Raw genomic sequence first — 85,849 nt, 5'->3', positions numbered from 1 at the left:
ACAGGCTTTCGAGGAGTATCAACTCAAGAAGGCTGCGTGACTCTTATCTTGTGTCCAGGGTACCGGGCGCGCTACAGGATCGCGAGGTGACGCTCCAGGATTCGTTCGGCGTCCCGGCCGGCATCGTTGAGGGCCAGCCGTTTCTGGGCGACGTTCACCACCAGGACAATGACAATGGATGTGACGCCGAGAAGGAGGAGATTTATCCGGAGAAGCCGTGCTTTTATTGAGGACGCCTGTTTCTGGAGAACCATCTCTTTCTGCTCCTTTGGGTACGGGACCACCCGCTCCCCAGGAAATATCCGAGAAAATACGAGCGGATGACACTTTTATTATCGGAGGAAAAAGAAAGTTCTTTATCTAAAATTTCCAGACGGCGGCATTATTGCTCAGAGAGAGGTGATCCCCTCGCGGATGGCGTACTTGGTGAGTTCTGCAACGGATCGGATATTGAGTTTCCTCATGATCTGGACGCGGTGGGTTTCGATGGTCTTGTTGCTCACTGACAGAAGGAAGGCCACCTCCTTGGTGCTCTTCCCTTCGGCGAAGAGCTGAAGCACCTCCCGTTCCCGGGGCGTGAGGCGGGCTGCGGAATCAGGCGACGGAGCTCCCTTGTTCAGGTAGTCGCCCACGATGAGGCCGGCAATTTTCGGGCTAAGGTAGGTTTCGCCGACGGCGACGGTATGGATTGCACCCACAAGCTCCTCTGAGGCGCAATCTTTGAGGAGATACCCCTTCGCCCCCGCGGCAAGGGCCTCCACCACAAACCGCTTGTCATAATGCATGGAGAGGGCAAGAACGCGCGTGTCGCCAGAGGCTTCCACAATCCGACGGGTGGCCTCAATGCCGTTCATTTCGGGCATGGACAGATCCATAACAACCACATCGGGCTTTAGTTCGGAGGCAAACTTAATTGCTTCCCTACCATTGTTAGCCTCAGCCACAACGTTGATGCCCGGTTCCCTCTCCAGCAGGGAGCGGAGCCCCTGGCGCACAATCTTGTGATCATCGGCAATAACTAGACGTATGGTCATACTATTTGTTCAACTCCTTGATGTCTTGAAATGGGCAGCTAGAGAGAACAAGTTTACCCGTGACCCGGGATAAGGTGTAATCGGGGATACCCTGAAACGCTCGGCATAATTCCCCTAACCGAATGCTCACCCATCGTCCGCACCCCTCCACGTATCGGTGGGAACCACGATCAGCACCCGGGTACCACCGCCAACGGTCGACTCGATGGCGAACTCACCCCCCATCCGCAGGATTCGCTGACGGATATTGAACAGGCCGAACCCTCCATCTTGGGGCCGTCGCACAGCAACGTCTGCCGCTTCGAAGCCCTTGCCGTCGTCATCAACGCGCAGAGCAAGGCGTTCTCCGGATGTCTCCAGGGTTATGGTGGCGTACGATGCAGCCGCATGCTTTGCCACATTGGCCAGCAGTTCGCGCACGACCTGGTACAGGGTAACCCTGATCTCCTCGTCGAGGGGAGCGGGGCTGCTGGCATCGGTTACGGTCACCCGAAACCGGTATTTATCCTGAACCGACTCGGCAAGCGATTCCAGGGCAGCCCGGAGCCCCACCTCGTAAAGGAGGGGCGGGCTGATCTCAAAGGTGAGGGTCCTGATCTCCTGGATGGTGCGGGCAGTGAGTTCGCGGATCTCCGCAAGGAGGGCAAGGGATTCGGGCGACTGCGGAAGCCGCTGCAGGGAGGTGAGCCGCATCGTGATATAGGCCAGGGTCTGGCCCACCTGATCATGGAGTTCGGTGGCAATGCGCCGGCGCTCCCGCTCTTCCGCCAGCGACAGCTCCGCCGCCAGGGAGGCGAGTTCCTCCTGGTAGGCGACGAGAGATCTCTCCGCCAGGATGCGGTCGGTAATGTCGGTGGCAATGCCGCACAGGAGGATCGGGGTTCCCCCTGCATCCAGGACGGGAAACTTGCTCACGTGGCAATAGAGTTCCCCAACGTCCGGGTAGGCAGTCTCAATGAACTGTAGAGAGGTTCTCGCCTCCAGCACCCGGCGGTCATTCTCCCGAAAGCTGCAGGCGGTCTCGGGATGCCAGAGTTCTTCGTCGGTCTTGCCGCGCCATGCGTTATCATCAATGACGCCGGCGATCGTCTTCCAGGCTTCGTTGACGTAAACATAGCGCCCCCTGGCATCCTTCATGAACACAAACCCGGGAAAATTCTCCATGAAGAGCGTGAACTGTTCTTTATTCCGGCGCAGAGCCTCCTCGATTCGCCGCCGCTCGCCCAACTCACGTCGCAGTTCCCGGTTCACGGCGCCAAGATCATCGGTCCGCTCCCGCACAAGCTGTTCCAGGTGCTCGCGGTGCCGGTGCAGTTCTGCATCGGCGGCCCTCTGCCCGGTCACGTCATTGAGCAGCAGCACCGTGCCGCAGAATCTTCCGCTCACGTCGAGCATCCGCTGCATCTTGACCTGAAACAGTAACCTGCCGTGCGCCGTTGGCAACTCCGCCTCGAAGTCCCCCGCCCCATCGGAGAGGGGGACAGAACGCCCAACGAGGCCGGCAAGCCACGACACCCCCTCCCCAAGCCTTAGTTCGCCGTAATAGCCGGCCCCCGGCACGGAGGGACCGTTGAACAACTCGGTTGCGGCATGGTTCAGGGCAACGATCAGACCGTCATCACCAAGAAGAATGACCGGCTCCCGAAGGCTCTCAAAGATGGTCAGAAATTTGTTTTTTTCGTTGGTCAGCGCCCGGTTTTCTTCCTGGAGTTCCCTGAGTCGGTCACTGTCGGCCAGCGAACTCCATTCCTCGCAGATCGCAACCTCTATCCTGTCAAAGAACCGTTCAACAAAGGAATGCCAGCGCAGCGCCTCGTCTGCCCCGAAGCCCCCGGCAGCCACAAGGTCCAGGTAACTCTCCCGATAGAGCTTCAGCAGTCCCATGAACATGCCGAAGGGGACCCCGCGGCGGCGGTGGTCCAGCGCCTTCCCGACCGCAAAGGCAACGGCCGGGTCACGGACACCGGTATCACCGGCCCGTACCGCTGACGACACCTCGCTCCTCTCAAGGGCTTCGAGGATGGCCGACGTGATGCCCGCAACGGCAAGGTGCCGTGCTCCGGCCAGGGAGGGGGCGCTACACATGAATCCCCTCTCACGAACACAAGTAAGGATGCGCTCCACCAGCCACTCCTGACTGGCAACAACAAGCTCGGGAAATGATGTCATCAGTTTTTCCTGCAATAACTCGGAAATCGAGTTGGCGGCAGTCGGTCACGGGTCGACAAGGGGATCAAAAGCGTGGGAAGTACTCAAAACAACAAAAAGGACATACACTGGAGATACAAATGAAACGCTCTTACCCGACAACATTTGTAAACAAATTACCACAGAATCTTTCGCAATGAAAAGCATTGAAATTATTGAGCTCAATTATAATTGCACCATAAATAACTATTTATCGAGACCAGTGACGAGCAGTTCCGCACAGGGGCGCGAATCCCGCGAACGGTTTCGCGCCCCTGTACGGAGCGCCGGTCAGTAGCGCTCAAACTGCTCGTCCAGCCTCTCACCATCAAGGTCCAGGTCGATGCCGGCATTCACCACCTTTTTTACCGGTACCGACTCGCGTTTCGGGTAACCGTTCGCCTGACCCGAGGCGATGTGAGCCACCACCTGTTTTGCCATTTTGGGCAGAGACGCACTGTGCCTCCGGACCATGCCGTCGTTTCCGGTCTTGAAGAAGGCGACACTGGTCTGGAGCTGCTCCGCCTGGCTCGCCAGTTCCTCGCTCGTGGAGGCCATCTGCTCGCTGGCGCTGGCGTTCTGCTGGATAACCTGGTCCAGTTGCTGGATCGCCTTATTGATCTGTTCCGCCCCCGTATCTTCCTCCTTGATCCGTGCGGAGAGACCTTCCGCAAGGGAAACGATCTCTGCCGAAAAATGCATCCTCTAGAGGTACGTATCGGATGCGGGGACAGCCGGCGCATGGGGCATTACCTGAGGCGACGGGAATAAAAACCCGTGTTCTTGTCCGGCATCGTGACAAGAGCGAAGGGATTTCCCCCGCCGATGCAAGGCACAGGCAGGGCCAGGCGCTCCCCCAAAGGAGAGCGACCAGAGAACGCGGGGAGGGTCGAAAGCGGCTTGTTCGGGGCTGAAATTCCTGAAACAGACGGTGGGGGGATCAATCAAGGGTGGTAAGACCCTCGCGGATGGCGTACTTGGTAAGCTCCGCAATACTGGTTGTTCCCAGCTTGCGCATGATCTGGACCCGCTGGGTCTCGATGGTTTTTACGCTGACGTTCAGGGCGAAGGCCACCTCTTTGGTGTTTTTCCCCTCGGCGATGAGCTGCAGAACCTCCCGCTCGCGGGGTGTGAGTCGCGCAGCCGGTGTTGCCACGGCGCGCCCCTGCCTGCCCAGATAACCCCTGACGACCACGCCGGCGATACGGGGACTCAGGTAGAAGCGGTCGGCCGCCACCTCGTGTATGGCGCCGGCCAGTTCCTCAAAGGCGCAATCCTTGAGGAGGAACCCGCTGGCGCCGGCGGCAAGCGCCTCCTCGATATAGCGGCGGTCGGAATGCATGGAAAAGGCCAGGACCCGCACATTGGGGCACTCCTCAACAATGTGGCGGGTGGCATCAATGCCGTTCATCTCGGGCATGGTCAGGTCCATGAGAACCACGTCCGGTAAAGATTCCCGGGCGAGTTGCACGGCAACACGGCCATTATCCGCCTCACCCACGACGTTCAAGCCCTCCTCGTTTTCAAGGAGCGCCTTGAGCCCTTCACGCATGATCTTATGGTCATCGACTATCAGGACGCCTATCTCCATCTCTCCCCTTTCTTCAAACATCAATGAAATAACAATCAAATACTATCGTGCCGACCATGGGCAAGGGGCGCCGACACCGTAACGGTAGTCCCCCGGCCAGGAAGGGAGTCGATAGCAACGTCACCCCCAAGGGTTTCCATGCGCTGCCTGATATTGAAAAGCCCGAAGCCCGGATGTGCTCTGGGATTGATGGACACAGAGGATATATCAAACCCGACTCCGTCATCCTTAACCATGAGCACGATGCGGTTCCCCCTACGGCGCACGTCGATGGCCACCTGCGCGGGACGGGCGTGTTTCGCCGCATTGATGAGCAATTCGCGAACCACCTGGAAGAGGGTTACTTTCATCTCGTCCGCAAGAGGTTTTGACTCGCCGCCATCGGAAAAAATGACAGGAAAGCCGCGCTCTTGCTGGGTACTCTCCGCAAGCCACTCAAGGGCTGCTTCAAGGCCCAACTCATAGAGAATCGGCGGGCTGATCTGGAAGATGAGGGTCCGGACATCCTGGATCACCTGCTCCATGAGCCCCATAAGGTCAGCAAGATGCCGCCTCCCCCCGTCGGCGACAAATTCACGCAGGGTATGGGTCTTGATATTAGCAAAGGCCAGGCTCTGGCCAATCCGGTCATGGAGGTCGGCGGCGAGGCGGCGACGCTCCCGTTCCTCCGCCAGGGAGAGTTCAGCGGCAAGCTTTTCCAACTGTTCCCGGTAGAAGGAAAGGGCATTTTCGGCATTGATGCGGTCGGTTATGTCCTCGCCTATTCCCATTATGCCGGATATCTGGCCGCTCCAATCCCGCAGTACCGTGTTGTTCCAGGAGATGAAGCGGCTCTTGCCATCACGGGTAACTATGTCGTTCTGCAGGTGGACCGGGAACGCCCCCTCGGCACGGAAGGAGTCGAACAACCGCTTAACTGTCCCCTGATTCGGAGGAATAAAGGAGTCGAACCAGTTGGCTCCCAGGATTTCCTCGCGCCGCCACCCGACGACGTTCAGAAAAAAATCATTGCAAAAGGTGATATTCCCATCCGTGTCAACTATCACAGCAATGAGTTTGATGTTTTCCAGCATCTCCCGCGAGCGTGTTTCCACCCCGCAAAGCGCCTTTTCCACTGCCTTGCGGCTGGCAGCCTCGCGCCTGAGCGTTACCCCCCAGCCTAGGCAAAGCATGGCGCATGCAGCCGCTAGAATTATGGTTCCGACCACGTCACCCTACCCCTTGATCCCTACAATTGCCGACATGGTCTATGTGCAAAATCATTGCCGACAACGGCCTGACAATGCCCTTGTTGCACAAAAAAGCCGCCACGACGGTTAATCGCGGCGGCTCGGACATTCCGAAGCCCAGTGTTACCGGGCCATCTGCTCCAGTTCCACCTCGCGCACCAGTTGGGGAATATCGAGAATGAGGGCCACGGAGCCGTCGCCCAGGATGGTGGCCCCCGAAAGTCCCCGGATATCCTTGTACATCTTCCCCAGCGACTTTATCACCGTCTGGTGCTCGCCAATGACGTGGTCCACCACAAAGCCAACCCTCGCCCCCCCCACCCGGGTGATGACGATCTGCTCGATCTCCGGCTGTTCGTCCCGGATGAAGAACCGCTCCCGCAGAGGGATATAGGGAACGATCTGGTCGCGGACCGTGGCCAGGTTGCGGCCGTGGGCGCTGCGCACATCCTCCCGGGTCAGCTCCACGCACTCCTCCACGATGGAGAGGGGGAGCACGAAGCAGTCGGAGCCGATCTTCACGAGGAGGCTCTCGATGATGGCCAGGGTCAGGGGGAGCTTGATAGTGATGACGGTCCCCTTCCCCCGCTCGCTCTGGATGTCGATGGTCCCCCGCAGGGCGTCGATGGCCCGTTTCACCACGTCCATGCCGACCCCGCGCCCCGAGACGCTCGTAACGGTCTTGGCGGTGGAGAAGCCGGGGGCGAAGATGAGACTGAAGATCTCCTTGTCGGAGAGTTCGGCCGTGGCAGGGATGAGCCCCCGCTCGATTCCCTTGGCCCGGATCGCCTCCCGGTCGAGCCCCTTGCCGTCGTCGGTGATGGTGATGAGGACGCTGTCCCCGGAGTGGACGGCGGCCAGGTGCACTGTTCCCTGGGCCGGCTTGCCGACGGCGGCCCGCTCCTCGGGGCGCTCGATCCCGTGGTCCAGTGAGTTGCGGATGAGATGGACCAGGGGATCGTTCAGCTTCTCGATGACCGTCTTGTCCAGCTCGGTCTCGGCGCCGTCGGTGGTCATCTCGATATCCTTGCCCAGCTCCACCGAAAGGTCGCGCACCAGACGCTTGAACTTGCTGAAGGTGGTGCCGATGGGGAGCATCCGGATGTTGAGGGCCGTGTCGCGTAACTCGTTGGTGAGCCTCTCCACCTCCTCGGCAATGGTAACCAGCAGCGCATCGGCCCGGCCGGCGGCGGTCTGGGAAAGACGGGCCTGGACGGTGACGAGTTCTCCCACCAGGTTCACCAGCAGGTCGAGCTTTTCCGCCGGGACCCGGATACTCGACGCGCTCTCCTGAACCTGGCGCTCCTTGCGGACCTCCTTCACGTGCTGTTGCTCGATGAGGGCCGACTCAACCTTCTCGGGGGAGACGATTCCCTGTTCGACGAGGAGTTCGCCAAAGCGCTTCTGTCTGGCGAGAATCGCCTCCATGTCCTGCCGGGTCAGATCACCCCGCTCCGCGAGAATAAAGCCGAGCTTCTTGTAATCGGCGTCAACGTCAAGGATACCGCCGTCGTCGATGACATCGATTTTCAGCTCGCAGTCGTCCTCGATGAAAATGAAGACGTCCCGAATGGCGTCAATCCCCCGGTTCGTGGTCAAAATCACGTCCCAGAAGACGTGGCATTGTTCAGGATCAATCTCCTCCAACCGGGGCACTTTTGCCATCTGGGCAACGGTTCGGCAGTGGCCCAACTGGCGGAGTTCCGCCAGAAGGAGCAGCGGGTTGGTGCCGTTGACCGTCACCTCGGGAGCGGGCACAAAGCGGATGCGGTAGGTGACCGCTGTTTCACCCCCCTTCGATTCCGGTGTGTTTCCTCCACCGGATGCTTCCTTGGCGGATGCGCCATCCGGAGCCGCCGGCACAAGCCGCCGGAGCCCGGCGATGACCTCCTCGGCCTGGCGCCCTTCCACCGGTTCCGCCCCCCCATCCGAGGCGTCCAGCATCCCCTTGATGAGGTCCCGGGCCTTGAGGGTGAGGTTGACCAGGTCCCTCGTGACCGTCAGCCGGCCGTTGCGGACCATGTCGAAGACGGTTTCCACCTCGTGGGTGAAGGTGGCGATGTCGTCGAAGCCGAACATGGCCCCGGACCCCTTGATGGTGTGCATAGCACGAAAGACCCGGCTGATGAGGTCCACGTCCTCGGGAGTTTCCTCCAGCTCCAGGAGCGACGTCTCCAGCTCCGCCAGAAGCTCGTAGGCCTCTTCCTTGTACGCCTGCCTGTGGGCGTCCATCAGCCGAGCACCTTTTTGACCACCGCCACGAGCTGCTCGGGCTTGAAGGGTTTGACGATCCAGCCGGTGGCCCCCGCGGCCTTTCCTTCGGCCTTTTTCGCATCCTGGCTTTCGGTGGTGAGCATGATGATCGGGGTGAAGCGGTAGGCGGGGAGCCCCCGAACGCCCTTGATGAGCCCGATCCCGTCCAGGTTCGGCATATTCAGGTCGGTGATCACCATATCGACCTTCGTCCCCCCCAGTTTCCCCAGGGCGTCCTTGCCGTCCACCGCCTCCACCACGTCATAGCCGTTCTGCTTGAGGGTGAACGCCACCATCTGGCGCACGCTGGCGGAATCGTCAACCGTCATGATTGTCTTGGCCATTACTCGTATCCTCCAATCCAGATACAGGATTTTCCCACATCAACGGCGCATCCCACGTGGCGCCGGAAACCGGCGAGGCATGCCGCCTCGTCTAGGATGGGATTTGACAGTCCTTCGACAGCAAACCCCTTCTCCCTCCCATAGGCCGACCGGTGGGCGGAGCAGAGAAGCTGCAAGCCAGTAATGTCCACGGCGCTCACCCCTTCCAGGTTGACAAGCACCCGTCCCGCCCCGTCGAAGGCGTCAAGGAGCGCCGCCGAGAACTCTCCGGCGAAGGGAATGGTCAGCTCGCCATTCACCTTGAGGACAAGGGTCGCGTTTTCCCCTCCAACCTCTTCCCGTGTAATTTTCAGTCCGTCCATTCCAGTCTCCTTGCACTGCTTCCGACTTTGCCGGCCACCGATCCCCGGTCCCTGCCTCAAAACAGCTCCACATTATCGCCAAGCCCGTCGTCGGCGGCCCCGCCCGCGGCCGCGGCAAATAGGTCCGGCGTCGGCTCGCCCCTGGCGCCATTCCCGGCGATCATGGCATCGTGAACCCTCCGTTCGCTGTGCATCGTATACCGGTCGGCCAGCTCCCGCAGCCGCAGCTCTTTGGCATGGGCAGTCGTAGCGGGCGCAAAGGGGCGGACAGCACCCACGACCCCAGTGATCTCAGTCAGCACCTCATCGATGAGCGCGGTCGAAGTTTCGTGGACGGTCATCACGCCAGTGGCCTGGTCGATGTCGCGGGAAAGGGCCTGGACGGCCGCGTCGATCCGGCCGAGGAGGTCGATGAGCCGCTGGTTGACGCCGCGGACCGAACCGACGAGGTTGCGGATTTCGCCGATGAATCCGTCAACCTCGTCGGCAATGAGACGGACGTCGGTGTCGACTTCATGGCTCAGGCCCCCGGTCACTTCAGTGACGTTTCTGAGGGTATCGGAGACAGCGCCGGTCCGGGTCCGGGCCTCCACCGACAGGTGCTGGATCGCCTCGGCGAGAACGCCCAGGGCTGCCCCGCCATCGCCGGTATTGGCGGCCTTCACCTGGGAATTGAGGGCGATGAGCTCGATCTCGGAGCCGATCTCCTCGATGGTGGTGACGAAGCCTGCGATGTCCTGCACCGAAGCCATTACGGTCTCCATGGCCGATGCCAGGTTCCGGTTGGCCGCGGCGTTGTCGGAGAGGACCTCGGTCACCCGCCCCATGCCGTTCTCCATGTCGGCAAAGAATGAACTGCCGGCCCGGTCGGCGGTTCCGGCCATGTGGCGGGTTTCGTCCGACAGGCGGGTCTGCCGGCAAGCGATGGCCCGCAGGTTCTCCACGATCCGCGCCACGGCCGATGAAAGTTCCTCGCGGGCGTGGCGCAACTGGGCCTCCTGAAGCTCGCAGACATCGGCCACCTCACAGGCGCTCTTCACCGGATCGCCGGCCTGGTCCGTAAGATTCGGGATCAGATCGTCAAGGGCCTCCTTGACATGCTCAATCTGCTGCCGGGTAATGTCGTGGAACTGGAGCGACGTGACCACCTCGGCGATGCTCCCGGCGGTTTCGGCCGAGGATGAGGTCACGACGCCGACCGCTTCGGAGCAGCGGCCATGGATCTCGGTCAGGGTGACGAGGCTCTCGCGGGTTTTGTCGAGGATATGGCGGACGTTTTTCCGCTGCTCGGCCTCCGACGCGGTAACCCGGGCAAGGGTTCCGCCGATCATGGCCGAAAGGGTCTCCTTCTCGCCGAGGATGGCAACGGACTTTTCCTTGATGGAGACCGAAAGCCGCTCCACGTCGTCGGCCAGGGTATTGAACCCCGCGGCCCCCTCCCCGAGCCGGGCGCTTTCAATCTTGACGGAGGTGCTTATCATGTGGAGGTTCTTGATTATTTTCCGGAACCCGTCCAGGGGCTCGTCGACATTGCTGATGTGGGAAAGTATCGTCTTGAGGGTGGTGGCGCTCTGGTCGCTTTCTGCCTCGGCGCGGGAGAGGTAGTCGGCAATCCGGTCGACAATGCCGTGGAGCGCCGCCATGTCGCGGCTGATTTCGTCGCCCAGGATCAGGTCCGCCACCTGGCGTGACATCTCCTCGATCTCCCCGGCCCGGCCGTAGAAGTCGTGGAGACGGGCGCCGATGGCGAGAAACTCCTCTTCGGTGGAGCCGTTGAGAAGGGAAAGCCGGCCTCCGATGCCCAGGAGCTGCTGGTGCCACGACTCGAACTGTGCAGAGAGAGCCTGGTTTGCCGACAGGGGAGATGAAGCGTCAATCGCTGCTTCGGACTGGTCCGGATCTGGCCTGAACCTGCGAAAGAATGCTAATGTCACGGAAGACCACCTTTGCTCTGGGAAAAACAGCCGGCGCGACCGGAATCGGCTTTGCTAACTGTACGGAATCGCTATCTGTTCATACTATCGTCAGAGAACTGGATATCTTTAACAAAAGCTTATGGTATCAGGAAATTCCTGACCTTGCCGCCGGCTATACGAGACCGTGGCTTCGAATCTCCTTCAACAGCTTCTGCCTGGTGATGGGCTTCACCAGATACGAGGTTGCCCCGCCCCGATACAAGGCATCAACGACGTTCTTCGGGTCATCGAGGGCTGTGGTCATGATGACCCTCACCTCATTGGCGTATGCGATTCCCATTTCCCGCTCAAGCTCCCTCATGCGTTCCAGGGCGCCGTGGCCATCCAGGTTGGGCATCATGATATCCATGCAGACCAGGTCATAGGGGCGCTTTTCCTCATGGGCAAGCCGAAAGGCCTTCACGGCTTCCTCACCGTCGATGGCGATATCGCACTCGCCCAAGGGGGTGATCAGCTCCTTCATGATTTTGCGGGATACGAAATCATCCTCGACAATCAGCGTCTTCATTCCTGCTCCTTTCGCGCACAAAGTACCCAGATTGCTTATCGGCCGATTGGACGGATAGTTGAGAAAAAATAATGGATCACCCCGGCACCTCTCGCTTTCAAACGCAAAAACGCCACGGTTTCCCGTGGCGTTTTGCATGTTCTCAAGCAGGATAACTGCGTGAAGATCTCTATTTTTTGAAGTCGGCGTACCGGGAGATGACGAAATCCCGATCCTTGGCCTCCTTCTGGTGGCATTCGAAGCAGTTTTTCACCGGGTCGATTCCCGAGGGTTTCCCCTCCGGCGTAAAGCCGGCGAAGAGCCAGCCTCCGGTGGCGGACTGCTTCTTGTCTTTCGTCATGAGGACGACCATGCTCTTCTTCCCCTTGACCGGCTTTCCCCCGTCGTTCCTGATGGTGTACTGCACCACCACGAAACGGCTCCCCTCCGGGTACGGCCCCCCCTTCTTGTAGGCGGGCATCGTCTTCTTGTCCACATAGATGTTGTGGATGCCGTAGAAAAGGGAGGTCTTGTCGTTAATCACCTTCTCCGAGCTCTTTCCCCACTTTTCGTATCCCTTGGGGAGCGCCACCTTCTCTGCTGCAAAAGCGGCCGAAGCAGCCAGAATGGCTGCAATCGCCGTTACGCCTGCCAATCTTCTCATCGATTTACTCCTCCCGTGCTCAATCTCATCTGCCATCCCTTCGTGGCGGCGGAATGTTCGATCATTTTCACCCATCTCCCCGCAGGCGTCAAGAACAACGGAGGCGTGTATTTGACTACAATTGAGTCTTGACGGTTTCTTGATGTCTTTCAGCGGCATATTGAGACCTCCTTTATGCGGGATGGGCTACTCTAACATCAGGTGAAAAGCTTTCGGGCTCACGTGGAGGAAGGTAATTTCCATGAAGATCTATCGCTTTGATACTGATACCGGCGTTTACCTTGGAGAAGATTTCACCGATGACCCCGGAAGGGGAGTAACGATCCTGCCGTCAGACTCTACAACCATCACACCGCCACAGGTTGAACAGGGGAATACACTCTATTTCAACGAACGCGAACAACGATGGGAAGTCCGCACCCGGCCTACCCCCTTTCGCCGACGCAATCAACAGGTACAATAAGTATGTTGGCATCCGAAACGGAGACCAAATTATGACCCAGTACGAATGGCTGCAAACAACCCTTTTTCTAGTCCTCCTCTTGGCCGTGGTGAAGCCGATGGGGGCCTTCATGGCTAAGGTCTTCCAGGGGGAGCGCACCATGCTGTCGCCGCTCCTCGTCCCGTGCGAGAACCTCCTCTACCGGATCTTCGGAGTGAACCGGGACGAAGAGATGGACTGGAAGCGGTACGCCATCGCCGTGCTCCTTTTCAACCTGGCGCTTTTTGTCTCGCTCTTCGCTATCCTGATGCTGCAGCACCTGCTGCCGCTCAACCCGCAGAAGTTCCCGGCCTTCACCTGGCAACTGGCCCTCAACACCGCTATCAGCTTCGTCACCAACACCAACTGGCAGGCCTACAGCGGTGAATCGGCGGCCAGCTACTTCACCCAGACGGTGGGGCTGGCGGTGCACAACTTCGTCTCCGCCGCCACCGGTATTGCCGTGGCGATCGCGGTGATACGGGGCTTTGCCCGACGCAGGACCGCGATGCTGGGTAACTTCTGGGTCGACATGACCCGCTGCACCCTCTATGTCCTGCTGCCCATTTCCCTTATTGGTGCACTCGTCCTGGTTTCCCAGGGGGTAATCCAGAACTTCAGCGATTACAAAACAGTCCCCCTGCTCCAGCCCATCACCTACGACAAGCCGAAGGCGGACGCCAAGGGGAATCCAGTCACCGGGCGCGTGACCACCAAAGAGGTCACCATCCCCATGGGTCCGGTCGCATCCCAGGAAGCGATCAAAGAACTGGGGACCAACGGGGGCGGCTTCTTCAACGCCAACTCGGCCCATCCCTATGAAAACCCCACACCCATTTCCAACATGGTTGAGATCTTCCTGATCCTCCTCATCCCGTTCGCCCTCACTTCCACCTTCGGCGTCATGGTGGGAAATACCCGCCAGGGGTGGGCGATCCTGGGGGTGATGCTCCTGATCATGGCGATCTCCTTTGCGGTGCTGCACGGTGCGGAAACGAGCGGCAACCCCCTCGTGACCAAGCTGGGCGTACACGGTGTCAACATGGAGGGAAAGGAGGTCCGCTTCGGGTTGGCCGGCACGAGCCTCTTCACGGTGGCCACTACCGGTACCTCCTGCGGTGCAGTCGCAACCATGCACGACTCCCTCACCCCCCTCGGCGGCATGATCCCCCTGGGCCTGATACTTCTGGGCGAAATCGCTCCCGGCGGGGTCGGCTCCGGGCTCTACACCATGCTCGCCTTCGTGGTGATCGCAGTCTTCGTGGCAGGGCTGATGATCGGCAGGACGCCGGAGTTTCTGGGGAAGAAGATCGAGGTGCGCGAGATGTGGATGTCGATCATCACGGTCCTGGCAGCCGGGGTTGTGGTGCTGATCCTTTCGGGCGTCGCCATGATCACGCCTCAAGCCGTGGCCTCCAAGGCCAACCCCGGCGCCCATGGCCTGTCCGAGGTGCTGTACGCCTTTGCCTCCATGGCCAACAACAACGGCAGCGCTTTTGCCGGGCTGAACGCCAACGTCGATTTCTATACCATTCTGGGTTCCCTGGCCATGCTGGTCGGGCGCTTTGCCCCGGCCGTCGCCGTGCTCGCCATGGCCGGTTCCCTGGCGGAGAAAAAGTACGTTCCCCCCAGCCTGGGGACGCTTCCCACCGACAAGGTTCCCTTTGCCCTCTGGCTCATGCTGGTGATCCTGATCGTGGGTGCCCTGACCTTTTTCCCGGCCCTGTCGCTTGGCCCGCTCGTCGAGCATCTGACTATGCTGCGAGGTAAATAACCCATGTCGATACACAAGCCTGACCCGATCTCCATCTTCGACAGCCGGATCATGAAACCCGCGCTGATCGAATCCTTCAAGAAGCTCGATCCCCGCCAACTGTGGCGCAACCCGGTCATGTTCTGCGTGGAGATTGCCAGCGTTATCACGCTGGTAACCTTCATGATGTCACTCACCGGCGCTAACAGGGAGCCGGCCTGGTTCACCGGTCTGGTATCAGTCTGGCTCTGGCTGACTGTTATTTTCGCCACCTATTCCGAAGCTCTGGCGGAAGGGCGCGGCAAGGCGCGGGCCGCGTCGCTGCGCAAGACCCGCACCGAAGTGACGGCCAAACGACTCAGCAAACCGGCATTCGGTGACAACTTCACCCTGATCGGCGCCAACCAGCTCCGCAAGGATGACTTCATCCTGGTTGAGGCGGGAGAACTGATCGCCGGCGACGGTGACGTGGTGGCCGGGGCGGCCCTGGTGAACGAGTCGGCCGTGACCGGCGAGTCGGCCCCGGTGGTGCGCGAATCGGGGGGCGATCGGAGCGCGGTCACCGGCGGCACCACGGTCATTGCCAACTCGATCATCGTCAGGATCACCGCCAATCCGGGGGAGACCTTCCTGGACCGGATGATCTCCCTGATCGAGGGGGCCAAGCGGCGCAAGACCCCCAACGAGATCGCCCTGGAGGTGCTCCTGATCGCCCTGACCCTGGTTTTTCTCCTCGTCTGCGCCAACATCAGCCCCCTCTCCATGTACAGCGTCAGGGCTGCCGGCCAGGGGTCCCCGGTGTCGCTGACCGTCCTGACCGCCCTATTCGTCTGCCTGGCGCCCACTACTATCGCCGCGCTCCTCCCTGCCATCGGCATTGCCGGCATGGACCGGCTATTCCAGAAAAACGTCATCGCATTGTCGGGGCGGGCCATCGAGGCGGCCGGCGACGTGAACGTGCTCCTCCTGGACAAAACCGGCACCATCACCCTCGGTAACCGTGAGGCGGTGGCTTTTGTCCCGGTCGGTGGGCACAGCGAACAGGAACTGGCCGAGGCGGCCCTGATGGCGTCGCTCACCGACGAGACTCCTGAAGGGCGGAGCATTGTGGCGCTGGCGAAGCAGAAGCACAGTCTGAAAAGTGACGCGCTCCACCCCGATGCGGAAACCATCACTTTCAGCGCCGAAACCCGCCTGTCCGGTGTCGACACGGGCGGCAACCAATACCGCAAGGGAGCTGCCGACTCGACGGTTGCCTTTGTCAGAACCCTGGGTGCAAGGGCCATCCCCGGCGAACTGGCGGATGTGGTCGACAGGATCGCCCGGGCCGGGGCAACCCCGCTCGTGGTCAGTTGCGACGCCGAGATCCTCGGAGTGGTGAGCCTGAAGGACATCATCAAGGGTGGCATCCAGGAGAGGTTCCAGCAGTTGCGGAACATGGGGATCAAGACCGTGATGATCACCGGCGACAACCCCCTCACCGCTGCCGCCATCGCGGCCGAGGCCCAGGTGGACGATTTTCTGGCCCAGGCCAAGCCGGAGGACAAGCTGCGCCTGATCAAGGAAAACCAGGAGGCCGGCTACATGGTGGCCATGACCGGCGACGGCACCAACGACGCCCCGGCCCTGGCCCAGGCGGATGTGGCGGTGGCCATGAACACCGGCACCCAGCCGGCCCGGGAGGCGGCCAACATCATCGACCTGGACAGCAACCCCACCAAGCTGCTGGACATCGTCGAGGTGGGGAAGCAGATCCTCATGACCCGTGGGAACCTGACCACCTTCAGCATCTCCAACGATGTGGCCAAGTACTTTGCCATCATCCCGGCCATGCTCCTCTCCATCTATCCCCAGTTGGAAGTGCTGAACATCATGCACCTGGCCACCCCCCTGAGCGCGATCCTCTCGGCGGTCATCTTCAATGCGATCATCATCCCGCTCCTGGTCCCCCTGGCCCTCAGGGGAACCAAGTTCCGCCCCATGCCGGCCGAAAAACTCCTGATCCACAACCTCCTCATCTACGGGGCCGGAGGGATCATCGCGCCGTTCGTGGGGATAAAGGGGATCGACCTGGTGATCGGGATGTTTGCATAAGGAAAGGGGAAACCATGAACGACATAAAACCGGCTATTATGATGGTAGTCGTCTTTACCATCATCTGCGGCGGCATCTATCCGGCGGTGGTTACCGGGATTGCCCAGGCCGTATTTCCAAAAGAGGCCACAGGGAGCTTCATCACCGACACACGGGGCCGCGAGATCGGATCGGCACTCATCGGCCAGCCTTTCTCCGATTCGAAGTATTTCTGGCCCCGCCCGTCGGCAACCACTGACTTCGGCTACAACCCGGCCGCTTCCGGCGGCTCCAACTCCGGTCCGACCAATCCTGACTACCTGAAGACAGTGGCCGACCGGGTCAAGGCACTCAAAGCTACGGGCATCTCCCCCGAGATCCCGGCCGACCTGGTTCAGGCCTCGGCCAGCGGCCTCGATCCCCATATCTCGCCGGAAGCGGCAAGCGTGCAGATTCCCCGGGTCGCCAGGGAACGGGGCATGAAGGCTGACGAGGTGAGGAGGCTCGTATCCGGCCACACCGAAGACCGTCAATTCGGAATTTTTGGAAATCCGCGGGTGAATGTGCTTGCATTGAATCTGGCATTGGATAGATTGGCCCCATGACCGATATCAACAACGAAAAACGCCCCTCGCCGGAGGCGCTTTTGAGACTCGCCCAGGAGGAAGAGGCTCAAGCGGAACGGGGAAGGCTGAAGATCTTTCTCGGCTACGCAGCCGGTGTCGGAAAGACCTACGCCATGCTGGAGGCGGCCCGCCAGCGGAAAGGGGAAGGCCGGGACGTGGTGGCCGCGTACGTGGAGTCCCACGGCCGGGCCGAAACCGATGCGCTTCTCGAAGGGGTGGAGATCATCCCACCGGCACTCATCGAATACCAGGGGGTCACGCTTCGCGAAGTGGACGTGGATGCGTTGCTGGCCCGCAAACCACACCTCGCCCTGGTGGACGAACTGGCCCACACCAATGCCCCCGGCTCACGGCACGAGAAGCGCTGGCAGGATGTGGAGGAACTCCTGGCGGCCGGCATCAACGTCTACACCACGGTCAACGTCCAGCACTTCGAGAGCCTGAACGACGTAGTTGTGCAGATCACTGGCATTGCGGTGCGGGAAACCGTCCCTGACAGCCTCCTGGACCAGGCGACGGAGATCCGGCTCGTGGACATCCCGCCGGAGGATCTTTTGCAGCGCCTGCGCGAAGGAAAGGTTTACGTACCGGAGCAGGCCGCGTTTGCCACGGAGAAGTTCTTCCGGCCCGGCAACCTGATTGCCCTGCGGGAGCTGTCCCTTCGCCGCGCCGCCTCCCGCGTGGACGAGGAGATGCGGGCCTACATGGAGTCACGGGCGATTCCGGGGCCCTGGCCGGCGGCCGAGCGGCTCCTGGTGAGCGTCAGCGGCAGCCCGTACAGCGAGCGGCTGATCCGTACCACCCGCCGCCTGGCGGATGAACTGAAGGCCCCCTGGTTCACGGTCTACGTGGAGACTCCCGGCGGCGGGCGGCAGGAGCAGGAAAACCGGAAACGGGTCTGGAAGGATCTCCGCCTGGCAGAAAGCCTCGGCGCCCACGTTGCCACTCTAACCGCCACGTCGGTGGCGGATGCAATCATCGACTACGCCCGCAGCCACAACGTCACCCAGATCGTGGTCGGCAAGCCGGCCAAGCCGCGCTGGCGCGAGCTCCTGCGCCTTCCCCTTGTCGACCAGATTATCCGCCTGAGCGGCGCCATCGATGTGCACGTCGTCAGCTTCGAACCGGCCGGAGCCAAAAAGGGACCGGTAATCTCCAGACAGAGAAGGCCGATTTCCCTCACCGGATACATGGCGAGCCTGGCCCTGGTCGCCGCTACTACCCTGGTTTGCCTCCTCAGCCGCCCATTCCTCGCGCCGACCAACATGGTCATGATCTACCTGCTGGCGGTGGTTCTGGCCGCACTGCGGCTCGGCCTCAAGCCGGCAATCCTTACGGCCTTTCTGGGTGTCCTGGCCTTCGACTTCTTCTTCGTGCCGCCACGCTTGACCTTTGCCGTGGCAGACACCCAGTATCTCATCACCTTTGTCGCGCTCTTCACTGTCGGGGTGGTCATCAGCACCCTCGTCTCCAAGGCGCGCGAACGGGCAGAAGCTGTGCGGGAACGGGAGGTGCAGACCGCGGCCCTCTACTACCTGAGCCGCGACCTGGCCGCCGCCGCCGACATCGAAACCCTCGTGCAGGCTGTAGTCAGAAACATCGGCGAGTCACTTGCCGCCGCATCTACCGTGCTCCTCCCCAAAGGGGACCGGCTCGAAGTTGCTGCCGCGAGCAAAGGGCTCAAACCCGACGTAAAGGAGATGGCAGTGGCCGACTGGGCGTTTCGCAACCGGCAACCGGCGGGACAGGGGACCGAAACACTCGTCTCGGCAGGTCTCCTTTATCTTCCGCTCCAGACATCGGGGAATATCCTCGGGGTACTGGGGATCAGGCTGAAGAACGTTGCCGATTATCGGTCTACCCAGCCCCGTCGGCTCCTCGACGCCTTTGTCACCCAGACCGCCATGGCGCTGGAGCGGGTCCAGCTCTCCCGGCAGGCCGAGCAGACCCAGATCCTCCAGGCCCGGGAAACCCTCGAACGTGCCCTTCTCAATTCCATTTCCCACGACCTGCGTACTCCTCTCGTTTCCATAACCGGCGCCCTGGACACCCTGCGGGAAAAGGTGCATACCCTGGCCGATGTAGCCCGGATGGAGCTTCTCGACACCGCATGGGAAGAGGCGGAGCGGCTGAACCGCTTCGTCGGCAATCTCCTCGACATGACCCGTTTGGAGGCCGGGGCGCTCAAGGTGAAGAAGGAGCTGTGCGATGTTCAGGATCTGGTCGGATGCGCTCTGGCTGCTCTCGAACGGCGGATCGGAGGGCGGCAGGTCGATGTACATCTTCCCCCCGATCTGCCGCTCGTCAGGATGGACATGGTCCTGATGACCCAGGTGCTGGCAAATCTGCTTGATAATGCGTTAAAGTACTCGCCACCGGAAAGCGGCATAGAGATATCTGTTCGTGTGAATGACGGGAGGCTCGAAATGGAGGTGGCCGACCACGGTCCCGGAATTCCCGAACAGGACCTGAAGAGGGTATTCGACAAGTTCTACCGGATCCCGATCCCGGAAGGGTCACGGGGGACCGGCCTTGGTCTCTCAATCTGCAAGGGGATTGTCGAGGCTCACGGCGGCGCCATCCGGGCCGAAAACCGAACACGTGGCGGATTGAGAGTAATCGTCACGCTAACGATCAAATAGGGGAGAAAAGATGCCGAAGGAAAACCGTCTACCGCGGATACTCATAGTCGATGACGAACTGGCGATACGGCGCTTCCTCTGCACCGCCCTCGATACCGGGGAGTTTTCCCTCCAGCAAGCGGAAAACGGACATGCGGCGCTGGCGGCTGCGGTTGCAACGAAGCCGGACGTGATCCTCCTCGACCTGGGGCTGCCGGATATGGACGGGGTTGAGGTCATCCGACGGATACGGGAGTGGTCGCAGGTGCCGATCATCGTCCTTTCCGTGCGGGAGCGGGAGGACGACAAGGTGGCGGCGCTGGATGCCGGGGCGGACGACTACCTGACCAAGCCATTCGGCGTCGCGGAGCTTGTGGCCCGGATTCGCGCGGCACTGCGGCGCGCCCTGCAACAGGTGCCGGAACCCATCTTCCGTTCCGCAAACCTGGAGGTGGACCTGGCGCGCCGGCGGGTAACGGTCGACGGCAGCGAGTCCCAGCTCACCCCCACCGAGTACGAACTGCTGCGCCTCCTGGTGGTCCATGCGGGAAAGGTCCTCACCCACAGCCAGATCCTCCGGCAGATCTGGGGGGTCTCCCACCTTGAGCAACCCCACGTGCTGCGGGTGAACATCAGCAACCTGCGCCGCAAAATAGAAATGGACCCCTCCCGTCCGCGCCACATCCTCACCGAACCCGGAGTAGGCTACCGGCTCCGGAGCGACGGCAGTTGATTTTTCCCCGCCCCCTCCGGGCGTCTGCTATTTTTTCGCCGGCGCCTTCGACTTCTGATGGGCCAGGTCGAACTGGAGCATCAGGTAGCCATAATGGATGTCGTCGCCGCTCCCCGCGGCGTCGCGAAAGAACTTCCCAGTAAAGAAGTGGTCGTAACCGGCAACGAGCGAGAGGTTGCCGTTCACCGCATAGGTCAGGGTAAAATCGGTCTCCAGGCCGATGCTGCGGCTGAATCCCTCCTCCACGTGGTTGGCAAGGAAGTAGCGCCCCGTGGCGGAGAGGTTCAGTTCCTTCGTGAGGTCGATTCCCCACCCGATGGTGTAAATCTGGAGGCCGCTGGCATGGTGGTCGCCGACATCGTAACCGAAGCCGCCGATGACTTTCATGTCTCCGAACAGCGGCGTATCGTTGGTCGGATTGCTGAACTCCTTCCGGGACGACACACCCGTGGCCGCTTCTCCGTCGCCGGAACCGACGGCGTAGCTCAGGAAAAAGTGGCTATGGAAGCCGGCCATGGAGACATCCATGCCCAGGTCCGCATGGCCGCCGTAGGCCTGGATGCTCTCGTTCCCGCCGGTGTTCGGATTGAAGAGGCGGCCGGTCTGGTAGACCGGCTCCACCTCAAGGGTTGCCGACCCCAGCGCTGCCGTTCCCCGCACTCCCCAGGTGTTCCGGTGTTCGCCCGCGTGATGGTCCCCGGAGCCGGTATCCCGGAAACCGTACGCCTCGATGGCATTCCCTTCCGAAAAGGTCCACGTGGCGTACCCGCCCGCCAGATTCCCCTTCACCCCATCGGAGAAGGGGGTCGCATACCAGCCCCCCAGGAGGTCCACCGTCAATTGCTCCATGGGCTTCACCCGCAGCCTCAGCGCGTCGAACGTGAGGCCGTCCATGAAGGCATCGCTCCCCAGGATAAAGGTGCTGCCGTACACGAATTCCTGACGGCCAACCTTGAGGGCCAACCGTTCGGAGTCCGGCACCCTCGCTTCCACAAACCCTTGATACAGGGAAAGCTTGCCATGCTCCTGGTTCCCCCCCTTGTAGCCGAACCCCTGGCCTTCCGCATGGAAGTCGAGGTAATCGGTCGGATGCCAGTAAGCGTAGGGCTTTACCCGATAGAGGAAGCGTCCCTCGCCGTGGCGGGGAGCGTAACTGAAGTCGGGAAGCCGGAAGTTGCCGACCCCCTCTCCCCGCAGAAAGCCGTTGACTCCGATCTTGTACTCGAACGCCGGCAGTTCGGGCTTGGCGAGGATCGCCTCGATGGCCTCCCGCCGCGTCAGGTACCCCTCATACTTTGGCAACTCGTCCTTCAACGCCTCGTGAAGGGCCGCAATCCGGTCCAGATCTCCCCGGTCCACCGCGTCTTTTCCCTTCAGGTCGCACTGCCTGACGACCTTCTCCATGACGTAGAGGAGATAGTGCGCCAGTTCGCCTCGTGAAATGGGCTTCCCTTCCACCAGTACCGAATCCGGGAGCTTTTTTTCCGCGTCATACTTTTTTGCCAGTTCCCCTATTTGCTTGCATGACCAGTGGCCGACCGGCACCTGTTCGGGAATTTCGTCGGCGGCAAAGGCAGGATTCCAGCAGAAGGCATGGACCGTCAGAGACAGAAAAAACAGGGTTCTTCTCATCGGCGATTTCCTTTCCAGCTTATTAACCACTTTCCATAGGGGAGCGGTGCTATCGCCCCCCAGTGCCGCAGACCGGACACCCCTGCATGGAAAAGGGGGGCTCCAGGCGGCATGCTGCCAGGAGTTCCGCGTTGCGGAAAATCTCCCGGGGCGGGCCGTCGGCCGCCACCACGCCCTCCCTGAGGACGATGGTCCGCTCGCAGAGCTCCAGCACCATGTCCAGATCGTGGCTCGTGAATATCTTCGTATGCCTGAACTCGCGGAGAAGCCCCATGAGCTGGCGCCGCGCAAAGGGGTCGAGCCCCGCCGTGGGCTCGTCCATGACCAGGATATCCGGCGACATGGAGAGGACCGTGGCGATGGCGGCCCGCTTCTTCTCCCCCCCCGAGAGCCGGTAGGGGGGCTTGTCCCGCAGGTGCCCGGCGCCGACCCGGGCAAGGGACTCCGCCACCCGCCGCTCCACTTCGTGGGGAGGAAGCCCCAGGTTGAGGGGGCCGAAGGCGACGTCCTCTCCCACCGTCGGCATGAAAAGCTGATCGTCCGGGTCCTGGAAAACCATGCCCACGGTCCGCCGCACCTCATTGAGGGTCGTGCGGACCACCGGGGTATCGCCGATCCGGACCTCCCCCGCCGTGGGTGGCAGGTAACCATTGAGGTGAAGGAGGAGCGTCGATTTTCCGGCGCCGTTGGCGCCGATCACCGCCACCGATTCTCCGTGGTGAATCGTGAAGGAAACCCCCCGCAGGGCCTCGGTGCCGTCGGGGTAGGAATGGCGAAGGTCCTTGACCTCAACGATATGGTGACTCATCGGAAGACTCCCGTAATCAGCACACCGATCAGGTGCGGCACGTTGACAAAGCGCAGAAGCATGAAGAGAAAACACCAGCCCGCCGTAAAGGCAAGCTCCTGCCGTCCGAAAGAGCTCTCGCGCCGGGTATGGAACTCCCCTTGGAACCCCCGGGAAAGCATTGCCATGTGGATCCGCTCGGCCCGGTCCCAGGTGCGCAGAAGGAGACTCCCCACCAGGGAGCCGTAGGCCTTGAGACCCATCCCCCGCCCGGCGAAGGAACGCAGCTCCCTGGCCCGGGACATCCGAATCCCCTCGTCCCCCAGGACGAAGATGTAGCGGTAGAGGAAGAGAAGCTGCACCACGAATGCCCGGGGAACCCCGAACCGCTGAAGCGCCCGGCAGACTCCGGCGAAGCCGGTCACGGCCACGAGCACCACGGCGGCCCCCACCGTAAGCGCTGCCCGGAGGATGATCGATGCAAACGACACCCATCCCCCGGAGACCGCCAGGGAGCCGAAAGAGAGGAGCGGTTCCCGGTCGAACAGCGGATTGAAGAGCCCCACCAGGGCGGCAAAGGGGAGGACCAGCAGGAGTTTGCGGACCACGATCCCCGGAGGAAGTCCGCTCACGGCAACCATCACCAGCGGAAAGATCGCAAAGGGAATGAGGCCCGAAACCTCGTAGCGGCCGAAGGAAACCACCGCAACGATATAGACGAGGGTCACGAGAACCTTCGCCCGGGGATCGAGCCGGTGGATGGCCGAATCGCCGTCGGCCAGGAGGTCGAGGCGGTTCAGGTCGCGGAGTGCCGTTTCAATGTGTGCCATGGGTTGGAACGAAGGGATGGAGCGAGCGCCGCGGAATCACGATGCGACGCGACGACGGAGCAAGAAGCCGACGAGGAAGGCCACCGCCAGGGTCAGGCCTCCGCCGACGATCCCGGCGACCGACGTGCCGAGCCTCTCCTCACCCTCTGACGGGGCACCGCACTGGGCCGCCGGTTCCCTGGCCCCATATGCAGCGGGCTTGGCAAAAGAGTACTCGGGGAGAAATGCAATTTTTTTCTGGAGTGCGGCCAGAGTGCCGTGGACCCCATCACTTGGAGCCGCCAGCTCCCCCTTGCCGGTGACACCCGCAATCGCCCACTCAAGGCCATCAGGGTTCTTTGATGCGTACAAGGAAACGACACCGCCGGTGAGCGCAGCCACAGCGAGAAGCGAAACTACTACCTGTCTGAACCCGAGGCCACCGGTCACGGTCCGGCGCGTCGCCCCGATGATTTCCGGATGGGCCTTGGCCACAAAACCGACCACTGCTGCTGTGACGAGCCCCTCCACAATGCCGATTGCCAGGTGTATCGGCTGCATCAGGAGCACGAAAGAAGAAAAGGGGAGCGCCGAGATTCCCGAAGCTACCGTTTCCAACACCACTGAAAAAGCGCCGAACTGAAGCCCCAGAACCGCCGCCGCAACCGATGCGGTGGTAATTCGCCCCTGCCCGGAGCCGGAAGGGGCAATGACCCGGTAGACAAGGGGATAGGCGATGAAGGCGGGGAAGATACCCAGGTTGACGATGTTGCATCCAAGGGCCAGGAGCCCCCCGTCGGCAAAGAACAGGGCCTGCACCACGAGAACCGAGGCGATGGTGAGAAACGCTGCATGGGGCCCGAGGAGCACCGCCAGCAGGAGCCCGCCCCCCAGGTGACCGCTGGAGCCGGTCCCCGGAATGGTAAAGGTTATCATCTGGGCGGCAAAAACAAAGGCCCCCAGAACCCCCATGAGCGGCACTTTCCGTTCGTCGAGATCCTGGCGCACCTTCCGTGCGCAGCCGGCGATGGTCCCGGCCGTGACCGTCCAGAGCGCGGCGCCCACCGCGGGGGAAATGAGTGCATCCGCCATATGCATGAGATAATCCTCCAACCCTGAAACATCGCCCACGAGTATTACGATTTAAACATCCGTAACACCCTGCGACAACAAAAAAGAACAATTTACGCCGGCGAGGCGGTTATTCGACACAAAGGATAAAAAAACCTGAACCTGACAACATCGGCACACTTCTCGAAAATCCGCAGCAATTCTTCGATCTCCACGGGAAGGCCAGCGAGACTGACTGTATCGAAGCAAAAAACGCGCCGATGTCGGCGCAGTATCGGGAAGGGGCGGAGCTCTCGCTCCGCCCCTTCCCGGGAACCAATGGTGGAAAATGTGGCAAGGGAGAATTACTTCCGCACGTGAATCTCCCGGGCCAGGGCGGTGTCAATGGCGAATTCGGAGTAACCGATCCGGAAGATGTACGACGGGAAGGTCTGCATGAGGTTGATCCGGTTTCCCGGCAGGACCCCCATGGCCATGAGCTTGCGCATCTTGGTGTCGTCCTCGGTGAGGATGTAGGCGATGTCCCCCTCCTCCCCTGCCTTGAGCTCTGTCAGGGGGACGACGCCGAGATCGCCGCTTTTCCTGGCCGTGTCGCAGCAGTCACCGGGTGGAATGGGCTTGCCGTGGGGGCATGTGAGCGGGTGGTTGAGCATGGTGCAGACCTTGGCGTCCACCTCCTCGTGGAGCAGGTGCTCGAACTCGCACGCCTTGGCCTCGGCGCTGTCGCCGCGGATGTTGAACACATCCATCATGAGGCGCTCGGCGAGCCGGTGGCGCCGCACCGTCCGCTTCCCCTCGTCTTTCCCCTCGGGACGCAGGTAGACGCGGCCGTCCCGCACCTCGATAAAGGCCAGGGAAGACAGTTCTTTGTAAGCGGGGTCGTCGGGCGCGACCGTAATTGTCTCCGTGTCGAGGTGGGGCTTCCCCTCCTCCTCGCAGGCTACCCAGAGGGCTTCGAGGATCTCTTCCGCTTTTTCGGACAGTTTCATGGTCTCTCCTTTATCGATGCACACATGGTGACAGTTTGATTCTATCGCGTTTTCCCATCTTTTTTCAGAATGCCCTTCAATGCCTTGAGCACTTTCGGCTCGGGGGGGTTCTCGTAGAAACACTTCGGACAGCGCACGGACCGGCAGGTTTTCCCGCACCGCCCGCATCCCCTGATCCCCTCTTCCTCCGGGAACTCATGACCGCAGAAGCCGCAGCGAATCATAGGATCCCCGTCACCAGGAGGAGTTTGTTCAGCAGGTAGCCGCTCCCAAAGGCCACCACCGAGATGAAGACCGCCAGGATGGTGGCAACCTTTGTGCCGCGCTCTTTCTTCATCATCAGGAACTGGGCCACGCACGGGACGAAGAGGGTGAGGGTCACGGCCGCCACCACCAGTTGCCGGCCATCCATGAGCCCCTTGGTCTGGAGGTCATAGAGGCCGGCCGCGCCGTAGTCGCGCCGGAAGAAGCCAAAGATGAAAGCGACCGCCGCCTCTTTCGGAAGCCCGATGGTCGCCATGGCCGGCTCCATCCACGCCACGAGCTTCTCGAAAAAATGGGTGACCTTGCCGAGCCACAGCATCACCGACGCGAAGATGAAGAGCGGGAGGATCTCCATGAAATACCACTGCATCCGGGTGTAGGTCTTGGTCATGACGTTGGAGAACTGGGGGAGCCGCATGGGGGGAAGCTCCATGTAGAACATGGGGGTCTCGCCCGGCATGATCCGGGCCGACAGGAGCCCGATCACCAGGAAGATGACCAGGAGGCAGACTCCCCAGACCGCCAGGGCTCCCGGCGTCTTGGAAAGGAGCGCCATGATGACCCCCAACTGGGCCGAGCAGGGGATGGCCAAGGCCAGGAGCACCGTGGCGATGATCCGCTCCCGCACCGTTTCCAGGGTCCGGGTGACCATGGTGGCCATGGTGTCGCAGCCGAAGCCGAGGACCATGGGGATCACCGCCCGTCCCGTAAGGCCGATCTTCTTGAAGAGCCGGTCCACCAGCAGGGCGAGCCGCGGAAAGTAGCCGCTGTCCTCAAGGATTGAGAAAAAGAGGAAGAAGGTGGCGACGATGGGAAGGATGATCCCCACGGCGTACCGCAGCCCCAGGGTGATGACGCCGTACTCTCCCACGAACAGCTCCTGGAGGATTTCCCACGGCAAGATACCCTTGACGACCCCGGTTATCCACGGGTTGAAATATTCCTCAAAGAGGGTCCCTTCGAGAAAATCCACCAGGGTGCCGGCGCCGAAAACGCCGACGAACTGATAGAGTCCATAATAGAGAGTCACAAACAGGAGCGGAACGCCGGTAATCGGGTGGACCGCCCAGGAGGAGAGCCGCTCCCCGAAGGTGATGCGCCGTTTGTCCGGAAATGCGGTGACCCCCGCCAGGAGTCCCTTCACGATACCCTTCCGTTCGAGGGAGAGATCAAGGTGGAACGACTCCCGCCGCTCGAAGATCTTCTCCTTCACCTGCTCGGCGATGAGCGGCGCCTGCGCGCCTTCCTGTTCCGCCACGAGCCTGGCGATCTCCTCATCCCGCTGGAGGAGCAGGAGCGCCAGGGACTTCTTCGACAGGGTGTAGTCACCGTGCAAAAGTTCGGCAATAGCGGCGATATCCCCCTCCATGCGACGGCTGTACCCGAACGTCGCGTGGCGGCCGGCGTCGTAGGAGGCGATGGCCTCACGAATCTCGGGAAGCCCCCGTTTCTTGGCCGTGGCGGCACCGATGACCGGAATCCCCAGCTTCTCCTGCAGGAGCGGAATATCGATGGAGAGCCCCATCCGCTCGGCTTCGTCCATGATGTTCACCACCAGAACCACCGGGAGCCCCGCCTCCACGAGCTGTATGGTCATGGCCAGCATCCGCTCCAGGTTCCGCGCATCGAGGACATGAAGCACCACGTCGGGCCGCTCACCCAGGAGGATCTCCCGCGCAACTCGCTCCTCTTCGGTTATGGGAAGGATGGAGTACATGCCGGGAGTATCGATGATCTCGTACTGCTCCCCCTCGATGGTGGTGGAGCCGCGGGATACCTCCACCGACGTCCCGGGATAGTTGGAAACCGCCACGTAGGCGCCCGTAAGGGCATTGAAGAGAACACTCTTCCCCACGTTGGGGTTCCCCACCAGTGCCACTCTCTTCCCTCCCGCGGTCGATGCGTTAGCGCTGTCGTGGCAGGAAGGCTTGCGCTTGAATATTCCCATCTATGGTCACTCCTTCATGAAATTATGCTGTTGATATTCACTTTCAATCATGCGAGCAAAAAAAGACACGACAGAAATTTTCCGTCGCGTACGAACGGACTACGAACGGCATTTCGCGCAGAGGCCGTAGAGTTCCAGCTTGTGGTGCTTGATGAGAAAGTTGTGGGCCGCCGCCACCTCATCCTGGAGCTTTTCGATGCTCTCGTTCTCAAACTCGATGATGGTGCCGCATCCCGTGCATACCAGGTGGTCGTGGTGCTCCCCCTCCGAGACGTGCTCGTAGCGGGTCTGGCCGTCGCCGAAGTGGATCTCCCGGGCGATTCCCGACTCGGCGAAGAGCTTCAGGGTGCGATAGACCGTGGCGTAGCCGATGTTGGGATGCTTGGCCCTGAGCTTAAGGTACAGTTCCTCGATGCTCAGGTGCCGGTCGGAGGAAAGAAAGGCGTCGAGGATGATGTCGCGCTGGCGGGTCGACTTGAGACCCTGCCTGGCAATATAGTCCTGGAATATTTTCTGTTTCACCCGTTTCATTTCCGCTCCGAGCTGAAAGTGATTTTCAATATAGGACACGGACACGCATTCTGTCAATCTCTTTCTGCATGTAAATTCCGGAACCGTCGCGAACTCCTTTAATATCCCCTGATGATTAAACGGGTGAAAGATGCCACCAACCATGGTAGCTGAAAGGAACGTGATGGGTAAGATGGGCAATGGCAAGGGGGCCGTCGGCAACCCTTTCCGCGTCCAAGATGGCAAGAAAGCTTTTTCGGGTATGGCTGTCGTAGACCTCCGTCAGGAGCCACCCCTCTCCGGCGGATTGGCTTGCGTCCCCAGATGTTCCCGGTTTAGGCACGAAGACCGCTTCGGTGCAGTATTTCCCCCGTCCGAAAGAATATTCGGCGGTGGTTCCGCTCAGGAAATCGACGCGCATGACAATGGACCAGAAGAACTCGCCGGGAAGGCACTTCACCGCGTAACCAAAGCGATGGCGACGGCAGCGGAGGCGTTCGTCGATGCGTGGCCACTCGCAGCTTCCCGGGTTCAGGGTCTCCCGACGAACCATGCAACGGACGGGGTCGATCCGGTACCGCATGATCTCTCCGGGAAATTCGTAGTGTCCCCGGCGCCCTTCCATGACGGCGGAGATGACCGGATCATCCCCCACGAAGTGGTCCGGATTGCGGTAGCCGATGAAGTCGGCAACGGTTTCGCCTCCCTCCTCATAGGCGTTGAAGGAATGCCACATGTAACACGCCTCGGTCTCCACCAGGCGCGGCTTCCCCTCCCCTTCCCGTTCGACGATCATCAGCAGGTTCCCCCATTCCGGCCGCCAGCGAAGCGAGGCAAAAAGGCTTCGAAATCCCAGGAGAAATCCCCAGAATTCGATTTCGACAGGGTGAAGGGAGAGGATAAGGTACCGGCCGGAGACGATCCAGTCATGCATGTACACATAGCGGGGGAGAGGAAACGTCCGGTGTCGCTTCAGACTTCCGTCTGCTGCGAAGGCAGAGAGATGGAGGAGTGGCCTCGGGCCGTACTTCACCCCGAAGTGGAGCCATTCCCCGGTGTGGGGATCAAGCTTGGGATGGGCCGAATAGAAGGCAGTGCCGGGGGTCAGCCCCAGATTCGAAGGACCGGCGGTGGCCAGGGACTCCGGGTCGAGCTCGTACGGAATGTTCCCCTCGTCGAAGGCGTAGAGTTTTCCGCGCCACCAGAAAACTGTTATGCCCGCCTGGTTCGGAACCGACCCCGCCTGCCAGAAATTGCCCCAGAAACCTCCCGGCTTCTGGGTGCTCCACGTGGGATACAGAAAACGGCCGGCGGCCTCTTCGGCCACGAATTTCTCCGTCCGGACGTAGCGGTTGCGGTAGCGGACCCCGCCGTCGCCGATTGTGAAGGACTGCACCATTCCATCCCCGTCCAGCAAAGTCCGCTTGCGCAACCCGCCTCGGTCGAAAAGCGCCGGGCCGTTGCGGTAGAGAGTCCCCCTGAGGGCGGAGGGAATCGTCCCCTCGATGCGCGCCACGTAGTCGTGCTCCTCGCGAAGCGACGTGGCAAGGCCGAGCCAGGGGCGCCCAGAGTCGCCGAAGTCGGGAAAGACCTCCTTTGGTAGAGGCAGATTCCCCGCGCAGCCGGGCAGGGCGAGGGCAAGCCCCCCTGCACCGGCTAGTTTCAGAAAATCACGACGGTTAATGTTCATGGCAGAATCATGAAATAGACGAGATTTATTCCCATCAGTATCAATGGAACGATGGTTCGTTTATTGCTACTATTACCTCATATGGAACATCTTGCCCCATCTCGACTCTACCCCATATTTTACTCCTGGCTTGAAGCGCGATCGAGAACGTTTCACCTGGCGTTCAGCACCATCATACTGGCCGGCCTTGGCTATCTCGACTATCTGACGGGCGATTTCAATTTCACCCTCTTCTATGTGATCCCCATCTTTCTATTTACGTGGTTTGTTGGCAGAAACGCCGGAATTATCGCAAGCATTCTCACCTGCGCCTTAGTTTTCTCTATCAACTTCGAAAACGTTCGCGATAAAGCCGCATCGTCCCACCTCACATGGGATTTTTTCATGAATCTCTTTTTCTATTTCCTGTTAGGTTTCATGTTCCAGATGCTACGTCACAATTTTAACAGAATCAACGAGTTGGCCATGCGCGATCCCTTAACCCAGGCCCTCAACCGGCGTAGTCTTGACGAATTGGCCGAATACGAACTGCGCATCTCCAAGCGCAACCGACGACCCTTTAGTGTTGCCTTTTTCGATCTGGACAACTTCAAGACCGTTAACGACCGGTTCGGCCACGGGGAAGGGGACCGCCTTCTGCGGAAAGTCGTGGAGATTATGGAGAACAATGTTAGGAGCACCGACATGGTGGCACGGATAGGGGGCGACGAGTTTGTCGTTGCCCTGCCTGAGACCGGCGCTGACGAAGCTCCGATAGTGGTAGCAAAACTGCGAGAGTCCCTTAACGCAGCCATGACTGCCGCGGGATGGCCTGTGACCTTCAGTATCGGGGTGGTGACCTGTGTTTGGCCGAATTGTTCGTGGAGCGAAATACTCGGAATGGCCGACGCCCTCATGTACAATGTCAAGGCCCGGACGAAAGACAGTTTCCTGCACAAGATAGTGGACTGAACTCAACTAGGTAAATTGATCTGCCCCATCAACCCCATTCAGACATACCTGATGATTTTCCCCGGCACAAAGGTACTGCCACACCTCCCGTATCACGGGGGAAGCAACCCATCATGTGAAAACGGCATAAGCCACGTCTTAAAAAACTTGTAGGGGATGATCTGCAGATCCTTTCCGTGATTGAAGCGGGGCGCCAGGTTTATCTGTGAATCGGTAACGTAGAGGTAGTTATCGGGAGAGATGGCCAGGGAGTCCGGCCAGTGCAAGCCACCCTGCATAATGGTATTCAGGGTCGGTTCCGACGGCCGGTACAGCTTGACGGCGTTCTCTTCCAGGGCGGTCAGGTAGAGGTTGTCCTGGGCATCCATGAGCATCCCGTCCGCGGCTCCCGTTTCCGCTATCCGCTCCACGTGGCTCTCCAGCTCCTTCTCAGGCAGCGACGGGTCTTTCAGGAAGGAAGTCCTGATGCGATAGAGGGTACGGCCAACCAGAGCGTGGTAGTAGAGGTACTCCCCCCGGCTGTCGAGGGCGATTCCGTCGGCGTGGATCTTGGGCACCGTGCCATCTTCGTTCCGCAACTCCTTTCCTTCGATCACGGGCACGTAACCTGGCTCCGCCTTGGTTGAAGGGTGACCGGAGAGGAGCCTTCGGGCCTTGCCACTCTCCAGGTCGACCACAACGATGGCACCTGACCCCGAATCGGTGATAAAGGCGAAGTTGCCCTCAGGGTCGATCCGCACGTCGTTCAGGTAGCTTTCATGGGGTGCCGCCGCAGAGGCGAAGGGGATTACCCGCTCCACAAGGTCGGTCTTCAAGTTGACCTTCACGAGCTTCGCTCCGCCCGGGACCACCCCTTTGAAGGCAGGGGACGCGGGGTCGAGAATCCAGAGAAAGTCGCTGTGATCAACAAAAACGCTCTGCACGCAGATGAAGTGCGCCTCCGGATGGGCCGTTTCATCGGCCCCCCACCGGTTCCAGCCATGATCGGGATAGGGGCGGAGCGACCCGTCGGGGAGCACCTCGGCCACGGAATAGAGAGGATCCCTGTCCCATCGGGGGAAATTCACGAAAATCCTCCCTTGGCCGGAAACCGCGATCCCCGTTACCTGATCGTGAAAATACGGGTACTCGAACAGCGCCCCTCGCGCCACCGGTACGGCGTTATCGTGGCTGATGGGGTATGTCGCGCAGCCGCCGCTGCACACCAGGATGAAGAGAGCGAGAAGGACAAAGGGATTCCTTGCGTTTCCGGTCTGTTTTGGCATGGTTTCTCCCTCTTTTACCATCCAGACTTGCTGGAGCAGCATGAACAGTGCAATTCAATGTATAGCCCTGATTTCAGGCAAGTCAAATGATCCCCTCGTCAACGGACGGTGTCCCGGGAATACAAAAAAATCTCCACGAAAACATATATATTTTTCCGAATATTTGATAGTATGCGTGCAGGAGGAAAAAACAATGGACGAGTTGTTGATAGCGGGAGGTTTTCTGGCTTTCTGGGTTGTCCTCAACAAGATTATCCTGCCAAGGCTTGGGGTTCCCACCTGAATGGCAGACACCTGTTCTTCCGGGAAGAAGAACGAAAAGAGGGATGACGGAAAAGGGGCGTGAGATTCACGCCCCTTTCTTCATTTGTATCGTGTTTCGGTGCTACTTCCCGCGGCGGGCCTCCTCCACAGCCACGAGATACCCGTCGGGGTCGAAGCACCAGAACTCCTTGATGCCGTACGGCTTGGTCTCAAGCGGGTAGAAAATTTCCAGTTCCTCCTCCACAACGGCCTCATAGGTCTCTACGATGTCATCCACCTTCACGTGGATGGTCAAGCCGACCCCCTTGGGAAACTCGTCGAAACGCTCCTCCAGGGCCGGATGCTCCCGCACCACCGCATCTTCCTGGACGAAGATGATCTCCAAACGGTCATGTTTCAGAATCAGGTGCTCGGGGGCGCCGCGGGCGGTCAGGGCCCTCATTACATCAAGCTCCAGGATACCCGCGTAGAACGCCTCGGTGGCGTCCAGATCCACGACGGTCAACTGGATTGAGGCGCCTGTCCCCGCCATGATGTCACTCCCCCCCGAGCCACTTCATGCTGAACCGCGACAGGATACTCAGGTAGTTGCTGAAAATCATGACCCCGACGATGATCAGGAAGACGCCGGTAATAATCTCGAAAATCCGGATATGCTTCTTGAAGCGGTTGAAAACGACGAGGAACTGGTGCATGGCCAGGGACGAGAGGAAAAAGGGAATGGCAAGCCCCATGGAATAGGTCAGGAGGAGAAGAACGCCGCGGGAAACCGTCTCCTCCGTGGTGGCCACCATGAGGATGGAGGCGAGGATGGGGCCGATGCAGGGAGTCCACCCGGCGGCAAAGGCAAGCCCCACGACGAAGCTCCCCAGATAGCCGGCCGGTTTGCGGTGGACGGTGACCCGCTTCTCTCCCAGCAGCAGATGAATGGGGACCAGACCGGTGACATGGATGCCGAAGATGATGATCAGTATTCCTCCAACCTTCCGGATAATGTCCATGTGCTCGTGGAGAAACCCGCCGATAAAGGTTGCCGAGGCCCCCAGCAGGACGAAGACAGTGGTGAATCCGGCAATGAAGAGGAGGGTATGGACGATGGTCTGCTGCCGGACCTTGTGGCTCGGGTGCTCCGCCTGGAGATCGGAGAAGGAAAGCCCCGTGATGTAGGTGATAAAGGAGGGGATGAGCGGCAGCACGCAGGGGGAGAGGAACGAAAGGAACCCCGCAATGAACGCGCCTAAGAAAGTAACGTGGGATGAATCCATGAAGACCTCTGCGAAAGTGAGTTTATTTCGCTTGTGCGATCACGTTGTTCAGGAAGGCGATCACCTCGGGGTGGTCCCACTCCATGGCGCCGACGACCTTTTTGAGTATAACACCATGGCGGTCGATGACAAAAGTCTCGGGGACACCCGTTGTGTCGTAGAGTTTGCCGACCCGCTTGTCGGCATCCAGAAGCACCGGCAGAGTGAAACCGGTCTTGCGGAAGAACTCCTCCACCGCCACCTTCCCCCCCTCATCGATGGAGACGCAGAGCATCCGGAACGGTTTCCCGGCCATGGCCGCGTTGAGCCGCATAATGGAGGGAATCTCCTCGCGGCAGGGGGGGCACCAGGTGGCCCAGAAGTTCACGATCACCACCTGGCCTTTCAGATCGGAGAGCTTCACCACCTCGCCGTTCAGGGTGTTCAGGGTGAAATCGGGGGCAGGGTTCCCCTCGACGGGAGGCTTCGACTCTTTTGAGCATCCCGTAAGGGCCAACAGGAACAAGATCGGCAGAATCAGGAAAATCTTTCTCATTTTTTTCTCTCCGGCGTTGTGATGGAATATTTCTCCATGCGGTAGATGAGGGTATGACGCGGTATGTGCAGAAAGCGCGCCGCCGAACTCTGGTTCCAGTTGTTGCGCTCCAGGGCCTCGACGACGATCTCCCGTTCGAGTTGCTCCAGGGAATACCCCTCGTCGGGGAGGTTGATGACCCGGCATTCCCTCTGGGGAGAGCGCCCGCGCCGCACCTTCTCGGGAAGATCGTCGGGGTGGATCGTGTCGGCGTTGCGCATGATGAGGATCCGCTCCACGGTGTTCTCCAGTTCCCGCACGTTGCCGGGCCAGCCATAGGCGGCCATGACTGCCAGGATCTCGGGAGAAAAAGTGACGGAGGCCCCGCCGTGTTTGGCGGCAAAATGGCGCACGAGCAGCGGGATATCCTCCTTCCGCTCCCTCAGGGGAGGAAGGTGGACAGGAATGACCGAAAGGCGGTAGAAGAGATCCTCCCGGAAGCGCCCTTCCGCGATGGCCTCCTCCAGGTCGGCGTTGGTGGCTGCCACCACCCGCACGTCGAGCTTGATGGTGTGAGCCCCCCCGACCGGCTGCACTTCCTTTTCCTGAAGCGCGCGCAGAAGTTTCGACTGGAGCTCCACCGGCAGCTCCCCCACCTCGTCGAGGAAAAGGGTTCCCGCCTCGGCCTGCCGGAACTTACCTTCCTTGTCCCGCACTGCCCCGGTGAAGGCCCCCTTCACGTGGCCGAAGAGCTCACTCTCCAGGAGATCGCGGGGGATGGCGGCGCAGTTGATGGCGACGAAGGGTGCGGCGCGCCGCGAGCTCCGGTTGTGAATGGCCCGGGCCACCAGTTCCTTGCCGGTCCCCGACTCACCGGTGATGAGAACGGTTGCGTCGGTATCGGCCACCCGGTCGATGACACGGAAGACCTCCTCCATGGGAGGGGAGATGCCGATAATGCTGCGGAACTCCTCCCGTTCTGAAAGCTCCTCTCTAAGGCGCCGGTTCTCCCGGGAAAGCCCCTGCATGTCCAGGGCCTTGCGGACCGTCAGCTTCAATGCCTCCCGGTTGAAAGGCTTGGTAATGAAGTCGTAGGCCCCGGCCTTCATGGCCTCCACCGCCGCTTCCACCGCGCCGAAGGCGGTGATGACGATGACGACCGTGTCGGGGAAGCGCTCCTTCACCTCCCTGAGGAGCTGAAATCCACCCATGCCGGGCATCTTCAGGTCGGTCACCACGAGGGCCGGCGCGCCATCCTCGAAGAGGCGAAGCCCCTCCTCGCCGCTGCCGGCGGTGAGCACTTCGTACCCCTCCTCCTGGAGATTATACTCGAGCACCCGGCGCAGCGACACATCATCGTCAACGATCAGCACCCGCACGGTTTTCTTCTCGCCATTTGCCACCCGTCACTCCTTACAGGGGAAGCCGCACCAGGAACGTTGTCCCCTGCCCCGGCTCGCTCTCCACCGTCACGGTCCCGCCGTGTCCCTCCACGATCCGTTGGGTGATGGCGAGACCGAGTCCCGTCCCCCCCTCCTTCGTGGTGAAGAACGGCGTGAATATCCTTTCGAGGCTCTCCCGCGGGATTCCCGCACCGGTGTCGGCAAACGCCAGCTCCACAAGGGGGCGGTCGTCACCGCTGCGCGGGAACATCTTCACCCTCACCGTAACAGCCCCCCCCGCACCGGTGGCCTGGATGCCGTTCAGCATCAAATTGAGAAAAGCCTGCCGCAGTTTCTCCGGGTCGCCGGTGACCGGCGGCACCTCGTCAGCCTCAAGGCCAATCCGCACCCCCCGGGCCGCGGCATCGCTGCCGAGAAGAGTCACCAACTCCCGCAGCTCGGCAGCCAGGTCGCAGGTCTTTCTCTCCCCGTCACCAGGACGTGACAGCCGGAGAAAATCCTCGACCACCCGGTTCAGCCGATCGGTCTCCTTGAGGAGAATCTCCAGGAACTCGTGCTTCGGATGCCCCGGCTGGAAATCGTCCCGAAGGATTTCCGCCGTCCCCCGGATAGAGCCGAGGGGGTTGCGGATCTCATGGGCCAGCATGGCCGAAAGCTCTCCGAGGGCCGACAGCCGTTCAGCTCGGCGCAGTTGCTCCTCGATGCCGATAATAAGGTCTGCCTGGCTCCGGAGCGCGCGGTACGATTCCTCGAGGCGCCGGGCCGCGCGTTCCAGTTCCTCGCGGCGCTCCCCCTCCTTCTGGCAGAGGAATCCGGTAACTCCCCCCACTACGTTGTAGAGGAGAATCTCCAGGAATTTCTCCAGCTCCAGCGACGGATGCACGCCCCACTGAAAGAGGACATGGGGAACGTAAAGGATGCTGACGATGATGGAGGCGGCGAGCCCCCCCCTCAGACCGAACCAGAGGGCGGCCAGAATGATCGGCAGGTAGTAGAGCCGCTGGAAGATGTCGTGGAGCGCAGGAAGATGGAGCGGAGTCAGGTAGTGAAAGAGGCTGATCCCGATGATTGCTGCGGCAAGAAACAGGATGCGGAGGGGCCCTGTCAGCGTCATGGTGTGATTATGTAGAGGATGGCCAGCAATAATGCAAGGGAGAAATCGGTCAGGCCCGGCCGGCGCCGGACCGGCGGAGAGAGACCAGACAGACTGAGCCGCCGTGTGACCGGGGCAGAGGGTTCGTTAACGGTTGCGGCTCACCACGTAGTCGGCCAGATCGAGCGCGGCCTGCTTCTCCGTGGAGGCGGGGAAGGCCTGGAGGTGCTCCTTGCAGCGGGCAATGTACTCGCCTGCCACCTCGGTGGTGTACTGGATGCCGCCATACTTGTGGACGAGGGTGAATACCGCCTCGAAGTCACCCGGCTCCATGACCTCCTTCTCCACGACGGCGGCGATGGTGTCGCGCTCCTCGTCGGTGCACTTGCGGAGGGTGTGGATGAGCGGGAGGGTGATCTTCCCCTCTTCCAGGTCATGGCCGATCTCCTTGCCGAACTGCTCCTCGCTGGCCGTGTAGTCGAGGGTGTCGTCCATAAGCTGGAAGGCAATCCCCAGATCCATGCCGAAGTCCCGCAGGGCCAGTTCCTGCTCCGGCGTGGCCTTCCCGAGGATGGCCCCCGCCTCGCAGGCGGCGGAAAGGAGAACGGCGGTCTTGCTCTTCACCACCTCGATGTAGCGCTCCAGAGTCATGTCCAGATCGCTCGTGCAGAGCAGTTGGAGAACTTCCCCCTCGGCAATGATGGTGGTGGCGTCGGATATGACCTTGAGGACCCGCAGGTCGCCGGCCTGAACCATGAGGGAGAACGATTTGGAGAAGAGGAAATCGCCCACGAGGACCGATGCCTCGTTGCCCCACACCTCGTTGGCCGAGGCGTTGCCGCGACGCAGGGTCGCGTTGTCCACCACGTCGTCGTGGAGAAGCGTGGCGGTATGGATGAATTCGATGACGCTCGCCAGGGGCACATGCCGGTCGCCGGTGTAGCCGCACAGCTTGGCGGCGAGGAGCAGAAGCGTCGGCCGAATCCGTTTTCCCCCGCTGGCGAGAACGTATTCCCCCACTTTGCGGATCAGGTAGACATCCGACTCGAGGTCCTTCTTGAACTGTGCTTCGACGTTTTTCAGGTCATCACCGACCAGGGCAAGAGCAGAATGCATTAACACGACCTCAGGCTAAGATTTGGGCAATACTACGGGAATTACGCCAGTTTTGTCAAAGCTTTTCTGCCCGCGCAAACCGCCATCCACGGCGGATTGACCGGATTTTAAACGCCCGGTTGATTTACCCGCACGCCGGCCTCGGCTATACTAGGGGTGGCAGCAACCAGACCCGGAAGGGGCTTTCCATGGCACTCACACGTCTTCCCGCGGATTGCCGGGACCGCCGCGGCTTCCCCCGTTCGTCGAGAAAATACTCGACACCCGCATCGGGTGGCAGTTATAACCTTTCCATGACCAGACCGAAGCTTGTCGCAATCGCCGTCATCGGGCTTGCCGTGGCGCTTTTCTTCATGTCGGGGCTCGACAGGCACCTGACCCTTCAATCCCTCAAGGCGAACCGGGAACTTCTCGTATCCTATTCGGAGCAGCACCGTCTCGCCGCGGTTTCGCTCTTTATCGGCATCTACGTGGTGCAGACCGCCCTCTCCCTCCCCGGTGCCGCGATCCTCTCCCTTGCGGCCGGCGCCATCTTCGGCGCAGTGCAAGGCACGGTCTACGCGGTGATCGGCGCCACTCTCGGCGCCACCCTCGCCTTCCTCGTAACCCGCTACCTTTTCCATGATACGGTCCAGGAGAAGTTCGCCCATCGCCTCACAACCATAAACCGGGAGCTGGAAACGGCCGGGCTCAACTATCTCCTCTTCCTGCGGCTCGTCCCCCTCTTTCCCTTTTTCCTCATCAACCTTGCGGCCGGGCTTACCCGCCTGCCGTTGCGCACCTTTATCATCGGCACCCTGGTGGGCATCATTCCCGGCGGCTTCGTCTACGTGAACGCCGGGGCGAGCCTCGCCACCATCTCGAATCCGGCCGACGCCGCCTCACCGCGGGTGCTCGGCTCCTTTGCCCTGCTGGGGCTCTTTGCCCTGATCCCGGTCATCTACAGAAAGTTCACACGGAGAGCATGAATGGTTGCGGTATTCAAGGAACGGCTGCGCGAAATCGACCCCATGTACGTCACCTTCGAGGGGCTCCAGACCCTCCAGGTGAACCTGGGGAACATCTGCAACCAGACCTGCGCCCACTGCCACGTGAATGCATCCCCCGCCGGGGACCGGATCATGGGACCGGCGGTGATGGAGAAGATCGTGGGGCTTTTGACCCGCCGCGCCGGCATCACCCTTGACATCACCGGCGGCTGCCCGGAGATGAATCCCCACTTCCGCGCCCTCGTGGAGAAGACCAGGGGCAACTCTTCCCGCCGGATGGTGCGGAGCAACCTGACCATCATGACCGAGCCGGGCATGGAGTGGCTGCCGGGATTCTACCGGGATCAGGAACTGGTGATCATCGCCTCCCTCCCCTGCTACCAGGAGGAGAACGTGGAACGGCAACGGGGCACAGGTGTCTTTGCCCGGAGCATCGAGGCCCTGAGAACCCTGAACGGGTTCGGCTATGGCGGCACGCTGGAGCTCAATCTGGTCTACAATCCGAGCGGCCCCCTGATCCCCGGCTCCCAACGGGAGCTGGAAGAGGCCTACAAGACCGAACTCCTGACACGCTATGGCATTCGCTTCAACAACCTCTACACCATCGCCAACGCCCCCATCGGCCGTTTCCGCGAGTACCTGGAAGCAAAGGGGGCCTACGAGCGCTACCTCGCCATGCTCGCCACCCGCTTCAACCCCGAGGCGGCCCGCAACATCATGTGCCGGACCCTGGTGAGCGTCGACTGGAAGGGGTTTCTCTACAACTGCGACTTCAACCAGGCCATCGGCCTTCCCATCACCAGCGGCAGCGGCGAAATCCTCAAGATCGACGATCTGGAAGAGGCGGCCACAACTGGGGCTGAACTCTTCCTGGCCCAGCACTGCTACTGCTGCACCGCCGGCGAGGGATCAAGCTGCACCGGTGCGTTGAGCTAACAAGAAAAGGAGACCACCATGGACAACACCCTCCTCTGGAACCGTTACCAATCCCACCTTTTCCACGATCCTGAGTCGGGGCTCATGCTGGACATCAGCAGGATGAACTTCGCGGACGGATTCCTGGCGTCCATGGAGCCGGCCATCCAGAAGGCGTTCGCCGAGATGGGGGAGCTTGAGGGAGGCGCCATCGCCAACCCCGACGAGGGGCGGATGGTGGGACACTACTGGCTGCGATCCCCGGACCTCTCCCCCACCGATGAAATCGCCGCGGAGATTGGCGAGACCGTGCAGCAGATCAGGGAATTCGCCGCCGCCGTCCACGGCGGGAGCATCGCGGCACCGGACGGACGCCCCTTCCGGAAACTCCTCGTGGTGGGGATCGGCGGATCGGCCCTGGGGCCCCAGTTCGTGGCCGACGCCCTGGGGGACGCGGACAACCCGCTCACCCCCCACTTCTTCGACAACACCGACCCCGACGGCATGGACCGGGTCCTGGCCCAGATCGGGCCGGACCTTGCCGGGACCCTCACGGTGGTCATCTCCAAGAGCGGCGGCACCAAGGAGACCCGCAACGGCATGCTGGAGGCCGAAATCGCCTACCGCCGGGCGGGACTCCACTTCCCCCGGTACGCCGTGGCGGTCACCGGCGAAGGGAGCGAGCTGGACCGGACCGCCACCAGTGCCGGCTGGCTTGCCCGCTTTCCCATGTGGGACTGGGTCGGGGGTCGCACTTCTGTAACCTCGGCCGTGGGGCTCCTTCCCGCTGCCCTCCAGGGGCTCGACATCGCCGGCATGCTGGAAGGTGCCCGGCTCTGCGACCAACTCACCCGCCGCCCTGACACGGCCCGCAACCCGGCGGCGCTCCTGGCCCTCATGTGGCACCACGCCACCGGCGGGAACGGTTCCCGCGACATGGTGGTCCTCCCCTACAAGGACCGCCTCCTTCTCTTCTCCCGCTATCTGCAGCAGCTCATCATGGAATCCATCGGCAAGGAGTTGGACCGGGAGGGGAATGTGGTCTGCCAGGGGATTTCGGTTTACGGCAACAAGGGGTCCACGGACCAGCACGCCTACGTGCAGCAACTTCGCGAGGGGGTGAACAACTTCTTCGTCACCTTCATCGAAGTGCTCCGGGACCGGCGCGGTGCGTCCCTGCCGGTGGAACCGGGGGTGACGAGCGGCGACTACCTGGCCGGCTTTCTCCAGGGAACCCGCACGGCCCTCGGCGAAAAGGGTCGGGAATCCCTCACCATCACCATCCCCGAAGTATCACCCCGCACCGTCGGCATGCTCATCGCCCTCTTCGAGCGGGCGGTGGGGCTCTACGCCTCGCTGGTGAACATCAACGCCTACCACCAGCCCGGCGTCGAGGCGGGAAAGAAGGCGGCCGGGACGGTGCTGGCGCTCCAGACCGACATCATCACCCACCTGCGCGGGACTGGCTCCTCTCTCACGGCCGACGAGATTGCCGCGGCGCTCGGGCGCCCCGACGCGGCGGAAACGGTCTTCAGGACGCTGCTCCATGCCGCGGCCAACCCGGACCACGGCATCAGAATGGAGCCGGCAGAGTCTCTCACCGCAAGCCGCTTCTCCGTACGGGATTGAGCGGATACACAGCAGTTTGCCACCCGGCTAATACAGGCTCATTGGGGGTAACAGCGGAGTTACTACTGTGGGGAAAGGAACGACTCCAGGAGAGCCGGATCAAGGGTGGTATCCGGTTTGACCGGAAACCCGGAGACGGGGTCACGGTCGGCCATCCCGATGGAAAGAATGATTGTGTTTGATTGACCGGGGGCCAGAAGACGTGGCCCCCATTGCAGGAACAGGACACGGTTGTTGGGGTGATTGAGGGGGACGCGGCTCCCCGGCGGGGCAAAGGAGCCGATCTTGTTGGAAAAATAGACGAGGTCAGGGGTTACGCTCCCCTTCCACTCGATGAAGTTGGCCATCCCACTGTAGTTATGCTCTTCGCCCGCGGCTTCATTGCCGTAATCGAAATAGCCGGCCCAGTGGTGCTCCTGGGGGTTGATCGTCTCCTCGTAGGGGACAAGGCGGTCCTTCACCCACCCCACATTGCCGATCGATGACCCATAATTTCCCACCCATGGCTCGTCACCGTAGACATAGTAGTAGCCGCCGGGATACTGCCCGACATTCGTAATCCGGATCGCCAGCGTGAAATAACGGGTTCCGGCCGTGAACCGGGCAGCCCGGTCGATACGGAACGGCAGACCGTCCAGTTCCACTTCGTGACTGCTCGTGATAACAAGCTCCTCGGACGTCTGCTTTGCCACCCTGCTATTAAGGAACCGCCACAACGACGGAGCAATGGTCGAGGACGGGTTACTCCAGGGGCTTATCGATTCATTAACGTTACACCAGAGGTGAAACCAGCGGTTTCCGTCATAGAACGAGACGCCGGTATCGTTGAGGGTTTCGTTACCGGCCTGATTCAGATGATACGGCAATTCTCCGCCGACAAAAACTCCCCTTGTCTCCCTGCCGTCGCTGTCGAGATAACGGCTCAGACAGGTGAGAAAAATGGTTCCGTCGGCGAAATGTCCCTTCACATGGCCACTGCCATCGAAGCGGTACCATTCATGCTCCAGGCGCGTCGCGTCCGTTGCATAGCTGACGTCGCCCCGGAGAAAACGGAGAAGGGGTTGCGCCGGCAGCGCCAGAACAAGCCGGTTCTCGTCGCCGAGAACCAGATCATCCTTGATCTCCAGCAGGCCATTTCCCCCCTTGAGTACGTAGATCCCCTCGAAATGCCAGTAGGGTCGAAACCGCACCATGCTCGCGCAAACCGCAAGCACCACGACGGCCGCAGCACATGCGATTCCGACACGGGACGAGAACAGGGAATGCACGATTCGTTTTACCATTGGTCACTGATCCGCATGATTCCTGAGGTGATACGGTACTGCTACCGGTCGCCAGAGAGCCACAGTCAAATAACGGTAGCGATTACCAACTATATTGCAAACTGAATACTACTGCACTCGACAACTGCTTGCCATACAAATGATTTTCATGACAGTGAGCACATGGACCATCAAGGCCACAATCGCGTTGTACGTCAAAAAGCGAAACAGCGGTATGGATACGAACCAAACATTGCCAGTGCCGCTCCCGAATTTCCATCCAATTGGCTTGAAGCCGCGTCGAGCCAATCTATACTTGAAACGAGACTTGCCTGCTGACCAACCGACACCCCTTGCCATCCGGACATCGGCTTCGTCCAACGCCTTTCCCGGATACTTTGGGGAACGAATCCCCGGGCGGTTACCACCAGAGGATTAATTAATGGCGCCGAAAGAGAGCCTAGCAACAAAGTCGCCGGGGAAAGTGCCGAATCTGCAAAGGTTCGCCCAGTGGCTGCCGTTGGCGGTTCTGACGGTCGGTCTGCTCCTTACCTACAAACTGTGGACGCGTGAACATCAGATCGTTGCCCGGGATCTCCGGGCGAATTTCGATTTTCTCGTGCAGGAAGATCTCACCCTCATAAAACAGCGCATGCAGGCCTACGAACAGGTGCTGCGCGGGGCGCGGGGATTGTTCACCGCTTCCGAGTCGGTGGAACGCCATGAGTTTCGCGACTACGTGACGGCTCTCGGCCTGGAAGAGTCCTACCGCGGCATCCAGGGGGTGGGTTTTACGCAGATCGTACCGGCAGCGCGACTGCAGTCACATATCGAGTCCGTCAGGAAGGAAGGATTCCCCGATTACGCCATCTGGCCGGACAGGGAACAGGAGATCCATACCTCTATCATCTACCTGGAGCCGTTCTCGGGCCGCAATCTGCGTGCCTTCGGTTACGACATGTTTTCCGAGCAGGTGCGGCATGCCGCCATGGTACGAGCGCGCGACACCGGCACAGTTGCCCTGTCCGGCAAGGTGAGGCTTGTGCAGGAGACCGGGGAGCGGGAACAGGCGGGGGTTCTCAGTTATCTCCCTATTTATGCCAACGGCAAGCGCCTCGATTCCGTGCAGTCGCGCCGCTCGGCAATCATCGGGTGGGTTTACTCGCCGTTTCGCATGGACGACCTCATGGCCGGACTTTTCGGTGGTCGCGCCAACGAAATCGATATCGAGATCTACGACGGGGAGGAAATATCCGAAAAGACACTCTTGCACGACTCTGACAAGATCCGCTTCGCCGGGGTCATGGAGGCCCCGCTGCTCGCCATCAAACGGATGGAAATAGCCGGCCGCCTCTGGACCGTGGCGTTCCGCTCCCTACCCCCCTTTGAAAAGCGCCTGAAGAGCAACCAGGCAGGATACGTGGCCGTCACGGGGATCGTGCTGAGCCTGCTCCTGACGGCGATCACCCGGCTTCTGGCACGCGGACGGTCCCGTGCCATGGAAGCCAGGGAGGCACTGGCCATCAAGCAGAAGCAGCTTGAAGACCTGAATCTCTCCCTTGAACAACGGGTTGCCGAACGCACCGCGGAACTGGAGCGCCTGAACCGGGAGTTGGAGAGCTTCTGCTACTCCATCTCCCACGAAATACAGGCGCCGATTGCCCGGCTGGATGGTTTCAGCACGGCAATTGCCGAGTCCGCCAGGGATGCCGGCTCTGACGAGGTGCTATATCTGGCGGAAAGGCTCGGGGTGGCAAGCCGGAAGTTGAGAGACGTCATTGACAGCCTGCTGGTTATCTATCGCCTGGGGAGCACCGAGATGGAGATGGTGCCGGTGGATCTCTCTCAGCTTTGCGGCCAGATACTTGACGAGCTGCGGGAACATGAACGCACGATCAAGGTTACCATTGCCCCGGACGTGGTGGTGCAGGGTGATCACCGGATGCTTGAAACCTGCATTCGGCACCTTCTGGAGAATGCAGTGAAATACAGCGCCAGGAATCCGGAAGCGGCAGTCGAGTTCGGGGAAATAATACAGCCCGGGGAAGCGGTCTATTTTGTAAGGGACAACGGTGTGGGGTTCGACATGGCATTTGCCGGCAAGCTCTTCGAGCCTTTCTGCCGCCTCCATTGCGAGTCCGAGTTCGAGGGGAGCGGCACGGGCCTTCCTACCGTGCAGCGGATCATCGAACGGCACGGCGGGAGAATCTGGGCCGAGGCCACCCCGGGAAATGGGGCAACGTTCTTCTTTACTCTCGGCTGACGCGAACCACCATACAAACAGAGGCCGTCACCCCTTCAAGGATGACGGCCCCATTAATTCTGCGGCAGGCGGATTGCCGGGCTTTCTAGCGGCTCTTCACCTCGGCCCTTTCCCCGAAGCTCTCCTTCACCCCTTTGACGATGCCGAGCATGGTGAGAACTGCCGGTACCATCTGGGCCACGATGATCAGGGCGCAGAACCCGAGGAAGATCCAGACGAACACGCCGCTGTTGTCTTCCCGCGCTCCCGATGCCGCCAGGGCCGATGTTACGCTCCCCATTACCAGTGCCAGTGTGTTGGCTGCAGTTCTCGCTCTCATGGCCGTCTCCTTTCGCTTGTTCTTGTATTGTACCGGTCTCTGACCGGATTGTTCCCGAAACCTAGCGGGCAGCTTCCTCTTTCCTGGCCGGGAAGAGCCCCTTCACCATGGAGCCGAGCAGGATAATCGCCGGGATGGTCTGGAAGGCGATGACGGCGACGCCCAGGGCCAGGAACAGCGGGGCGAGGAATCCCCCTTCGTCGGCGGCGGCGCCGCTGGCGGCAAAGGCTGAAGAGGCGGTGGCTATCGTGATGATCAGGGCGTTGGCTATGGCTTTCATGGCATCCTCCTTTTCTTGCTTTTGTCTTTTACATAGCATCGGGCATGCCAGCAGGATGAAAAAACTTTACTAACTTGTAACCCACTATAATAATTAAGTAATTATTTGTGACTTGGTATTAAAAGGTATTGTGGCCGAGAGTGTTTGTATAGGGGGGACATACAAACGCGGGGGGATGAAACTCATCCTCCCGCGAAAGTCTTACGCAACACACTGATATTACAGGACATTATCCATCGGTACCTGGTGCATGAAAAAAGGATACGCCGCATGGACAAAAACAGCCGGCAACGACGACGCCCCTGCGGAAATCAGAACGAAACCCTTTCGGGTACCCCGTTCATCCTCTTCAGAACCTGTTGGACCTTGTTCCAGTCTATTCTCTCCTCGACGTGCTGCTCCTGCGCGATGCTCTTCACCTGTTCATCGAGATTCTCGTAGCGGTTGTAGATGTCCTGGTGCACTTCAAGGAACACCTGTCCCTCGGCAACCGTCATCTTTACCGGCTCGTAAATAATCTCTCCGGTGGTCTCCTCTGTCACGGAATTGAAGAAATCCTCCATGAATTCGGGAAAAACCCTGATGCAGCCATGGCTGCTGAAACTGTAGACCGATTCGGGCGAGTTAGTGCTGTGGATAAGAATTCCTGGTATTGACGTTTTCAGGGCGTATTTCCCGAGAGGGTTTTTCTTCCCCGGCGGGACAATGGTTTTCACCTCCTTCCCCTGCTCCTTCATCTCCTTCCGGATGGAGGGGGGGACACGCCAGGTGGGATCCTTCACCTTTCCGATGATCCGAAAATTGCCGGTCGGCGTATGCCAGTCGCGCTTTTCGGGATCATTTACCGGTTTCGGTTTTCCCACGGCGACAGAAAGCACCCGGTCAACCTCTCCGTTACGGAAATAGTAGAGAGTGCGATCAGGGATGTTTATGACAATGCCGTCGTCGATCTGGCGGGGGACAATCCGGCGGGTGTCGACACGCAGCACCTGTCCGGCCCTGAGGGGTTTCTGGGGGTCGATCCGGTTGAGCTGCGCCAGCCGCCGCCAGCTGACCCCGAATTTAGCGCCGATATAGCGAAGGCTTTCACCCTTGCCAACGGTGTAGGAGAATCTCTTGCCGATGATCACAGAAGACCGTGGTCTGGCGGTTTCGGTCGCTTCGGCCGGTTCCCCCCTCTCCACGGAGCGCATTTCACCGGGCTGCGGTTCGGCCGGCTCAACAGGCGCAGGCGCCGATCGGGGATGGAGATGCTCGGAGGGAGGAGCCATAGCCGGGCTTGCAGGAGCAGGGGGGGGCAAGGGGGAGACGCTGTCCATCGCCGGAGGGGGGAGTTGGTCATCCCAATCAGCGGTCTGCTTCGACACCGCGTCCCGGCTCGACGGCTGTGGTTCGTCCTTTTCTGCCTGAGCCAGCTCCAGGCGCTCAGAAAGGAGCTTTGCCTTGCCGGCGGCCAGATCGAACAGAACCTCTGCCCGCTTGCGTTCACCCCTGGCCAGGTGGGATTCCGCCCGGGCCACGGTCTCCTCGATGTTCCAGTACTCCTGGCGCGAAATACTGGAGGCAGACCGCTGCCGCAGCCCGGAAAGCTCCGTCAATGCCCGTTTTTTAGCAGTGGGAGGCGTCGAACATCCCGCAAAGAGAACTGCCGCCGCCAGAAAGGAAACCGTACCTCCCATCCCGACGCCGACCCGGCACATTAATGAGACTCTCTGTGCTGCATTTCCAGACAAGACCTCGTCCCCCCTTCATCCGCATACCATACAACAATCCGTATACCACGGAACATTGCACGGTAACAAGGGATGCTTACGACCGCTACAGGAGTCTGGCAGTGGATGCCGACACTGATGGCAACGCCGTGATTCTGTGCCCTTGCCAGGGGACGGACATTCATGATAGTTCTGTTTCAAGCGGCATCACCATGCCGCCTTTTACGTTGCACCGTGAAAAAGGAACAATCATGAACGAGACCGGTTTCCTCATTGACACCCATGCCCACATCGACGGCCACGACTTTGCCGCCGACTTCGACGAGGTGCTCGGCCGCGCCGCCGAGGCGGGGCTCTCCCATATCATCACCGTCGGCGCAGACCTTGAGTCGAGCCAGGCAGCCTGCGAACTGGCCCGCAAGCACGACCACATCTACTGCGCCGTCGGAATCCACCCCCACGACGCCTCGCGGGTGACCGAACGCTGCTACCAGGTCATTCGAGAGTTGGCCCAGGGGAACCCGAAGGTGGTGGCCATCGGCGAGATCGGCCTCGACTTCTACCGTGATCGCTCCCCCCGCGACGAGCAGGAACAGGTTTTCCGCCACTTCATCCGCCTCGCCCGGGAACTGACGCTGCCGATCATCGTCCACGACCGGGACGCCCACGACCGGGTCATGGCGATCCTGCGGGAGGAAAAGGCCGCCGAAGTGGGGGGGGTGCTCCACTGCTTTTCCGGCGACCTGGCCATGGCGCGCGAATGCGTGGAGATGGGATTTTACCTCTCCATCCCCGGCACCGTCACCTACCCCTCCAACGAGCAGCTCCGCGAGGTGGTGCGCGGCATCAGGACCGAGCACCTGCTTATCGAGACCGACTGCCCCTACCTCTCGCCGGTTCCCCACCGGGGAAAACGAAACGAGCCGGCATTCGTGCGGCTCACCGCCGCGAAGGTGGCGGAACTGAAGGGGCTCACCCTGGAGGACGTGGGGCGGATCACCTCCCTCAACGCCCGGCGGCTCTTCGGCATCGGCGGCACGGACCAGGCGGCCCGGATCGCCTACCGGATCAGGAACTCCCTCTACCTCAACATCACCAACCGTTGTTCCAACCGCTGCTCCTTCTGCGCCAAGTTCGACGACTTCACCGTGAAAGGGCACTACCTGCAGCTTGACCACGAGCCGAACTTCGACGAGGTGATGGCTGCCATCGGCGATCCCGGCCCGGTGGACGAGGTGGTATTCTGCGGCTACGGTGAGCCGATGCTCCGCATCGACCTCATCCGGGAAGTGGCGGCCGAGCTCAAGAAGCGGGGTCTCCGCATCCGGATCAATACCGATGGCCAGGCGAACCTGGTCCATGGCCGCAACGTCCTGCCGGAACTGGAGGGACTTATCGACTGCATCTCCGTCAGCCTCAACGCTGCCGACGCCGAAACCTACGCCCGCCTCTGCAACACCCCCTTCGGCACGGCGGGTTTCGACGGCATCTGCCGGTTCCTCACGGAAGCGACGAAGCATATCCCGAAGGTAGTGGCCACGGCGGTCACCGTGCCGGGGATTGATATCGCGGCCGTGCGGAGGCTTGCCGGGACTCTGGGGGTGGAGTTCCGGGAGCGGGAGTATGCCGAGGTGGGATAACACCTACCGGACCCGGTATTTTTATTTTAACTAAATAAAGCCTGCCCTCGGCGGGCTTTTTTTATTATCGCTACTGCAATCATTATCCTTGCATTCATGCGAATCAATCGCACCCGCGCCAACCCCAAGCCTAACACTTTGATTTTGCTAACCATTACAACCCCACCACATCCTTACCATCGCTCTTGAGTCCGCCAAACGTATAACTAAATTTTGCATGATTGCGAATCACCGGAACAATCACCCTCTGGCCACGCAAACAATCAACATCCATAACCGACCGATTTATCAAAGTTTTATAAAATATACCCAATTTTATAACAATGGTATGCAAGTTGCTGAAGGAGAGATGTATGAAAAATCGCTAAATGTCGCGAACGTCCATAAAAGGAGGTATCAACCATGTCGGACACGGTCAAGAACAGGGGATGGCAAGTGACCCTGGCGGGAACAGGCATCAACCTGGCCCTGGGAGTTCTCTACGCGTGGAGCATCTTCAAGGGGGCGATCAAGTCGTCCATCGAGAAAGGCGGCCCCGGCGCATTCAACTGGGATAAGGCCTCCATCAACGACCCCTATGCGATCTGCTGCCTCGCCTTCGCCTTCTCCATGATCATTGCCGGCAAGGCCCAGGACAAGATCGGTCCGGCCCGCACGGCCCTCATCGGCGGCATTCTCGTGGGCACCGGCTTTGCCATCCTCTCCCAGAGCAACAGCTACCTGGCCTGGGTGATCGGCTTCGGGATCCTGGCGGGCTCCGGCTTCGGCTTCGGGTACTCGGCGGCAACCCCTCCGGCCCTCAAGTGGTTCCCCTCCAGCAAGACGGGCCTCATCGCCGGCATCGTCGTGGCCGGTTTCGGCCTGGCGCCGGTCTACATCGCCCCCCTCTCCACCTGGCTCCTGGGCTCCGTGGGGATCCAGACCTCCATGCTCATCCTTGCCGCCGCCTTTGCGGTTGTGGTCTGCGGCCTTTCCTTCTTCCTGGCGAACCCTCCTGCCGGGTACGTTCCGGCCGACGCTCCCAAGAGTGACGCAGCAGCCAAGGCGGCGCCTGCCAAGCCGACGGTCAATGCAACGGCGGGCGAAATGCTCAAGTCGGGCAAGTTCTATATCCTCTGGATCACCTACTTCATCGGCGCCGGCGCAGGCCTCATGGTCATCGGCAGCGTGGCCGGCATCGCCAAGAAGAGCATGGGCTCCATGGCGTTCCTGGCGGTTGCCATCATGGCGCTGGGCAACGCGGGCGGCCGCGTCGTGGCCGGCATCCTTTCCGACAAGATCGGCCGGATGGCAACCCTCTGCATCATGTTCGTGTTCCAGGCGGCCCTCATGTTCGCCGCCATCCCCCTTGTGGGAGCCGGGCACCCCGATGCCGTTCTCATCGTGCTCCTGGCCACTTTCATCGGCTTCAACTACGGCGCCAACCTCTCCCTCTTCCCCTCTTTCAGCAAGGACTACTGGGGGCTCAAGAACTACGGCCTCAACTACGGCCTCCTCTTCACCGCATGGGGCGTGGGCGGTTTCGTAATGGGCCGCGTTTCCGAGATGCTCAACACCTCGACCGGCAGCTTCACCACCTCCTTCACCCTGGCCGGCTCACTCCTGATTGGCGGCGCGGTCATGAGCCTCGCGCTGCGGCCGGCCAAGGCTGCCAAGCCTGCCGAAGTCGCCGTTGCCGAGCCTTCAGCCCGTGGCGTGTTCATGGAAAGCTTCATACGCGGCTGCGCCGACTTCCTCGGCTTCACCCCCAGTCCGCGCGGCTTCTGACGCCGGAAACAGCAACATCCATCATGCAAACGGAAAGGCCCCGCTCCAGCGGGGCCTTATTCGTTCCCTGAACGATGACTACCGACACGAGAGAGCTTGACAAGGCGTGGCGCCGGCACGTATATCCAATGGGATTCCCGATTATTTCCAGCACGCTCCGGCCCCCCGCCGGATTCGGTGAAACCCCATGTACTGCGACCATTTCGGCTTCAGCGAACACCCCTTTGCCCTCACCCCGAACCCCGCGTTCCTCTTCCTGAGTTCGCGCCATCAGGAGGCGTTCGCCCACCTTCTCTATGGCATCGACACCCGCGCCGGCTTCATCGAGCTGTCGGGAGAGGTGGGCACCGGGAAGACCACTGTCATCCGGACCTTCCTCAACCAGCTCGACCCGGAAACCCATCGGACCGCCCTCGTCTTCAACCCGACGGTTTCCCCCCTGGGGCTCTTGCAGGGAATCATCCGGGAGTTCGGCCTCCCCGGCACGAGCACCGAGAAGAGTGAGCTCCTCGAAACCCTCAACCGCTTCCTCCTGGACGAAAACCGGGCCGGCCATACGGTGGTCCTGGTCATCGACGAGGCCCAGAACCTCTCCCCCGAGGTCCTGGAGCAGATCCGGCTCATCTCCAACCTGGAGACCGAGCGGGACAAGCTGATCCAGATCGTGCTCGTGGGACAGCCGGAACTGAGACACCTCCTGGCCCGGCAGGAACTCCGCCAACTGGACCAGCGGATCACGGTCCGCTACCACCTGGAGCCCATGGGGCTCGACGACACGAAAAACTATATCCGCCACCGGATCAGGATCGCCGCCGGGGGGCGGGAACCGGTGATTTTCTCCGCCGGCGCCGTAAAGAAGATATTCGGCTTTTCCGGGGGACTTCCCCGGCTCATCAACGCCGCCTGCGACCGGGCACTCCTCCTGGCCTACACCACCGAGGCCCGCGAGGTTTCGCCCGCCATGGCAGCCGCCGCCATTGCCGACGTGGCCACGGAAGCCCGCCCCCCCTCGCCGTCCCGACGCTTCGCGTTTGCTGCCGCCCTCATCCTGGTGGCGGCCCTGGGGGCAGGGACCTTCGCCGTGACGCGGGAAGGGGGCGAATCCCTTCCGTCCGCATCCCCTCCCCCGACCGAGCCGGCCGCTTCCGGCGAGCAACCCCTCAAACGCACGGCGGCCTTGGCCGGCCTTGCCGCCGTGCCGGAGAAGGACAACCTCTCGGCCGCGGTCAATACCATCCTCCGGTCGTGGCAGGCTCCGCCCGTCGCCTCCAGTCCGTCACCAGCCGATCTCCGCTCCCTTGCCCGGGAGCGGGGGCTGACCGTGACCGAACTCTCGGGCACCCTCAATGACCTGGCCCGCCTCGATACCCCCGCCCTTCTCCACATCACCCTTCCCCAAGGGGGGAAACGCCTCGTGGCCCTGACCTCCCTCGACAAGGGGCGCATCGGCATCGAACCACCCATTGCCGGACGCTCGACCCTGACCGGGGGTGAGCTGTCGACACTCTGGAGCGGCCGCGCTTCGGTGATCTGGAAGAATTTTCATGGCATTCCCTCCCGGCTGAAGCCGGGGGGGAGGAGCAAGGCGGTCGGACAACTGCAGGAACTGCTGAAGGGGGCGGGTTACTACGCAGGGGGGATATCCGGAACCTACGACACCGTCACCCAGGAGGCAATCCGCTCTTTCCAGACGGCGGAGGGACTCGATGCCGACGGCAGGGCCGGGGAAAAGACCCTGCTCCTCCTTTACCGGAGAGCCGGAGGGTTCTTTCCGCCCGGACTCACCCAAGGAAAAACGGCTGCCCGGACAGAGGCGGGTGACCGTTCCCGGGGAAAAGTGGCACAGACACGATCAAACGGAGAGCAGAGCCGATGAGCCTGATACTCGATGCACTGAGAAAAATGGAGCAGGAACGCAAGGCCCGCCAGGGTGGCGGCATTGACATCCGACCGGATGTGCTGGGGCATACCCGCATCGAATCCGCAGGGAGGTCATGGGGAAGCAAGCCCTTCATCCTCGTTGCCGCCGGCATCGTCCTCCTGGCGGCGGGCGTCGGGACAGGCATCGTGCTGAAGAAGGGAACCGAAGGTGAAAAACCGGAGCAGTCCCGCTCCGTCGACCGGAACAGGCCACTTCCCGTTGAGGAGGTGACCCCGGTCACAGTCCCTTCACCCCCACCCCTCACGCCCACCCCAACGGAAGCGCCACCGGCTGCCATACCGGCGAAACCGGCAGCGCCCCCAGCACCCGTCGCGGCACCGGCACCGGCGCCGAAACCGGTTCAGCACTCTGTCGCAGCGGAGCAGCCGGCACCTTCCGAGTATCCCGGGGCGAACCTCACCGTCTCGGGCATTGCCTGGCAGGAGGAGCGGAGCCTGCGGCGGGCCGTGGTGAACGGGAACCTTGTGGGAGAAGGGGCCGAGGTTGCCGGCGCCCGGGTGGTCGAGATCGGCGAGCGGCGCGTGAAATTCTCTCAGGGTGGCCGGACCATCAGCGTATCGCTTTCATCTCCGTTCCAGGGACGTTGACTGGAAGAAGACGCGGTTGAGCGTTACCTGTTCCCCTTCTTCCGGGTGGGGCGCTCGAAGCGGCTGACGGGAATGGTGACCCCCTTCTTTACGTCGCCATAGTCCACATTGACCGCCGAGGGGATATCGCCCCCAAAGGTTGCGTAGACAGTCCCCTCGGCGGGTTCCCCACCGCCGTAGACATCCCTCACCTTCAGATAATACACCCCGCCCGCCGCGACCCGCAGAAGGTAGTTTCCCTCCTTGCCGGACCGCTCCGAGACGAAAAGCGGCTTTCCCACCATTGTTGGCGAGGTGAACGCAAAGACGATGACCCCCTCAACGGGTTTTCCATCCCCATCGACGATTGTCCCTTCAATGGCGGTAAACCCCGCGGGACGTGCCGCTGCCGTTTCTTTGCCAAAGGGACGAACGCCGGCAATGGTCCCGGCGCCGGCCGTTTCCCCACCCTTTACGGTGAACGTCGCAGGCATTCCCTTGGCATCGGCGGCAACAAGAAAGAGCTCCCCATCCTTCGGCGGACCGATCTCCTTGCGGTTGTTCCGCTTGATCGCCGCCAGGTAGTAAGCGCCCGCCTCCACCGCGACCGAAAACCGGCCGTCATCGTCCAGATCCTCCACATAATCGGGAACCAGCCAGTACCGGTCCGGGGCCGGCGGCGGACCGGCGCCCCGCCTGAACAGCACAACCGAGCCGTTAGCCAGCGGATTTCCCCCCTCGCCCAAAACCCGTCCGCTCAACGTTCCGGTCTGCACCGGACCGGACGCCACGGCGCCACTCGCCACAAGCAGACAGAGAACCGCTCCCCACAGCAGCCTGAAAATCATCATACCTCCCCGGTGTATGGCCCACACGGCCCATGAACATTCCTATTTGCAGTTGCTGTCGCCCGGCACATAGGCCTGGGTCGTGGCTGACGCGGTGTTGCTGTAAGGCGATTTATCGCTGCCCCGATAGGCCCGCACCCGGTAGGTATAGCTCTTGAGGGGTTCGATGCCGATGGCGTCGACATAGGTGGTAACGTTGGCACCCACCGTGGCCGTCTTCACCCACTTGTCGTTCCATGCCTTGACCTCGATTTCGTACCCCTCTTCATCCGATGCCATGTCGGCCCAATTCAGCCTGATCGTGAAGGCATTGAGGGGGGTGGCGGTCAGGGTCTGGGGCTGGGCGGAGATGGTCGTCCCGCAGGCGATGTTCGTGTAGAGCGCCTCCCAGCCGGTGGTGCAGACAGCGGTTTTCTCTGCCTTGACGCGGTAGCAGTACTGGATCGACGGGGTGAGGCCCGGATGCGTGTAAATCGCCGTCCCCCCCGCAACGGTGGCGATCTGCGTTGCGCTGGAGCAGTCACCGTTGTTGCACCCGTAGATCACAAAGCGGGTCTCGTCGGGAATCGGGTCGCCCCAGCTGAGCGAGAGCGAGGTGTCTGTTGCCGGCGTGACCGTCAGTGCCCCGGGTGCCACGGGAGCGGGAGTGGTTGCCGTGGCGGTGTTGCTGGCAGGCCCTGTGTACCCGGCGGTGAAGGTATAGCCGACCGACTGTTCCTCGACGCCGACGGTTGCCGACGGTTCGGCAGCCGCGTACTTGCGCACCCTGATCCAGTCCCAGTCCGTGGCGTAGGGCTGGTCGTTGAAGGCATCGCTATCGTAGCGGCGCCCCAGGACGATGGATTCAGCGGCAACGCCGTTGTTGACGTTCCCCGCATTCCAGTACAGGACGCCGGTATCGAAGTTAGTCACCTGCATGTTGACCCACGACGCATCTATCACGGCCATGGAGTAAAGCATGTTTGCGGCGGTTGTCGGGGTTCCCCCCTTGGCGGTGTAGGAATTGTTATTGACAAAGTGGACATAGGCAGGGTGCTCAAGCCACCCCACGTTATTGTACGACCCGGCAAATAAGCCGCCAATGGCCTGACCGTCGATGGCAAACGAGGTGGTCTTCGCCTTGATGTCGAGGACGACTCCCGGCGAATAGGTGGCTTTGGATGTCAGGCGCCCCGTCACATTGGTGCCGTGGAGATACCCGCCGGAGACCGAGAAGCCGGTGCCGTCGGTGACCGTCCATTTGGCCGTGTCGATGGCGCCGCCGGTGAAGTCGTCGAAAAAGTCGAAGACGAGGGTGCCACTGGCCACGTCGACGGCGCTGGGGTTGCCGTAGTAGAGGTAGATGGTGCTGCCGGTCCTCGTCTTCACCCAGACCGTGGCAGTGGAGCTGTCGGTCTTCTTCTCGATCCAGTAGGGGAGCTCCTGGTTGGTGATGGGATCGATAAAGCGGATATCCGAGAAATCGGTATTCATGCCGATGACATAGGCAACCGTCACCTTTGTCTGGAAGTTGGATTGGAAGTTGGCGATGGTGATCGGCTTACGGCGAGTCCACGAACCGCCCCCGCTGGAGGAGAGCCCCACGTTCACCGCCTTGACCTGGTAGGTGTAGGCGGTGCCGGGGCAGACGCCGGTGTCCTCGTAGCTGGTGGCGTGACCCGACGAATAGCCAACGAGCGAGAAGTTGCTGCAAGGGTTCCCCAGACACCGCTCAACCCGAAAACCGGTGTCGGAGGGTGAATTGTCGGTCCAGCGCAGGGTGACGGAGGTGCTGCTGGATGCGGAGGCGGTCAGGGTGCCGGGGGCCAGGACCGTCGTAGTCGCCGAAACGATACCGTTGGTGTTGTAGGCGCTGTAGGAGGTGCAGGATGCCGTCCGCTTGGCGCGGAGCCGGTACCGGTATGTGGTGTCGGGGAGAAGCGCAACGTCGCTATAGGACGTAGTGCCTGCCGGCAGCTCAATGGTGTCGGCCACGCTGAAGTCGCATGTGGCGCCGCTGCAGCGCTCGATGACAAAGTTGGTTTCGTCGCTGCTGGTGTCGGTCCAGGCGAGGTTGATCTGCGATTCGCTGGCACGGGTGGCGCTGAAACCGGTCGGGGCGGCGATGGTCGGCGTGGTGATCGTTTTTGGGGCGCTCGGCTGCCCGGTATAGAGCCAGTCGTAGGTATAGCAGCCCCCAGCCAGCTCCTCTGCCCCGAGAGCCACCGTAGGGATGGTTGCGGCATACCGGGACGCAATCTCCTGGGAGGTCAGCGCGCGGTTGTAAATCCGCACCTCGTCTATAAGGCCGTTGAAGTAGCGGCCGGGATAGTCGAGGACACCGACCGCCAGGTTGACGGAGGAGAGATTCGGCAGATAGGGGAGCGTTGTGGTCCCCACCTGCTGGCCATTCACGTAGAGCGTGGCCGTCTGGCCGTTCAGGACCGCCGCCACATGGTTCCAGGTGTTGAGGGTGGCCGTGGCGCCGCTCCCCGGCACGTAGTCGTTGCACCAGGTCGGCATACTGGGACGGCCGCTGTTCTGGATGCTCAGGGCAAAGCCGAGGCCGTTGCAGCCCCTGCCGCTCCAGGAGACGATACCGTTGTATGTGGCATCGCCATAAGCCTTGGGATAGATCCATGCCTCCACCGTGGCGACACTGCCGCTCGGGATGTTCGGTGCTCCCCGACTGGCCCACTGCCCGCTGCCGTTCAGACTGAGGGCGTTGCCGTAGGGACCGCCGCTCACGATGCCGTAGGGCGCGGCAAAGCTGTTCAGGGTAAGGTCATTGCCGATGCCGCTCAGGTCCTTCGTGGTGCCGGAGATGGTGCCGGCATTCTCACTGAAGGGGTAGTAGGCCATGAGACCAGAACCAAAGAGCGCCGCCTGGGAACTGGTCGCCGTCGCGCTCGAGTTGCCGTAGTAGAGGTAGACAGAGGCGGTCTTGTCGGTCTTGATCCAGACGGAAGCCGTCACACTGTCGGTTTTGCTTTCGATCCAGTAGGGAAGTTCCACGCCGGTGCCGGTGTCGATGAACCGCAGGTCGTCAAAGGTGGCCTTCATGGCGGCGTTGTACGGCACGGTGAGCTTCACGAGGAAGTTGGGCTGGAAATTCGTCAGGGTCAGCGGAACGCGCCTGCTCCAGCAACCGCCGCCAGGGAAGGAGAACCCTTCGTTGACGGGTCGGACCTGATACGTGTAGGTTGTGCCGCTGCAGACGCTCGAATCGGTATAGGAAGTGACACCTGAAGCGACCGAGCCGATCTGGCTGAAGACCGAGCAGCCGACATCCTGGCACCTTTCGATCTTGAAGGAGGTTTCCGAGAACGTGGTGTCGGTCCACGAAGCCGCCACCTGGGTACTGGACGGCGTGGTGAGGGTCAAACCCATGGGAACCGGTACGGTGGTGGCAACCTCCTGTTCGGCGCTGTAGGGGGTGTCCCAGCCGCACCCTCCCCCCTTGTAGGCCCGCACGCGGTAGCGGTAGGTCGTGTTGGGAAGGCGGCTGTAGTCGGTGTAGCCCGTCACGTTGGCGGCGACGGTGGCAATCTGGCTGAACGTCGTGCAGCCGGTGCCGGTGCACCGCTCGATCTTGAAGCCGGTTTCGTCGCTCGTGTTGTCGGTCCAGCCAAGGACGACGGAGACCTCGGATTGGGCGATGGCCGTGAGGGCCGACGGCGCCACGGGCGCGGAGAGGGTGGCTGAAGCCGCGCTGGTGTAAGTTGCAGGCCAACCGGTGACCCACGGTTTGATGGACTTCACCCGGTACATGTACGTCCCGGCGCAGGCTGAGGTGTCGCTGTACGAGGCCGTGGCGGTCGCGTTTTGGGGAATGACCACCGGGAAGCCGCCGTCGAGGGTGGTGAAATCGCAGTTGAGACCCGAGCAGCGCTCGATCTGGAAACCGTCCTCGTTGGCGGTGGTGTCGCTCCAGCTGAGATCGACCCGGGTGCCGCTCACCGTCGTCACCAGGCTGGCAGGCGGCGTCGGGGTCGAGGTGCTCTTGCAGACGACGCCTGAGTAGGCCGAATCGCCGGTGGGGATCAACGTCTTCATCCGGTAGCAGTAGGTCTGGGCCGCGTCCACCGCCCGGTCCACATAGGAGGTGGCATTGGCGGAAACGGTGAAGGTATTCATCACCGAGAAGGTGGTGCTGCAGGTGGCGCCGGTGCAGCGCTCGATGCTGAAGCCGGTTTCCGATCCGGCATTGTCGGTCCAGGAGAGCGTTATCCGGTCCGTGGCAAGGGGGGTCGTATCGAGCAGCGGCAGCACTGCCTGATAGTTGGTGAGGGCCGCAGCCCCCGTGGCCGTATGGTTAAGAGAAATGGGAATACGTGCGGCAAAGCTTGAGCCGCCGATGGTGAAGGGCCCGTACTCCTTCGTGCCGGCGGTGGCGGTCGGAACAACCGTAGCCAGCTTTCGCACGAGGACCCAGTCCCAGTCGGTCTGGTAGGTCTGGCCGCCGTAGTAGTCCCAGTAATAAGCGCGGCCCAGGGCAAGGGGTTTGTTGTTGATGGAATAGCTTTTGTTCGTCGGGCTGATGTACCAGGCGCCGGTGTCCCAGTTGTATCCCTGGATCGTCGTGGTAGAGCCATCGGCACTGTATATCGAATAGCCCATGTTGTTGGCCGGTACCGAGGTGGCGTTCACGGAAACGATCCCCTCGGTGTAAAGGTTGTACCCGCCGTGGTTGGGTCCCACCGAGATGCCGAAGTAGTCGTAGGTCCCGTTGTAGACGCCGCCGATCATGTGGGGGTTGGCAGCCAGGGTCGTTGTCTTCACCTTGAGGGTGGCGAGCATCCCGTTCAGGAGGTTGAACTTCGACACCAGGCGGCCGTTAGTGTTGTTACCCCGCAGGGTCCCGTTCTGAACGGAGAAGTCGCCGGCGCTGCCGAGGGTCTGGGTCCACTTGGCGCTGTCGATGGCAGTGCCGTTGAAGTCGTCGAAGAACTCGAAGGTGGCGTCGCCGCTGTCCACGGACGGTGCCGTGGTACTGCCGTAGTAATAGTAGAGGGTCTTGGCCCCCACTGGGATGGAGGGGACTTTCTGCCAGATTCTGGTGCCGGTTGTGTTGCACTGGAGCTGCTGAACCCACTGGCTGAGAAGAGTTGTCCCGTCGGAATCAACCGCGCGGATATCCTCGCACCCGGTGGTTACCGCGGCGCTGCCGGCAAAGGCCGCCGGAGGGAGGACCGTCGTCTCGGCGGTGGCGGTGGCGCTTGGCACCTCCCAGCCGCACGAGGCGGTCTTGAAGGCCGCCACCTTGTACGTATAGCTCGTGCCGGGGGTCAGGCCGGTGTCGTTGAACGATGTGGTGTTTGCCGGGAGGTCGATCCCCACCTGGCTGAATACGGAACAGCCAGCGCCCGCACAGCGGTAAACCCTAAACCCGGTCTCGTCGCTCGTGGTGTCGGTCCAGGCCAGGTTGATCTGGACTTCGGTGGCGCGGGTGGCCGTGAACCCTGAGGGGGCAGTGGGCGTTGGCGTCGTCACGCTGAGGGTGTTGCTGGCAAGACCGTTCCACATGATCGGAAAGGTGCCGCCAAAGACCGTCTTTGCCCCCAACGTTACTGTGGGCTCAGGGACTGCGTACTTGCGAACCCGCGCGTTGTCGAGTTTGAATACCTGGTTGTAGTTGGCGAAGCCCACCTTGAACGATGCGGCCGTACTGTAGGTGCTGGCATAAAAGGACGTAGCGTCGCTGGAACTGGTGCCGTGATAGTAATTGGCCCCCGTGGTCGGCAGGACTTCAAACCGGAAGTATTGCCAAACGTCCGAAGAGATCGCCTTCTTGTTGTCCCCGCGGCTGTTTCCATCCTCGTAGACCGCCAGGCGGTTCCCGCCGCCGTCATAGATGGGGTAGGCCACATAGGTGAAATCGGTGTAGCTGACGCCGGTGGTAGTCGATTTGATACCCGGCATCATATATTGGCCGCCCGAGCGGTAGTGGTTCACCTCGAAGACGAAGGGACGGCTGAAGTTAGTCACGGAGTACATCCCCGTGGACCAGCTCCCCGGGCCGCCGCTCGACAGGAACTCTCCGCCGCTCTGGGAATAATAGGCGCCCGACGTGGTCCACTTTGAGGTGTCTATGACTGCGGAAGCGAAGCCGTCGAAGAGCTCGAAGACCAGCGGACCGTTGCCGGCGCCCGTGGCGCTCCCGTTACCGTAATACAGGGAAATCGCATTGAACCCGCCGGTTTTAATCCAGAATGTGGCGGTCGTGCTGTTGGTCCCGCTCTCGATCCAGTAGGGAATCTCCCTTTGGGTCGTCTCGTCGTAGAAGCGGATGTCGGTGAAATCGGCCTTCATGTCGGCATCGTAGGGGATGACGACCTTCGTCTGGAAGTATGGCTGGAAATTGGCAATGGTGAGGGGAACCTTCCGGACCCAGGTGCCGCCGTTGCCGCGTGAAAGGCCCTGGTTTACGGGGCGAACCCGGTAGGTATAGGTCGTCGTATTACAGGCTGATGCGTCTGAAACGCTTGTCGCATTGGCCGCGGTAAGGATAACGCCGCTGTAATCCGGCTCGGCGCAGGTCGTACCAAGGCAGCGCTCGACATTGTAACCGGTTTCCGATCCGGCCGTGTCGGTCCAGGCAAGGCTTACGGTGGTGGTGTCCGCCGCCGTGGCCGACGTCAGGCTGGGGGCCACGGAGGTGGTGGTTGCCTCGGCGATTCCGCTGTAGGGGCCGTTCCAGCCGGCGGTCGACGTCTTGTATGCCCGGATCTGGTAGCGGTAGAGCGTATTCGGCTGTACCGCCACGATATCGCTGTAGGAGGTGGCATTGGCGGCAACCGTGTCGATCTGGACGAAATTGCTGCATCCCGTCCCTGAGCAGCGTTCGATTTTGAAGCCGGTCTCGTCGTTGTTCGCGTCGCTCCAGGCGAGGTTGATCTGCCCTTCGCTCGCTCTTGTGGCGGTAAGACCGGTCGGGGCTGATGGCGTCGGCGTCGTGGCGCTGGCCGGCGTGGAGAACTGTGACTGCCAGTCAGCGGTCTTGTAGGAAAGAACCTTGTAGGTGTATGTGGTGGCGGCGGTGACGCCGGTGTCGCTGTAGGTGGTGACGTTGGACGCGACGGAGCCGATCTCCGCGTAATCCGCGGCACTGCAGGACACAGTGCTCCCGGGGCAGCGGAAGATGCGGAAACCGGTCTCGCCGGTGATGTTGTCCTGCCAGGTGAGATTGACGGTGGTGGTATTGGCGGCAACAGGGGTCACGGCGCCGGGGGGCGGCGGACTGGTAAGTACGATATCGCGTTCGATCCAGCGCTGGTCCGGCTGCCCGCTCTTGAATGGCCGGACGCGGTAGCAGTACTCTTCGCCGACGTTGAGCCCCGTATCCGAGTAGGCGGTCGTATTGGCGGCAGTGGTAGTGAGCAGCTGCCAGGGGTTGGCCGAGGTGCAGCTCCCCACCTTCCGCTCGATGGTGAACCCGTCCTCGCCGGTGGAGGTATCGGTCCAGGCGAGATCGGCCTTCGTGTAGAAGGGAGAGGCGGTAAAGGGGGAGCTCGCCTGCAGCGGCGTGCCGTCTCCCTTGAAAACGAGGTAATCGGCGTTTCCCGTAGCGTTGGTGGTATACCCCGCCACCAGGGTCTCGCCCAGGGAGTTGACCGTCACCGCCAGGGCCTGGTCGTAGCCGTTGGCAGCGCCGTTATAGATGGTGGCGGCGATGAGGTTTCCCGCGTAGTCGAATTTCACCACCATGGCATCGGTGGTCAATCCGCTGGCAGGCCCCGTATAGCCGACGACACTGACGTTGCCGCTGACATCCATGGCCATGGCGGTTGCATAGTCATCGCTTGAGGGGCGGAGGTGGACCTTCTGCCAGACCACGTTTCCGGCGCTGCTGTAGCGGATGATGATGAAGTCGTGGTCGCCGGCTCCCGTGAGGGTCGTGCCGGCCACAACCACGGTGTCGTCGATCAGGTCGTATTTGACCGTGATCCCCTTGTCGTCGGCATTGGGGTTGCCGGCGGTCGTGCCGTCGTAGCTCTTCTGCCAGATGACCCGGCCGGCGGTGGGCACCGTCTTTCCGTCATACTTGACGAGGATAATGTCGTCGTTGCCCGCGGCGTTGCGGGTGCTGCCGGTGACGTAGACGTTACCCGCCGCGTCCACGGCCAGGCTCTGGCCATAGTCGTCCCCGTGGCCGGCGCCGTCGAGGATGTGGTCCCAGATTTTGGCGCCGGTTGCGCCGTTGTATTTGGCGGTGTAGATGTCGTAGTTGATGCCGTTGTGACGGTAGCCGGTAATGACGATGTTCCCGTCCTTGTCAAAGGCAACGGCCGAGGGATAATCGTTTCCGCCGCCGTCGTAGGGGGTGGCGGACCAAGCGGGAATCGCCTTGCCGAAACCGTCCAGCGAGGGGGTGGCAGCGTACTTGATCAGGTAGATATCGTCATTGTTGGCGGCGTTCTTTCCGTAGCCCACCACTGCCATGCTGTTGGAGCCGTCGACGGCGGTAGCGATGGCCCGTGCCCGGTCGTCGATGCCGCCGGGACCGTTGTACTGCCCTTCCCAGAGGGGAGTCCCCCCGGCAGCGGGATACTTGAGCGTAAAGACGGAGTTGATGTTCTTGGCCGCCGGCGCGTAGTAGAGGGACGAGTACCCGGTCACGATGGCGGTGTTGTTTCCGTCAACAACCACGCTCTTTGCGATGTCGAGTTCGCTGTCGACATCGTTGTAGCGCTCTGACCAGAGGAGTGCTCCGGTTGTATGGTCGAGTTTGACCGTGTAGTAGTCGAAACCGGTCAAGGTGGCCAGGCTATAGCCCGTGACCACGGGGTTGTTGTCGGGCCCCACGGCGATCGCTTCCGCGTAGTCCTCGCTGTTGTCGCTGCTGTTGAAGACGTAGTTCCAGACCGGCGCGAGATAGTTCACATACAGGGTGATGACGCTAATCTCGTCGGAGGGGTTTGAGCTGCCGTTAAGGGCATTGTAGGAACGGACCCGGTAGTAGTAGGTGCTGTTGGCCGTGAGCCCCGTGTCGGTGAAGGTGGTCACGTTGGCCCCCACCGTGCCGACCTCGGCCCAGGTCCCCTCGCTGGTGAGCTTGCGCTCGATGCGGAAGCCGTCCTCGTTGGTGGAGTTGTCGGTCCAATCGATCTTGACGGAGGTGTTGGAGAGGACCGTCGCGGTCAGGTTGCTCGGCGGATTCAGGCTCCCGGCGTCATAAACGACCTGCCAGTAGTCGTAGTCCGATGCGCCGGAGGTCCAGACATCGGACCATCCCCCAAGGACCACCACGAACTCGTTGTCGGTGGTCTTGATGCCGAGCCCCACCGCCTTGTCGCTCTTGCCTGCCGTTCCGTTGAAGGCCGTGTGCCAGAGCTCGCTGACACTGGCGGCTCCGTTCTGGTACTTGACGCAGAGCATGTCGGTGGTGCCGGCACCCGTGAGGGTGTAGCCGCTCACATAGACGTTGCCGCCGGCGTCGAGGACGATGTCGGTGCCGAAGTCGTGCCCGCCCAAGCCCGAATCGTAGAGTCTGTCCCACGCCTTTGTGCCGTCGGACCCATTGTACCGGATGACGACGAGGTCCTCGTTCCCGGTGAGGGTAGTGGCGTATCCCGTTACATAGACGTTTCCCCCTCCGTCCAGCGTAAGGGCGGCCGGCTCGTCGTCCATGTTGGCCGGTCCGTTGTAGGCGGTGCTCCAGAGCAAGGCGCCATTGGCCCCATTGTACTTTGCCGTATAGATGTCAACGTTGGAGCCATTGTTGACCGACGCGGCAACGATGACATTCCCCGAGCCGTCCACCCTCACCTTCCGCCCCACGTCGGCATTGGCGCCCGCCGAGCTGTAGCGGCTTTCCCAGAGCTTGGCGCCGGCATAGTCGTACTTGACGGTGAGAACGTCGAAATCGGTGCCGTTCCACGATTGCCCCGTCACGGCCACGCCTCCCGGCCCCGTGGCAATCGCCGCCAGCTTGTCCGTCCCGTTGGCGGTTCCGTTCCAGGTGGCGATCCAGAGGGGAGTGCCGTCGGGGTTCGGTCCGTTCACGCCGAACTTCAGGACGATGTAATCCTCGTTGCCGGACGCGTTCTGCACAGAGCCGCCCACATAGACGTTGTTGAGCCCGTCGACGGCAACGGCCGTTCCGATGTCGTTGCCGCCGGCCGGTGCATTGTAGGTATGCTCCCAGAGCGTCGCGCCATCACTCCCCCGGTACTTGACCGTGTAGATGTCAAAGTTGCTGCCGTTCCAGGCAAAGCCGGTGACGATGGCGTCATTGTTGGAGTCCACGGCGATGGCAGTGGCCTGGTCGGAGCCCCCCGCCCGGTTGTAGGAGGCGCGCCACGCCACCGTGCCGTCGGGATTGAACTTCACGGTCCAGTAGTCGTCATCGGTCAGGCCCGCAAGGTTACGGTAGCCGGTAACGATGAGCCGTCCGTTACCATCCACCACCGACGCCTTTGCCTCCTGTTTGCCCGCCTGAGGGGTGTCTCCCGCATCCCGGAGCTTGTCGCCGCCTGCACCGAAGGCCGGTACCGCCATGAACGCCACAAGGAAGAGCAGCAAGATCAACCGTGAAATCGCACCGACTGCCATGCCACGAACCAATTGTCTCATCGCATAAATCATCGCCATCACCATTTCGTCTTCGTGTTCCAGGAGTTGTCGGGCCACACGCCGGTGGGGTGGCAGTTCACCCGGCTTTGCCCCTTCCCTCTCGGGAATGTGCCGCTTCCCTCTCCGGCAGCACCGCCGGAAGCCACCCGGCCGCGGTGGGTGACATCGAGGCAGTTGGTCTGCATGAGCCGCGGGAGACTCGAAACGTGGGGGACGTGACACTTGGAGCAGGTAAAGGTGTGCATGTCATTCTTGCCCCACCCTTTCACCGTCTGGTGAACGCGGTCAAGGCTCTTCCAGGGTTTCGTCTTGTCGGCGCCGGCGGTCAGGTTCGACTTGGGGTGGCACCGCATGCAGAGGCCGGCGAACTTCGTGTCGTCTTCCGTGATCCGGCGCCAGCCGAAGGTCCCCTGGTCAAGGTTGACATAGGGGGTGGGGGTCGGGTTCTGGTATGAGCGACTGCCGCGCGTGCCGGTGGTTGCACCGTCCAAGGGGAACTCTTCCTTGTAGGGGGAGGTCAGCCAGGTCCCCTTCAAAAGCGGGACGGCATAGGCCTGATCGCTGCCGAGCGACGGACTGACTCCGTGGGGGTCATGGCAGGGGGTGCAGAGACCGTCAATCGTCCCCATGGCGCTGTTCGTGAGAGCCGATGATCGCTTGAAGTGGCCCCCCACAATGGTGCGGTCCTTGAACGACGTCCGCTTCATGTATCCCGCCTTGCCCTGGCCGAACTTATCGGTATCGCGATAGCCTCTCACCGAGGAGATTGCGCCGAAGGTGGAGGAATAGCCCCAGGGGGTGATGCCGCTGTTCTTTGTCAGATGGCAGTCGAAGCACTGACCGGCGCCGGTATTGTACGGATTGACCGAGTTGATATCCGGGTTCGACGACGCCTTGTAGGTCATGGCATAGCCCCCCTTGCCCGCCTGGGTCTCCTTCAGGTTGCCGCCATTCTTGGTGCCGTTGAAGGTGACGTAGCTCGTGGTCGTGCCGTTGGCCTTTGAACCGTGGGAACTGTGGCAGTCGTAGCACTGCACGGCCTGGCCGCCGCCGCGGGTATTGGGGATGTCGCCGTCGTAGCCGGTCTGGGTGCTCCAGCCACCCCGGTTTGCCGTCGCGTTGCCGTGGGCTGAAAATGCCTTGGTCAGGTTCTTCCTGGCGGCATTGGCCGTGCCGGCGTATTTGCCCCACGTCGTGGTGCCGGTCTGCTGGTAGCGGGCGGCAACGCTGGAGCGGTCCCAGGCATACTGGCGCGGGGTCTTGCAGTCGCCGAAGACATCGGTGTCGTTGTTCTGGTCGCTGTGACAGCCTATGCAGTGATTGGTAACCTTGGCCGCCTCGGTCCGCTCCGAGGCAGTACCGATGTTGGATGCCAGGAACTGGATGGCCGTGGTGGTGTTGTAGAAGGTGGGGCGGACCCTCGGCTTCCAGACCACCAGGTCCACCTTGGCATTCTTCACCGACGAGTACGTCTTGTAATTGTATCCCTCGTGGTAGTCCACATCGATGAGCCCCTGGGGTGTGGCTTCCCAGTGGCACTGGTAGCAATCGGTGTTTTTTATCTCTCCGCTGGCCCGTTGCGAGTGGTGGGAGTTGGAACGGAGCTGTCCCATGATGTCCATCCGCTTGCCGATGGTCCCCGAATGGCACTTGGTGCAGTCCCGCGGCAGGCCGAAGGCGGTATGCTTCGGGATCGGCTTGGCGTTCTCGTGGCAGCTGTTGCACGCCTGCTTGTTGGCGTGGCTGTCGGCGAAGCGATGCTCGTGGCAGGTGGTGCAGACCCGGCTCACGTTGTGGCCGTCGCCGCTCGCGCTGGTGAAGTGCTTGGCGGAAGGTGAATGACAGACGTTGCAGATGCCGTTGTAGGGCGCCGTGGTCCGGGCATAGTCGAGGCCGCTCTGTTTCTTGATGAAGACCACGTCGGCACGGGTTTTCGGGATGCCGAAACGGCCATCGGAGGTGGTCGCCACCTTGTCGTGGATCATGTAGATATTGGAGTCCCCGTGGGGGTCATGGCAGTCCCAGCAGAACTTTCCCCCCTTCCAGGTTCCCTGGTAACTGGAATAGGTACCCCAGATGGGTGACTTGGTAGCGGACGGGATCTTTGTCCACCCGCCCGAATCCTTGAATGCACGGTAGTGCTTATAGCCGAAATGGCCGGCCGAAGCCCGGGCCCTTTTCGGCTTGATGAAGCGGGTCCCCGGCATCAGCGGATCGAAGCCGAGCGAGTACTTCATGGGGTCGGTGTCGGGCGCCCGGTGGCACTCGTTGCACTGACCGCCGCTGTCATCGTCGTGGCACTGGAGGCAGACCCCCATCATCAGGTACTGGTTCCTGACATCATCCTTCTGATCCGCCGTCCAGGTTCCGGTATTGACGTCGTGCCCCTTGTGGGTGCCGGTGGCGAAGGTGCCGCTGTCGGAGTCATGGCAGTTGACGGCCGTGCAGCCGGTCACCTGGGTGTGGCCAGGGAAATGCGTTACCGTGCTCCAGTTGCTCTGCCTGAAAACAATACCGAGGGCCGTGGCCTGGGGGGCCAGGGAATCGACCTGCCCCACGTGGCAGCCGATGCATTCGCCATCGCTGCGGGTCATGTGGCAGTAGACGCACTCCTTCTCAAAACGGCGCTCGTACTGGCGATGCATCCGGAGCCTGAATGGATTGGCGGCATCCTTGTGCAGGGCATTGTTGTCGTGGCAGTACCAGCAGGGGTTACCGGGGAAATTGGCCGCCGGGTTCCCCGACACCGGATAGGCGCCGGCAGAGGAATAGCGGCCGTGGCCGGACACCGTCCACTGGGTGAGGCTTATGCGCGCCTGGGTGCCGTTGAATGAGTTGTAGTCGTCCTGGTCCGCCCCGGTCGTCCCGTGGCAGCCGAGACAGGTGACCGCCCCCGTTACCGACCCCCCCCAGACCGGGTCGGTTCCACTGGTGTGGCACTTGGTGTTGGAGCAGGTTTTGGCAACCGGGTTATAGGAGCCGCCGTCCTTGAAGACCACGTCCTTGGTTTTGTTCACGTGGTAGGTGCCGTTCAGGTGGGAAGACTCTCCCATGCTCCCGACGGGGATGCCGGCACTGTGGCAGGAGGCGCAGTCGCCGATGACGGTGGCGGCATGGCAGTTGTCGCAGCTGAAATTCGTTTCCGCGTGGCGGGGATGGGAGTTGGCGCGGGGAGTGCCGGCCCCCTGGTTGGCGAACATCGGCATCGACTCCATCCATTCCTGTCCCGCGGGGAAGCTGTATGACCCGAGGGTGCCGAAGCGCGCGGGAAGCGTCCAGACCTTTCCGGCTCTCAACACACCGTCATGGCAGCCGACGTCCGAACATCCACCCCGCAGGTGGCCGTGGCAGTCGTTGCAGCCGGCCTTGGTGGCGGTCCAGGGGAAGGCGCGAACAGTTTCGGGATCGGTGGTGCCGTCGCTGTGACAGTAGACGTTGGAACAGACCTTGGTCGCCGGATCATAGGCCGCATCCGGCCGGCCGACAATGTTCCACTGGGGCGCCATCTTCACGTCCCGTGTGCCGTTTACATGCTTCGTCGTGTCGATGATGTTCCCCGCCGCATCGGTAGTTGCATTGTGGCAGTAAGAGCAGGGGTATTTCCGGATCCAGTGGGAGCCCACCAGCTTGTTGTGGCCGTTGCTGCTCATGTTGAGATAGGGAGAGCACTTTGTCTTGACGCTGTCCCACGTGCCTCCCACGCTGGTGCAGTTGGCCTGATTACTGTCGGAACTCCTGCCGCGATGGCACGAATAGCACTGGATGGTGCCCGAATCGGACCATCGCGCGGTCGTGAAGGGCGGATTGCCGCGGCCATCGCTGTGGCAGTAAAGGTTGGTGCAGGTACCGTTGCGGGTCGGGCTCTGGCTTGGCAAATAGCCGGGATAGGTGAGGGCTCCGCTGTAGGTGCCGCCGCTGTTGGGCGCCTTGGTGAATTTTACGACGAGCGCGCGCTTGCCGACGCTTGTGGCGTGGACGAAGGGATGCGCATCGGCAGTGTGGTCCGTGTGGCACGAGGTGCAGCTCCCCGTCCCGGTCCCCAGGTAGTCGCCGTGCTTTTTGCCGGGCCCCGACGCCGCCGGGTGGTTTCCATCGTTTGGCGCGGCACCGTGGCAGGCGGAACAGCCCGCAGGGACAGCAAGGGGCAGCGACCCCCAAACCGGAGTCGCTGCCTCGAAATGACAGTTGATGTTCGTGCAGCTTCCAGGTGTAGGAGTTGCGCTCTGGGGGGAGGAGGTATGGTTGCGGAAGGCGGTTGCAAGGGGTGAATTGTTGATGCGGCTCGAAATCCTGATGCTGCCGTTGCGGTGAGAAGCAGTGTACGAAGCGCTCCCCGGATGGCATTGGGAGCAGCTGCCAGGCACGGCGGAGGCGTCCATGTGGGTTCGGTGGTTCCCCTGAAAACCGCCCGAGCTTATGTTGCGGTAGGCATTGTCGGCGGGCCGGTAATCCACCGGGCTCGAAGAGCCGTGGCAGTTGTAACATTCCAGCGCTCCTTCGGCTGGGCCGGCCAGTGACAAGACACCGACAAACAATAGCATCAACGACGAGCCAACTCTCCGACAAGTGCTCTTGCCTACCACGCCGCCCCTCCCCCATTGCAATGCAAAGCACAGATTACGTCAAACGACTGAATATCACGCTCTTGTTTACAAGCGCCTCAGATCATTAGTGAATATCTCTTATATACCTAATAATCCAATCAACAAGTTATTGACACCATCCTTAGCCAAATAGCCGGCAACATGGGTGAGCCACTCACACAAATATGCAATATCAGCAAGTTGTATCTTATCTGCAAATGTTTGAATGAAAAAAATGCAATAATCAAGCCTGTTCTCGTACAATCGCAGGGGTAATTTCCCCGGCGCGCCGGAGGAGATCCGTAGAAGAAATAAAAAAAGGAGCCGCTCGGCTCCTTTTTCAATACACCTATTTTCCTTTGGGATACGTGTCACTGGGGGGGCGACGCCCCGTCCTTCAACCGGTCGATACTATGCGGCTACCGTCCTGGCGAGGAGACGCCGTTGTCGCCTAATCAGTTTCTCCGGAGAAAGTCTCCGTTCCCGGCTCACAGCGATTGTAGTCGTCGTCGAAGCGGACAATGTCGTCTTCGCCCAGATACTCGCCGCTCTGTACCTCGATGATGACAAGGGGGATCTTGCCGGGGTTCTCCAGCCGGTGGTTCCGGCCGATGGGAATGAAGGTGGACTCGTTCACGTTGACCACATACTCCTCATCACCGCAGGTCACCCTGGCAGTGCCGGAAACCACGATCCAGTGCTCGCTCCGGTGGTGGTGCATCTGGAGCGACAGCCGCTGCCCCGGATTCACTTCGATCCGCTTGATCTTGTAACTGGTGTTTTCCTCAAGGACCGTATAGGTCCCCCAGGGGCGTTCTCCTCGTTCCAACACAGGGCCTCCCTCCCGTCAGCTTCTTACTGCCGGCTGACGCCTTTCCAGATAGTTTTTAAGGGCCTCGCGCCAGTCCTCCAACTCAAGCCCCGCATCATGGGTAAGCTTGTCGCAGTCGAGGACCGAATAGAGAGGACGGGGCGCCGGTCGTCCCAGCTCTTCCGTGCTCTGGGGGCGCACCGTCATCCCGACGCCAGCTTCGGCGAAGATCGCCCTGGCGAATTCGTACCAGGAGCAGGTGCCCCGGTTAGCGGCGTGGTAGGTGCCCCGACAGTTGTTCTCGATGAGTTCGGTGATGGCGAGGGAGAGGTCCGCGGTCCAGGTGGGGGAGCCGATCTGGTCATCCACCACGGCGATCTCGGTCCGCTCCCCGGCAAGCCGCAGCATGGTCTCCACGAAGTTCTTTCCCCCATGGCCATAGAGCCACTGGGTCCGGACGATGAGGTGGTCGGGGTTCTCCCGGGCCTTTTTCTCCCCCACGAGCTTCGATTTGCCGTAGACGCTCAGGGGATTGACCCGATCATCCTCAACATAGGGTGTTCCCTTGGTGCCGTCGAAGACGTAATCGGTGCTCACCTGAACGAGGAGCGCCCCGATTTCCCGGGTGGCGGCTGCCAGGTGTCCCACACCGTCCCCGTTCACGCGCATGGCGAGGTCGACGTTGGTTTCGCACCCGTCGACATCGGTGTAGGCGGCGCAGTTCACCACCACCCGGGGCTTGAGGGTCAGGAGCACTCGACGCACCGACTCCGGCGAGGTGATGTCAATCTCCTCGATGTCCACCCCGCGCACGTCTCCCGGCAGCACCTGCATGAGGTCCTGGCCGAGCATCCCCTTGGCGCCGACGACGAGAATCATGACTCTCCTCCATACTGTTTTTCGTAATAGTCCCGATAGGCCCCCGAGGTGACCTCCTCGACCCAGGCGCCATTGGCCAGGTACCAGTCAACGGTCTCGGCAATCCCCCGCTCGAAGGTGTAGGAGGGCTCCCAGCCGAGCTCCCTCTTGATCTTTGCGGCGCTGATGGCATAGCGCCGGTCGTGGCCCAGGCGGTCCTTCACGAAGGTAATGAGCCCCCGGCTCTCCCCCTTTGGCCTGCCGAGTCGCTCATCGAGGAGATCGCAGAGGAGTTGGACGATGTCGATGTTGAACCACTCGTTGTTTCCGCCGACATTAAAGACCTCCCCCGGCTTTCCCCCCTTGAGGACCGTCTCGATGGCCGAGGAATGGTCCTTCACGTGGAGCCAGTCGCGGACGTTCCTGCCGTCGCCATACACCGGAAGGGGCTTGTTCGCCACGATGTTGTGGATCATGAGGGGGATGAGTTTCTCGGGAAACTGGTAGGGGCCGTAGTTGTTGGAGCAGCGGGTGATGAGGGCCGGGAACCCGTAAGTTTCGTAGTAGGCCCGCACGATGAGATCGGAACCCGCCTTGCTGGCCGAATAGGGGGAGTTGGGCGCGAGCGGGGTCTCCTCGGTGAAGTAGCCGGTTTCACCGAGGGTGCCGTAGACCTCGTCGGTGGATACGTGGAGAAACCGGAACCGTTCGACAGCCTTTGCCTCCCGGTGCCGGCGGCTCTCCTCCAGCAGCACCTGGGTACCGAGGACGTTGGTGCGGACAAAGATCTCCGGGCCGGTGATGGAGCGGTCCACGTGGGACTCGGCGGCGAAGTGGACCACCGCCTCGATCCGCTCCTCGGCCAGGAGTTCACGGACCAGCTCCCCATTGCAGATGTCACCCCTGACAAAGCGGTAGTCGGGGCTTTTCTCCACCTCCACGAGGTTCTTCAGGTTCCCCGCATAGGTGAGGATATCCAGGTTGACCACCCGGCAGCCGGGGTTGGCGGCCATGAAGTGGGTGATGAAGTTGGAGCCGATAAATCCGGCGCCGCCGGTGACGAGAATGGCGCGTGGAACAAACATTTCAGGCATGGAAACCTCTCCTGTCATACGAAATGCCCGGCTGGAAGCCTGCCGGTCCTAGAATACCCTGACCGTCCCCAGGGACCCGATCCCCGCCAGGTTGAAGTTCACGAAGAAATCCTTGGTGTCGACGCGATCCCGGTAGGTGACGCTGACACTCCAGCACTGGTGACGGTATTCAACGGAATAGAACGACTCCAGGAAGTCCTTCTTGTCGAAAGAGTAGCGGGCGGCATAGCTCAGGAACACCGGCTTCAACAGGGCCGCGGAGGCCCTCCCCTCCAGGTAGTCGACCTCATCGCGGGCGAAGCGATAAGTCACCCCCACGGCGTTGCCGCTTTCGTCCTTGGCATCGGCGGAAACGGCTGTCGTGGAGATGTTGGCATCATACACATTGAACCGGCTGTCGAGGGAGAGGGATATCTGCTTCAGGGGATTGACCCGGGCCTCCAGCATCACGTCGGTGAAAGGCCGCTTCTTGTCCACGAGCGTCAGGAGATCGCGTCGGTCGCCGCTGAAGTCGTACCCCTGGGAAAGCCGCAGGTAGAGCAGTTCCCGGTACTCGGCGGTGTCTCCCGCACCGGCGAACTTGCCGGTCACGTAGTTGGCCAGGGAGTAGACGACGCGGTTTTCGTGAACGAGACGGTCGTTGTAATCGAAAAAGGGGAGCCCCTGCTGCTGCCGGTTCTGCACGAAACTGTACCGTACCTCGGGGATCAGGACGTGGCGGACCTTGGGGACGGCCGCGTACCTTGTCTCGTAGACCCGCGCCAAGGTTGACGAGAGCGCTCCCCCACCCGTGAAGAGCCCCATGCCGTGGTAGCCGTCGGCATCAGGAAGATTATTGGGGTCGTTGGGGGGGACATCGAAGGCATTGTAGAGCCGAAGGCGGTAGCCGGCCCATGCCGTGGCCTCGATGGTATCGAAGGGCTTCGCATAGGCGGTCAGGACCGGGTGGAGGTCGAGCCGCTGCCCCTTGATCCCCTCGCTGCGGTAGAAGTTGGTGAAGCTCGATTCGTGGGAGACAAAGAGCGGCGAGCCGAAGAGCCGTTCCCGGACGCCGAAGAGGCTGATGACCGGTAGTTTCTGGAGGGTTTTGCGGTTGTCGAGAATTTCCTCCCGCAGATCCTCCACGTACTTGAATTCTCCGACGAGCACCTGCCGGTGGAACTGTTTGGTCAGGGAAAGGGACGAATCGAGCTGGTTCCGGTTGTAATCCCCGGTCTGTTCGGCGAAATCGCGGTAGAAGTCGCGGTCGGTGACCAGGTTGATGTCCGACTTGATGTTGAAGGTATCGGAAATGATCTCCTGATGCTTCTGGCTCATGTCCCCGCGGAACCGCTGCTGGTTGGAGTCGTAGATGGCATAGCCCCGGAAACTCCCTTCGCTCCCCCGCTTCCGGATGTAGCGGTAGTCGACGCCGAGCCCCTCGCCGCGCTTGCTCTGGATGTCGAGGTTGATGGTGGCATCCTGGCTCGGGCTGATGGCCCAGTAATAGCCGAGATTAAAGGTGAGCCCCTTCTTGCTGGAGTTACCGCCGCGAGGAGTAAGAAAGCCCGACTGCCGCTCCGTCTTTACCGGAAACACGATATAGGGGAAATAGAAGATTGGCACGTCGCTCAGGTAGAAGAGGGCGTGCTTGCCGGTGGCGTATTCGCCAAGGGTAACGTTCACGTCGGAGGCCGAAAACTTCCAACTGGGGCGCTCGGCATCGCAGGTGGTGAAAGTCCCCTTCTCGAGCCGGTAACTGTCGGTGCCCAGCTTGTACATCCGGGCGGCGCGGACGTGAAAGTTCCCTTTCTTGATGAAGGCGTCTCCCTGCTCCACCTCTCCCGTCTCATCCTCGTAGTTGATCCGCAGCCGGTCGGCGCGCAGCATGTCACCGTCGCTCTTGAGGGACACGTTTCCCAGGGCCTCGGCTTCATTGCGATCCGGAAAAAGGAGCGCCTTGTCCGACAGGAGCGTCATCCCCCGCCCCCTTATCCGGACACTCCCCGTGGCCTCGATGCGGTCCTGGGCCGCCTCGTGGGTGAGGGTATCCGCCTCCACATGGACCGGACCGCCCGCATCGCCTTGGGCCAACGCCGCTGCCGGTGCCGAAAGAAAAACTGGCGCAAAGAGAAGGAGGTGTCTGTATGAAAAAATTCCCATGGGTAACTGTCACTTATCCTCGGAAAGGTTCGAACCGCTGGGCGAGAAGCGCCGACCGGGCCTCTCCCACCGTAAAGAGGGAGCCGCAGACAAGGATCAGATCATCGACCGCGGCCATGCTGCGGGCCATGGCAAGCCCCCCGGGCACGCGTCCGCCGTCGGTAGCGGAAACGCCCAACCGGCGGCACAGGGCGGCAAGCTCGGCCGAGGACAACCCCCGCTCCACCGCCGGGGTAACCGCCACCACCTCGTCAGTAAGGGGAAGGAGCGGCCCGAGAATTCCGGCGGCATCCTTATCCCCCATGACCCCGACCACCACGATCAGACGCCGGCGCGGCACTCCCGCCAGGGATTCGGCCAGGGCCAGGGCACCTGCCGGATTGTGGGCCCCATCAAAAATGATCCGGGGGGGGCCGGCAAAATATTCCATTCTCCCCGGCCAGCGGGCTCGGGAGATGCCGCTGCGCAGCGCTTCATCCGCAAGTGAGTAGCCGACGGTGATCAGAAGCTCCGCGGCAGCCAGGGCAGTCGCCGCATTCACGGCCTGATAACGCCCGCCAATTCCCGGTGTAAGGCCTGACAGCACCCGTCCCATCCCCTGGTAGTCAAGCCCATCCGTTCCCCAAGATGCGCCGAAATCGCTGCCGAAACGTACCAACGGGCTTTTGAGGGCCGTGCTCCGCTCCTTGATGACGCCAAGAACCTCCGCCTGCTGCTCCGCAAGTACCACCGGCCTCCCCGGCCTGATGATGCCGGCCTTCTCCCGGGCGATTGCCGCCAGCGAATCGCCGAGCCACACGCAGTGATCAAGGGCCACGGGAGTGATGACGGAAAGGATTCCGAAAGCGGCGCTGGTGGCGTCGGAGCCTCCCCCCATACCCGCTTCGAGAATGGCGACAGTCACCTGCTCCTCGGCAAAATAACGGAGCGCCATGGCGGTCACGATCTCGAAAAAGGTGGTGCCATCCGGGGCGGCAGCCATGACCAGCCCGGCAATGCGGCAGACCGCGTCCTCGGCGATCTCGGTGCCGTCGATGCGAATCCGTTCGGTGAATCGGGTGATATGGGGAGAAGTGAAGAGGCCGGTCCGATACCCGCCTGTCGTCAGGATGGAGGCCAGAAACGCCGCCGTGGACCCCTTGCCGTTGGTCCCTGCCACGTGAACGACCCGCAGCCGCTCGTGGGGATTGCCGAGCCTCTCCAGAAGCGTGGCGATCCGTTCGAGCCCGGGTTTGATCCCGAAACGCCGCAGGCCGTAGATATGTGTCAGGGTCTCCTCGTAGGTCATGACGGGCGGGATTATACGGGAAGAGAGGGGGAAAATCCACCGCTTTGACCCACGAAAGCAACAGGGGCGGAGAGAACACCTCCGCCCCTGCCGGTCAATCGCTCGCCACCTCTCCGCTTCAGCGGCGGTAGAGCATCGAAAGGATCTGGGCCAGCCTTGCCCGCATAGCCTTACGCTCCACGATCAAATCCACCATGCCGTGGTCCAGGAGGTACTCGGCACGCTGGAATCCCTCGGGAAGTTTCTGCCGGATGGTCTGCTCGATGACGCGCGGTCCGGCAAAACCGATCAGGGCCTTGGGCTCGGCCATATTGACATCGCCCAGCATGGAAAAACTTGCCGTTACGCCGCCGGTGGTGGGATCGGTGAGAATCGAAATGTAGGGAAGCCCCAGATCCTTCAGCTTCGCCAGGGCTGCCGAGGTCTTCGCCATCTGCATCAGCGACAGAATGCTTTCCTGCATCCGGGCGCCGCCCGAGGCGGAGATGATGATGACCGGGGTCCGCTTCTCAATCCCCCGCTCGATGGCGCGGGTGATCTTCTCCCCCACCACGCTCCCCATGCTTCCCCCCATGAAGGAGAAGTCGAAGACAGCCAGCTGCACCGGGACAGCGTCAATCGCCCCCTCGCCGCAGACAACGGCGTCACGGGAGCCCCCCTTGGCAACCGCCTGCTGGATGCGGTCCTGATAGCTCTTGGAATCCTTGAAGTTGAGGACGTCCACCGACGTCATGCCGGCGTCGTGCTCCGCAAAACTCCCCGGATCCATGAGCAGATCGATCCGCTGCCGGGCCGAGATCCGGTAGTGGTGGCCGCACTGGGGGCAGACATTGATGTTTTTCTCCAGATCCTTCGTTAGGAGGTTAGCCTTGCAGCTCACGCACTTGGTAAGCAGCCCCTCGGGAACCTTCACCTTCTTGTCTGCCGCGCCCGGCGCCTTGTCGCGTTTGAACCACGCCATATCTTTCACTCCGTCGGGACAAGCAACGCCCCGGATATTTTTAGTAAAAATGAAGTCCTCTGGTACCAGAAATCGACGACAAAGTCAATTGTCGTATCTTCCCCGGTCCACTGCCTGCTTCAGCGATGAGACAAAGGTTGCCAGTGCTCCCTTGAGTTCCTCACCCCGGTGCTTCTCGAAAAGCTTCACAATGGCGCTGCCGACCACCACGCCGTCGGCCGTGGCAGCCACCTCCCCCGCCTGTTCGGGGGTGGCGATACCGAATCCTACTGCCACCGGCACCTTAGAGCACTCCTTGATGATGTTCACGTTGCCGGCCACCGATGCCTCTATGCCGCTGCGGACACCGGTCACGCCGGTTACGGAGACATAGTAGATGAAGCCACGGGCACGGTTGGTCACCGTGCGGATCCGCGTCTCGTCGGACGTGGGAGTGAGGAGGAAAATGACGTCGATCCCGTGCCGGTCGGCGCACGCCTTGAACTCCCCCGCCTCTTCGGGGGGAAGATCCACCAGCAGGACGCCGTCGACCCCTGCCGCGGCCGCATCGGCGGCAAACCGTTCGAGGCCGTAGCTGAAGATCGGGTTGAAGTATCCCATCAGGACGATGGGGACCTGGGTGCGACCCCGGACGGATTTTACTGTAGCTAAAATCCTCGACAGGGTTGTGCCGGCGGCAAGGGCACGCTCGGAGGAGAGTTGGATCGTGGGGCCATCGGCCATGGGGTCGGAAAAGGGTACCCCCAGCTCGATGATGTCGGCGCCGTTCTCCGCCAGGAGCGGTATCAGCTCTTCTGTCGTTGCAAGGTCCGGATCACCGGCCGTGATAAAGGTCACCAAGGCCTTTTTTCCGGTTCGTTTCAACTCGGCAAATGTACCGGTAATTCTACTCATTGTTAAACCTTTCGGAGGTGGTGACAACTACATTGCTGGCCCTAACCCTTGGGCACTGCTCCCTGATTTTCAACCTTGAAGCTGTTCATTTCTCCCTGAAGCACTTCAAGCTGGCGGGAGAGCCGGGAGACCGAGTCCTCCATCATCTTGGCGGCCCCAAGGTTTGTATCCGTTGATTCCTGGATGTTTTCTACGGCGCGGATAATCTGCTCGCTCCCCCGGGTCTGCTCGTCACAGGCCCTCTTGATCTGGCGGATCATGGTGGTGATATTCTCCGTGGAACTGGCAATGAAATTCCCGACTTTTGCCTGCTCCTTGGTGGAGACCCTTACCTGGGAGGTGAGCCCCTTCATCCGCTCGGCAGCCCCCATAATCATGTCGCTCCCCTTGCTCTGCTCACGGGTGGCGCTGGCGATCTGGCCGATCATGTCGGAGACCTGCTCCATGGCCTCCCGGATCATCTGGCTCCCCTTGGCCTGCTCCATGGTGGCCCGGGCGATGCTTTCCACCTGTGCGGTGGTCTCCTGGACCCCGGTAACGATCTTGGCGAGGGCCTCGCCCGACCGCTGTGACAGAATCTCTCCGTCGGCGATGCTCTTCTCGGCCACCTCGATCGCCTCCACGGCCCGGGCGGTTTCGTCCTGAACCCCCTTGATGAGCAGGGAGATTTCCCGGGTGGAACTGGAGGTCCGTTCGGCCAACTCCTTGATCTCGTCGGCCACCACGGCGAACCCCTTGCCGTGCTCCCCTGCCTGGGCGGCGATGATGGCGGCGTTCAACGCCAGGAGGTTGGTCTGCTCGGCCACTTCGTCGATGACCGAGAGGATCGCGCCGATATCGCTGACCCGCTCCGAAAGGGTTTCGATCACCTCGGAGGTAATCCGGGACGAGCGCTTGATCTCGCTGATGCCCGCAATGGTGGCCTCAACCGAAGCCTTGCCCGTTTCGGCGTCACGGCGGACTCCCTCGGAAATGGCCGCGGATTCCATGGCGTTTTTCTCGACCTGCTTGATGGAGCTGTCCATCTCGGCCACCGAAGAAGCAGTGGATGAGGTCGCCTCCATGAGGCTCGCGACACTGCCGCTGATCTGCTTGATGGACGCCACCATCTCCACGACCGAAGAGCTCACCTCCTCAACGGACTGGGCCAGGGCCTCCGCGTTCAAGGCCACCTCTTCGATGCTCGCGGCCATCTCCAGGATGGAGGACGAGGTCTCCGACGACGAGAGCGAAAGACTGTCGACCCCGGAGGAAACTTCCTTGATGGAAGCATTGATCTCGGTCACCGCGGAGGATGTCTGGGACCCCCCCTCGGCCTGAACCTCGGCCGCGGAGAGGACCCGGCGGGAGACCTCGAAGATGTTGGCCGAGATCTGCCCCACCTCCACCAGGGAGCGATTCACCTTCTTAACGAGTTCACCGAGCTTCTCCAGCATGGTATTGAAGTCATCGCCGAGTCGGCCGAGTTCATCTCCCGACGTGATGGGCACCCGGGAGGAGAGATCCCCCTCCGCGCCGCCCTTCACGGCCTTGACCATCTGATCGACGCGGCGAATAATGTTGCGGGTAGCAACAATGCCGAACGAAAAGGCGAGGGCCGCGGCACCGATAATCACGAAAATGAAGGTTATGGTTACGGAGGTTTTGACCCGCGACGTCTCCTTCCCCGCATCCTTCATCATCCCCTTGACCGTTTCGATGAGATCGTCGATATCACGGGCAACGAACTCGCTGGCACCGGAAAGCTCCGAGATGAGGCGGGACTCGGACAGCGTGGACGGAGTCTGTTGGCCGGCAATAACAGCGGTTTTGTAAGCGATGATCTTCTCGGCAACCTTTTCGTATTCGCCCCATGTTTCCGTGAGGGTCTCGGCGTGGGATTCCATGACGCTGTCCTTGGGCGCCGGGTGAATCCCCAGCGCCTCGTCCCCCTTGAGAAGTCCCGTTGAGTAACGGCGGATGAGATCGCGGTTCTTGGTATATGAGTCGAGGTGCTCCTTCATTCCCTTTTCGTCAAGGTGCCCCATCAGTCCCTCAAGGAGGTCCGCCCGGACGGTCCGCTCGGCCGACTGGAGCTGGAGCGCCACCTTCTGCTGATCGTACTGTTCCTGCAGGACGGTCCCGACACGGCTTGAAACCATGTTGATGCTCCGGATGCCGATCAATCCGGTCACCGCCACGATGACGGCCATAATGATGAAGGATCCGATAAGCCGTACGCCGAGTTTCATATCCTTGAGCATAAAGTGCCCCTGCGCATGAAAAATTTAATAATCAACTGGTCTTGATATAACAGCCAAGGTCTGATTTTTCAAGCGAAAAGAGGCTACCGACGCGGTTTCCCGAGCTGCCGGGCCTACGCCTCCGACCGCTTGGTTTCGAGCTCTTCCCAGCGAAGGAGAAGTTCCTCCAGTTTCTCTCCCATATGGGCGAATTCCGTGGAAAGGGCCGCTATCCCCCCCGGCGCCCCAGCATAGGCGGCAGGATCCGCCAGGGCGGCTTCCACCTCCGCCGTCCGGAGCTCCAGGTGGGCGATCTCCGCCTCGACCCGCTCGAGCTCCTGCCTTTCGGCAAAGGTGAGCCCCTTCTTGCGGGGCCGTTCGCGTACCGCAGGAGGTGCCGCAACGGGCCTGCCACTCCCGCCCTTATTCTCTTCTTTCAGATTTTGCGCTCTCAGCTCCCGGTAGAGGGTGTAGTTCCCTTCGTAGAAGACGGTCCTCCCCTCTCCCTCGAAGGAGAGGATGCCCGTTGCCACCTTATCGAGGAAAAAGCGATCGTGGGTCACCATGAGGATACAGCCGGGAAAGCGGGTCAGGGCATCGTCCAGAAGCTGCAGCGTCGGGATGTCGAGGTCGTTGGTGGGCTCGTCCAGGACGAGGAGGTTGGCGTCCGCCAGCATGAGGCGCGCCAGGATGAGGCGGCTCTTCTCGCCGCCGGAGAGGGTGGCGATCCGCCGCATCCGGTCGGACGGCGGAAAGAGGAACTCCTCCAGGTAGCCAATCTTGTGGCGCCGCTCCCCCCCCACCGTCACGTAATCCCCCTCGCCGAGGAAATCATAGAGGGTCAGTGACGGATCGAGGATTTCCCGGTTCTGGTCAAAGTAGGCGATGCGGGTCTTGGCACCGATTACCACCGTCCCGCCATCGGGCGGCTCTTCCCCCATGATCATCCGCATGAGGGTGGTCTTGCCGCAGCCGTTGGGGCCAATGATCCCGACCCGGTCGCCGCGCTTCATGAGGAAGGTGAGGTCGTCCACCAGGAGCTGTCCCCCCAGGGACTTCCGCACCCCCTGGAGCTCCATGATGGTGCCACCCAGACCATCACCGGGGGTGAAGGCGATGGTGGTCTCCCGGGTCGTCTCCACCTGTGCACGGGCCTCAAGGTCGTGGAACCGGTCGATGCGGGCCTTCTGCTTGGTGGTGCGGGCCTTGGGGCCCCGCCGCATCCAGGCGGTCTCGTTCCGGAGGAGATTCAGGAGCCGGTCGTGCCCCCGGGCCTCCCGGGCCAGCCGCTCCTCCCGCTGGATGAGGTAGCTGGAGTAACCGCCGCTGTATGCAGTAATCAGGCCCCGCTCCAGGTCCAGCATCCTCCCCACCACCTGGTCGAGGAAGTAGCGGTCGTGGGTTATGAGGAGCACCGCGCCGGAATAGGCCATAAGGTGCTCCTGAAGCCACTGGACCGTGTCGGCGTCCAGGTGGTTGGTGGGCTCGTCCAGAAGGAGGAGGTCCGGGGCCTGGAGGAGGAGGCGCCCCAGGGCCACCCGCCGCTTCGTCCCGCCGGAGAGCTCGCCGAGACGCCGGTTCCGGTCGGGGATTCCCAGGTGGGTCATGATCTCCGCCACCCGGTGGTCGGTGTTCCAGCCGCCATGGTGTTCTATCCAGGAGGTCAGCTCTCCCTGGCGCTCCAGGAGCCGGTCGTGGTCCGGCGACGGCTCGGCAAGCTGTGCCGTCACCCCCTCGTACTCGGTCATGACCCGCCGGATCTCCACGAGACCTTGCTCAATCTCCTCGCCGATGGTGAGCCCGTCGTCAAGGAGCGGCTCCTGGGAGAGGTAGCCGATGGACGCGCCGCGACGGGTCATGATGGTGCCGCCGTCCCGCTCCTCAAGCCCCGCAAGGATCTGCATGAGGGTCGACTTGCCGCAGCCGTTGACGCCGATGAGGCCGACCTTCTCCTCCTCGCCCACGGCAAAGGTGACACCGTCGAGAACCGTGCGGGAGCCGAAACTCTTGGCGAGCCCGACAACATCGATGACATTCATTGCCGGAAACCTTTCAGCAAGTCGGTGACACCCTTGAGAATACCGGAAGTACGGTAGCGCTCCGGCACGGCAAACACACTCTCCTTGCTCACCGGCACCGTGGTGGTACCGAAGGGGGTTTCCACCTCGAGCCCGGCGTTCAGCCGATAGGGAATCTTATTCTGGTCTGGCTGGCGCTTGAGGATTTCCCACAGATCCCCATAAGCGACCTTGAAGGGAAGCCGCACATCAGTGGCCTTATCGGCGGGGAACTCGATCCGCTCGCGCTTTCCCCCCTTGGTGAGCGGGAGCGCCATGACGTTCAGATCATAGGTGTAGCCGTTCAGGACCAGGGGAAACGAATTGGGGTTGGTGACCGTCAGGAGGAACTCGAGATCCACCCCCTCGACGCCGATCCCGACAACATTCAAATCCCTGACTTTCACTTCCGGCTTATCCAGGAACAGCGAACAGCCGGCGCAGAAAATCATGCACACAACCAGAATCAACAGCTTTTTCATGCAACCCTCCTGACATCTCCGCGATTTGCAGCCCCACCTTACCACATCCGTCCCCTGCCGCGCGAGAAGTACCACGAAAAAGGGCAGACTCCTTGCGAAGTCCGCCCTTCGTGCTGGGTTGTCCTGCTCGCCTGCGGCAGAGCTATGAGACCTTGGCGAACGAGAAGCGCAAATCCACGGCCCGGACGTGGAGGGGAGTGCCGAGTTCCCTCAGGATCTCTCGCTGGTAGCGGCGGCGCTTGATTTCGTAGGCATCGGCTTCGGGACCGACGCCGCAGTAGAGTTTCTTTGCCCTCACCAGATTGCCGCGGGCCATGTCGAGCTTGGTGGCCAACTCCCGAACAGCGGCCTCCGCGCATTTTTCGTCATTGGCCATCTCGTGGGGGTTGAATCCGTGGCTCTCTGCCCGATAGGGCATGAGCTGCCAGACACCAAGGGCACCCTTCGACGAAACCGCCTTCGGGTCGAAGCCGATGGAACCGGTTTCGGCCAAGGCCAGTTCGGCAAGGTCGAGGGGCATGAAATCGGTACCGAGGGTTTTCAGGTAGCAGAGGGATGCGAGCCGGTAGGCCCGGTCGGGGGTGGTGCGTCGCGCAAACACCGTGGCAATGGCCCGTGCCTGTCGTTGACGTTCATCCAACTCGATACCCTGATCCATGAGCCGACGGACTTCCAGGTCAACACCGGATTCGCTGAGGACCACCGTGACGGGGTCCCGGCGCAGAGCGGTCTGGTTGCAGGAAACACCAGTGAGCATCATGACTGCCGATAGAAGGATCATTTTTTTCATAGTTATTTTTTGGGTCGGTTTTTGAGGCTTTGCCGGACGGTCAACGAAACGGAACGGGACAGCGCGACGAACGCGCAGGACCGGCACCGGCCAATAACTCCTTTCCTTGATGTAGAGACGACTGGATTTCCAGGTCTCCCGGCTATGCGACAGAGTCGCCATGGTCCACGAAAATAGCTAACAAACATCCTTAATGAAGCAATCTCAACTCAGAAACAGCAAAAGGACCCAAAGCGGGTCCTTTCCCTGTGTCCGTTCTATTTTACGGACGAGTCGTGTTATACGGTAAAACAGCGTGCAATGTCAAGCTATTTTTTTATATTAGCCTGTATTTTCAACAAGTTACAAAGGCATTTTTCGGCATAGTGTTCATTTTTACAAATACTAAAACTGTACCCCCATGGCGTCGGCCACCGTGTGAATATCCTTGTCCCCCCGGCCGGAGAGGCAGGCGACGATGGTCTGCTCCCTCGGCAGTGTCGGCGCCAGCTTCACCACGTGGGCGATGGCGTGGGACGACTCCAGGGCCGGCATGATCCCCTCCTCCCGGGTCAGGAGCGTGAAGGCCTCCAGGGCCTCATCGTCGGTGACCGACACATACTCGGCCCGCCTGGAATCCTTGAGCCAGGCGTGCTCGGGGCCAACGCCGGGGTAATCAAGGCCGGCGGAAACGGAGTGGGCATTGGCTATCTGGCCGAACTCATCCTGGAGGAGGTAGGTCTTGTTGCCGTGGAGAACGCCGACCGTCCCGGCGCAGAGCGGCGCCGCGTGGGCTCCGGAGGCGATGCCGTGGCCCGCGGCCTCCACCCCCACCATCCGGACCTCCCGGTCATTGAGGAACGGGTAGAAGAGCCCCAGGGCATTGCTGCCGCCGCCGACGCAGGCAACGAGAACATCCGGCAACCTTCCCTCGATCTTCTTGTGCTGGGCCTTGGCCTCCCGGCCGATGACCGACTGGAAGTCGCGGACCATCACCGGATAGGGGTGGGGCCCCGCCACGGTGCCGATCACGTAGAAGGTATTGTGGATGTAGGTTACCCAGTTGCGCATAGCCTCGTTCATGGCGTCCTTGAGGGTGGCGGTGCCGGCGGTCACCGGCGTGACCGTGGCGCCCAGGAGCTTCATCCGGAAGACGTTCAGGGCCTGGCGCCGGATGTCTTCCTCCCCCATGAAGACCTCGCACTCCATGCCGAAGAGTGCCGCGATGGTGGCGGTGGCCACCCCGTGCTGGCCGGCGCCGGTCTCGGCGATGACCCGTTTTTTCCCCATCCGCTTGGCCAGGAGCCCCTGGCCGATGGTGTTGTTCACCTTGTGGGCGCCGGTGTGGTTCAGGTCCTCGCGCTTCAGGTAGATCTTCGCGCCCCCCAGCTTCTTCGTGAGCTTCTCGGCATAGTAGAGGGGATTGGGGCGCCCCACGTACTGCCGGAGGTAGTAATTGAACTCCTCCTTGAATTCGCGGTCGTTCTTGTAGTGGTTGTAGGCCTTCTCCAGTTCCAGGAGCGCCGGCATGAGCGTCTCCGGCACGTAGCGGCCGCCGAACTGGCCGAAGTGGCCCTGTTTGTCGGGTAATTTCATATATATCCTCCGGCTTGATTTATTCTATTTCGTCACTTCGCAGCAATCGGTGGCCTTCAAAAACGGACAGTATTTCAATGGTGTTTTCCGTAAGCCGATAGACAATTCGATAGTCCCTGAACAGCAACTCTCGAATGGCGGGATTGGCTATCTCGGAAACAGTTCTCCCCAACGGGGGATTTTCCGGCAAGGAACCTTCCACATGGTCAATAATCCGATCAACGAAAAGCGCCCCCCGTTCGGGGCTGTCCTTTGCAATGAAGTCTTCTCTCTGGATCAGTTGTTCAAGGGCTTCCTGGGTCCACAGTATCTCCATCCCCGATTATCCCTTGTTTCTTCTGGCAGCCAGGGTCGCCTTGATTTCAGCGGCGCTGAATATCCTGCCACTCTCGGCATCGGCTATTCCCCTACCGACCGAATCGAGAAAGGATTGCCGATACACCAGCTCATCATAGTCGGCCGGCGACAGCAACACCCCGGCCGGCTTTCCGTTTTGCGTGATTATCAGAGGATGCCCCGATTCCTGGAGGTTTTTGAACCACTTGGAAATGCCCGTTTTGAACTCGGCGATGGGAATTATATCGTTTGTGACCGAGATGGGTTTCATGGGTCGACTCCTTATTTTGATCTACCTACAAGCCACAATATAGGCCGATAAGGAGGTCAAAACAAGCGTGAGTTTATTTCCACATTGACCTGTGTAAACAAAATGTTTACACTTGCCTCATGATTACAACGTTCGCAAATAAGGAATCGGAAAAACTCTTTGCGACTGGGAAGTCCAAGAAATTTCCCCCGGAAATCATCACTCGCGCGATCATGCGTCTGACGCAGTTGGACAGCGCACGTGAGGTTACAGATTTGTTGATGCCGCCATCGAACCGCCTTGAAGCTCTTTCTGGCAACAGGGCAGGACAGTGGAGCATCAGAATTAATGACCAGTGGAGCATCTGTTTTTCATTCGCCCACGGCGAAGCAACTGACGTCGAGATAACCGACTACCATTAAGGAGAAATCTCATGGCGACTAAGAACGGTCTTCCTCCTATACACCCTGGGGTGTTCTTGAAAGAAATACTTGATGAGCTTGCCATCTCGCAGAATGCCTTTGCTCACGCAATCGGTGTTTCGCCGATGCGAGTTTCGCATGTCATCAAGGGCACACGTCCTGTTACTGCAGAGTTGGCATTGCTTTTTGGCAAGGCATTCGGTCAGACGCCAACTTACTGGATGAATTTGCAAACTAGTTTTGATCTGAAAACTGCCGAAAAAGCCTTGGCACAGAAGGTACGGCAGGTTCAGCCCTTTTCACAGGCAGCGTAGTATTGCTCACCAGCACAATTTTTTGGGTTCTTTCGTGAATTAGTTGCAGCGTAGATTCAGGAGGAAGGAGATTAGATAGAGGGAAGTACATCGGATTTG

The 85,849-nt window shown here is 61.1% G+C and carries 66 protein-coding genes; 17 read left to right on the top strand and 49 right to left on the bottom strand.

What is annotated here, in order from left to right:
• Positions 1–71: 71 nt before the first annotated feature.
• From KJB29_RS15700 to KJB29_RS15645, 12 genes are all read right to left on the bottom strand, one after another.
• Positions 72–254 carry a hypothetical protein gene (locus KJB29_RS15700; protein ID WP_215735348.1) on the bottom strand — a complete coding sequence of 61 codons (183 nt, stop codon included), beginning with the start codon at positions 252–254 and terminating at the stop codon, positions 72–74.
• A 135-nt stretch (positions 255–389) separates the two neighbouring features.
• Entirely contained in the window at positions 390–1,034 is a 645-nt protein-coding gene (locus KJB29_RS15695; protein WP_215735346.1) for a response regulator, read from the bottom strand.
• 126 nt (positions 1,035–1,160) lie between these two features.
• Complete coding sequence (locus KJB29_RS15690; RefSeq protein WP_215735345.1) at positions 1,161–3,203, bottom strand: PAS domain-containing sensor histidine kinase; 2,043 nt, start codon at positions 3,201–3,203, stop codon at positions 1,161–1,163.
• A 309-nt stretch (positions 3,204–3,512) separates the two neighbouring features.
• A complete protein-coding gene (locus KJB29_RS15685) occupies positions 3,513–3,923 on the bottom strand; it encodes a hypothetical protein (RefSeq protein WP_215735344.1) in 411 nt (136 codons plus the stop codon).
• A gap of 238 nt (positions 3,924–4,161) precedes the next feature.
• Positions 4,162–4,812, bottom strand: coding sequence for a response regulator (locus tag KJB29_RS15680; protein WP_215735343.1), 651 nt, complete (start codon positions 4,810–4,812; stop codon positions 4,162–4,164).
• A gap of 35 nt (positions 4,813–4,847) precedes the next feature.
• Positions 4,848–6,020 (bottom strand): PAS domain-containing sensor histidine kinase, encoded by a 1,173-nt coding sequence (locus KJB29_RS15675; RefSeq protein ID WP_215735342.1) that lies wholly within the window; start codon positions 6,018–6,020, stop codon positions 4,848–4,850.
• Between the two features lie 144 nt (positions 6,021–6,164).
• Positions 6,165–8,273, bottom strand: coding sequence for a chemotaxis protein CheA (locus tag KJB29_RS15670; protein ID WP_215735341.1), 2,109 nt, complete (start codon positions 8,271–8,273; stop codon positions 6,165–6,167).
• Positions 8,273–8,638 (bottom strand): response regulator, encoded by a 366-nt coding sequence (locus KJB29_RS15665; RefSeq protein WP_214184611.1) that lies wholly within the window; start codon positions 8,636–8,638, stop codon positions 8,273–8,275. Before KJB29_RS15665 ends, KJB29_RS15670 begins: the two co-directional genes overlap by 1 nt.
• A complete protein-coding gene (locus tag KJB29_RS15660; protein WP_215735340.1) occupies positions 8,638–9,000 on the bottom strand; it encodes an STAS domain-containing protein in 363 nt (120 codons plus the stop codon). Before KJB29_RS15660 ends, KJB29_RS15665 begins: the two co-directional genes overlap by 1 nt.
• A gap of 56 nt (positions 9,001–9,056) precedes the next feature.
• On the bottom strand, positions 9,057–10,934 hold the full coding sequence (locus KJB29_RS15655; RefSeq protein ID WP_215735339.1) for a methyl-accepting chemotaxis protein: 1,878 nt from the start codon (positions 10,932–10,934) through the stop codon (positions 9,057–9,059).
• 154 nt (positions 10,935–11,088) lie between these two features.
• A complete protein-coding gene (locus tag KJB29_RS15650; protein WP_215735338.1) occupies positions 11,089–11,484 on the bottom strand; it encodes a response regulator in 396 nt (131 codons plus the stop codon).
• 169 nt (positions 11,485–11,653) lie between these two features.
• Positions 11,654–12,127 carry a cytochrome P460 family protein gene (locus KJB29_RS15645; RefSeq protein ID WP_215735337.1) on the bottom strand — a complete coding sequence of 158 codons (474 nt, stop codon included), beginning with the start codon at positions 12,125–12,127 and terminating at the stop codon, positions 11,654–11,656.
• Between the two features lie 241 nt (positions 12,128–12,368).
• Here KJB29_RS15645 and KJB29_RS15640 point away from each other — a divergent pair, with 241 nt between their 5' ends.
• Genes KJB29_RS15640 through KJB29_RS15615 form a run of 6 tightly spaced genes read left to right on the top strand, consistent with a single transcriptional unit; the run spans position 12,369 to position 20,414 of the window.
• Positions 12,369–12,590 (top strand): hypothetical protein, encoded by a 222-nt coding sequence (locus KJB29_RS15640; protein ID WP_215735336.1) that lies wholly within the window; start codon positions 12,369–12,371, stop codon positions 12,588–12,590.
• A gap of 31 nt (positions 12,591–12,621) precedes the next feature.
• Entirely contained in the window at positions 12,622–14,382 is a 1,761-nt protein-coding gene (gene kdpA, locus KJB29_RS15635; protein ID WP_215735335.1) for a potassium-transporting ATPase subunit KdpA, read from the top strand.
• A 3-nt stretch (positions 14,383–14,385) separates the two neighbouring features.
• Entirely contained in the window at positions 14,386–16,455 is a 2,070-nt protein-coding gene (kdpB, locus tag KJB29_RS15630; protein WP_215735334.1) for a potassium-transporting ATPase subunit KdpB, read from the top strand.
• Between the two features lie 14 nt (positions 16,456–16,469).
• Positions 16,470–17,039 carry a potassium-transporting ATPase subunit KdpC gene (gene kdpC, locus KJB29_RS15625; RefSeq protein ID WP_215735333.1) on the top strand — a complete coding sequence of 190 codons (570 nt, stop codon included), beginning with the start codon at positions 16,470–16,472 and terminating at the stop codon, positions 17,037–17,039.
• On the top strand, positions 17,036–19,702 hold the full coding sequence (locus KJB29_RS15620) for a sensor histidine kinase (RefSeq protein ID WP_215735332.1): 2,667 nt from the start codon (positions 17,036–17,038) through the stop codon (positions 19,700–19,702). The genes kdpC and KJB29_RS15620 overlap by 4 nt, the downstream gene beginning before the upstream one ends.
• Positions 19,703–19,712: 10 nt before the next feature.
• A complete protein-coding gene (locus tag KJB29_RS15615; protein WP_215735331.1) occupies positions 19,713–20,414 on the top strand; it encodes a response regulator in 702 nt (233 codons plus the stop codon).
• A gap of 27 nt (positions 20,415–20,441) precedes the next feature.
• On the opposite strand, the gene KJB29_RS15610 is transcribed toward KJB29_RS15615, so the two are convergent.
• The 9 genes from KJB29_RS15610 to KJB29_RS15575 form a co-directional block, all read right to left on the bottom strand.
• The gene (locus tag KJB29_RS15610) at positions 20,442–22,046 is read right to left on the bottom strand and encodes an alginate export family protein (RefSeq protein ID WP_215735330.1); all 1,605 of its coding nucleotides are present in this window, start codon (positions 22,044–22,046) and stop codon (positions 20,442–20,444) included.
• A 49-nt stretch (positions 22,047–22,095) separates the two neighbouring features.
• On the bottom strand, positions 22,096–22,854 hold the full coding sequence (locus KJB29_RS15605) for an energy-coupling factor ABC transporter ATP-binding protein (protein ID WP_215735329.1): 759 nt from the start codon (positions 22,852–22,854) through the stop codon (positions 22,096–22,098).
• Positions 22,851–23,663: a cobalt ECF transporter T component CbiQ gene (cbiQ, locus tag KJB29_RS15600; protein WP_215735328.1), complete on the bottom strand. Its 813-nt coding sequence runs from the start codon at positions 23,661–23,663 to the stop codon at positions 22,851–22,853. Before cbiQ ends, KJB29_RS15605 begins: the two co-directional genes overlap by 4 nt.
• Positions 23,664–23,699: 36 nt before the next feature.
• Positions 23,700–24,740 (bottom strand): energy-coupling factor ABC transporter permease, encoded by a 1,041-nt coding sequence (locus KJB29_RS15595; RefSeq protein WP_215735327.1) that lies wholly within the window; start codon positions 24,738–24,740, stop codon positions 23,700–23,702.
• A 317-nt stretch (positions 24,741–25,057) separates the two neighbouring features.
• Positions 25,058–25,702 carry a metal-dependent transcriptional regulator gene (locus KJB29_RS15590; protein ID WP_215735326.1) on the bottom strand — a complete coding sequence of 215 codons (645 nt, stop codon included), beginning with the start codon at positions 25,700–25,702 and terminating at the stop codon, positions 25,058–25,060.
• A gap of 41 nt (positions 25,703–25,743) precedes the next feature.
• Positions 25,744–25,926 carry a hypothetical protein gene (locus KJB29_RS19435; RefSeq protein WP_004512457.1) on the bottom strand — a complete coding sequence of 61 codons (183 nt, stop codon included), beginning with the start codon at positions 25,924–25,926 and terminating at the stop codon, positions 25,744–25,746.
• Positions 25,923–27,914, bottom strand: a complete 1,992-nt coding sequence (gene feoB / locus KJB29_RS15585) for a ferrous iron transport protein B (RefSeq protein WP_215735325.1) — start codon at positions 27,912–27,914, stop codon at positions 25,923–25,925. Before feoB ends, KJB29_RS19435 begins: the two co-directional genes overlap by 4 nt.
• Positions 27,915–28,013: 99 nt before the next feature.
• Positions 28,014–28,445 (bottom strand): Fur family transcriptional regulator, encoded by a 432-nt coding sequence (locus tag KJB29_RS15580; protein WP_004512455.1) that lies wholly within the window; start codon positions 28,443–28,445, stop codon positions 28,014–28,016.
• 115 nt (positions 28,446–28,560) lie between these two features.
• Entirely contained in the window at positions 28,561–30,114 is a 1,554-nt protein-coding gene (locus tag KJB29_RS15575; protein WP_215735324.1) for a carotenoid oxygenase family protein, read from the bottom strand.
• Positions 30,115–30,195: 81 nt separating this feature from the next.
• On the opposite strand from KJB29_RS15575, the gene KJB29_RS15570 reads away from it, so the two are divergent.
• Complete coding sequence (locus tag KJB29_RS15570; RefSeq protein ID WP_215735323.1) at positions 30,196–31,065, top strand: GGDEF domain-containing protein; 870 nt, start codon at positions 30,196–30,198, stop codon at positions 31,063–31,065.
• Between the two features lie 92 nt (positions 31,066–31,157).
• Here KJB29_RS15570 and KJB29_RS15565 read toward each other — a convergent pair whose 3' ends face one another.
• From KJB29_RS15565 to KJB29_RS15535, 7 genes are all read right to left on the bottom strand, one after another.
• The gene (locus tag KJB29_RS15565; protein ID WP_215735322.1) at positions 31,158–32,330 is read right to left on the bottom strand and encodes an L-dopachrome tautomerase-related protein; all 1,173 of its coding nucleotides are present in this window, start codon (positions 32,328–32,330) and stop codon (positions 31,158–31,160) included.
• 385 nt (positions 32,331–32,715) lie between these two features.
• A complete protein-coding gene (locus KJB29_RS15560; protein ID WP_215735321.1) occupies positions 32,716–33,126 on the bottom strand; it encodes a VOC family protein in 411 nt (136 codons plus the stop codon).
• Between the two features lie 4 nt (positions 33,127–33,130).
• The gene (locus KJB29_RS15555; protein WP_004512449.1) at positions 33,131–33,859 is read right to left on the bottom strand and encodes a cytochrome c biogenesis CcdA family protein; all 729 of its coding nucleotides are present in this window, start codon (positions 33,857–33,859) and stop codon (positions 33,131–33,133) included.
• Positions 33,860–33,881: 22 nt separating this feature from the next.
• Positions 33,882–34,394 (bottom strand): TlpA disulfide reductase family protein, encoded by a 513-nt coding sequence (locus tag KJB29_RS15550; protein ID WP_215735320.1) that lies wholly within the window; start codon positions 34,392–34,394, stop codon positions 33,882–33,884.
• The gene (locus KJB29_RS15545) at positions 34,391–35,776 is read right to left on the bottom strand and encodes a sigma-54-dependent transcriptional regulator (RefSeq protein ID WP_215735319.1); all 1,386 of its coding nucleotides are present in this window, start codon (positions 35,774–35,776) and stop codon (positions 34,391–34,393) included. Before KJB29_RS15545 ends, KJB29_RS15550 begins: the two co-directional genes overlap by 4 nt.
• 10 nt (positions 35,777–35,786) lie before the next feature.
• Entirely contained in the window at positions 35,787–36,890 is a 1,104-nt protein-coding gene (locus tag KJB29_RS15540; protein ID WP_215735318.1) for a two-component system sensor histidine kinase NtrB, read from the bottom strand.
• A gap of 126 nt (positions 36,891–37,016) precedes the next feature.
• Positions 37,017–37,985: a polyprenyl synthetase family protein gene (locus tag KJB29_RS15535; protein ID WP_215735317.1), complete on the bottom strand. Its 969-nt coding sequence runs from the start codon at positions 37,983–37,985 to the stop codon at positions 37,017–37,019.
• A 293-nt stretch (positions 37,986–38,278) separates the two neighbouring features.
• On the opposite strand from KJB29_RS15535, the gene KJB29_RS15530 reads away from it, so the two are divergent.
• Genes KJB29_RS15530 through KJB29_RS15520 form a run of 3 tightly spaced genes read left to right on the top strand, consistent with a single transcriptional unit; the run spans position 38,279 to position 41,518 of the window.
• Positions 38,279–38,953, top strand: a complete 675-nt coding sequence (locus KJB29_RS15530) for a TVP38/TMEM64 family protein (protein ID WP_215735347.1) — start codon at positions 38,279–38,281, stop codon at positions 38,951–38,953.
• Complete coding sequence (gene arsS, locus KJB29_RS15525; RefSeq protein WP_215735316.1) at positions 38,954–39,910, top strand: arsenosugar biosynthesis radical SAM (seleno)protein ArsS; 957 nt, start codon at positions 38,954–38,956, stop codon at positions 39,908–39,910.
• 18 nt (positions 39,911–39,928) lie between these two features.
• On the top strand, positions 39,929–41,518 hold the full coding sequence (locus KJB29_RS15520) for a glucose-6-phosphate isomerase (protein WP_215735315.1): 1,590 nt from the start codon (positions 39,929–39,931) through the stop codon (positions 41,516–41,518).
• 62 nt (positions 41,519–41,580) lie between these two features.
• Here KJB29_RS15520 and KJB29_RS15515 read toward each other — a convergent pair whose 3' ends face one another.
• Positions 41,581–42,801 carry a hypothetical protein gene (locus KJB29_RS15515; protein WP_215735314.1) on the bottom strand — a complete coding sequence of 407 codons (1,221 nt, stop codon included), beginning with the start codon at positions 42,799–42,801 and terminating at the stop codon, positions 41,581–41,583.
• Between the two features lie 421 nt (positions 42,802–43,222).
• Between KJB29_RS15515 and KJB29_RS15510 the strand changes: the two genes are divergently transcribed.
• Positions 43,223–45,043 carry a CHASE domain-containing protein gene (locus KJB29_RS15510; protein WP_215735313.1) on the top strand — a complete coding sequence of 607 codons (1,821 nt, stop codon included), beginning with the start codon at positions 43,223–43,225 and terminating at the stop codon, positions 45,041–45,043.
• Positions 45,044–45,128: 85 nt separating this feature from the next.
• Here the strand turns inward: KJB29_RS15510 and KJB29_RS15505 are convergent, their stop codons facing one another.
• The 3 genes from KJB29_RS15505 to KJB29_RS15495 all read right to left on the bottom strand — a co-directional run bounded on the left by KJB29_RS15505 (position 45,129) and on the right by KJB29_RS15495 (position 47,342).
• On the bottom strand, positions 45,129–45,362 hold the full coding sequence (locus tag KJB29_RS15505) for a hypothetical protein (protein ID WP_215735312.1): 234 nt from the start codon (positions 45,360–45,362) through the stop codon (positions 45,129–45,131).
• A gap of 61 nt (positions 45,363–45,423) precedes the next feature.
• Positions 45,424–45,642 (bottom strand): hypothetical protein, encoded by a 219-nt coding sequence (locus KJB29_RS15500; protein ID WP_215735311.1) that lies wholly within the window; start codon positions 45,640–45,642, stop codon positions 45,424–45,426.
• 311 nt (positions 45,643–45,953) lie between these two features.
• On the bottom strand, positions 45,954–47,342 hold the full coding sequence (locus KJB29_RS15495) for a L,D-transpeptidase family protein (RefSeq protein ID WP_215735310.1): 1,389 nt from the start codon (positions 47,340–47,342) through the stop codon (positions 45,954–45,956).
• A 263-nt stretch (positions 47,343–47,605) separates the two neighbouring features.
• Between KJB29_RS15495 and KJB29_RS15490 the strand changes: the two genes are divergently transcribed.
• From KJB29_RS15490 to KJB29_RS15475, 4 genes are all read left to right on the top strand, one after another.
• Positions 47,606–48,994, top strand: coding sequence for a TatD family hydrolase (locus KJB29_RS15490; RefSeq protein ID WP_215735309.1), 1,389 nt, complete (start codon positions 47,606–47,608; stop codon positions 48,992–48,994).
• Positions 48,995–49,396: 402 nt separating this feature from the next.
• Complete coding sequence (locus KJB29_RS15485) at positions 49,397–50,761, top strand: L-lactate MFS transporter (RefSeq protein WP_215735308.1); 1,365 nt, start codon at positions 49,397–49,399, stop codon at positions 50,759–50,761.
• A gap of 187 nt (positions 50,762–50,948) precedes the next feature.
• Entirely contained in the window at positions 50,949–52,637 is a 1,689-nt protein-coding gene (locus KJB29_RS15480; RefSeq protein WP_215735307.1) for an AAA family ATPase, read from the top strand.
• On the top strand, positions 52,634–53,290 hold the full coding sequence (locus tag KJB29_RS15475; protein ID WP_215735306.1) for a hypothetical protein: 657 nt from the start codon (positions 52,634–52,636) through the stop codon (positions 53,288–53,290). The genes KJB29_RS15480 and KJB29_RS15475 overlap by 4 nt, the downstream gene beginning before the upstream one ends.
• 23 nt (positions 53,291–53,313) lie before the next feature.
• On the opposite strand, the gene KJB29_RS15470 is transcribed toward KJB29_RS15475, so the two are convergent.
• From KJB29_RS15470 to KJB29_RS15390, 17 genes are all read right to left on the bottom strand, one after another.
• A complete protein-coding gene (locus tag KJB29_RS15470; RefSeq protein WP_215735305.1) occupies positions 53,314–54,117 on the bottom strand; it encodes a carboxypeptidase-like regulatory domain-containing protein in 804 nt (267 codons plus the stop codon).
• Positions 54,118–54,159: 42 nt separating this feature from the next.
• A complete protein-coding gene (locus KJB29_RS15465) occupies positions 54,160–64,671 on the bottom strand; it encodes a DUF2341 domain-containing protein (RefSeq protein ID WP_281412962.1) in 10,512 nt (3,503 codons plus the stop codon).
• Positions 64,672–64,688: 17 nt separating this feature from the next.
• Positions 64,689–69,212, bottom strand: coding sequence for a CxxxxCH/CxxCH domain c-type cytochrome (locus KJB29_RS15460; RefSeq protein ID WP_246561694.1), 4,524 nt, complete (start codon positions 69,210–69,212; stop codon positions 64,689–64,691).
• A gap of 493 nt (positions 69,213–69,705) precedes the next feature.
• The gene (locus KJB29_RS15455) at positions 69,706–70,083 is read right to left on the bottom strand and encodes a cupin domain-containing protein (RefSeq protein ID WP_187148449.1); all 378 of its coding nucleotides are present in this window, start codon (positions 70,081–70,083) and stop codon (positions 69,706–69,708) included.
• Between the two features lie 18 nt (positions 70,084–70,101).
• Positions 70,102–70,944: a dTDP-4-dehydrorhamnose reductase gene (gene rfbD, locus KJB29_RS15450; RefSeq protein ID WP_215735302.1), complete on the bottom strand. Its 843-nt coding sequence runs from the start codon at positions 70,942–70,944 to the stop codon at positions 70,102–70,104.
• On the bottom strand, positions 70,941–72,017 hold the full coding sequence (gene rfbB / locus KJB29_RS15445) for a dTDP-glucose 4,6-dehydratase (protein WP_215735301.1): 1,077 nt from the start codon (positions 72,015–72,017) through the stop codon (positions 70,941–70,943). The genes rfbD and rfbB overlap by 4 nt, the downstream gene beginning before the upstream one ends.
• Before the next feature lie 48 nt (positions 72,018–72,065).
• Complete coding sequence (locus tag KJB29_RS15440; RefSeq protein ID WP_215735300.1) at positions 72,066–74,159, bottom strand: LPS-assembly protein LptD; 2,094 nt, start codon at positions 74,157–74,159, stop codon at positions 72,066–72,068.
• A 13-nt stretch (positions 74,160–74,172) separates the two neighbouring features.
• Complete coding sequence (locus tag KJB29_RS15435) at positions 74,173–75,447, bottom strand: bifunctional folylpolyglutamate synthase/dihydrofolate synthase (protein ID WP_215735299.1); 1,275 nt, start codon at positions 75,445–75,447, stop codon at positions 74,173–74,175.
• Positions 75,448–75,565: 118 nt separating this feature from the next.
• Complete coding sequence (gene accD, locus KJB29_RS15430; protein WP_215735298.1) at positions 75,566–76,408, bottom strand: acetyl-CoA carboxylase, carboxyltransferase subunit beta; 843 nt, start codon at positions 76,406–76,408, stop codon at positions 75,566–75,568.
• A gap of 84 nt (positions 76,409–76,492) precedes the next feature.
• A complete protein-coding gene (gene trpA / locus KJB29_RS15425) occupies positions 76,493–77,302 on the bottom strand; it encodes a tryptophan synthase subunit alpha (RefSeq protein ID WP_004512422.1) in 810 nt (269 codons plus the stop codon).
• Positions 77,303–77,343: 41 nt separating this feature from the next.
• Entirely contained in the window at positions 77,344–79,545 is a 2,202-nt protein-coding gene (locus tag KJB29_RS15420) for a methyl-accepting chemotaxis protein (protein ID WP_011366059.1), read from the bottom strand.
• Between the two features lie 113 nt (positions 79,546–79,658).
• Positions 79,659–81,563: an ABC-F family ATP-binding cassette domain-containing protein gene (locus tag KJB29_RS15415; RefSeq protein ID WP_004512420.1), complete on the bottom strand. Its 1,905-nt coding sequence runs from the start codon at positions 81,561–81,563 to the stop codon at positions 79,659–79,661.
• The gene (locus tag KJB29_RS15410; protein ID WP_004512419.1) at positions 81,560–82,063 is read right to left on the bottom strand and encodes an LEA/WHy family protein; all 504 of its coding nucleotides are present in this window, start codon (positions 82,061–82,063) and stop codon (positions 81,560–81,562) included. Before KJB29_RS15410 ends, KJB29_RS15415 begins: the two co-directional genes overlap by 4 nt.
• 142 nt (positions 82,064–82,205) lie before the next feature.
• Positions 82,206–82,853, bottom strand: a complete 648-nt coding sequence (locus KJB29_RS15405) for a transglycosylase SLT domain-containing protein (protein ID WP_011366060.1) — start codon at positions 82,851–82,853, stop codon at positions 82,206–82,208.
• Between the two features lie 384 nt (positions 82,854–83,237).
• A complete protein-coding gene (gene trpB / locus KJB29_RS15400; RefSeq protein WP_215735297.1) occupies positions 83,238–84,428 on the bottom strand; it encodes a tryptophan synthase subunit beta in 1,191 nt (396 codons plus the stop codon).
• A gap of 19 nt (positions 84,429–84,447) precedes the next feature.
• Positions 84,448–84,744: a type II toxin-antitoxin system RelE/ParE family toxin gene (locus KJB29_RS15395; protein ID WP_215735296.1), complete on the bottom strand. Its 297-nt coding sequence runs from the start codon at positions 84,742–84,744 to the stop codon at positions 84,448–84,450.
• A gap of 6 nt (positions 84,745–84,750) precedes the next feature.
• The gene (locus tag KJB29_RS15390) at positions 84,751–85,035 is read right to left on the bottom strand and encodes a type II toxin-antitoxin system Phd/YefM family antitoxin (RefSeq protein WP_215735295.1); all 285 of its coding nucleotides are present in this window, start codon (positions 85,033–85,035) and stop codon (positions 84,751–84,753) included.
• 119 nt (positions 85,036–85,154) lie between these two features.
• On the opposite strand from KJB29_RS15390, the gene KJB29_RS15385 reads away from it, so the two are divergent.
• Entirely contained in the window at positions 85,155–85,436 is a 282-nt protein-coding gene (locus KJB29_RS15385; protein ID WP_215735294.1) for a type II toxin-antitoxin system RelE/ParE family toxin, read from the top strand.
• A gap of 11 nt (positions 85,437–85,447) precedes the next feature.
• Complete coding sequence (locus KJB29_RS15380; protein ID WP_215735293.1) at positions 85,448–85,750, top strand: HigA family addiction module antitoxin; 303 nt, start codon at positions 85,448–85,450, stop codon at positions 85,748–85,750.
• Positions 85,751–85,849: the final 99 nt, after the last annotated feature.

It is taken from the genome of Geobacter grbiciae (assembly GCF_018531165.1).
Classification (GTDB): domain Bacteria; phylum Desulfobacterota; class Desulfuromonadia; order Geobacterales; family Geobacteraceae; genus Geobacter; species Geobacter metallireducens.
Note: the sequence above shows the minus strand (reverse complement) of the source record. Positions and strands in the feature narration are given on the sequence as shown.

Excerpts from the sequence above, each read along its gene's own strand:
- KJB29_RS15700 (WP_215735348.1), bottom strand. The coding sequence starts at position 254 with ATGGTTCTCCAGAAACAGGCGTCCTCAATAAAAGCACGGCTTCTCCGG.
- KJB29_RS15695 (WP_215735346.1), bottom strand. The coding sequence starts at position 1,034 with ATGACCATACGTCTAGTTATTGCCGATGATCACAAGATTGTGCGCCAG.
- KJB29_RS15690 (WP_215735345.1), bottom strand. The coding sequence starts at position 3,203 with ATGACATCATTTCCCGAGCTTGTTGTTGCCAGTCAGGAGTGGCTGGTG.
- KJB29_RS15685 (WP_215735344.1), bottom strand. The coding sequence starts at position 3,923 with ATGCATTTTTCGGCAGAGATCGTTTCCCTTGCGGAAGGTCTCTCCGCA.
- KJB29_RS15680 (WP_215735343.1), bottom strand. The coding sequence starts at position 4,812 with ATGGAGATAGGCGTCCTGATAGTCGATGACCATAAGATCATGCGTGAA.
- KJB29_RS15670 (WP_215735341.1), bottom strand. The coding sequence starts at position 8,273 with ATGGACGCCCACAGGCAGGCGTACAAGGAAGAGGCCTACGAGCTTCTG.
- KJB29_RS15665 (WP_214184611.1), bottom strand. The coding sequence starts at position 8,638 with ATGGCCAAGACAATCATGACGGTTGACGATTCCGCCAGCGTGCGCCAG.
- KJB29_RS15660 (WP_215735340.1), bottom strand. The coding sequence starts at position 9,000 with ATGGACGGACTGAAAATTACACGGGAAGAGGTTGGAGGGGAAAACGCG.
- KJB29_RS15650 (WP_215735338.1), bottom strand. The coding sequence starts at position 11,484 with ATGAAGACGCTGATTGTCGAGGATGATTTCGTATCCCGCAAAATCATG.
- KJB29_RS15645 (WP_215735337.1), bottom strand. The coding sequence starts at position 12,127 with ATGAGAAGATTGGCAGGCGTAACGGCGATTGCAGCCATTCTGGCTGCT.
- KJB29_RS15640 (WP_215735336.1), top strand. The coding sequence starts at position 12,369 with ATGAAGATCTATCGCTTTGATACTGATACCGGCGTTTACCTTGGAGAA.
- kdpA (WP_215735335.1), top strand. The coding sequence starts at position 12,622 with ATGACCCAGTACGAATGGCTGCAAACAACCCTTTTTCTAGTCCTCCTC.
- kdpB (WP_215735334.1), top strand. The coding sequence starts at position 14,386 with ATGTCGATACACAAGCCTGACCCGATCTCCATCTTCGACAGCCGGATC.
- kdpC (WP_215735333.1), top strand. The coding sequence starts at position 16,470 with ATGAACGACATAAAACCGGCTATTATGATGGTAGTCGTCTTTACCATC.
- KJB29_RS15620 (WP_215735332.1), top strand. The coding sequence starts at position 17,036 with ATGACCGATATCAACAACGAAAAACGCCCCTCGCCGGAGGCGCTTTTG.
- KJB29_RS15615 (WP_215735331.1), top strand. The coding sequence starts at position 19,713 with ATGCCGAAGGAAAACCGTCTACCGCGGATACTCATAGTCGATGACGAA.
- KJB29_RS15610 (WP_215735330.1), bottom strand. The coding sequence starts at position 22,046 with ATGAGAAGAACCCTGTTTTTTCTGTCTCTGACGGTCCATGCCTTCTGC.
- KJB29_RS15605 (WP_215735329.1), bottom strand. The coding sequence starts at position 22,854 with ATGAGTCACCATATCGTTGAGGTCAAGGACCTTCGCCATTCCTACCCC.
- cbiQ (WP_215735328.1), bottom strand. The coding sequence starts at position 23,663 with ATGGCACACATTGAAACGGCACTCCGCGACCTGAACCGCCTCGACCTC.
- KJB29_RS15595 (WP_215735327.1), bottom strand. The coding sequence starts at position 24,740 with ATGCATATGGCGGATGCACTCATTTCCCCCGCGGTGGGCGCCGCGCTC.
- KJB29_RS15590 (WP_215735326.1), bottom strand. The coding sequence starts at position 25,702 with ATGAAACTGTCCGAAAAAGCGGAAGAGATCCTCGAAGCCCTCTGGGTA.
- KJB29_RS19435 (WP_004512457.1), bottom strand. The coding sequence starts at position 25,926 with ATGATTCGCTGCGGCTTCTGCGGTCATGAGTTCCCGGAGGAAGAGGGG.
- feoB (WP_215735325.1), bottom strand. The coding sequence starts at position 27,914 with ATGGGAATATTCAAGCGCAAGCCTTCCTGCCACGACAGCGCTAACGCA.
- KJB29_RS15580 (WP_004512455.1), bottom strand. The coding sequence starts at position 28,445 with ATGAAACGGGTGAAACAGAAAATATTCCAGGACTATATTGCCAGGCAG.
- KJB29_RS15575 (WP_215735324.1), bottom strand. The coding sequence starts at position 30,114 with ATGAACATTAACCGTCGTGATTTTCTGAAACTAGCCGGTGCAGGGGGG.
- KJB29_RS15570 (WP_215735323.1), top strand. The coding sequence starts at position 30,196 with ATGGAACATCTTGCCCCATCTCGACTCTACCCCATATTTTACTCCTGG.
- KJB29_RS15565 (WP_215735322.1), bottom strand. The coding sequence starts at position 32,330 with ATGCCAAAACAGACCGGAAACGCAAGGAATCCCTTTGTCCTTCTCGCT.
- KJB29_RS15560 (WP_215735321.1), bottom strand. The coding sequence starts at position 33,126 with ATGGCGGGGACAGGCGCCTCAATCCAGTTGACCGTCGTGGATCTGGAC.
- KJB29_RS15555 (WP_004512449.1), bottom strand. The coding sequence starts at position 33,859 with ATGGATTCATCCCACGTTACTTTCTTAGGCGCGTTCATTGCGGGGTTC.
- KJB29_RS15550 (WP_215735320.1), bottom strand. The coding sequence starts at position 34,394 with ATGAGAAAGATTTTCCTGATTCTGCCGATCTTGTTCCTGTTGGCCCTT.
- KJB29_RS15540 (WP_215735318.1), bottom strand. The coding sequence starts at position 36,890 with ATGACGCTGACAGGGCCCCTCCGCATCCTGTTTCTTGCCGCAGCAATC.
- KJB29_RS15535 (WP_215735317.1), bottom strand. The coding sequence starts at position 37,985 with ATGCATTCTGCTCTTGCCCTGGTCGGTGATGACCTGAAAAACGTCGAA.
- KJB29_RS15530 (WP_215735347.1), top strand. The coding sequence starts at position 38,279 with ATGACCAGACCGAAGCTTGTCGCAATCGCCGTCATCGGGCTTGCCGTG.
- arsS (WP_215735316.1), top strand. The coding sequence starts at position 38,954 with ATGGTTGCGGTATTCAAGGAACGGCTGCGCGAAATCGACCCCATGTAC.
- KJB29_RS15520 (WP_215735315.1), top strand. The coding sequence starts at position 39,929 with ATGGACAACACCCTCCTCTGGAACCGTTACCAATCCCACCTTTTCCAC.
- KJB29_RS15515 (WP_215735314.1), bottom strand. The coding sequence starts at position 42,801 with ATGGTAAAACGAATCGTGCATTCCCTGTTCTCGTCCCGTGTCGGAATC.
- KJB29_RS15510 (WP_215735313.1), top strand. The coding sequence starts at position 43,223 with ATGGCGCCGAAAGAGAGCCTAGCAACAAAGTCGCCGGGGAAAGTGCCG.
- KJB29_RS15505 (WP_215735312.1), bottom strand. The coding sequence starts at position 45,362 with ATGAGAGCGAGAACTGCAGCCAACACACTGGCACTGGTAATGGGGAGC.
- KJB29_RS15500 (WP_215735311.1), bottom strand. The coding sequence starts at position 45,642 with ATGAAAGCCATAGCCAACGCCCTGATCATCACGATAGCCACCGCCTCT.
- KJB29_RS15495 (WP_215735310.1), bottom strand. The coding sequence starts at position 47,342 with ATGTGCCGGGTCGGCGTCGGGATGGGAGGTACGGTTTCCTTTCTGGCG.
- KJB29_RS15490 (WP_215735309.1), top strand. The coding sequence starts at position 47,606 with ATGAACGAGACCGGTTTCCTCATTGACACCCATGCCCACATCGACGGC.
- KJB29_RS15485 (WP_215735308.1), top strand. The coding sequence starts at position 49,397 with ATGTCGGACACGGTCAAGAACAGGGGATGGCAAGTGACCCTGGCGGGA.
- KJB29_RS15480 (WP_215735307.1), top strand. The coding sequence starts at position 50,949 with ATGTACTGCGACCATTTCGGCTTCAGCGAACACCCCTTTGCCCTCACC.
- KJB29_RS15475 (WP_215735306.1), top strand. The coding sequence starts at position 52,634 with ATGAGCCTGATACTCGATGCACTGAGAAAAATGGAGCAGGAACGCAAG.
- KJB29_RS15470 (WP_215735305.1), bottom strand. The coding sequence starts at position 54,117 with ATGATTTTCAGGCTGCTGTGGGGAGCGGTTCTCTGTCTGCTTGTGGCG.
- KJB29_RS15465 (WP_281412962.1), bottom strand. The coding sequence starts at position 64,671 with ATGAGACAATTGGTTCGTGGCATGGCAGTCGGTGCGATTTCACGGTTG.
- KJB29_RS15460 (WP_246561694.1), bottom strand. The coding sequence starts at position 69,212 with ATGCTATTGTTTGTCGGTGTCTTGTCACTGGCCGGCCCAGCCGAAGGA.
- rfbD (WP_215735302.1), bottom strand. The coding sequence starts at position 70,944 with ATGATTCTCGTCGTCGGCGCCAAGGGGATGCTCGGCCAGGACCTCATG.
- rfbB (WP_215735301.1), bottom strand. The coding sequence starts at position 72,017 with ATGCCTGAAATGTTTGTTCCACGCGCCATTCTCGTCACCGGCGGCGCC.
- KJB29_RS15440 (WP_215735300.1), bottom strand. The coding sequence starts at position 74,159 with ATGGGAATTTTTTCATACAGACACCTCCTTCTCTTTGCGCCAGTTTTT.
- KJB29_RS15435 (WP_215735299.1), bottom strand. The coding sequence starts at position 75,447 with ATGACCTACGAGGAGACCCTGACACATATCTACGGCCTGCGGCGTTTC.
- accD (WP_215735298.1), bottom strand. The coding sequence starts at position 76,408 with ATGGCGTGGTTCAAACGCGACAAGGCGCCGGGCGCGGCAGACAAGAAG.
- trpA (WP_004512422.1), bottom strand. The coding sequence starts at position 77,302 with ATGAGTAGAATTACCGGTACATTTGCCGAGTTGAAACGAACCGGAAAA.
- KJB29_RS15420 (WP_011366059.1), bottom strand. The coding sequence starts at position 79,545 with ATGCTCAAGGATATGAAACTCGGCGTACGGCTTATCGGATCCTTCATC.
- KJB29_RS15415 (WP_004512420.1), bottom strand. The coding sequence starts at position 81,563 with ATGAATGTCATCGATGTTGTCGGGCTCGCCAAGAGTTTCGGCTCCCGC.
- KJB29_RS15410 (WP_004512419.1), bottom strand. The coding sequence starts at position 82,063 with ATGAAAAAGCTGTTGATTCTGGTTGTGTGCATGATTTTCTGCGCCGGC.
- KJB29_RS15405 (WP_011366060.1), bottom strand. The coding sequence starts at position 82,853 with ATGAAAAAAATGATCCTTCTATCGGCAGTCATGATGCTCACTGGTGTT.
- trpB (WP_215735297.1), bottom strand. The coding sequence starts at position 84,428 with ATGAAATTACCCGACAAACAGGGCCACTTCGGCCAGTTCGGCGGCCGC.
- KJB29_RS15395 (WP_215735296.1), bottom strand. The coding sequence starts at position 84,744 with ATGGAGATACTGTGGACCCAGGAAGCCCTTGAACAACTGATCCAGAGA.
- KJB29_RS15390 (WP_215735295.1), bottom strand. The coding sequence starts at position 85,035 with ATGAAACCCATCTCGGTCACAAACGATATAATTCCCATCGCCGAGTTC.
- KJB29_RS15385 (WP_215735294.1), top strand. The coding sequence starts at position 85,155 with ATGATTACAACGTTCGCAAATAAGGAATCGGAAAAACTCTTTGCGACT.
- KJB29_RS15380 (WP_215735293.1), top strand. The coding sequence starts at position 85,448 with ATGGCGACTAAGAACGGTCTTCCTCCTATACACCCTGGGGTGTTCTTG.